Annotated in this window: 101 protein-coding genes, 2 tRNA genes and 1 pseudogene (2 of these 104 cut by a window edge); 42 read left to right on the forward strand and 62 right to left on the reverse strand. The window is 65.0% G+C overall.

Features of this window, described 5'->3' with window-relative positions:
* Positions 1-463, forward strand: the 3' portion of a protein-coding gene (locus tag ABC347_RS06245; protein ID WP_413244870.1) for an alpha/beta fold hydrolase. 413 nt of this gene lie to the left of the window's left edge; the window shows 463 of its 876 coding nt (coding positions 414-876); the start codon falls outside the window, past its left edge; the stop codon is at positions 461-463.
* 241 nt (positions 464-704) lie between these two features.
* Positions 705-1163 (forward strand): hypothetical protein, encoded by a 459-nt coding sequence (locus ABC347_RS06250; RefSeq protein WP_413244871.1) that lies wholly within the window; start codon positions 705-707, stop codon positions 1161-1163.
* Between the two features lie 476 nt (positions 1164-1639).
* On the opposite strand, the gene ABC347_RS06255 is transcribed toward ABC347_RS06250, so the two are convergent.
* Positions 1640-2500 carry an ImmA/IrrE family metallo-endopeptidase gene (locus ABC347_RS06255; protein ID WP_413244872.1) on the reverse strand — a complete coding sequence of 287 codons (861 nt, stop codon included), beginning with the start codon at positions 2498-2500 and terminating at the stop codon, positions 1640-1642.
* The gene (locus ABC347_RS06260) at positions 2497-2826 is read right to left on the reverse strand and encodes a helix-turn-helix domain-containing protein (RefSeq protein ID WP_413244873.1); all 330 of its coding nucleotides are present in this window, start codon (positions 2824-2826) and stop codon (positions 2497-2499) included. Before ABC347_RS06260 ends, ABC347_RS06255 begins: the two co-directional genes overlap by 4 nt.
* Before the next feature lie 104 nt (positions 2827-2930).
* On the opposite strand from ABC347_RS06260, the gene ABC347_RS06265 reads away from it, so the two are divergent.
* Entirely contained in the window at positions 2931-4259 is a 1329-nt protein-coding gene (locus tag ABC347_RS06265) for a site-specific DNA-methyltransferase (protein ID WP_413244874.1), read from the forward strand.
* Positions 4259-5032 carry a DUF5681 domain-containing protein gene (locus ABC347_RS06270; protein WP_413244875.1) on the forward strand — a complete coding sequence of 258 codons (774 nt, stop codon included), beginning with the start codon at positions 4259-4261 and terminating at the stop codon, positions 5030-5032. The genes ABC347_RS06265 and ABC347_RS06270 overlap by 1 nt, the downstream gene beginning before the upstream one ends.
* 344 nt (positions 5033-5376) lie before the next feature.
* Here the strand turns inward: ABC347_RS06270 and ABC347_RS06275 are convergent, their stop codons facing one another.
* Genes ABC347_RS06275 through ABC347_RS06310 form a run of 8 tightly spaced genes read right to left on the reverse strand, consistent with a single transcriptional unit; the run spans position 5377 to position 12861 of the window.
* On the reverse strand, positions 5377-5886 hold the full coding sequence (locus ABC347_RS06275) for a nuclear transport factor 2 family protein (RefSeq protein ID WP_413244876.1): 510 nt from the start codon (positions 5884-5886) through the stop codon (positions 5377-5379).
* A 53-nt stretch (positions 5887-5939) separates the two neighbouring features.
* Positions 5940-7103, reverse strand: a complete 1164-nt coding sequence (locus ABC347_RS06280) for a flavin reductase (RefSeq protein ID WP_413244877.1) — start codon at positions 7101-7103, stop codon at positions 5940-5942.
* A 39-nt stretch (positions 7104-7142) separates the two neighbouring features.
* Entirely contained in the window at positions 7143-7358 is a 216-nt protein-coding gene (locus ABC347_RS06285; RefSeq protein ID WP_413244878.1) for a dodecin, read from the reverse strand.
* A 4-nt stretch (positions 7359-7362) separates the two neighbouring features.
* On the reverse strand, positions 7363-8133 hold the full coding sequence (locus ABC347_RS06290) for an enoyl-CoA hydratase-related protein (RefSeq protein ID WP_413244879.1): 771 nt from the start codon (positions 8131-8133) through the stop codon (positions 7363-7365).
* Positions 8134-8136: 3 nt separating this feature from the next.
* Positions 8137-8976, reverse strand: coding sequence for an enoyl-CoA hydratase/isomerase family protein (locus tag ABC347_RS06295; protein ID WP_413244880.1), 840 nt, complete (start codon positions 8974-8976; stop codon positions 8137-8139).
* 4 nt (positions 8977-8980) lie between these two features.
* Positions 8981-9433 (reverse strand): nuclear transport factor 2 family protein, encoded by a 453-nt coding sequence (locus tag ABC347_RS06300; RefSeq protein ID WP_413244881.1) that lies wholly within the window; start codon positions 9431-9433, stop codon positions 8981-8983.
* A gap of 34 nt (positions 9434-9467) precedes the next feature.
* Positions 9468-10214 (reverse strand): glucose 1-dehydrogenase, encoded by a 747-nt coding sequence (locus tag ABC347_RS06305; protein ID WP_413244882.1) that lies wholly within the window; start codon positions 10212-10214, stop codon positions 9468-9470.
* 55 nt (positions 10215-10269) lie between these two features.
* Positions 10270-12861, reverse strand: a complete 2592-nt coding sequence (locus tag ABC347_RS06310) for a TonB-dependent receptor (protein WP_413244883.1) — start codon at positions 12859-12861, stop codon at positions 10270-10272.
* A 253-nt stretch (positions 12862-13114) separates the two neighbouring features.
* Here ABC347_RS06310 and ABC347_RS06315 point away from each other — a divergent pair, with 253 nt between their 5' ends.
* On the forward strand, positions 13115-13792 hold the full coding sequence (locus ABC347_RS06315) for a carboxymuconolactone decarboxylase family protein (protein ID WP_413244884.1): 678 nt from the start codon (positions 13115-13117) through the stop codon (positions 13790-13792).
* Here ABC347_RS06315 and ABC347_RS06320 read toward each other — a convergent pair.
* From ABC347_RS06320 to ABC347_RS06335, 4 genes are all read right to left on the reverse strand, one after another.
* Complete coding sequence (locus tag ABC347_RS06320) at positions 13789-14589, reverse strand: SDR family NAD(P)-dependent oxidoreductase (RefSeq protein WP_413244885.1); 801 nt, start codon at positions 14587-14589, stop codon at positions 13789-13791. The two genes, ABC347_RS06315 and ABC347_RS06320, sit on opposite strands and share 4 nt — an antisense overlap.
* Before the next feature lie 23 nt (positions 14590-14612).
* Positions 14613-15701, reverse strand: a complete 1089-nt coding sequence (locus tag ABC347_RS06325) for a zinc-binding dehydrogenase (RefSeq protein WP_413244886.1) — start codon at positions 15699-15701, stop codon at positions 14613-14615.
* Between the two features lie 63 nt (positions 15702-15764).
* Entirely contained in the window at positions 15765-16883 is a 1119-nt protein-coding gene (locus ABC347_RS06330; protein ID WP_413244887.1) for an LLM class flavin-dependent oxidoreductase, read from the reverse strand.
* 31 nt (positions 16884-16914) lie between these two features.
* Complete coding sequence (locus tag ABC347_RS06335; RefSeq protein WP_413244888.1) at positions 16915-18069, reverse strand: LLM class flavin-dependent oxidoreductase; 1155 nt, start codon at positions 18067-18069, stop codon at positions 16915-16917.
* Between the two features lie 52 nt (positions 18070-18121).
* On the opposite strand from ABC347_RS06335, the gene ABC347_RS06340 reads away from it, so the two are divergent.
* Positions 18122-19852 carry a class I adenylate-forming enzyme family protein gene (locus tag ABC347_RS06340; protein ID WP_413244889.1) on the forward strand — a complete coding sequence of 577 codons (1731 nt, stop codon included), beginning with the start codon at positions 18122-18124 and terminating at the stop codon, positions 19850-19852.
* Positions 19849-20241, forward strand: coding sequence for a nuclear transport factor 2 family protein (locus tag ABC347_RS06345; protein ID WP_413244890.1), 393 nt, complete (start codon positions 19849-19851; stop codon positions 20239-20241). The genes ABC347_RS06340 and ABC347_RS06345 overlap by 4 nt, the downstream gene beginning before the upstream one ends.
* A gap of 32 nt (positions 20242-20273) precedes the next feature.
* Here the strand turns inward: ABC347_RS06345 and ABC347_RS06350 are convergent, their stop codons facing one another.
* Entirely contained in the window at positions 20274-20936 is a 663-nt protein-coding gene (locus ABC347_RS06350; RefSeq protein ID WP_413244891.1) for a TetR/AcrR family transcriptional regulator, read from the reverse strand.
* Between the two features lie 660 nt (positions 20937-21596).
* Between ABC347_RS06350 and ribB the strand changes: the two genes are divergently transcribed.
* Positions 21597-22715: a 3,4-dihydroxy-2-butanone-4-phosphate synthase gene (ribB, locus tag ABC347_RS06355; protein WP_413244892.1), complete on the forward strand. Its 1119-nt coding sequence runs from the start codon at positions 21597-21599 to the stop codon at positions 22713-22715.
* 324 nt (positions 22716-23039) lie between these two features.
* Here the strand turns inward: ribB and ABC347_RS06360 are convergent, their stop codons facing one another.
* Positions 23040-24209 carry a cytochrome P450 gene (locus ABC347_RS06360; protein ID WP_413247013.1) on the reverse strand — a complete coding sequence of 390 codons (1170 nt, stop codon included), beginning with the start codon at positions 24207-24209 and terminating at the stop codon, positions 23040-23042.
* Positions 24210-24422: 213 nt separating this feature from the next.
* On the opposite strand from ABC347_RS06360, the gene ABC347_RS06365 reads away from it, so the two are divergent.
* Positions 24423-25199 (forward strand): MerR family transcriptional regulator, encoded by a 777-nt coding sequence (locus ABC347_RS06365; RefSeq protein ID WP_413244893.1) that lies wholly within the window; start codon positions 24423-24425, stop codon positions 25197-25199.
* A gap of 282 nt (positions 25200-25481) precedes the next feature.
* On the opposite strand, the gene ABC347_RS06370 is transcribed toward ABC347_RS06365, so the two are convergent.
* Positions 25482-26627, reverse strand: a complete 1146-nt coding sequence (locus ABC347_RS06370) for an LLM class flavin-dependent oxidoreductase (protein WP_413244894.1) — start codon at positions 26625-26627, stop codon at positions 25482-25484.
* Positions 26628-26751: 124 nt separating this feature from the next.
* Here ABC347_RS06370 and ABC347_RS06375 point away from each other — a divergent pair, with 124 nt between their 5' ends.
* On the forward strand, positions 26752-27474 hold the full coding sequence (locus ABC347_RS06375) for a TetR/AcrR family transcriptional regulator (protein WP_413244895.1): 723 nt from the start codon (positions 26752-26754) through the stop codon (positions 27472-27474).
* A gap of 751 nt (positions 27475-28225) precedes the next feature.
* A complete protein-coding gene (locus ABC347_RS06380) occupies positions 28226-29248 on the forward strand; it encodes a restriction endonuclease (protein ID WP_413244896.1) in 1023 nt (340 codons plus the stop codon).
* 57 nt (positions 29249-29305) lie between these two features.
* On the opposite strand, the gene hyoA is transcribed toward ABC347_RS06380, so the two are convergent.
* Entirely contained in the window at positions 29306-33613 is a 4308-nt protein-coding gene (hyoA, locus tag ABC347_RS06385; protein ID WP_413244897.1) for an NACHT domain-containing antiphage protein HyoA, read from the reverse strand.
* A gap of 245 nt (positions 33614-33858) precedes the next feature.
* On the opposite strand from hyoA, the gene ABC347_RS06390 reads away from it, so the two are divergent.
* The gene (locus tag ABC347_RS06390; protein WP_413244898.1) at positions 33859-37794 is read left to right on the forward strand and encodes a PIN domain-containing protein; all 3936 of its coding nucleotides are present in this window, start codon (positions 33859-33861) and stop codon (positions 37792-37794) included.
* A 460-nt stretch (positions 37795-38254) separates the two neighbouring features.
* Here the strand turns inward: ABC347_RS06390 and ABC347_RS06395 are convergent, their stop codons facing one another.
* Positions 38255-38470 (reverse strand): hypothetical protein, encoded by a 216-nt coding sequence (locus ABC347_RS06395; RefSeq protein ID WP_413244899.1) that lies wholly within the window; start codon positions 38468-38470, stop codon positions 38255-38257.
* A gap of 128 nt (positions 38471-38598) precedes the next feature.
* Entirely contained in the window at positions 38599-39165 is a 567-nt protein-coding gene (locus ABC347_RS06400) for a Ros/MucR family transcriptional regulator (RefSeq protein ID WP_413244900.1), read from the reverse strand.
* Between the two features lie 473 nt (positions 39166-39638).
* Between ABC347_RS06400 and ABC347_RS06405 the strand changes: the two genes are divergently transcribed.
* The 3 genes from ABC347_RS06405 (at position 39639) to ABC347_RS06415 (ending at position 42223) form a co-directional block, all read left to right on the forward strand.
* Positions 39639-40148, forward strand: coding sequence for a DUF3489 domain-containing protein (locus ABC347_RS06405; RefSeq protein WP_413244901.1), 510 nt, complete (start codon positions 39639-39641; stop codon positions 40146-40148).
* Positions 40145-40555, forward strand: coding sequence for a DUF2924 domain-containing protein (locus tag ABC347_RS06410; protein WP_413244902.1), 411 nt, complete (start codon positions 40145-40147; stop codon positions 40553-40555). Before ABC347_RS06405 ends, ABC347_RS06410 begins: the two co-directional genes overlap by 4 nt.
* Before the next feature lie 150 nt (positions 40556-40705).
* A complete protein-coding gene (locus tag ABC347_RS06415; protein ID WP_413244903.1) occupies positions 40706-42223 on the forward strand; it encodes a recombinase family protein in 1518 nt (505 codons plus the stop codon).
* 189 nt (positions 42224-42412) lie between these two features.
* On the opposite strand, the gene ABC347_RS06420 is transcribed toward ABC347_RS06415, so the two are convergent.
* Positions 42413-42488, reverse strand: a tRNA-Thr gene (locus ABC347_RS06420).
* Between the two features lie 125 nt (positions 42489-42613).
* On the opposite strand from ABC347_RS06420, the gene ABC347_RS06425 reads away from it, so the two are divergent.
* Together ABC347_RS06425 and ABC347_RS06430 are read left to right on the forward strand one after the other, a co-directional pair.
* Complete coding sequence (locus tag ABC347_RS06425; protein WP_413244904.1) at positions 42614-43921, forward strand: PAS domain-containing protein; 1308 nt, start codon at positions 42614-42616, stop codon at positions 43919-43921.
* Between the two features lie 167 nt (positions 43922-44088).
* The gene (locus tag ABC347_RS06430; RefSeq protein ID WP_413244905.1) at positions 44089-48735 is read left to right on the forward strand and encodes an NAD-glutamate dehydrogenase; all 4647 of its coding nucleotides are present in this window, start codon (positions 44089-44091) and stop codon (positions 48733-48735) included.
* A gap of 51 nt (positions 48736-48786) precedes the next feature.
* Here ABC347_RS06430 and ABC347_RS06435 read toward each other — a convergent pair whose 3' ends face one another.
* The 9 genes from ABC347_RS06435 to ABC347_RS06475 all read right to left on the reverse strand — a co-directional run bounded on the left by ABC347_RS06435 (position 48787) and on the right by ABC347_RS06475 (position 59736).
* On the reverse strand, positions 48787-49947 hold the full coding sequence (locus ABC347_RS06435) for a PepSY-associated TM helix domain-containing protein (RefSeq protein ID WP_413244906.1): 1161 nt from the start codon (positions 49945-49947) through the stop codon (positions 48787-48789).
* 65 nt (positions 49948-50012) lie between these two features.
* Positions 50013-50696: a Fe2+-dependent dioxygenase gene (locus ABC347_RS06440; RefSeq protein ID WP_413244907.1), complete on the reverse strand. Its 684-nt coding sequence runs from the start codon at positions 50694-50696 to the stop codon at positions 50013-50015.
* 55 nt (positions 50697-50751) lie between these two features.
* Positions 50752-53154: a TonB-dependent receptor gene (locus ABC347_RS06445; protein ID WP_413244908.1), complete on the reverse strand. Its 2403-nt coding sequence runs from the start codon at positions 53152-53154 to the stop codon at positions 50752-50754.
* Between the two features lie 81 nt (positions 53155-53235).
* Positions 53236-53478 (reverse strand): ribbon-helix-helix domain-containing protein, encoded by a 243-nt coding sequence (locus ABC347_RS06450; RefSeq protein WP_413244909.1) that lies wholly within the window; start codon positions 53476-53478, stop codon positions 53236-53238.
* A gap of 29 nt (positions 53479-53507) precedes the next feature.
* Positions 53508-54230, reverse strand: coding sequence for an acetoacetyl-CoA reductase (gene phbB / locus ABC347_RS06455; RefSeq protein ID WP_413244910.1), 723 nt, complete (start codon positions 54228-54230; stop codon positions 53508-53510).
* 59 nt (positions 54231-54289) lie between these two features.
* Positions 54290-55303: a ferrochelatase gene (hemH, locus tag ABC347_RS06460; RefSeq protein ID WP_413244911.1), complete on the reverse strand. Its 1014-nt coding sequence runs from the start codon at positions 55301-55303 to the stop codon at positions 54290-54292.
* Positions 55300-57522: a xanthine dehydrogenase family protein molybdopterin-binding subunit gene (locus ABC347_RS06465; protein ID WP_413244912.1), complete on the reverse strand. Its 2223-nt coding sequence runs from the start codon at positions 57520-57522 to the stop codon at positions 55300-55302. The genes hemH and ABC347_RS06465 overlap by 4 nt, the downstream gene beginning before the upstream one ends.
* Before the next feature lie 40 nt (positions 57523-57562).
* Entirely contained in the window at positions 57563-58255 is a 693-nt protein-coding gene (locus tag ABC347_RS06470) for an esterase/lipase family protein (RefSeq protein WP_413244913.1), read from the reverse strand.
* Between the two features lie 77 nt (positions 58256-58332).
* On the reverse strand, positions 58333-59736 hold the full coding sequence (locus tag ABC347_RS06475; RefSeq protein ID WP_413244914.1) for an OprO/OprP family phosphate-selective porin: 1404 nt from the start codon (positions 59734-59736) through the stop codon (positions 58333-58335).
* Positions 59737-60053: 317 nt separating this feature from the next.
* Between ABC347_RS06475 and hslV the strand changes: the two genes are divergently transcribed.
* The 7 genes from hslV to ABC347_RS06510 all read left to right on the forward strand — a co-directional run bounded on the left by hslV (position 60054) and on the right by ABC347_RS06510 (position 68127).
* The gene (gene hslV, locus ABC347_RS06480; protein WP_413244915.1) at positions 60054-60605 is read left to right on the forward strand and encodes an ATP-dependent protease subunit HslV; all 552 of its coding nucleotides are present in this window, start codon (positions 60054-60056) and stop codon (positions 60603-60605) included.
* Between the two features lie 29 nt (positions 60606-60634).
* Positions 60635-61681 carry an aldo/keto reductase gene (locus tag ABC347_RS06485; RefSeq protein WP_413244916.1) on the forward strand — a complete coding sequence of 349 codons (1047 nt, stop codon included), beginning with the start codon at positions 60635-60637 and terminating at the stop codon, positions 61679-61681.
* Positions 61672-62766, forward strand: coding sequence for an FAD-dependent oxidoreductase (locus ABC347_RS06490; protein ID WP_413244917.1), 1095 nt, complete (start codon positions 61672-61674; stop codon positions 62764-62766). The genes ABC347_RS06485 and ABC347_RS06490 overlap by 10 nt, the downstream gene beginning before the upstream one ends.
* Before the next feature lie 57 nt (positions 62767-62823).
* The gene (gene hslU, locus ABC347_RS06495) at positions 62824-64122 is read left to right on the forward strand and encodes an ATP-dependent protease ATPase subunit HslU (RefSeq protein ID WP_413244918.1); all 1299 of its coding nucleotides are present in this window, start codon (positions 62824-62826) and stop codon (positions 64120-64122) included.
* A 68-nt stretch (positions 64123-64190) separates the two neighbouring features.
* Entirely contained in the window at positions 64191-64559 is a 369-nt protein-coding gene (locus tag ABC347_RS06500; protein ID WP_413244919.1) for a BlaI/MecI/CopY family transcriptional regulator, read from the forward strand.
* Positions 64556-66124 (forward strand): M56 family metallopeptidase, encoded by a 1569-nt coding sequence (locus ABC347_RS06505; RefSeq protein WP_413244920.1) that lies wholly within the window; start codon positions 64556-64558, stop codon positions 66122-66124. The genes ABC347_RS06500 and ABC347_RS06505 overlap by 4 nt, the downstream gene beginning before the upstream one ends.
* A gap of 167 nt (positions 66125-66291) precedes the next feature.
* Positions 66292-68127, forward strand: a complete 1836-nt coding sequence (locus ABC347_RS06510; protein ID WP_413244921.1) for an autotransporter domain-containing protein — start codon at positions 66292-66294, stop codon at positions 68125-68127.
* A 159-nt stretch (positions 68128-68286) separates the two neighbouring features.
* On the opposite strand, the gene ABC347_RS06515 is transcribed toward ABC347_RS06510, so the two are convergent.
* Positions 68287-69612 carry a DEAD/DEAH box helicase gene (locus tag ABC347_RS06515; protein ID WP_413244922.1) on the reverse strand — a complete coding sequence of 442 codons (1326 nt, stop codon included), beginning with the start codon at positions 69610-69612 and terminating at the stop codon, positions 68287-68289.
* A gap of 283 nt (positions 69613-69895) precedes the next feature.
* Between ABC347_RS06515 and ABC347_RS06520 the strand changes: the two genes are divergently transcribed.
* A complete protein-coding gene (locus ABC347_RS06520; RefSeq protein ID WP_413244923.1) occupies positions 69896-70378 on the forward strand; it encodes a pyridoxamine 5'-phosphate oxidase family protein in 483 nt (160 codons plus the stop codon).
* Between the two features lie 78 nt (positions 70379-70456).
* Here ABC347_RS06520 and dgcA read toward each other — a convergent pair whose 3' ends face one another.
* From dgcA to ABC347_RS06535, 3 genes are read right to left on the reverse strand one after another with little or no spacing between them, the layout of a single operon-like run.
* On the reverse strand, positions 70457-71425 hold the full coding sequence (dgcA, locus tag ABC347_RS06525) for an N-acetyl-D-Glu racemase DgcA (RefSeq protein ID WP_413244924.1): 969 nt from the start codon (positions 71423-71425) through the stop codon (positions 70457-70459).
* A 3-nt stretch (positions 71426-71428) separates the two neighbouring features.
* On the reverse strand, positions 71429-72985 hold the full coding sequence (locus ABC347_RS06530; protein ID WP_413244925.1) for a hypothetical protein: 1557 nt from the start codon (positions 72983-72985) through the stop codon (positions 71429-71431).
* Positions 72975-74195, reverse strand: coding sequence for a polyhydroxyalkanoate depolymerase (locus tag ABC347_RS06535; protein ID WP_413247014.1), 1221 nt, complete (start codon positions 74193-74195; stop codon positions 72975-72977). The genes ABC347_RS06530 and ABC347_RS06535 overlap by 11 nt, the downstream gene beginning before the upstream one ends.
* A 151-nt stretch (positions 74196-74346) precedes the next feature.
* Between ABC347_RS06535 and ABC347_RS06540 the strand changes: the two genes are divergently transcribed.
* Positions 74347-76122 carry an ABC transporter transmembrane domain-containing protein gene (locus ABC347_RS06540; RefSeq protein WP_413244926.1) on the forward strand — a complete coding sequence of 592 codons (1776 nt, stop codon included), beginning with the start codon at positions 74347-74349 and terminating at the stop codon, positions 76120-76122.
* Between the two features lie 343 nt (positions 76123-76465).
* On the opposite strand, the gene rutA is transcribed toward ABC347_RS06540, so the two are convergent.
* From rutA to ABC347_RS06585, 9 genes and pseudogenes are all read right to left on the reverse strand, one after another.
* Positions 76466-77527: a pyrimidine utilization protein A gene (gene rutA / locus ABC347_RS06545; RefSeq protein ID WP_413244927.1), complete on the reverse strand. Its 1062-nt coding sequence runs from the start codon at positions 77525-77527 to the stop codon at positions 76466-76468.
* Positions 77528-77531: 4 nt separating this feature from the next.
* On the reverse strand, positions 77532-78317 hold the full coding sequence (gene rutD / locus ABC347_RS06550) for a pyrimidine utilization protein D (RefSeq protein ID WP_413244928.1): 786 nt from the start codon (positions 78315-78317) through the stop codon (positions 77532-77534).
* On the reverse strand, positions 78317-78697 hold the full coding sequence (gene rutC / locus ABC347_RS06555; RefSeq protein WP_413244929.1) for a pyrimidine utilization protein C: 381 nt from the start codon (positions 78695-78697) through the stop codon (positions 78317-78319). Before rutC ends, rutD begins: the two co-directional genes overlap by 1 nt.
* Before the next feature lie 9 nt (positions 78698-78706).
* Positions 78707-79438 carry a pyrimidine utilization protein B gene (gene rutB / locus ABC347_RS06560; RefSeq protein WP_413244930.1) on the reverse strand — a complete coding sequence of 244 codons (732 nt, stop codon included), beginning with the start codon at positions 79436-79438 and terminating at the stop codon, positions 78707-78709.
* Between the two features lie 45 nt (positions 79439-79483).
* Positions 79484-80215, reverse strand: a pseudogene (locus tag ABC347_RS06565) (sulfotransferase-like domain-containing protein).
* The gene (locus ABC347_RS06570) at positions 80212-81141 is read right to left on the reverse strand and encodes an aminotransferase class IV (protein WP_413244931.1); all 930 of its coding nucleotides are present in this window, start codon (positions 81139-81141) and stop codon (positions 80212-80214) included. Before ABC347_RS06570 ends, ABC347_RS06565 begins: the two are co-directional and overlap by 4 nt.
* Positions 81141-82553: a dihydrolipoyl dehydrogenase gene (gene lpdA / locus ABC347_RS06575; protein ID WP_413244932.1), complete on the reverse strand. Its 1413-nt coding sequence runs from the start codon at positions 82551-82553 to the stop codon at positions 81141-81143. Before lpdA ends, ABC347_RS06570 begins: the two co-directional genes overlap by 1 nt.
* A gap of 37 nt (positions 82554-82590) precedes the next feature.
* The gene (locus ABC347_RS06580) at positions 82591-82803 is read right to left on the reverse strand and encodes a hypothetical protein (protein WP_413244933.1); all 213 of its coding nucleotides are present in this window, start codon (positions 82801-82803) and stop codon (positions 82591-82593) included.
* A gap of 84 nt (positions 82804-82887) precedes the next feature.
* On the reverse strand, positions 82888-84225 hold the full coding sequence (locus ABC347_RS06585) for a pyruvate dehydrogenase complex dihydrolipoamide acetyltransferase (protein ID WP_413244934.1): 1338 nt from the start codon (positions 84223-84225) through the stop codon (positions 82888-82890).
* A gap of 134 nt (positions 84226-84359) precedes the next feature.
* Between ABC347_RS06585 and ABC347_RS06590 the strand changes: the two genes are divergently transcribed.
* Positions 84360-84815, forward strand: coding sequence for a universal stress protein (locus tag ABC347_RS06590; RefSeq protein WP_413244935.1), 456 nt, complete (start codon positions 84360-84362; stop codon positions 84813-84815).
* Positions 84816-84830: 15 nt separating this feature from the next.
* Here ABC347_RS06590 and ABC347_RS06595 read toward each other — a convergent pair whose 3' ends face one another.
* The 5 genes from ABC347_RS06595 to ABC347_RS06615 form a co-directional block, all read right to left on the reverse strand.
* The gene (locus ABC347_RS06595) at positions 84831-85727 is read right to left on the reverse strand and encodes an RcnB family protein (protein WP_413244936.1); all 897 of its coding nucleotides are present in this window, start codon (positions 85725-85727) and stop codon (positions 84831-84833) included.
* A 131-nt stretch (positions 85728-85858) separates the two neighbouring features.
* Positions 85859-86347, reverse strand: coding sequence for a GAF domain-containing protein (locus ABC347_RS06600; RefSeq protein WP_413244937.1), 489 nt, complete (start codon positions 86345-86347; stop codon positions 85859-85861).
* 4 nt (positions 86348-86351) lie between these two features.
* The gene (arfB, locus tag ABC347_RS06605; RefSeq protein ID WP_413244938.1) at positions 86352-86765 is read right to left on the reverse strand and encodes an alternative ribosome rescue aminoacyl-tRNA hydrolase ArfB; all 414 of its coding nucleotides are present in this window, start codon (positions 86763-86765) and stop codon (positions 86352-86354) included.
* Positions 86752-87411, reverse strand: coding sequence for an RluA family pseudouridine synthase (locus ABC347_RS06610; RefSeq protein WP_413244939.1), 660 nt, complete (start codon positions 87409-87411; stop codon positions 86752-86754). Before ABC347_RS06610 ends, arfB begins: the two co-directional genes overlap by 14 nt.
* Before the next feature lie 36 nt (positions 87412-87447).
* Positions 87448-87924: a PaaI family thioesterase gene (locus ABC347_RS06615; RefSeq protein ID WP_413244940.1), complete on the reverse strand. Its 477-nt coding sequence runs from the start codon at positions 87922-87924 to the stop codon at positions 87448-87450.
* A gap of 98 nt (positions 87925-88022) precedes the next feature.
* On the opposite strand from ABC347_RS06615, the gene ABC347_RS06620 reads away from it, so the two are divergent.
* Positions 88023-88099, forward strand: a tRNA-Pro gene (locus tag ABC347_RS06620).
* 20 nt (positions 88100-88119) lie between these two features.
* On the opposite strand, the gene ABC347_RS06625 is transcribed toward ABC347_RS06620, so the two are convergent.
* The gene (locus ABC347_RS06625) at positions 88120-88356 is read right to left on the reverse strand and encodes a hypothetical protein (protein ID WP_413244941.1); all 237 of its coding nucleotides are present in this window, start codon (positions 88354-88356) and stop codon (positions 88120-88122) included.
* 232 nt (positions 88357-88588) lie between these two features.
* Between ABC347_RS06625 and ABC347_RS06630 the strand changes: the two genes are divergently transcribed.
* A complete protein-coding gene (locus ABC347_RS06630) occupies positions 88589-89002 on the forward strand; it encodes a holin family protein (RefSeq protein ID WP_413244942.1) in 414 nt (137 codons plus the stop codon).
* A gap of 61 nt (positions 89003-89063) precedes the next feature.
* Here ABC347_RS06630 and ABC347_RS06635 read toward each other — a convergent pair whose 3' ends face one another.
* Both ABC347_RS06635 and ABC347_RS06640 read right to left on the reverse strand, forming a co-directional pair.
* Positions 89064-90149, reverse strand: coding sequence for a 2OG-Fe(II) oxygenase (locus tag ABC347_RS06635; RefSeq protein ID WP_413244943.1), 1086 nt, complete (start codon positions 90147-90149; stop codon positions 89064-89066).
* A gap of 9 nt (positions 90150-90158) precedes the next feature.
* Positions 90159-90629: an ATP-binding protein gene (locus ABC347_RS06640; protein WP_413244944.1), complete on the reverse strand. Its 471-nt coding sequence runs from the start codon at positions 90627-90629 to the stop codon at positions 90159-90161.
* On the opposite strand from ABC347_RS06640, the gene ABC347_RS06645 reads away from it, so the two are divergent.
* Both ABC347_RS06645 and ABC347_RS06650 read left to right on the forward strand, forming a co-directional pair.
* Complete coding sequence (locus ABC347_RS06645) at positions 90628-91074, forward strand: FecR family protein (RefSeq protein WP_413244945.1); 447 nt, start codon at positions 90628-90630, stop codon at positions 91072-91074. The genes ABC347_RS06640 and ABC347_RS06645 overlap by 2 nt on opposite strands.
* Complete coding sequence (locus tag ABC347_RS06650) at positions 91071-91667, forward strand: OmpA family protein (RefSeq protein ID WP_413244946.1); 597 nt, start codon at positions 91071-91073, stop codon at positions 91665-91667. Before ABC347_RS06645 ends, ABC347_RS06650 begins: the two co-directional genes overlap by 4 nt.
* 14 nt (positions 91668-91681) lie before the next feature.
* Here the strand turns inward: ABC347_RS06650 and ABC347_RS06655 are convergent, their stop codons facing one another.
* From ABC347_RS06655 to ABC347_RS06685, 7 genes are all read right to left on the reverse strand, one after another.
* Positions 91682-93793: a CHASE2 domain-containing protein gene (locus ABC347_RS06655; RefSeq protein ID WP_413244947.1), complete on the reverse strand. Its 2112-nt coding sequence runs from the start codon at positions 93791-93793 to the stop codon at positions 91682-91684.
* The gene (locus tag ABC347_RS06660; protein WP_413244948.1) at positions 93768-94733 is read right to left on the reverse strand and encodes an MBL fold metallo-hydrolase; all 966 of its coding nucleotides are present in this window, start codon (positions 94731-94733) and stop codon (positions 93768-93770) included. Before ABC347_RS06660 ends, ABC347_RS06655 begins: the two co-directional genes overlap by 26 nt.
* A 52-nt stretch (positions 94734-94785) precedes the next feature.
* Positions 94786-95112 carry an STAS domain-containing protein gene (locus ABC347_RS06665; RefSeq protein ID WP_413244949.1) on the reverse strand — a complete coding sequence of 109 codons (327 nt, stop codon included), beginning with the start codon at positions 95110-95112 and terminating at the stop codon, positions 94786-94788.
* 104 nt (positions 95113-95216) lie between these two features.
* Entirely contained in the window at positions 95217-97268 is a 2052-nt protein-coding gene (locus ABC347_RS06670) for a TonB-dependent receptor (protein WP_413244950.1), read from the reverse strand.
* A 48-nt stretch (positions 97269-97316) separates the two neighbouring features.
* Positions 97317-97949: a maleylacetoacetate isomerase gene (maiA, locus tag ABC347_RS06675; RefSeq protein ID WP_413244951.1), complete on the reverse strand. Its 633-nt coding sequence runs from the start codon at positions 97947-97949 to the stop codon at positions 97317-97319.
* A gap of 45 nt (positions 97950-97994) precedes the next feature.
* Entirely contained in the window at positions 97995-98750 is a 756-nt protein-coding gene (locus tag ABC347_RS06680; RefSeq protein ID WP_413244952.1) for a molybdopterin-binding protein, read from the reverse strand.
* Positions 98747-99571, reverse strand: coding sequence for a cytochrome b/b6 domain-containing protein (locus tag ABC347_RS06685; RefSeq protein WP_413244953.1), 825 nt, complete (start codon positions 99569-99571; stop codon positions 98747-98749). The genes ABC347_RS06680 and ABC347_RS06685 overlap by 4 nt, the downstream gene beginning before the upstream one ends.
* Positions 99572-99687: 116 nt before the next feature.
* Here ABC347_RS06685 and ABC347_RS06690 point away from each other — a divergent pair, with 116 nt between their 5' ends.
* The 6 genes from ABC347_RS06690 (at position 99688) to ABC347_RS06715 (ending at position 104114) form a co-directional block, all read left to right on the forward strand.
* Complete coding sequence (locus tag ABC347_RS06690; RefSeq protein ID WP_413244954.1) at positions 99688-100926, forward strand: acyl-CoA dehydrogenase family protein; 1239 nt, start codon at positions 99688-99690, stop codon at positions 100924-100926.
* A gap of 10 nt (positions 100927-100936) precedes the next feature.
* A complete protein-coding gene (locus tag ABC347_RS06695) occupies positions 100937-101710 on the forward strand; it encodes an SDR family oxidoreductase (protein ID WP_413244955.1) in 774 nt (257 codons plus the stop codon).
* Positions 101707-102510, forward strand: a complete 804-nt coding sequence (locus ABC347_RS06700; RefSeq protein WP_413244956.1) for an SDR family NAD(P)-dependent oxidoreductase — start codon at positions 101707-101709, stop codon at positions 102508-102510. Before ABC347_RS06695 ends, ABC347_RS06700 begins: the two co-directional genes overlap by 4 nt.
* A gap of 231 nt (positions 102511-102741) precedes the next feature.
* Entirely contained in the window at positions 102742-103218 is a 477-nt protein-coding gene (locus ABC347_RS06705; protein WP_413244957.1) for an energy transducer TonB, read from the forward strand.
* A gap of 56 nt (positions 103219-103274) precedes the next feature.
* A complete protein-coding gene (locus tag ABC347_RS06710) occupies positions 103275-103472 on the forward strand; it encodes a PspC domain-containing protein (protein WP_413244958.1) in 198 nt (65 codons plus the stop codon).
* Between the two features lie 147 nt (positions 103473-103619).
* The gene (locus ABC347_RS06715; RefSeq protein ID WP_413244959.1) at positions 103620-104114 is read left to right on the forward strand and encodes an ECF-type sigma factor; all 495 of its coding nucleotides are present in this window, start codon (positions 103620-103622) and stop codon (positions 104112-104114) included.
* Between the two features lie 154 nt (positions 104115-104268).
* Here ABC347_RS06715 and ABC347_RS06720 read toward each other — a convergent pair whose 3' ends face one another.
* From ABC347_RS06720 to ABC347_RS06735, 4 genes are read right to left on the reverse strand one after another with little or no spacing between them, the layout of a single operon-like run.
* Entirely contained in the window at positions 104269-105276 is a 1008-nt protein-coding gene (locus tag ABC347_RS06720; protein ID WP_413244960.1) for an NADP-dependent oxidoreductase, read from the reverse strand.
* A gap of 32 nt (positions 105277-105308) precedes the next feature.
* A complete protein-coding gene (locus ABC347_RS06725; RefSeq protein ID WP_413244961.1) occupies positions 105309-105779 on the reverse strand; it encodes a nuclear transport factor 2 family protein in 471 nt (156 codons plus the stop codon).
* Entirely contained in the window at positions 105776-107422 is a 1647-nt protein-coding gene (locus ABC347_RS06730; protein ID WP_413244962.1) for an FAD-dependent oxidoreductase, read from the reverse strand. The genes ABC347_RS06725 and ABC347_RS06730 overlap by 4 nt, the downstream gene beginning before the upstream one ends.
* Before the next feature lie 13 nt (positions 107423-107435).
* A complete protein-coding gene (locus ABC347_RS06735; RefSeq protein ID WP_413244963.1) occupies positions 107436-108440 on the reverse strand; it encodes an NADP-dependent oxidoreductase in 1005 nt (334 codons plus the stop codon).
* Between the two features lie 186 nt (positions 108441-108626).
* Between ABC347_RS06735 and ABC347_RS06740 the strand changes: the two genes are divergently transcribed.
* The 5 genes in view from ABC347_RS06740 to ABC347_RS06760 are tightly spaced (at most 13 nt apart) and all read left to right on the forward strand, a layout consistent with a single transcriptional unit that may run on beyond the window.
* Positions 108627-111146, forward strand: a complete 2520-nt coding sequence (locus ABC347_RS06740) for a TonB-dependent receptor (protein ID WP_413244964.1) — start codon at positions 108627-108629, stop codon at positions 111144-111146.
* Positions 111147-111151: 5 nt separating this feature from the next.
* Entirely contained in the window at positions 111152-112489 is a 1338-nt protein-coding gene (locus ABC347_RS06745; RefSeq protein WP_413244965.1) for an aromatic ring-hydroxylating oxygenase subunit alpha, read from the forward strand.
* Positions 112486-112944, forward strand: a complete 459-nt coding sequence (locus ABC347_RS06750; protein ID WP_413244966.1) for a nuclear transport factor 2 family protein — start codon at positions 112486-112488, stop codon at positions 112942-112944. Before ABC347_RS06745 ends, ABC347_RS06750 begins: the two co-directional genes overlap by 4 nt.
* A 13-nt stretch (positions 112945-112957) precedes the next feature.
* Positions 112958-113761 (forward strand): SDR family oxidoreductase, encoded by an 804-nt coding sequence (locus tag ABC347_RS06755; RefSeq protein ID WP_413244967.1) that lies wholly within the window; start codon positions 112958-112960, stop codon positions 113759-113761.
* Positions 113758-115050, forward strand: partial view of a GMC family oxidoreductase gene (locus tag ABC347_RS06760; protein ID WP_413244968.1) — the 5' portion only. Its footprint extends 330 nt past the window's final position; 1293 of the gene's 1623 nt are visible here — the first part of the coding sequence; its start codon is at positions 113758-113760; its stop codon lies beyond the right edge, outside the window. Before ABC347_RS06755 ends, ABC347_RS06760 begins: the two co-directional genes overlap by 4 nt.

A 115050-nucleotide genomic window follows, 5' to 3' on the forward strand; every position in this document is an offset into this window, starting at 1 on the left:
CCGGATCCTGGCCTTCATGTCCAGCAATCCGAATGGCTTCGCTTCGCTGGACGACGCCGCAGCGGCGATCGCTGCCTACAATCCCGATCGTCGCCGTCCGCCCAGCGCGCAGGGGCTCGCGCGCAGCCTGCGCCTCCGGGACGGGCGCTACCACTGGCACTGGGATCCCCGCTTCTTACAAGATCGGCACGCGATCCGCTTGGCGGAGGCCGGCCGTATTGAAGCGGCAGCGGCCCAAATCAAAATCCCGACACTGCTCGTTCATGCCGGCCTCAGCGATATCGTCACCAAGGCCGAAATTGATCATCTTGCCTCAGTGATCCCGCACGCCCGCTACGCCCACGTCGCCGATGCCGGCCACATGATCGCCGGCGACGACAATGTCGCATTCAATCGTGCGATTGGAAATTTCCTTGAAGGCTTGGCGAACTGCCCCCCGTTGGTCAAAGCGTCCAATCGCTAGAGAGACCAGAGTATAGCCATTGAACGCGAATGGCGCAGCGGGAGCTGAGACCGGGCGCTGACGCCTTGATCAAGCGTCTTTCGATCGGAACGCAGCCGTGCACTTCCCCCAGTAACGGCACTATTACGCAATTAGGGGGAATGGGACTGCTGCTCGACCAACGCCTCCCTTTTCTTTTCATCAAGTCACAGTCTCAAGCGGCAACGCGTCGCATGGCCGCCGGTCGCTGGTCGCGTCGCTTGTGATCAGCATCACGGTGCGGCAGGACGAGGTCGTGATCGATTTGGTAGCGCTGCTGAGAACGCTGGGACTGCCCGAGCGCGATAGCGCATTCCCCATCGCTATTATTGCCCCCGCCGTCCGGATCCGGCGGGGCAAGGATGTGAAGCTTGTGCTGGCAGATGCATCAGGCAGCGCCACCCGGCGCGATGATCAGCTGGTCGGGCTGCTAGCCGAGGCTCGCTCGACCCGCGAACTGCTGCTCGCCAACCCAGGCCTGACCATCACCCAGCTCTGCAGCGCGCATCGGCTGTGCCGTAAGCGCGTGGCGAAGCTGATCCGGCTGTCATTTCTCTCGCCGCAGCTGGCCGATCAGATCGTGGCTGGCAAGCATCCTGCACACGTCACCGCGCGGCGGCTTCTCGATGCAGACCTGCCACTTTGGTGGGATCAGCAAGATCGCCTGCTCCTCTCCCACTGAGACCCACCTCATCTGAGAGGTCTGCAAAATGGCGCTTCGAGACCGGGGCGCCATTTCTGTTTCGAGGCGGCTGAGGAGCAGTCTCGTGACCTCTCACGCAAGAGCTGGCGGGTGCAAAGCCACGGGAATGCGGGCAAAATATCGTGAAGGCTGCGACGGGCGACGAAATACCGTGAGCATGGGGATACGTGGTGCGCCACGCAGTCAGCAGCGAACCAGTCTCCCGGCCAGAATTCCCTGTTAGATGGAGAATACAGGGAAAAGGTGCTTTCTTTGGCGTTCGACCAACAGTTTGGTGCCCGAACTTTTCAAAATATCAAACGCTTACGCCGCACTTTCCCTACGTCCGGAACAGGGATTTCGAAACGCCAGAACAGGCGCCGAAGGTACCGCATCAGGGAGTTCGTTTCAGCGTTAAATGACGAGCTCGACCGCGGCCGTCGCATGATCAGCGCAGTGAAATCGGCGCGGTCAGACTAGCGCCACGAGCAATCCTTGGCATCACCATCGTCATCGAGAAGCTCGGCGTGGAGCAGCAGCATCGCGTATCCATCTTGCTGCCCAAGCATCTGCTCAGTCAGTCGATCGACGCGCCCCGCATCGCGCTCGCCGAACCACACCGAGGCATCACATTCATGGATCGGCGACAGGTCTCCGGGGAATGGTGCTGGTCCACCCGCCGCCGAGCCGGCGGGCGCTCGCTGACCTATGCGCGGGACGATCCAGGGAAAAATGTTGGGATCACGGTAGATGCGCTCGATACTGCCATGCCGAAGCACCAGAACCGCGATGGCCTCCCGCTCAGCATCCACGTACGCACGCGCCATCGCTTCTTTGCTGACTTCAAATTCGCGGGCGAGCCTGACGATATCCCCGAGATCCGGGGTTCGCGATTGCGAGCCGGTCCGTATCTTGGCCGGCGGCATGAGTAGCGCTGCTGCAAAACCATTTGCCTCCGCCTCGATGCGCTTGCGCCGGTCGCGCTCCTTAGCATCAACTCGGTGGAGGTCGTCGAGTGAGCATGTGAACCCCTCCCCTGGTTCCGGCATGTGCGTCGGGATCAGAAAGTGACCAAGCTCGTGCGCGATCGAATATCGGCGGCGTTGCCGCGACCGCCCGGCGGCGACCAGAATGCCGCCCGCCGCCTTGTTGACGTCCATGACCAGCGCCGCCTCGAACCCGCCAGTCTCAAGTTCGGCGATGCTGACAATGTCCAGTGTTCGGCAGAGGTCTTCAAGCGGTACCGCTGTCGGGAGATCGTGCTGGATCTGGTGAATGCGCGCCGCGATCGCACGAGGAGAGCCCAACCCATCGAGATCGAGCCGGCTTACCCTCAAGCCTGATCGCCTTTCCGCCGTTTCATCTGCTCCATCAGCATGCGGATCGTGTCGCGGTCGCGGTCGTCGAGCTGCTTCAGATCGCGGAACATCGCGACCATTTCGGCTGGCTCCTCTGCGGCTTCGGGGTTCTCACCGACGAGATCCGCAACTCTAACCCGAAACAGCTCGGCGAGCTTCACCACCAAATCCATTGATGGGTTGCCGGTGATGCCCTTCTCGAGGTTCCACACGTGCGCCTTCGAGATGCCGACGGCGTTCGCCACGTCCTGAAGCGATAGTCGCTTGGCGATCCGCAGGTCGTGCAGCTTGCGGGCGAAGCCCATACGCGTCTCGTTCAATCGATGAAGCCAGGATCATAGGCACGCTATTGACGAATGCAACCGTTCATTCTAGTTGTACGCCACCGGCCATGCATGGAGATCGTGATATGGGGGAGCTGAAACTCGTCGCGCGGGACATTGCGTCGCTGCGGCCCTACGCGCGAAACGCACGTACCCATTCCAAGAAGCAGATTCGTCAAATCGCGGCTTCGATCGAACGGTTCGGGTTTACGAACCCGGTGCTTGTTTCGGATGATGCCGAGATTATTGCCGGGCATGGCCGCGTTGAGGCGGCCAAGCTGCTGGGTCATAAGACGGTGCCGACGCTGGCGCTATCACATCTCTCCGACGCGGAACGCCGTGCCTATGTGCTGGCCGACAACAAGTTGGCGCTGAATGCCGGATGGGATCGGGAGATCCTGGCGATCGAGCTTCAGGCGCTGGTCGACCTTCAGTTCGACACCGAGCTTACCGGGTTCAGCCTAGCCGAAATTGATCTGGTCCTTGACGAGGCCGGCGAAGCTGATCCGGACGCCAGCCATATGGCGGAGGACGCCGTGCCATTGGTCGGCAGCACATCGGTGTCCCGCGCAGGCGACCTATGGCAGCTTGGTCGCCACCGTCTGTTGTGCGGCGACACCCGCAGCGCCGCCGACCTGGACCGCCTGATGGATGGTCAAGTCGCCGATCTCGTATTCACCGACCCGCCGTACAATGTCGCGATCGACGGCAATGTTTGCGGGCTGGGTTCGGTCAAGCACCGCGAGTTTGCATTTGCCAGCGGCGAGATGAGCCGGTCGCAGTTCACGGCCTTCTTGAGTGAGACGCTAGGTAATCTTGGCCGCGTCATGCGTGACGGCGCCATCGCCTTCGTCTGCATGGACTGGCGCCACATGAGCGAGCTGCTGGCCGCCGGCGAGACCGCCTTTACCGAGCTCAAGAACCTGGTGGTCTGGAACAAGACCAACGGCGGCATGGGCGCATTCTACCGCTCCAAGCACGAGCTGATCTTTGTGTTCAAGCAAGGCACTGCCGAACATACCAACAGCTTCGGGCTGGGGGAGACGGGCCGCTACCGCACCAACGTCTGGGACTATGCCGGGATCAGCTCGATCTCTGCCGAGCGCTCGGCAGAGCTGGCGATGCACCCGACCGTCAAGCCGGTCGCGCTGATTGCAGATGCGATCCGGGACTGCTCACGCCGCGGCGAGATTGTCCTGGACGGTTTCGGCGGATCCGGTTCGACACTGATTGCCGCCGAGAAAACCGGGCGGGCAGCACGGCTCATCGAATATGACCCGCTCTACTGCGACACGATTGTAAGGCGCTGGGAAGCGGTGACGGGCAAGCGTGTATATCTGGCTGGCACTGCCGCAGTGTTCGAGGACGTCGCGGAGAGCCGCCTGGGCATCATCCTGGACGGTGAGGCGGCGTAGTGGCGGACCCGCACGGCAATAAGAGCGCGGTTGGATACGGGCGTCCTCCCGCAGAGCACCGGTTTAAGAAAGGCCAGTCGGGGAATCCGAACGGTCGGCCCAGGGGTGCAAGGAACAAGGTCCCGCCGGGTCAGGGACTCGAGTTCGGTAGCCAACCTGCGAACCGCATGCTTCTCGAAGAAGCCTACCGCACCATCAGCATTCGGGAAGGCGACAAGGTTCTCGAGTTGCCGGTGATCAAGGCCGTATTTCGCGCAATGGGCGTATCGGCGATGAAGGGTAATCGACTCGCACAAGCGACGATGGCCGAGCTGGTTCGTGGGATCGAGGAGGAGGATCGCAAGCTTCGCGTCGATCATTTTGCAGAAGCTTGCCAATATAAGCAGGACTGGTCACTGGCGATCGAGGAGGCGCGCCGCCGCGGCCTGCCCGAACCCACTCCCCTGCCCCACCCAGATGACATCGTCATCGATCCGCGGAATGCCGAAGTGCGCTACGCGGGGCCCATGACACTGGAGGAGAAGGCGAAGTGGGATCGAATGCTGCAGTTCCGGGATGAGCAGCAAGAGTGCGTGACATTCGCTGCGGACCGGTTCCGCGCGACCACTAAGGATGAATCAAGCCTGCGCGAATCTCGGCTGGAAGCTTGGCGCTCTGAAGAGAGGCTCTACGATCAGATCAACGACAAGCTCCCACCTCGTTACCAAAGGCGTCTTATCAACCGTTCCTATGAGCCGAAGACAGCTTCCGACTCATCGCGGAAGCCGAGCTGATCTGGCGGGTGGCAACTGATCGGCCATCACACCCAGATTTTCATTTTGAAGGCTGATGCTTAGACCCCTCCATCCGCCACCATCGGCCAAACGCCAACTACGTAGAACTGGGAGGTCCGGCCTCGGACACTGGACGGACTTCCACCTCTGGAACGTGACGCAGCCGAGTGCCGGCTTCCAGATTTCATCGGCAACTGTTCTCTTTTAATTTTCGCTCGTCCATTTGATAAAGCGTCTGCCGATCGAAACGCAAACTTGCGCCTATCACAGCATGGGCACTGCCACGGGGTCACGACGGAATGGGACTTCTGCTCGACAAGCGCTTGACCTTTCCTCGCCTCGAGTCACGATCTCAAGCGCGGAAAGTCAGAAGGTGCGGGCTCCGCGCCGGGCCACCGCACCGGCGTATCTGACGCAAATACCTCGCCAACATCGAGCCAAGGAGCAAGATGGATGGTTCGCATATCCCTTGTGACGATACGCCAACCAGCCTCAGTGCGGCAGTACGTATCGAGGTAGCGAACGGCGCCGAAGACTGAGACTCCGCCAAGCACAAGTTCTAGGTGCGCACCTACTAGACCGGTCGCATGGTTGTCATCGATAAAACTAAACTGGGTGTAATTGGGCGTGTGGACGGTCAGCCCCATATGCGCCCGGGCGCCGCGAATAAAATCGACAATCCCATCCCTGCCCGAGCCTGCGATCGCGCCAGACGTGCTAAACGTTGCGTCGGGTACGAAACTGTCGCCCACGCCGTCCAGATCGTCATTGTCTGATGCCAAGAAGTAGCGGACTACTAAATCGTCTAGCTCAGCGCGATCTTCCAGCCTACGGAGCCGGCTTTCGAAGCTCATTATTTCACTTCCTTGGCTTGAGGGCAGGCGACTGATCGCCGCCGAAGTCGATCTCAGTCTTTCGGCTGTCGGCCCTGCAGGTTTGTAGTGACGGCAGCTGCGGTGGAAACCAGCCGGTCGATCAAAGCGCTGATCCCGGACGTCGGCTTCGCGAAGCCGTGTAGGGTGAGCACCATTGCGACTCTGCCGCTTTTATCGAATACCGGGGCGGAAACTAGCCTGATGCTGTCCTGCACTTCCGCGGTCAGTTCAGCGGGATCGAATGTAAGATACTGGAGGAGGTCGTCGAGATCGACCGCCTTGTTTGTCGCCTCGTGCGCCGAGCCCTGAAGCCGATCGGCGAGAGCGCGCTGCGCATCGGAGCGCAGCCCTATCGAGTATCCGCGAGCGCGAACCCGTTTGAGCGCCGCGACATACCTCTCCCGCGATCCTGGCGTGTGCGCCGCCCACCGATCGATCTCCGTATCCTGCTGCCAGGCCGCGTGAACCGCGCCCGTAGGTGGGGCAAAGGGCAGTCGTTGCCCGACGAGCGAGGTCCCCGCCTGGCCACGCGCCTCCCCCGCGCTCGCCGCTACGGCCAGTTCGCTGGCGACCTGGACGGTGGCGAGACACTGCCCCGATACCGCCGCGGCCAGTTGCTCCATCGCCGGACGTGCGCGATCGACGTTGCGAAGTTGCTCCAGCGTCAACCCATGCGTGTCCGCTGCTGCCAGTGATGCGGGCGCGAATCGACCATAACCGCCGCGGAAGAACAGCAGCGGCAGATCGCCATCGGCGATCTCCAGTGCCAGCACCCGCCCCATCACCATGTCATGGTCGCCAGCATCCAGCACGGCGTCCCGACTACACTCGATCCAGCCGACCACCCCGTCGATCAATGGGTTGCCACCAGCAGTCAGCCGGTGCGGAACCCCGATAAACTTGTCCGGATCCTTCGAAGCGAGTCGGCGGCAGATCTCTTCCTGGCCGGAAGCAAGGATATTGACGCAGAAGCTGTCGCTGTTGCGCAGCCTTGCCCAGCTACTGGAACCCTTATCAGGGAAGAAGGCGACGAGCGGCGGCTCCAGCGATACCGAGGTGAACGATCCGACGACCATGGCGATCGGCTGTCCATCGTCAACCATCGACGTGATTACGCAGACGCCAGTCGGATACTGACCTAGCACCTGCCGGTATTTCGACGCCTCAACCCTGGAATGAATGACGGCTTCCGACACGATGACCCGCTCCTCTCGGACAGCTTGATACCGGACGATCTATGCAGGCGCGTCCAGCGTGAACCCCATCCTCAGTGTGACTTGGAAGTGTTTGATCTCACCATCCTCGACATGGCCGCGGGTCTCGACCACCTCGAACCAGCGCAGGTTGTGTAGCGTGGCACTGGCCCGCCGGATTGCTGTCCGGATCGCCTCGTCGATACTGTCGGGCGACGATCCTACCAGCTCAATCACGCGATAACTGTGCTCGGACATCGCTCTATTTCCCAGTCCACACCGGTCTGCGTCGCTCGCCCGCAGCCAGCTCTCCCTCGCGCTTATCTGCACTTTCCGCATATTGCTCGATCGGCTCGAACCGGGTCATCAGAGCGACTTCTAGCGGATAACCCAGCCGCCCAAGCACTGCCGCCTTGGCAGCCTGGTTGGCGAGCGGAGAGGCGGCGTTGATCTTGTCGGCCCACTTGCGCGCGGCAGCATCGAGTTCCGCGTATGGCACGACCTCGTTCACTAGTCCGTAGCGCGCGGCGGCGTCCGCCTTAATTCGGTCTCCAGTCAGGATCATCCCCATGGCAATATGATAGGGAAGCTGGCGGACGGCACGGTGGACCACGCCTGCCTCGCCGATGATGCCAACCTTCGTTTCGGGGAGGCCGAACTGGGCCGTGTCGGCTGCGACGATCACATCCGCGCACATTGCGAGCTCGAAGCCGCCGCCGACGCAGAAGCCCTGCACCGCGGCGATCATCGGCTTCTTCAGCGTCACCATCGGGCCGCCGATGCCAGTCAGCCCGCCGGCCAGCGCCATCCGAGTCTTGCGCTCGGCTCCGTCGGATACATCGGCACCGATGCAAAAGCCCTTCTCGCCCGCGGCCGACAGGATTACCGTCCAAATGTCGGGATCGGCGTTGATCTCGTTCCACGCATCCAGCAGCAGCTGGTCCATCTCCTGCGTGATAGCGTTCAAGCCCAGCGGGCGGTTGAGACGGACATGCGCGATATGACCGTCGCGCGTGAATTCTATATCGGCCATTCCTTACTCCTGGTCCGCCGCTTGAAGCGGCGTCGTCGGCGAAACTTTATAATCGGCGATCACTGCCTTCAGTCCGCGTTCCTTCATCCGCGCACGGATTTCCAGTACGGCGGGCGCGAGGTGGAGGAGCGCGTCGATCTCTGCGATGCCGGAAAGCGCTTGGCGGAAGCCGCCGGCTTCCGCTGCGCGGTTGATCGACAATTTCTTTAACCTCAATACCTCGGGCGGGGTGCGCGCGATCCGCTCGGCCAGCGAGCGGACGGAGGGGATCAGCGTGTCGGCCGGCACGGCATGGTTCGCCCAGCCCCACGCGACCGCGGTCGCCCCGTCGATCCAGTTGCCGGGCACGAACGAAAATTCCTTCGCGCGCTTGTGCCCGACGAGCGATACCCAGGTGGGAGAGATAAAGCCGCCACCAATCGGGATAGTCGGCTGGCCAATCTTTGCGTTATCAGCAACGACTGTGATGTCAGAGAACACACACATCTGCGCTGCGGCAGCCATGCAGTAGCCATGCACGGCAGTAATTACCGGTTTTGGATGATCCCACATCATCAGCCAGCGCATGACATTCGCCTCGAGCCGCGCGCGATCAGCCATCGGGTCAGCGGGACCACTGTCGCCGTTGCCATAGCTGCCGAGATCCATGCCTGAGGAGAAGCCCCGCCCCTCGCCCCGGATTGCGATGACCGGCCCGCCCTCTGTCCGAAGTACACCAAGCGCGTCGGCGAACTCCTCCAACAGCGTTGGCGACAGAGCATTAGCAGCCTCGGGCCGATTGAGCACAATCCAGCTAATCGCTGCCTCGTGCTCTAGGCGGATCGTCTCATAGGCGGTGGGCATGCGATTACTCAGCTCGCCCTATCGAGTTCGATGCTCGCACATGATAATCGGTGCTCATCGTGGTTCGCAGCTCTCGCCGCTTGAAGCGCCATTGGCCATTCCGCTTGACCACGACGTCGAAATACTGGCCGTAGAGAATTCCGTCGGGCCGCTCCTTTGCGTATCGGTGGATGGCAAGCACGATCGAGCGAACATTCGCCTCGGTATCGCTCACGAAATCGACCACCACGTTAGAATTGTGATGGCTAGTGCCCCTAAAATAGGTACCGATACCCTCGAGAGTTTTCTTGTAATCCGTCATCCCGGTTGCACCGAAATTGGGTGCGTAGCTGACCTCACAATCTTCGACAAACAACGCGGCCAGTTCGTCGGGATGGTTCATATCAAGGTGATAGGAATAGTCGAACATCATTCGCTCGATTGCTTGCTGTTCGACAAGCTGTTCCGTTTCGGTCATGCAAGTACCCCTATCGTCAAGTGTTAGTCGTCGCTCACTGGGCCAACATGCCGGCGTCGACGAGGTGCTCAGCACCCGTGATGTACGACGCCTCATCGGACGCTAAAAACAGCACGAGTTGCGATACCTCATCCGGCTCCGCGATGCGCCCAAGTGGGATCATGGACAGAGCGTCGCCCCCGCCCTCGTCGGTCGCTTCCACCATCATCGGGGTCATGATGAAACCCGGATGGACGGAGTTCACTCGGATTTTGTGCTTTCCATATTCAACCGCTGTTGCCTTGGTCATTCCGCGCACGGCGAACTTGCTTGCTACATAAGCGAGGCTGGGAAAGCCGTAGTTCGCCGCCATGCCAGCGATCGACGAGATGTTTACGATTGAGCCACCGCCGGCACGCATCATCGACGGAAGGACGGCGCGCATCCCGAGAAAGACCGAATGCTGATTGATCGCACAGACCTTCAGATAGTCGTCCTCGTCGAGCTCCTCGGTCCGCGCGATCGGCCCGAGGACGCCGGCATTGTTGACTAGGATGGAGACCGGCCCGAACGCCTGCTCGACCTCGCCCACGACGCGGGTCCAGTCACCGGCGCTGGTCACGTCATGTACTAGAAACATAGCGCGCTCGCCGAGGGCGTCGGCGACCGAACGGCCCAGAGCCTCCGCCTGATCGGTCAGTATGACCCGAGCGCCCTCGGCGATGAAGCGCCGAGCGTGCGACGCTCCCATACCGCGTGCCGCTCCCGTGATGATGGCTACCTTACCGTCCAAGCGGCCCACAATCTCACTCCTTTGATCATCGCTCCCGCCCCAGGGCGGGAGCTACGCGGCCACATCAGAACTTGAACGAGATCTCGCCCATCACGGTGCGTGGTTGACCGGGGTAGGCGGTGTTGTAGCCGCCCGCCGCTCCGAGCGCGTAACCCGACACATAGTAGAGATTGTCAAAGACGTTCTTAGCGTAGATGGCGGCAGAAAAGTTGGACTGGAAAATATCGTTCCAGCTGAGCCGCAAATTGGTGTTCGTGTAACCGTCCAGCTCGGTGCCCGGCGTCACCGAGCCGTTATTGTTGGAGAAAAAGAAGTCGGACTGCATGTAGACGTCGCCGTGCAATACAACGCGACCGACATCCTCGCTGATCGGCAGGGTGAAGTCGGCAGAGAAGGTACCCGCGAACTTTGGCGTATCGGGATAGGAGTCAAACAGGATCGTTGACCCCGGTACGCCGGTCAGGCGTGCGATGTCGACAACGCCATCCGTATACTTCGCGTCAGTGTAGGCACCCGTAATGGAGAAGTCGAAACCGCGTGCCGGTGATACCGACGCTTCGACTTCGACGCCGCGAGTACGCGCCTCCGGCACATTCAGCGTGAAGCCTGCCGGATTTCCGCCAACCACGGCGTACACGGCATGCTGGGCGTTCTTTACGTCCTGCTGATAAGCCGCGATACTGAAGCGGAACGGAGCCCCTGCGACGCGCCCGCTATATTTGTAGCCAATCTCGTAGTCCTTGGTGGTTTCGTTCTTGAAAAAGTTTGCGTCATTCAGCGGCAGAACCGTGCCGTTGAAATTACCGGAACGAAAGCTTCCACGCTGCGCAACGTAGAACATATTCCGCTCGTCGGCCTGGAAGCGCAGGTTGAACGTCCAAGATGGATCTGAAAGGCTACGTCGCTGCTCAACACCTACTGGCTGAACACCGGAGAGCGCGAAAATGCTGCCAGGCGCCTGTGAGAGCCGTACCTTCTCCCAGGTATAACGTCCGCCAGCAGTGAAGGTCAGTCGATCTGTGAGTTTGTAGTCGAACTGACCGAATACTGCAGTCGAGTAGTTCTTGGAATTGTAAGTGTATGAAATATCAGCCGGCAGACCGAATGCCGCGGCTGCACCCGCATTCGGATCGATCTCCGCTCCGACGTGGACCGGAATGTTATCGAAATGCTTGAATGAGGTGTAAAACCCGCCAACGGTATAATGGAGATTGCCATCAAGCAGGTCACCTTGCGCCTGAAGCTCATTGCTGAAGGTGGTCGCCCGGAAGGTCTGCCCTCCCGGTGGGCCGTCTCCCGGAGCGCTAGTTACGCTGTCCACGTCATTGTAGAGCCATAACGCTCCGAACGGGCCGCCGGCGAGGTTGCCAGGCAACTTGGTGGTGCTGCGTGTGTAACTGAAAATATTCTTGATCAGCAGCGCTTCTGAAATGTCGAACTCGGTCGTATTAGAAATGAACGTCAACTCGGACCGGTGCGGCAGATCGAACTCGAGATAAATATCGTACGGGTTCGCGCGCGAAAAAGCGGCGTAACCGGCTACACCGCCTGGAAAGCGTCCGGGCCCGATCGCCGGCCCCGGGGTCAGATTGCTGTCGCCCAAGTTGTTGCCATCACGATTGAACAGCAGGCCTGAGAAGACATTATAAACGGTATCGAGCGTCGAGGTTAGCGGCGTTCCATTCGTGTTTAGGATCGACGTGCGACCATTATTTATGAACTGCTGCCCCGCAGCGTTTGGCGATGTGTAGTAATTAAACAGATTGCCCTGCCCCTCAGTACCGAGAAACTTTGCGTATTGGGCAACAGTAGTGTTCTTGATACCTTCGGTTGGCATGAACAGCACTGTAAGGCGACCGGATACGTTGTCCTTATCGCCAAGCGTGTTGCCCGTGTAAAGATTACGGATGAAGCCGTCTTCCTTAGTATAGTCGCCGGCAACACGCACCAGCAGGAGATCCTTAATGACAGGAAGGTCGATCGCGCCCTGCACTTGGACCGAATTGCGCTGGCCGGCACGGACCAGAAGGTTGCCACCGATCTCGTTGCCGGGCGTTGGCGTGGTATAGAGCACGGCGCCGCCGGTCGCGTTGCGGCCGAACAGCGTTCCCTGCGGCCCCTTCAGCACCTGCACCGACGCGAGATCGAAGAAGCTTGTGGCAGTATTGTAGGGAAGATAAGGCGCTTCGTTTAGGTAGGTCAGCACTGCCGGGCTGGTTCCCGAGAAGGGATCCAGCGTCTGACCACGAAGGCTGAAGCTCAGCTGGTTGGAAGTCTGGCCATTTTTCACTTGAAGGCCGGGAACCAGCGTTCCCACATCCTGCTCGCTCTGAATGACCTTTGTCTGCAGTGCCTCGGCACTAAAGGCAGACACCGATACTGGCACACGCGACAGCCGCTCTTCGCGGCGCTGCGCGGTAACGACGATATCACCGTCGGGATTGCCGGCTCCGGTCTGGGCCGGCGCCGTCTGCGCAGGCGTTGCGGCAGCGGAAGCGGCACTGTCCGGTGCCGCATCCCCGGCTGCCGAATTGGCCGGGAGCGGCGTTTCCGGTGCCGCTGAGGACTGGGCCATCGCCGTAGCGGTCATCATCGGAAGGGCGGCGGCACCAGTCAGGAACACAAGTCGGATCAAACCGATACGGGGCGTCTTCATTACTTTCTCCCTCTCCCGTGAGAACCCGCCGGCTCTTTGTCCGGCATGGATCGGCCACGCACTGACCTGGCCTGTCAACGCGAAGGTTGATTACAAAATGGTTCCTAGTCAACATGAAAGTTGACAGCTCTCGTCGCCGGCGGCATGCCGCTCTCGCGCGAGTTGCTTTTGGGCCACACACTCTTTTGTGTTCGTTTCTCCCGCGATGTAGACCCCATGTGCTGGCTTGCAACACTGCCCATGGAGTAGTCCTTTGAACCAGAGCATCAGTCCGCAGTCGGTCGTCAGCCTCGAGGACCTGCGCCAAATCGCGATGGGGCTGCTTGGTGATGCACCGGGCGGCGAGCCTCTCCCTGTCGAATGGGCTGCACTGATCGGCCTGGGCGTCACAGCGGCAGTCACATCTCTCGACCGCGATGCGCTGGAAATGGCGATCGATGCTGCATTGGCCTCGGGCGCCACGATCGAGCAAGTTCAAGAGGCCATCTCGCTAGTTTCGGGCCTTGGTGTCCATTCGTTGATGATGAGCTTCGCGCCGCTCGCAGCCCGCGCACGCGCCGCCGGAGCGATCGATGATGCCCCGCTCGATAAAGACCGGCAGGCCCTCTGGGACAGGCATGTTGGCGGCGACCCGTTCTGGGCTGGTTTCGAGACCGAGCTGCCGGGCTTCCTCGACGCCATGCTGCGCCTCTCACCCGACCAGTTCGTCGCCTTTTTCGACTATTGCGCTGTCCCTTGGAAGAGCGGCACGATCCGCGCCCGGTGCAAGGAGCTGATCGCGCTGGCGAGTGACGCCACGCCGACCCACCGCTTCCTGCCCGGCTTCAGATTGCACCTACGGAACGCGCTGAGCCTAGGTGCCGGTCGCGCAGCGATCCTCGAGACCCTCGATCTCGCGGCCGCCGCCCCGCCACACCGCGGTACCCGCTAGGCGTTGACCCCGCGCCATGCGAGCGTACCACCGTCAATAACGTAGGCGGCTCCGGTAATAAACGAGCTGTCATCGGAAGCTAGGAAGCAGGCGAGCTTGGCGATTTCGTCCGGCCGCCCCAGCCGCGGAATGAGGTGTGATCCTGTCAGCACCGACATGATTGCAGTTTTATCGGGCGCTGCCTCATAATATTTCTGCACCATCGGCGTGTCGATCGCTCCGGGGCAGTAGCAGTTGCAGCGAATGCCATGTTTGGCCAGATCGACGGCTGCCGCCTTGGTCAGCATCAGTACGCCGCCCTTTGTGGCACAATAAGCTCCCGCCTGCGGATAGGAGACGAATGAGCCGGTCGATGCGACGTTTACGATCGCCGGCCCGCGCTTCGACGAGCGCAGATGCGGCACCGCATATTTGATGGCAAGCCAGATCGCTTTGAGGTTGACCTCGTAGACCATATCCCAGACATCGTCCGGCAGATCCTCGATCGATGTCGCCGGGGTCAGATCGGTCTCATGAACAGCCGCATTATTGTGTAGCACGTCCAGCCCGCCGAACCGCTCGACGGCGAAGTCAATCATTCGTTGGATATCGTCCTTAAGGCGCAGATCGGCGACGTGGATCGCACCTTCCCCGCCCGATTCGTTCACCAGTCGTCTCGTCTCCTCGGCTTCCTTCTCGTTGATATCCGCAATGACGACACGCCCCCCCTGCACCGCCATCTCGATTGCGCATGCACGGCCCATGCCGCTACCTGCGCCGGTCACGATGCACACTTTACCATCCAGGCGATTGCCCATCGGCCGTTCCTCGCTCGTTCGAATCAGGCCGGCTGCAATTCCGGATCGATGATCGCCTTGATCACCTCACCGCGATGCACGGCGCCCAATGCCTTCGACGCATCCTCGATCGCGAAACGATGGCTAATGAGCGCGGCCAACGGCACTTGGTCCTGCAGCCGCGCTGCGAGCTGCATGGCCTCGTAATAATGCTTTGGCTTCGGAAACGTCGCTCCCGCTATCGTGAGGTTCTTAGTCGTCATATCTCGAGGCGAGATCGGCTGGGTACCGATGGCGCCCCACAGGCCGAGAATGACGTAACGGCCATGCGGGCCGGTCAGGTCCACACCTTCCGGGAAGGCCGGCAGCACGCCTGCCGCCTCAACGACAAGCGACGGACCCTGCGGGCCGGTGAAGTCGTAGATTTGCCGGCGGCGTTCCTCGGCGCTATGCTTCAGCGACACGGTCGCGGTAGCGCCGAGCGAACGCGCGGTCGCCAGCCGATCGTCGAACCCGTCAATGACGATCACCTCCCGCGCGCCTGCCTGCGCCGCGATTAGCACCGCGGACAGGCCGACCGGGCCCGCACCCTGCACGACCACCGCCTCACCCATTCGTACGGGACCGCAGCGATCGAATCCGCGCAGCACCGTCGGCAGTGCGCAGCCGAGCGCCGCCAACGCCAGCGGATCGGCCCCGTCCGGCAGCTTGAAGAAGGCGAGCCCGGGTGGGAGGCACGCATAGTCCGCATAGCAAGCCCAGTTCGGTTTCTCGGCATGCTCGAAGAATTGCGAATTCTCGCACGGCGTCTCGTCGAGCACGTTGCAAGTGTAACAGCGATGGCAGGCGGCGATCGGCGACCAATAGATCAGGTCGCCCGGCTTTACCGGCACGCCGGCATAGTCCTTGTCCACCCCGCCAAGCTTCTCGACGCGGCCTATGCCTTCATGTCCCAGGATGATCGGGAACGGCATCACACCGGCCTCACCAGTGGTGATATGCACGTCGCTGCCGCAAACGCCCCCCACAATGATACGAACGAGCGCACCGCCCGGCAGCGGATCCGCGATCGGAACATCCCACGTCTCAAGCCGGTTCGGCTCGACAAGGACGGTTGCGCGACCGGTGGCCATTATTCTTCTCCTTCCTGTTTGGGCGCGTCGCTTGCGCGCGACGTCGCTCGCATATGTCTCTCCTCAGGCGGCTACAGCTTGGACGCCAGGCATGCGCACCTTCGGGCAGACTTCGGTGGCCAGCCGGCGCAGCGACTCCTCCCACGGTTTGGGATCGTCGAGACTGTCATGCTGATTGTAGACGATCTGCCCCCAGCCCCCGACTTTGTCGGCCAACGCCTCAAGCTTCTCGATTGCGGTCTCGGGTGATCCGCATAACACGACATGCTCGGCCAGGAAGTCCTCGTCGATCTGATCGGGCGTGATGTCCTTGCCTGAATCCTGAATGATACCATTAAATAGGCCAAATTTGACGTAAATTTCCTTCAAATAGTGCTTCCATGTCTGCATCAGACCGCTTTTAAGGAACAGTCTTTTAGCCTCAGCGTCGGTGTCAGCGATGAACACGTCGCGACAAACTCGGTAGCGGCTTCGCTCCGCGACCCGGCCCTTCGCTTCCATTGACGCGGCCCAGGTGTCCCAATGCGCCCGCATCTGCGGCGTGCCTCCGAAGAAGGAGATCGGCGAATAGTCTCGCTCACCTGCAAAGCGCATCGACGAGGAGTTCATAGACAGGCCGGTGACGGCGATCTCTAACTTATCGCGGCCGCCATACGGGCTGTTGTTGGCAATGATCACGTCATATTCTGGCATCGTATCCTTGCCCGGAAACCCAGCCTGGTACCAAGTGCCTTTCTCGACAAACGGTTTGCGCTCCCAAACCCGTTCCATCAGGTGCAGCGCCTCCAACTGCCGTGGTGGCAGTTCGCCGATACTCTCGTAGCCATGCAGGATTGCGTCGGTATGATGGCCGCCCGGCGCGACCCCTAGGAAGTAGCGCCCTTCCATCACTTGGCTGAGCCAGCCGATCCGCACCGCCAGCGTCGCGGGATCATGATAGGGTAGCAAATGAGCCATCGGCGCAAACCGGATCGATTTCGTGGTCTGTGCACATGCCGCGATGATCGCTTCGGGAAGCGGTATATTTTCCCAGCCGAGCGTGTAGTGCTCGCCGATCATGTAATCGGCGTAGCCCGCCTCGTCCGCGATCCTAGCAATGTCCAGCGCCCAGTCGAAGACTTGACGCGGTGTACGGCTTGGCGGATTGTATGGGGTCATAAAGATGCCGCACTGCATGGCCATCTCATCTCTCCTAATCTATATCGTTAGCCGCTCAGACAAAGGTCCCGCTCTCGTCCTTCGATGAGAAGCGCGGCGCCACCTTATCAATGAACTTATCGAGTTCTTCCTTATTGGCTTCCGGCTCGAGATGGCCCTGCCCGAACATCAAGAAGAGTTCGTTGAAGCCGAGCCGATCGTGCGCTTCGCCGATGCGGTCAGCGATCTCATCTGCCGAACCAATCAATACGTTGGGGGGGCGTTGGCCGAGCGGGATGAACCACTCGTCCCAGAACCACATATGCTCTTTCATCAGGTACTCGGCGCGGTCCTTGTCGTCCGTAAGCATCAGGAAGCCGCCCCACGCCGAAGCCTCAGCCCCAGTCACGGTGCGGTCGTTCTTTGCGGCGGTGGCGATGTAGCGCTCGTTTAGTTTCTCACAAAAATCGAGATTGTCCGACAGGACGATGAGCTTGCCCCCCTCCTCCGCCCAGAAATCGATCGTGCGGCCCGATGCGGCGAAGCCGCCATAGACCGGCGGATGCGGCCGTTGATAGGGCAGCGGCGCTATGCCGATCTGCTGCACGCGGCCATTCTCGTCCTGGCCCTTACCATATTTGGCATATGCCGGGTGGCCGCCGGATCCGCCCTCGGGCGGGAACTGCCAATTGTCGCCCTTGTGCGAGAAGACGTCGTTGGTCCACGCCTTCTTGATGACCCGCACGCCTTCTTCGAACAACGAGCGGTTCCGCGCGTCCTGCTGGTCGCGCGCTTTGACGTTGTCGGGCGTCGTGGCGCCCACCCCGTCCTTAATGCCATAGGCGTCGACCCAGCGCGCATGGTAACCGCGGGTGAAGCCACAATATAGCCGGCCCTGCAGCATATGATCGAGAGTTGCGATCTCCTCCGCCACCCGCACGGGATTATGCGTGGTCATGGTATAACCCATGATTCCGGCGTGCATGCGTTTGCAGTTCTGCCCGACAAACAGGCTGAACATGCCGGGATGGTTGTTCGCCTCGAATCCTTCGATCTGCAGATGATGCTCGGGCTGACAGTAGCCGTAGAAGCCGAGATCGTCGGCCAGGCGCACATAGCCGCGCACCTCCTCGAGGAAGCGCTGGTAAAGCTCGGGCCGTTGCCCCGCCATGCCCTGTTCGATCTCATGCCGGCGCCCAACGACGCCGGTCTGCATCAGGTGAAATTTCATCGCCTCTCCGTCCCGTTGCCGCCACTGCCGAGTGGCGGGCGTCCGCTGTTCAGTGATTGTCACCCTGATCCAATCCTGTTCCGGGAGCCTTGTCAACTCCGGTGTTGACTGGTGGGGTTTCGATTTTCATAACACGTGCGAAAACAGCGCTCCTTGGAAGGAGCGGAGAGAGGAAATGATGCTGCAGCCAATTATCGCCGAGGTCGTTACGCTGGGGGACCTGCTCGTCCGAGCTGCAACGAACGAGCCAGACCGCGACGCTCTAGTGCTGCCCGGCCAACGCGCTTCGTATCGCTCGTTGAGGGAAGGCGCCATAAACGTCGCTCGTTCGCTGCGGGTCCTTGGCGTCAGATCTGGGCATCACGTTGGCATCTTGATCCCGAATTGCATTGAATATGCGGAAACCCTCTTTGGTATCGCGCTTCTCGGGGCTGTCGCGGTCCCAATGAATGCTCGGCATAAGGCAGCGGAAATCGGCTATATCATCGACAATGCCGGGCTGTTCGTCGTGATCACCAGCCGCCACGCCGATGACCCAGTCGACTTCTCAATTCTGCTTGACGAGGCACTCACCGAGCGGTCGCCAAAGTCACTCCGCCAGGTGGTTCTAGCGCGTGGCGATGAAGCCGAGGGCAGTATTGGTGCCGCCGCATTCAAGGCGCTGGCTGATGCTTGTCCAGTCTCGGACATTGAGCGCGAAAGACGCAAGGTCCGCGTGAGGGACCCAGCCCTCATCATTTATACGTCAGGGACGACCGCCCAGCCAAAGGGGTGTGTGCTCAGCCACGAAGCAGTGACGCGCGGACCAGTCGAACGCGCGCGTTTCCGGCTTTCGGTTGGCTCACGAGATGTCACCTGGGGTGCCGGGCCACTCTTTCACATCGGCACGCTCGCCCCGTTCATCGGTTCGGTCGGTGTCGCCGGGACGTTTCTTACCGATACCTATTTCGAGCCCGGACGCGCACTTCAGCTCATGTATGACGAAGGCGTCACCTTAGCTTGGCCTTGGTTTGCGGCGATCACGCAAGGGCTGATCGGCCACCCCGCTTTCGATCCCACCCACCTAGAAACGCTGCGTCACTTGTTTATCATCGCGCCCCCCAGTCTAGTTGACGAGGTTCAGCGCGTCCTGCCGCAAACCGAAGTCATCCAGGCCTGTGGAATGACTGAGACAGCCGGAATTTTCGCCTTGTGTGGTGAAGAGGAGGATTTCAATTCGCGATCGAACACGCAGGGCAAGCCGTCGCCCGGGGTTGAGATCCGGATCGTCGACCCGGAGACGGGTGTTGATCTTCCTGACGGGACGCTGGGCGAGATTTTGGTGCGCGGCTACAATGTCATGGAAGGCTATTGGGCTGCGCCCGAAAAGACGGCGGAAACGCTCACCGCTGATGGCTGGCTCAGGACCGGCGACCTATACACTCGGCTGGCGAGCGGATCGCTAGTCTTCGGAGGGCGGTGCAAGGACATGCTGAAGGTGGGTGGCGAGAATGTCGCCGCCATCGAGGTCGAGGCCTTTCTGTGCACTCACCCGGCCGTCAAGACGGCGGAAGTGGTCGGCCGTCCCGATTCGCGGCTGGATGAGGTGCCGGTGGCCTTCATCGAACTCTACGACGGTTATGAGGCTGAGGCCGGCGATTTAATTGCACACTGTCGCGGTCGGATCGCAAACTACAAGGTGCCACGCGCTATACATTTTATGGAACAGGACGACTGGCCGATGTCCGCCACCAAAATCGACAAGCGTGCGTTGCGCGATCGCCTAAAGGACATGGAAGAATGATCGATCCGAAGCAGGTTGTTACAGATTTCCTTGCAACCTTCTCCAGCGGCGATGTCGAGGCAATCCTCGCTGGCCTGACCAATGATGCAACCTGGTGGGTCGCGGGTCGGATCGAGGGAATGTCCGGCACTAACAACAAGCAGACGCTTGGCAACCTGCTGACGGCGGTCAAGCCGCTCTACCGCGCCGGCGCGCTCCGTATAACACCATCCACCATGATTGCGGAAGGTGATCTCGTCGCATGCGAGGCCGAGTCGTACGCCGAATTGCAGGATGGCCGGGTGTACGCCAACCAGTATCACTTTCTGTTCCAAGTTGCGGGAGCGCACATCCGGCGTGTGCGCGAATATTCAGACACTCACCATATGCTCGAAACTTTCTCGAGCTGACCGGCCGCCCCTCGAGAACGCAGATAAGGCGATCAGTCGGCCGCTGGCGCTTTCATCATACCACTAGTGAAGATCGTCCAGAAGGCCTCGGCCACCTCCTGCCCAGTCATGCCTCGACCCGGCACGAACCATCGGTGGGTCCAATTTAGCATTCCAAAGAGCGCATTCTCAACCAGCCGCGGCGGTATGTCGTCTCGCAAGTCGCCGTCCGCTATGGCCGACCGGATAAAGCCGAGCAGGGTCTGATCAAAGGCGCGGGTCTTGCGTAGAATTTCCTGCGCCCAAGCGGTCTCCCACGTCTCGACCTGGTGCATCTGTTCTTGGATGTAAACGAAAGTCGCCGGATATTCCGCCTCGTAGCTCTGCATAAGTGCAACGAAAATCAATCGCAGCCGGTCAATCGCGCGCAAGTTGGGATCGGCTATCAGCTCGTGCGCGGCCGCGATGTTGGCGTCGAGAACACTCTCTACCGTTTCCTGAAAGAGCTCTTCCTTGCTGCCCACGTAGTAATAGACAGTAGCTCGATCGAGGCCTGCCGCGTTGGCTATGTCGGCGAGCTTGGTCGCTTGGTAACCCTGTTCCTTGAAGAGCGAGGCAGCGATCTTCAGCAGCTCGGCGCGCTTCGCCACGTAATCTGCGTTACCGTCGGCCTGCGCCGATTGTCGCCGGCGGGAAATATTGCTCACGGTCGCCATGTTGGAACCCTGCACCCGACCGCACACAAACTCAATATGTCAACGTGCGCGTTGATGCGTATGCATTGGTGAGATATGCTCTCATGATGAGAGGGCTTCAGTGACTGTATCGCATTTCGATCTCAACGATGGGTTTGAGAGCGGCAGTTATCGGCGGCGGATCCGGACCGCGGCGGGGGAGCAGACTGCACCGCCCCCGCTCACGATATGCACGACGCAATGTGGCTCCTTTTCCACCATGATGGAATCCGGATCACCAACATATCCGCGGGGATCGAGCGAGGTCCTACAATCGCCTTCGACAGCGTCACGGGGGGTCCTGAGCCGGTGGTCAGCCTGCCGCTCGTGCTGTCTAATGGGGAGGTCGCCAAGCGACTGCCGACCATCTTCAACTGTACGCATCTCAGTGATCTGCGGCGATGGGCAATATCCCGCGTCGCAAAGATATCGGTTCCACAACCTACAGCATCGTGGTTCCAGATCAGGCAGGCCCGCCGCTCTGGATCGAGATCTGCCGCGCGAGCCTCAGCGATCATTGCTGTCTGGTCGAGCGCAGCACGATTATCGCCCCAACGGCATGTGCCGGATGTTCGCGACTTGCGCGACGCGGGTGTGGAGCACCCGCTCGCCTTATTGTTGGTCAACAGCTAGGAGGATAGGGTGAAGCAGCCCGAGGGCATTAGCCCCATTGAAGCTATTATCGACGACGCTCGGAACGGTCTGCCCTATATTCTCGTCGACGCCCCGGATCGAGAGAATGAGGGCGATGTCATCATTCCCGCGCAGTTCGCCACGCCGCGGGTCATCAATTTCATGGCTAAGCATGCGCGCGGCCTCATCTGCCTCGCGATGACCAGTGAGCGCGCTCTACAGCTCGATCTCAGCCCGATGGTGCCGCGCAACCAGAGCGGGCACGGTACCGCTTTTACGGTCTCGATCGAAGCGCGTGAGGGCGTAACCACGGGCATCTCTGCGCAGGATCGCGCCCATACCATCGCCGTCGCGGTTGATCAGACGAAGGAGGCGCGCGATATCGTGTCGCCGGGCCACGTGTTCCCGCTCACTGCTAGGGACGGCGGGGTGCTAGTCAGGGCAGGCCACACCGAGGCCGCGGTTGACATCTCGCGCCTCGCCGGACTTATCCCCGCCGGGGTCATCTGCGAGATCATGAACGACGATGGCAGCATGAGCCGGCTGCCCGAACTTATCGTTTTCGCGAGGGAGCATGGCTTGAAGATCGGCACGATCGCCGACCTGATCGAGTATCGACGTCGCTCGGAATCGCTCGTCGAACGGGTCGTGGAAGCCCCGTTCGACAGCTGGCACGGCAATTTCCGTATTGCCGTCTATCGCAACACAATCGACGGCGGCGAGCATGTCGCCCTCGTCCGCGGCACTCCCCGGCCGGAGGTTCCGACGCTGGTCCGTGTCCATCAGTTCGACCTGACCGCCGACGTCCTGGGTTGGCGTGCCGCCCACCGCGACTATGTTCCCATCGCCCTGCGCGAACTTGCCGATTTCGACGGTCCGGCCATCGCCGTCTTCGTCTCCGATCCGAACCCGACGTCGATCTCCGAGCGCGTAAAGGGCAACCGCAAAGTCTATGCCGACACGCACGGCTACCGCGACTACGGAATAGGCGCGCAAATCCTCCTTGATCAGGGCGTTGGGCAGATGATCCTGCTGACGTCCAGTCCGGGAAAGATGACGGCGCTCGAGGGCTTCGGACTGACGGTGGTCACCAAGCGCCCCCTGATCGCGAGTTCCGCACCTTCCTGAGGTCAATTGTCGGACGGGATGACCACGGTGAGTCTTCCGGTTCTCCCGAGAAGGGGGTGTAGCATGAGAGTCGAAAAGGCCCCATTCGATCGGTCGAACTGACGAGCAGGTCGTTCTCGTTGAGCGACATCCCCAGCATACGTTCGGAAGAGCGGGCCTTTACATAGATGTGGCGGGGAGCGCAGGCACAGAATCTGCCGCAGGGTGCCATAAGTTTGTCGACGCGAGCGTCCCGGATGATCTTGATGACAGACAGACCGATATAAGTCTTCAGGAATAGGCTCTCGCCCTTACCGCACAATCACAGTGAAATCCGCCTTTGGTTCAGGCCGCCACCGGCCAGACCAAGGCCACGTCATCAACGGCGGCGACGATCCCGGAATGGTAGATCGGCCGCGCGTCTGGGGCCAAGCTGAATTCGGGAATGCGCTTCAGCCATTCCTCGAGCGTCACGATCACCTCGAGACGCGCCAGGTGCATGCCTGCGCAGCGATGCGGCCCACCACCAAACGTCGTGTGCGACATGCCCCGCCGTTCGGGATTGACGCGCCATGGATCGGGGTTCTGCGTATCGTCCAGCCCGTGTAGCGCAGTAGGCAGAAGGATCATGTCTCCGGCCTTCAGCTGGACACCGCGATACTCCTGGTCCTTCGCCACCATTCGGGCTTCTGAGACCACTGGAAAGCGCCGGAACATCTCTTCGGCGCTGCGCATGAGCTTCACCTTGTCTGCTCGCAATTCTGCTACGAGTTCCGGATGCCGCGCTAAGTAGATCATCATGAAACTGAGAAAGTTTACCACCGTGTCGAGCCCGGCGAGCAGCAGCAGCGCTACCATGCCAAGTAGCTTGTCGTGCGGGATCTCTGCCCCGTTGACTGTACTGTTGATCATCAGGGAGATAAGGTCCGTCCCTTCTCCGCCGCGCCGCGCCGCGATGATAGGTTCGACATAATCATTCAGGCCCCGATTTCCGGCGTCTAGAGCGGCGGCCATTTCTTCGGGAGAGTTTCCCTCCGGCCGGGTCATCATCTTGGCGAGCTGACCAAGCTTAGGCGCGTCCTCCATCGGAAGGTCGGCAAGCGCCATAAAGACCCGCACGGGAAACAGATTGGCGTAATCGGCCGAGAAGTCACATTTTCCAGCCTTGACGAAGCCTTCGATTAGATCGATCGCAGCATCTCTTACCTTAGCTTCCACTGTTCGCATCTGCGCAAGATTAAGTCCCTTATCCAGCACCGCACGATACGGCGTGTGTTCCGGTGGGTCCATCCGCGTTGGTACCATGCTGTATAGTTCGCCCGCCTCCTTTGGCAGAAAGATGACTTCGCTCGAGAAGCGTGAGGGATCGCTGTAGATCTCACGCACGGTGTCGCCATTGGTCGCAATCCAATGCCCGCCGGTCAGCGGCGTCCAGATCAGGTCCGGAACGCCCGGTTTCTGGATGCGCTTCCATGCTTCATGGTAGCCTTCGTCGATCCCGTCGAGCTGATACATGTCGATGTCGAAGACCCGATCGTCCGGGACATTCGCAGGCTTTGGCGCACGCGCGCGCGTGATCGGAGGGGCCACATGATCAGGAACGGTTGCCACGATCCACTCTCCTTGCCGCCAATTGCATGGCCGATCTTTGTGCGTGTAAGCTACACGCATCAGAAACCACGCACAAGCACTTTTCAACGCGCGCGTTGATAGAGTTAGGGGTCGGTCATGAGGATGCGCGAGCTGGAGCACCGGACCGGCGTCAGTCGAGAAGTGATCCGGATCATGCTTCGCGCAGGCGTGCTTCCCGAACCGAAGCGGCTTGGCCGCAACCGCGCCGAATATGGCGAGGCGCATGTGAGCGGCATCGCGGCGGTGCGCGAGCTGCAGACATCGTCCCGCATGACGTTGAAAGAGATCAAGGCGGCGCTTGACGGGGGCGGATTCCAACGCGGCGCCACCCGCCCCTCCTACGTCGACCTCGACCAGCTGATCGCCGGTCAATTTGGTTTGGACCGGGCCCCGCCCGTCGACATAGCGATTCTGGAGGAACGCGTGCCAAGCGCGCGGCGGGATGCCATCGCCTTTCAATCTATCGGGCTGTTATCGATTGATGAGCAGAACGATCGTCAGTTCCTCAGTCTGACGGACGCCCGCCTTGTCGACATCTGGAGCAGTATTCGCGCAGCCGGCTTCGTCGAAGAAGCGGGTTTCCCTCCCGAAAACATCGCCTTCTACAAGCAGGCAGCCGAATTCATCGCGAAACACGAGGTGGCGACGTTCCTGGGAAACAACCGTGTCCCTGTCACGGCCGAGCAGGCAGCGCAGATGCTTCGCGTCGCCTTACCTCTGATGCTCGATTTCATCGGATTGCTCCGGCTCAAGGCGTTTGTCAAAGCGCTACAGCTTCACTTGAATAGTGCGGCAGGCGCTGCCGGTGGGCTGGGGGATGGCGAAAATACGGCCACTGGGGTACAGCAGAATTGGGATCCTCTAATCCCTTAGTTCTTCGGCCAGAACCCGTCATCTCTCCACATAAGGTCTTTAACCGCTGGCGTCGCGGATACTGATACGATCCTGCGCACGACTGCTCTCACCGAGAGCCACCCGAGTTGCTTCGCCAGCGCTGAGCTATCTTTCAGACTATCAATAATAGCCAAGTCGGTCGTCGCCGATCATAGCGCTATGCGCGCTCCTTCAGTGGCCGCAGCTTGGCAATGGTAAGGTGCGCCTCTTGCGAAGGGCAGACGCGAGCGCCTGCCCTTCCATTCGCTGCGTCGAATTAACTTACTCGGCCGCAACGGCCTCTGGCGTTGCAGCCTGTGTAGGCAAGCTAATCCGAGGGGCGACCTCTTTTGCTGCCAGTTCAAGCGAGTGGAACCACGGGGCCGGATCATCATAATAGTCATGTGCTTCGATTTGAAGAGTGCCCCAACCGCCAACCTTCTCGAACAGGGCGCTGATCTTCTCTACCACCGTATCGGGTGAGCCCACGACGAACACATGATCGACCAGGAATTCCAAATCCGCCGCCAGCGGATCAATCCCGGCGTCCCTCGCGAAACCATCCATCATGCCGAACCGTCGCCAGATCGGTATCAGATATTTGTTGAAACAATAACCGATCGGTCCTTCCATCACTCCGCGCTTCGCTTCTGCATCGGTATCGCCGACAAAGACAGTCTGTGAAACGGCGTGGCGCTGCCGATCCGGCGTGAACCCGGCCTTGATGTTGGCCTCCGAATAGATTTCCCAGTGACGCCTGAGTGCCTCCTCGCCGGAAAAGATCGACACAGGCTTGAAGTTTTTCTCACCCGCAAGCTTCATCGAGGGCGAGTTCGGGCTGAACCCGGTTACAGCGAATTCAGGGAACGCCCCGCCCCATGGGGAGTAGTCAGCCAATTTATGCTGCTCGTCTTCCTCCGTCAGTGCCACTTCCTCCTCGGGAAAGCCCGCGTTCCAGTATTTGCCCTCGTAAAAGAACGGCTCGCGAGCCCAGATCTTTTCCATGATCGTCAGCGACTCGCGTACCATCTCGTTCAGGTGCTCGGTCTTCTGATCGTCACCGCGAATGCCGTGCATGTAAGACGCTAATGGATATGCACCAGCGCCGATCCCCATGAAGTAACGGCCTTCCAGGATTTGCGACAGCCAGCCGACCATCATCGCCAACTTTGTCGGATTATGGTGCGGAAGAATGTGCGCCATGGGCGCAAATTTGATGCGGCTGGTCTGCAGCGCCGCTGCGGCAATGATGAGTTCCGGATTTGGGATATTCTCCCAGATCTGAGACGCGTGCTCAGAGATCATCATCGAATCAAAGCCTGCTTTGTCACAGGCGATTGAGCTCTGCACGCCCCACTCGAATGTCTGGCGAGCAGTTCGTCCCGGACGCATATATGGATGAAATATCAAACCGGTCTGCATCGCCATCTCATCTCTCCAGCCGTTTTTATGCCATATGGCGTAATTTGCTCCCCCTCATTGGCCCCGTCAAGGAGGAAATGCTGGCATCGATCGGCTGCTTGCCCGAAAGGGCCGCAGAGAGGAGATTGTGATGCCTATCCGGGTTCGTCGTTCGATCGAAGATATGAAGGAGGGCCGTGCAAGGTTGATCCGAGCGGCGGAGGCGCTATTTGCTCGGAGCGGGATTGACGGTGCTTCCCTACGCGAGATCGCTAACGCCGCAGGTCAGCGAAATCACAATGCGGTTCAGTACCATTTCGGAACGCGGGATGGACTCGTCGAGGCAATCTTCTCGGCTCGGATGTGGCAAATGGAAAAGCACCGAGCGGAGATGCTGTCAGAAGCCGGACGAAGAGACCGTCTCTCTGATGTCCGTGCTTTAGCTGAAATCGTGTTCCTTCCGCAGCTGCTGCTCGACGATCCCGATGGATCGCATAGTTATGCCCTGTTTCTCTCACAGTTCCTGCTTCGAAATTCCCGCGAGGCGTTTGGCGATTTTGGCGCGGAGCTTCCGCCCAATCTTGAGCGCACTCTTGTATTGCTGCGCGCTCAGTTGGACTTTCTATCCGAACCGGCGGCTCAGCGTCGATTGCTAACCGCCTGCTTTATGTTCCTTAATATGCTGGCCGGACAGGGAGCCCAGGGAGGTACTGAAAGCTTCAGAGACGCGCTGGAAGATACGCTTGAGCAGATCGTGGTAGCGCTGTGCCTGCGGCCAACCTCCGCGGCCATCCTGTCCTCCAGCGTCGGCAATCTACCTACCGAACGGTCATCGAGCAGCGGCAAGATGAGTTCGGCCCTAAACGAGTTCTGAAACAGCAGCGGCTTTGTGCCATCCATTCCCTGCTCAACCGGCATAGGCTGCTGCGGGACTTCACGCTATTCAACACCTAACTTGATAGCAAGGTTGGAAAGTCTTTGGTCAGCGAACGGATCGGAGATGTTGTTTCAGGCGGGGCGTTTGCAATCGCCCAATCGCTGTACAATGGAGGACCTGTCGGCCGATCCCGCGCGATTTGACTAAAGTGATCAGTACGATGCGCGCATAGCTGGGGCGGTGCGACAGCCTGCTGATGGAATTTGTTTTCAAAGTTGTAACCTCTAAATTTCCCCATGAGCAACCCCCGACACCGCGCGGCGGCGCGGGAAGATAAGCGGCTACTGAGCCCCTCCCAGTCTATGATCTCGATGCAACCGACATTACTTTCACCGCGTTGGCCTAGTCGTCGGATCGTCTAACTCGGGCTGGAGCAGCGAGACCTCGCTAGTGCACTGATGGCGCAAGCGACGATCAGACGTGACAGAAATGACCCATACCCGGCCACTCAGGGTGGCGAAGGCGCTTCCCTAAACCGGTCGTCTATTCACCTCGGCACCGGCATCGATCTTGAGGTCTTCGTCAGACGGTTAAGTATTACCAGCCTCGGCGCTTGCAGGGTCAACAGCAACGTCGCCTCGCGGCAGAGCTATCGAACGTGTCGAACCGGCGCGGTACGAGTTGCTCGGATAAGTGGCCGGATGTTAGCCCCGCCGCTTAGCTCAGCGCCGCGCGCTGAACCGGAGGAATGGGATTGTCGGATTCAACATCGGGCGACGAGCTCTTCGACTCTAGAACACTCACTCCTCATGACTTCGAGCTTCTCGTCGGCGCGCTGCTCTCTCGATCCGGGTCGTCTGTGATCGCACAGGCGCGGCCCGGCCAAAGGGCCCCAGACTTCGAGGTAGAGTCGCCCACCGGCAAACGCATAATCGTTGAGGTCCAACACTATCGTCAGCCCATCCGGAGTGCGATCGTGAACCAGTTTGCTGGCGACGTCGCGCGCGCGCGGGTCCAGGCGCCAGAAACCAAGGGTTTGTTGGTCGTCTCCGGCGACCTGTCCTCAGGGGCGCGGCAGGCTATAGCGGAGCAGGATGGTCTGGACGTATGGACAGGGGACGACCTAAGGCAGCTCCTGCAGCGCTTTCCTGATGTCGCGAAAGCCGCGGCAACAAGCGTAGCGGCATTGCAGTCGCTCCAGATGATGACGGCAGTGGCATCGACCTCTCCGCCGCGCCCGCTTTCAGCAAAGTTCAAGGACCGGCTCGATGCTGTCAAAGCCGGTAAAGACGATTGGGGCGAATTCGAGGATTGGGGCACCGAAATCCTGACCGAGATCTTTAGGCCCGACCTCGGGCCGCCGGATCAGCAGACGCGCAGCGACGATGGTTTGGACATCAAGGACGCAATCTTTCCGATCCGCGCCGCAGGCCCGCCTTGGGCTCTAGTGCGCGCCGAGTATGGGACGCGCTTTGCTGTCGCCGAATATAAGAACTACACGAAACCGATCGGCCCCAAGCAGGTCGAGTCCATCCAGCAATATCTTTGGGTCCCAGCGAAGCGGCAGTTTGGGTTGCTAGTGTCGCGCGAGCTGCCAGCACCCCAAGCGGTTGTTCAACGGCGCCGTGCCTGGCTTGAACAGCAGAAGATGATCGTCTTCCTGACCGCGGCCGATCTTATCAGCATGCTCGAGATGCGCGAGAATGGCGAAGAGCCGTTCGAAGTGATCGATGCGCAGCTCGAAGAGTTTTTCCGAACGCTCAGTCCGTGATCGTAACGCTTAAGACACGGTCCAGCTGCTTGCCCCATTGGGATCCGTTCTCCCGGTTCAACCAGCGGCAACTTTCCTTGCTTCGGACGGCAGGCGGGGAAGCAGGCTGATCGCATGGACGTGCAGCTGCACGGTATTGCCCATGCTTTCCTCGATCCGCTCCGCCTCAGCTTTCAGCAAGGCGATCAGCGTGTCAAAATCGATGCGCTCGCCGGTATCGGGGTGGTCCCACTTGCGATCCTTGGCAATGGTGACGAGCAGGCAACCCGACCGGCTGGTCTCGGCGGCCATGTATTTCGTGACCAGTTGGTCCTTCAGCGTATCGCATAGATCACGGGCCGAGCGGCCATCTGCCAGCTTCAGTTCGATTGTCGCTTCAAAGGGTGATCCGGTTGAACGCAGACGGACATCTGTCTCTTTCTCATCGGCAGTGACTGCTTCCTGATCGACGGTGTAGAGGCCGTGGGCGAGGTTCTTCATCTCGCGTGCGATCTCGCGGCGCATGACCTTTTCTTCGGTGATCGCAGCCCATGCCTCTCGCGGCGACATGTCGCGCAGCAGCAGGTCGTCGATGTCTTCCAACCGATCGACCATGACCGAGAACATCGCCGGGCCGGTCAGCGGTGCGGCTTCGCCGGTCTTGTCGAGCGCTACCGCCTGGGCGTCATCAAGCGCAGAAGCATCGACTTCCTCGGCCCGCTGCTCTTCAGCTACTGCGATGATGCGATCCCGGAAATCCGCGCAGAGCGGATCTTCGGCCATCGCGAGCTTGGCGGCCCAACCCTCGTCCCCAGGAGCCTTAAAAAGCGCGCTGACGATCTCATTACGACCACGCTCGGCGTTATCGCGGGCATCCGGCGAATAGGCACCGTCATGATCGACATCATCGGCACGCCGCACATGCTGGTACGATAGCCGCAATAGCCTTAGCAGCGCCGCCGGGGTGAATGACGGCGCGCCGAGATAGATCGCATCGCTGCGATCACCGAATAACGTCGCGATCAGATTGACCCCTTCGCTACGGGCGGCGGGCGCGACATTAGCGAGACGGCGTTCGAGCGCGTCGATCCCGCCATTAGCGTCAAGCCGCATCAGCACCGGCAGCCACACATAGGCAACCGAGTCAGGGATATCTTCGTTCAAGCGCTGCTCGGCTATATCGCGCAAATGCTGGCGAGTCGCATCGTCGCCATGCTTCATAAGGATATCAACGACCCGTTGCAGCCGATTGGCCGCACCGTGGAAATCTTCATTGTGTCCGACACGATCACCATTCGCATCCAGCCACGCGCGCAGCCGGGGCAAGAAAGCCCGGGCGACCGCGGGCGGCGAATGGCCGACGCTTTGCAGCAGCATCGAATGCCAGTTGGCGCTAGCGACGGTTTCAAGTTCGGCGGTCAGTTCCTCGCCAAGAGTCGCATCGACCGCATCGGGATGCGCCAGCACCAACGCCTCAAGCCAGTGCGGTAGTCCATTGAGTTCGATCGGCGCGTAACGCGCCGCAAGCTGCGCCTCGTCCGGGGTTAGCTTTCTTGCCCAATCCGGGTCTTCCGCCTCGGCATAGATCGCTGCCAGTCCAAGCTGCCAGCGTACGAGATAGGTATTCTTTTCATCCTCGGCGCGCTCGCTGCTGAGTGTTGGTTTGTCCTCCCGCCACTGCTTCATCAGCGCCAGCCGCAGGCGGTCGGCAGCATCCTTGTCAAACGCGGCTTCGATAAAGCGCCGGTTCCAGCCGGATTCCCGGCTCTCGTCACCTGCCTGGCTCATGGCCCGCCACAGGTTCCAAGCGGTACTGCCGCGCCGGTCGTCAGCAAAGACCGTGTCCGGGTTGTCTACGATCTCGCGCCAGAACTTGACCCAGCTTTCCATGTCCTTGGCATCGCGCAATTCGCTGACCCTCTGCCGCTTCGCGTCGCGTTCGGCCCACTTCTTCATATCGTCGTCATCGGGTGAGGGTTTCAGCCGGTCATCGATGCGCGCGAGCAAGGCAGGCTGGTGGGCGACATAAGTTTTCAGTCCAAGCACATATTCACGCCATTTTTCGTTCGGGCGGTCCATGCGGAATGCCGCCTCCAGCAGCATCGCCCGGTCGTCCTCCGAGCGCTGCGGGTCAGCCAAATTCCGTTCTATCCAATCCCGATCGCGCATCGGGTCGAGCGTCGTGGGCCCATGCACGGCAAGCGTAGCGTAGCGATTAAACGGCTTAGCGAACTGATGGATGGAGTCGATCAACGCGGCGTCGGCCCAGAACAGTGCCGCATTGTCTTCCGCCGAAAGACCGGCGAGGATTTTCTTCAACTCGGTGAATGGTTCGTTCGAGCCAGTATCGCGGCGCGGCAATCGCATGGCGAGGGTACTCGCTGCCAGCCATTCGGGGGTGATCCCCCCGGTGAGACCTTTGACACAGGTCGCTGCCATCGCATTCGCCAGATGCGGGCGATCGGCCTTGATATGCGGCCAATTATCCTGCCACGCGAAGCCTTCTGCCACCAACGGCGTCAGCCCGTCGCGCAGTTCGGCCAGACGCCCAGCATCCAGCGCCGCATCCGCGATCAAGCGCGGGAGCTGCCACGACAGGTCGCCGACCGTGCGCTTTTTTTCCTGCACGCGCGCCAGCACCTTACAAAGCCGCTCGGTCGACATGTGCTGCGGGTACAGCCGCAGGATCGCGTTGCGGGCCAACGGGTCCGGCCAGGAGGCAGCATCATCGGCGATGGAGGCGGTCAGCGCATCCAAACGAGGATCGCCGAGTTCAGCCAGCGCCTCGACCGCAAAGGTGCGCTCGACCCGCGACCCGGCGGGTTCGGTCGCCAGCGCATGGGCAATATCGCTGCACGCTGCAACTCGCCCCGTTTCGATAATGCGCAGCAGAATTTCCCGAACTTCGGTGTTGGCGATGCCTTCGGCCCATAGACGGTTGATCTCGTTTGCCAGTTCGGGCGCGGCGAACCGATGGATTTGGATATGCGGCACGCTCAATCCGCGCCAGCCACTGTCGCCGTAGCGCTTTACATAAGCGCGAAGCGCCTGAGCCCGCTTCGGCAGGCTTAGCGATTCCGGGTCGCCAAAGGTCAGCAACACGTCCGGCTCATGGTCGCGCAGCATTTCAAAAACCATGTCGTCGTCCAAAGCGAGCCAACCGGCGATGGCGCGTTTCGATGGCCGCGCAATCGTCTTACCTCGCGTCGTGGCGAAAAGGAGCCGTTTTAATGCGCGGGCGGTCATGCCGCGTGCGCGGAGCGCACGGACGCGCTCGGCTGCCAAGAACTCCATGACGGAGCGGTGGTGGAAGCGGACGCGACCGTAGGATGCGAACCCGAAAAGCGGACGCTCCAGCAGCGCTTTTCGCTCCGGCGCCGTCCAATTCGGCAGGATGATGGCAGGGTCCTGGGCAACGTCCTCATGGCCAGCATCCGCCTCGGCGCTGTGCCGAATGGTGAAGCGCCGCGTGTTCATCATTGCCAGCGCCAGCCGGCTCGCGCCTTCGATCGCCTTGTCGATCGATAGCTCGGCTTGCTCGGGGCGGTCCTCGCGCGGCTTCAGCTTGACCCGGATGTTGGTCGTCACCTGTTCGCGGTGGGTGCGGATGCGCTTGAAGTCGCGCCAGTCGGCGCAGAGTTCGAGCAAATCCTGCGGACGCCGCGCAAAATCCTGTGCGTTACGCCGACGCAAATCTTCCAGCAGCTCGTTGGTGTCGATGATGCCCTGCCCCCGCGCGAAATCGGCGATCTGCGCGTCGGACAGCGGCATGAGAGCTACGGTCCGCCACTCGGCGGGTGCATCGTCATCCTTCTTGTCGCGATCTGGACGTTTTCCCATCGCGACCTGGGCAAAAGTCTCGCCGGTTACCTCGGCCTCCGGCGGCGGGGGGACATTGAGCAATCGGCGGATCAACTGTTCATCAAACGGAACTGGGCGCGTGGTGATCACAATACGGACACGCGCGAGCTGGCCGCCAATCGCCTTGCTCAGTCGCTTCAATGCCTGCTCAACCGATCCCAGGCTGAGTTTCAGTTCATCGATCGAATCGAGGAAGAAGGTCGCTACATCTGACTGCGAAGTAAGCCACGCATCCAGCCGCCGCTCTTCCTCGTGATCGAGCATGGTGCGCACATCGCTGCTCGCCAAAGTCGCCAGTTCCAGCAGGAATGCGGGTTCGCCCGCATCCCATAGTCGTTGACGCTGCTCGCGGCATTCGTAGGTCTTGCCCGCCCCAGCCTCGGAGATGATGAGGATGCGTTTGGACCGAAGGATATCCGCCCAATCTGAAGCGCGCGACCAGCCAAGGCTCGTCAGGAAGCTCTGCTGGTCCGCTTCCGCAATTCTGTCGGGTGCGATATCGTTGAAAGCGCGTTGAATTGCCATTTTTCGTTCCGGTCTTGAAGTGCCGTGAGCTGAGCGGACGCGCCGCCATCCGATCTTCTACATCGTAGGATGGTCGGTCAGCTAAGGCCTAATTGAGCACGTCGACGTTGTTGTCGTGGCGACAGCGGCGAGTAAGCCGATGGCAGACCGGCGGGTATGGCTAGTTAGCCGCCCTGTTTGAATAGCGAACCTCTCTGCACCCGTCGGCGCTTTTAGATTCACCTCCTGTTCTCTATGTTGCCCGGATGGCGACTTCCCCTTTAAGACCCGGCGGCCGACAGGACTTCGCGTGCTCCGGCAGCGTCCCAGTCGGCCAGAGGCTCGCCCACGACATTGTCAAGCCCAAAGACTGGGGCGCCTTCCAGCGCAACTGCGTCGTGTTGTTCCGCGAGGAGCTGCGCGACCCGAACGCCAAGGAGTACGGTCGCAATGGGCAGGACCAAGGGGGCATCGACATCCTCGGCCACCGCGACTGCGACCCCGCCCGCGCAGTCGGCGTCCAGTGCCGCCTGATCCAGAAGAGCCTAAAGCACGGCAAGCTGCTGGCGGATTGCCGCGCGGCCTTGACGCTCCCCTTTACGCTGAAGGAGCTCGTCTTCGCCACCACCGCTCCGAACGACGCCAAGGCCGAACAGGCCGCCAAGGCGGTCGAGCGTCAGCTCCGGGCCGAGGGCCACGACGTGACCGTGCACCTCTACGGATGGGAGCAGCTCCAGCTCCTCATCGCGCTGCACGAGCCCGCCTACAACGCCTTCATGCCCACCTCCCTGGCCACCTCCCGGCCCATCGAGATGACGGCCACCGACGCCATGAACATGGCCGGCTTCGCCGCGCGGCTGGCGGACGAGCTCCTGCAGCGCGGCGGGATGGCCTTGGCTCCGCTGCCGGTCGGTCCGGCCGGGCCCGGCAACATCGGCGGGGAGGACCCCGCGCTCCACGGCCGCATCGACATACTGCGCGACCTGGTGCGCGAGGGTGACGGCCTCGCGGCCGAAAGGAAGCTGATCGCTCTACGCGACGGACCGGACGCCGCGGCCGCACCCTGGGCGCGCTACCGGATCGAGACCAACATCGCCGCCGCGCTGATGGACCGCGGCCGCGAGGGCGAGGCGGCGGAGGCCTACGAGCGGGCGCACCGGCTCCGACCCGACGATCCGGACGCGCTCGCCAACCTCTCAATCGCGCGCACGATCCAGGGCCGCCCGGCCGAGGGCATGGAGATCGCGCGCGCGGTGCTCGCCCGGCCTGACCGGACTGAGTTCGCCGTGAGCGCCCTGCTCCAGGCGGCCTCGCGTTCCACATGGGAGGGAGATCCGGAGACGCTCGTGCCCGAGGAGATGCTGGACTCGCGCACTGCGCAGCTCGCCATCGCCGACTTCCTCCGCAGGCGATGGCTGCCCGGATGGGAGGCGCGCGTCCTCGCCCTTCCCGATGGCGAAGGCGAGTTCGACGACGTCACCCGCATCAAGGCGCTGGCCATCCTGTCCATCGCCGTCGACAGCCGCGTGCACGTGGTAGGCGGCGGGGAGACCGTCTCCGACGCCCAGATCGACGCGGCTGCCACGTACATGCTGTCGTACGCGACGCACTGCCTCCGCGTCGGCTACGCGGACCGGCACGACCTGATGGCCCACGTAAGCAACGCGGCCCTCCTGCTGCGCATTGGGGGCCGACGCGAGGAGGCCGAGACGCTTCTACGCGAGGGGCTGAAGGCGCTGCCCGGCGAGGACCAGCTGCTGCGCCTGCTCGCCATGACCCTCATCGACCGCGGCCAGCGGGGCGAGGCGATGAAGGTGCTGGAGCCCGGGACGGAACCCGAGACCGTGCTCATGAAGATCCAGTTCGGCCGGACGGGCTCCGCCTCCGATCGCCTCGCGGCGCTCAAGGCCATAGAGGACGGCGGCGAAGGGCGCGTCGCCGGCATGCGCCGCCGACTCCTTGCGGAGATGGCGATCGCCGCTGGGGACGAGGATGCGCTTAGGACCGTCCTGGACGACATGCTGAGCCGTGCCGAGGACGTGGTCGCCGCACGGCTGCTGGAGGTTGAGGCCGCACGGCGGAACGGCCTCTCCGAGGACGGCACGCACCGGCGGCTCCGCGACATCGCCGGCTCACTTGGCAACGATCCCGAGCCGATCGACCGCACGCTCGTGGCCGAAGCGATGCTTCAGAACGGACTCGAGGCGGAGGCCGCCGACTTGATCGAGGCCCTCGTGGACCTCAACAGCCCCCGCCCTGTCACCCTCATGTATCTGACCGCCCTAGCCGAGGCGCGCCGCGACGGCGCCTATCGCGCAGCCCTCGGCCGGGCCGCGGCCGCGGTCCGCGAGCACCCAGACATGCTCTGGCTCGACGCCCGCCACGCCTGGAATGTTGGCGACCTCGACCGCTGTTTGGCCGACCTCGACCGCATGCTCGTGATCCGCCCCGACCTGCCAAAGGCGACCCTGATGCGGATCGAGACGCTCCTAAGGCTCGGCCGGTCCAAGGCGGTGCTGGAGGCACTCGACAAGCCGATCGAGGACCTTCCCTGGGCCGGCGGCAGCGATCCCTTCCGCGTCGCGAGCCTGCTCGGCCACTTTGGTCACCACGAGCGCGCCGCCCGCCTCGCCTACCGCCTTTTCCTGCAGCAGCGGGACCGTCCGCGGGCATGGATGACGCTCGCGTCCATGACGATCCGCGAGGGACAGGAACATGCCGAACGGGCCTCGAACTGGTCACGCACGACCGTGGGCACCGACGTCGCTGTGGACATCAAGTACGAGGACGGCAACGCCGTCTTCTTCATCGTCGAGCCGGACAGGGGGCTGCGCTCGCTGGATCCCGATTCATGGGAACCCGAGCACGCGCTCGTAAGGACGGTCTCGGGTCTGGCGGTCGACGACACATTCGTCGGTCCCGACGGCAGACCCGGACGGATCGCCAAGCTGCGACATAAGATCGTCGCCCGCTTTCACTACGTCCTGGAGAACTACGAGGGCCGCTTCCCGGACGTCTTCGGCTTCAAGTCGATGAGCATCGATCCCGAAAGCCCCAACGGCCTGGACGGGATCATCGCCGAGCTGACGGAGCGTCACGACTGGGTGCTCGCCGAGCAGGATCGCCACGTCGCCAGCGGCATGCCGATTGACGTGCTAGCCGCGCGGCTCGGCCGGGACACGATCGACGTGGCGGGTGGCCTCGCTGAGCAGGGCATCCGGCTTCAGGTCGCCGTCGGCACGGCGCCAGAGCGGGAGGCGGCTCGCGTCGCGATCATCCGCAACGGCCGGAGTGGGTGCGTCCTCGACCTGCTGTCCTTCTGGACAGCGTGGCGCCTCGGCGTGCTCGGGATCGTCGGGGAGACCTGCGGTCAGGTGACCGTCCCCAGGAGCGTGGCCGACCGCCTGCACGCCCGCCTCGACCGGCACTCACTGTCCAAGGGATCCGGTCATGCGTCCATGTCCTACCTAGAGGGCGGACGCATCCTCCACACCGAGACACCGGCCGAGCGGATGGCGGAGATCTGCGACGACCTGTCGGCCGCGATCGCGTGGATCGCGCGCAACGACGCCTCGCGCCCGCTCGTCATCGGCGATGACCTGCCCGCCGCCTTCCGAAACATGATTCAGTCCGGCCGGAGCGACATGCTCGACGCTGTCGCGCTCGCACTGACCACGAGGACGCTGCTGGTCTGCGACGACCTAGCGCTCCGCGGCATGCACGCAGCCGGCGGTGGCGAGCGGTCCGCATGGCTCCACGCCGTCCTCACAGAGGCCAGCGGTCGGGGCCGCCTTTCCGTCGCCGACCTAACCCGGCACACTGTTGATATGATCCGCGCCGGCCAGGCCCAACTCGGCGTAAATGGCGGCATGATCGCGCTGGGGATCGAACAGGACTGGCTGGAGGATGGCCGCCTCGGCAACCGCGCGAGGGCCCTCGCTAGCCGCCTCGGCGGTAGCGAGGCCGAACCGCTCTCCCATCTGAACGCCGCCTGCGAGGCGATCGGCCAGATCTGGACCACCGACAGCGTGAGGCCCGTCCGAGACGCCGCCACCGGCTTCATCCTCGAGAGCCTAATCCGCCAGAGGTCCGACTGGCGCCGCATCCTCCAGGCGGTCGACCGCTTCGCCGACCACATCCCGGGCCTGCGCGACTATGTGCGGGGATGGACTCGCGGCCATTTCCTGCCGGACTACTGCTAACCGCGAGACGTAGGCGGAGGCCCAACCGGCTCTGCCAAATTGCCGTCCTGAAAGGATAGGTGCAAGGGTGTGCATGCACCTAGATGCATTCAACGGTGCCGCCGGTAGCCGGGGTGCAGCTGGTTTACGACCGGACAGAAATTGTCTCGCGGGATACGCCTCGCCACCGGCTCCACATAGCTCGTATTGGGTAGCGCAGGTTGTTGTGGATGTCCGCAATAGTGCTCGCGAAATGGCCGAAGAGCTGCATTTGAGCTTGCCGCCTTTGGTCCTGAGCAACCAAGTTTGGTTCTCGTAGCTGCCGTCGGGCTGAAGGTGAACAAGCGTCTGCTTACGTCATAAGCGCCTGGAAAGCAGACAGGCCGCTCTCCACCCAATGATGATCACGAACGCAGCCGGTCCGAGCGGAAGCACAGTTGCGTCGTTTGCCCTTGCGCAGCCTGGATCCAGGTTCTCCGAGCTACAGTCCAACCTTCTCGAGAGCAGCCGCAATCTCCGCGTTTCGCCGTCCCGCATCCTTGGGCGCAAGCTTGTTCAATACCGTCTGGATACGGGTCTGCGCGACTCGCAGCGTCTTGTGGCGCACTTCGCGTGTGGCATTGGTGCGCCACGAGGGGCTTTCTCCGAGCAGCGCTGCCCACTTGGCTTCTTCCGCTGCCAGGATGGCCAGCGCCAATCGCAGACCGTCCCGCCTTCCGTGTAAAAACTCCTCGGACAATCGACAACTCCCCGTGAAGGCTCGGCACCTGCAATCGACCGATCTAACTCCGTTTGAAGATCAGTCGCATTACAGACGCTCGGTACTCAGCCCTCGGTGCTGTCGCCCAGATGATCTTTCGCTGCGGCCTTGGCTTGCGCAATGCCGAGCTTCCGCTTGGCAGGACGCCCAGCTTTAGCAGGCGCCTTTGGCGCCGCGGGTCCGCCCGTCGCGGCCTTGGCTTGCGTCATCCCCGGCTTGCGGCCCAGACCAATTGACTTCGCCATCTCACGGCGCGCGTTCGAATAATCCTCGGCAACCATCGGATAGTCCGCCTTGAGGTTGTAGCGCTCACGATACTGCTCAGGCGTCAAACCATGGCCTGACAGATGACGGCGAAGCGTCTTGTAGGGCTTGCCGTCGATCAGCGAAATGATGTGCGCCTTGGAGGCGAGTGACTTTCGCACGGTGACCGCGGGCGTATAGTCCGGTGTCTCTTCAGCAGCGGCGGGTGCAACCGGCGTTTCGGACAGAGCGACGAGCGTCGCATGCATCTTTTGCAGGAATGCGGGCACGTCGTCAGCGGGCGCACGGTTGTTCGGATTGTTGAGCCACGCAATCGTCAGCTCGGTCGCAAGCTCGATCTTGTCCGAGCCGGTCTGTTCGTCAGCCATTGGAGATCCTGTGATGTTTGATGGCTCGCCATAGTGGAGCGAGGCCGCCAGTCAATCTCACGTCATGGTAAAAGCTCGATCTGGACTTCATGACTGTGGCCGGGCGTGCTGACCTTATAGACCAAGATGACCTTATCGATCTGCAGCGCAGGCTACTGACATTGGCGGGCATGATCATTGAAGATCGAAGTGTCGCTCTCATCCTTTCGAGCGATCCTGTCGCAGCGGTTGCATGCTTGACGAGATCGGCTGCAGAATTAGCTGCTATCGCAGCCTGCTACGATGTCATCAGCCGTCTCCGGACTTCTTCCGGGGAATAGCGTTCGCTCGACTGGACTTCGCTGGCACCTCGAGCATTGCTGTTTAAGAGAGTCGCAGCCGGGACGAGCACGGCTGCCGCCCGGATGGCGCCAACCACCGGGCTGTGGGCAGTGGGAGCAGCATGGCGCTGTTCCCGCTGGAGACCAACCCTCATGAAGACCCTTACCGATATGCAGCTGGTACTGCTGACCACCGCTGCCCAGCGCGAGAGCGGTAGCCTTCTTCCTCCGCCTGATACGCTTGGCGCTCAGATGGCGCGGATCCGCAAGGCAGTCACTGCGCTGGTCGGACTCGGGCTCGCCGCCGAGATCGAAGTTGCCGACCGCGCCGCCTCCTGGCGCGAGCATGATAGCAAGCTCTACGGTGTCACTATTACCGAGGCGGGACGCGAACGGATCGGAGTGGCGCTGCCCCCTGCCCTTCCCACCGAGCCCGGCAACGGCGTGCCCCCTGAGAGTGCACTTACCCCGCCGACCAAGTCGGCACAGGTGGTTGAGCTGCTGTCTCGCGATGGCGGCGCCAGCGTGGCTGACATCGTGGCGGTGACAGGCTGGCTCCCCCATACGACGCGCGCCGCACTGACTGGTTTGCGCAAGAAGGGCCATGCCATTGTGCGCGATGGCGAACGCGGTGCGCTGCGCTACCGGATCGCCACGGCGTGAGCGGCGCGCGGCTGGCGGCGCAAATGGCGGCGCTGGCGGTTATGCCGCCAGCGCAGCTCCCGGCTGAGTGGCACCGGGTATGGAAGGCGGGGGCGCCACGGCTTTCGGCGGACCTGCTGCGGCTCGGCATCGCCTACCGGCTCCAGGAGAAGGCGCTGGGCTCGGTAGGCGGCAGCCATTCTTCGGCGCTGCGTCAAGCTGTGAGCAGGCGCAAGCGACCTGGTCTGGCGCCCGGGACCCAACTGGTGCGCAGCTGGAACGGGCGATCGATCTCGGTGATGGTATCGGACGACGGCTATATCTGGGAGGATCGGTCCTACGGCTCGCTGACCGCGATTGCGCGCGAGGTCACCGGCACGAACTGGTCGGGGCCACGCTTCTTCGGACTGGATGGCATGCATGGCTAAGCCGCTCGCGACCCGCACCAGCTTTCGCTGCGCGGTCTATACCCGCAAATCAACCGAGGAGGGCCTGGATCAATCGTTCAACAGCCTCGATGACAGCGAGAGGCGTGCGAGGCCTATATCACCAGCCAGCGCCACGAGGGCTGGACGTTGGTGCGAGATGCCTACGACGATGGCGGCTTCTCGGGCGGCAACATGAACCGCCCGGGGCTCACCCGGCTGCTGGCCGATGTGCAGCTCGGCAAGGTCGATGTGGTGGTGGTCTACAAGGTCGACCGGCTGACCCGGGCGCTGTCCGACTTCGCCAAGATCGTCGAGATTCTCGATGCTCGGGGTGCCAGCTTCGTGTCGGTTACCCAGTCGTTCAACACCACCTCGAGCATGGGGCGGCTGACGCTCAACGTGCTGCTGTCGTTCGCGCAGTTCGAGCGCGAGGTCACTGGCGAGCGGATCCGGGACAAGATCGCCCAGTCCAAGGCGCGCGGCATGTGGATGGGGGGACCGGTGCCGCTGGGCTACCGGGTCGCGAACCGGATGCTGCTGGTGGATGAAAGCGATGCCGAGACTGTGCGCCACATCTACCGGCGCTATCTGGCGCTGGGCTCGGGCAGCGCACTGATAGAAGAGCTGCGCGCCGACGGCTACCGGACGAAACTGCGCCAGACCAGCGCTGGCCCCAGGGGCGGCGTGCCCTTCTCGCGAGGCATGCTGTTCGCGCTGCTGTCGAACCGCATCTATCTTGGCGAGATCGTCCACAAGGGTGTCGCCCATCCCGGTGACCATGACGCGATCATTTCGACTGAGCTGTGGGTTGCGGTGCAGGCGCAGGTCGCGGCCAAGCGCAACGGCATCAAGGCGCGTGGCCATTCCGAGACATACAGCCTTCTGGCCGGCATCATCCGCGATGGTCTGGGGCGGCGGATGTCGCCATCGCATGCGGTTCGCTCCGGCCGGCGCTACCGCTACTATGTGACGCACGCATCCGAGCTCATCACAGGCGGGCCGGACGCCTGGCGGATGCCCGCGCAGGATGTCGAGCTGATAGTGCTCAGGCAGCTGCGCCAGCTGCTGGGTGACAGGAAGCGCATCGCAAACTTGGCGGGCGACGGTGAGGCAGGAACTAAGTCGGTCGCGCTTGCTACGGCGGAGCAGCTGACCCGAAAACTCGACGCATCGCATAGTCGGCGGGCGCTGGTCGCATCGCTCGTGACCGGCGTCACGGTCCGGCAGGACGAGGTCGAGGTCGTTGTCGATCCCGCAGCGCTGCTGCGAACGTTGGGACTGCCCGAACACGTTGGCGCATCACCGAACACCATCGTTGCCCCCGCTGTCCGGATCAGGCGGGGGAAAGATGTGAAACTGGTACTGGCCGATGCATCGGGCAGCGCCACCCGGCGCGATGACCAGCTGGTCGGCCTGATCGCTGAGTCTCGCTCGACCCGCGAACTGCTCCTCGCCAACCCGGCACTGACCATCACCCAGCTGTGCACACAGCATCGCCTGTGCCGCAAGCGCGTGGCCAAGCTGATCCGGCTGTCATTTCTCTCGCCGCAGCTGGCCGACCAGATTGTGGCTGGCAAGCATCCTGCACGCATTACCGCGCGCCGGCTTCTGGATGCGGAGCTGCCACTTTGGTGGGATCAGCAAGAGCGCCTGCTCCTCTCCCACTGAGACCCACCTCATCTGAGAGGTCTGCAAAATGGCGCTTCGAGACCGGGGCGCCATTTCTGTTCCAGGCCGCTGAGGAGCAGTCTCGCGGCCTCTCGCTTTGAAACCGTCCGCCCCCAAAGCCCCGGAATTACGGCCAGAATATTTCGAGGCCGGCAAAGGCAGCCAAAATATGGTGAGCATGGGAGTACGTGGTGCCGCTTACAGGACTCGAACCTGTGACCCCCGCATTACGAATGCGATGCTCTACCAACTGAGCTAAAGCGGCAGCGGAGGCGCGATCTATCAGCGCCGATGCGGGCTGGCAAGCGGCGGCTTGTTTACCTTCCGGCAACCATGGCGGGTGCAAGGTCTGGCGGCCCGTGGCGCGGGCGCGGACGGGGTTTGAACTCAATGAACATGATGCGCGCAATCGACGAGGCGGCCGAAGCGGCGGTGGAGTTCCCCGCGGCCGACGAGCCCGGCATTGAAGCGCCGCCGGCGATCGGTGGCGACGAACGGCGCATGCATGTGCGCGCCTATAATTACTGGGTGTCGCTGCTCGATGGGCGCGCTTTCCCGTCGATCGCCGATCTCGATCCGGCCAGCGTCGATGATTTCGGCCCGAACAGCGTGCTGATCGATTTCAGCCGCGATCCCGAAAACCCGGAGATCCCCTGGCTCGGCCGCCGGCTGCGCGAGGAAGGCGATCTGCCGGCGAATGTGCGCACCATCCACGATGTGCCGCGTCGCTCGCTCGTCTCGCGGCTGACCGATCATTATCTGCAGATCCTGGCCAATCGCGCACCGGTCGGCTTCGAGGCCGAATTCCAGAATGTGCGCGGTAACAACAGCATGTACCGCGGCATCCTGATGCCCTTCTCGTCCGATGGCGGGCAGATCGACTTCATCTACGGCGTGATCAACTGGAAGGAGATGGCGGACGCGGCGACCGCGGCCGACATCATTGCCGCCGCCGATCGCGCGCTGCGTGCGCCCCCCACCATGAACCAGGCGCCAATCTGGGCGGATGGCCCCAGCCGGGAGCCGCTGGATGCCGATTATGTTCCGCCTGCGATCGAGGGGATGGACGCGCTGGCACCGGGAATTCCCGCGGCCGATATCGCCGGTGACGATGCGGACGACCTGTACGACCAGCTCGCATTAGCACGCGAGACCGCGGATACCGTGCGCGCCGCCGACGGCCGCAGCCGCGCCGCGCTCTACCGTGCCCTTGGCCTTGCCTATGACTTCGCGTTGATCGCAGAGGCGCGGCCGCAGGATTATGTCGAATTGCTCGAGGATGCCGGCCTGAAACCGCAGGCCCGCGCACCGATGACACCGATCGTGAAGCTCGTGTTCGGGCTGGATTACGACAAGACGCGGCTGACCGAATTTGCCGCAGCGCTTGCCCATGGGCGCCGGCTGGGGTTGCCTCGCGAAGGGCTGGCCGCATTGCTCGAGCGGCAGCCGGGCGGGCTGAAGGGCGTGGTCGCTGCAGAGCGTGCCGCGCGCCGGCCGGACAGCGTGCCGGATCGCGATGCGGCGGCGCGTGCCTGCCTGCGCGACGCTCCTGCCCTTGCCCGGATTTCTCACGCCAGCACCGGCAGCGAGTTTGTCTTGTATCTGGGACGACGCACCGGCGACGGGGTCGACCTTGTCGCCATGCTGCCCGATGATTCGCCGCTGGTAGGACGTGCAGTCCGCCAGGCCGTGCGTTGAAGGTTGCGCCAGGCCAGCAGCTAACGTCATAAAATTTCGAAGGATCACTGCGTTTGGCGCGGCCGTGTCGCGTCGCGCGAGACGGGTTGCCCGGCTTGGGCGGCGCGCGCATAGCCCGCCGGATGCGGACCACCGCTTGGTACCGCACAACAGGAGCGGACTGACCCATGGCTGCCGACGCCTCGAATCCTCGCAACCTCAAGGATGCGATTGCAGATGCGCTGATCGCGGGCGCGCTGCCCGGCGAGACCGATCAGTTCGACGATGCCGCACGGGTTGAGGCCGCCAGCTTCGTGGCGGAAGTTGCGGCGCAGCGCCTGCCGGAGACGCCCGCATTGAAGATCGAATCGCCGGGCAGCGACGGCCCGCGGCGCCGGATGCGACTGGCGATCGTGAACGACGACATGCCTTTCCTGGTCGATTCGGTCGCCGGTGCGGTTGCCGCGCGCGGGCTGGGCATTCATCGCCTGCTGCACCCGATCCTGACCGTGCGGCGCGGCGGCGATGGCGCATTGGATGCGGTGCTGTCGCCCGACAGCGCGGGCGAGCGTCGCGAATCACTGATCTATATGGAGCTCGACCGCGCCGACGCGCGTGACCGGCGGGCGCTGGAGCAGGATCTGCTGGCGGTTCTGGCCGATGTCCGTGCTGCCGTCATGGATTGGCCGCGAATGCAGCTGCTGATGCGCGAAGAGGCCGGCAAGTTGCCGGATGGCGAAGGCGCGGCGCTGTTGCGCTGGTTTCTCGAACGGCATTTCACACTGCTCGGCACGCGTGTCGAGATGGGTGATGGCCGGGTCGAGCCGGGCCTCGGCATCCTGCGCGATACTACCGTGCCGATCTGGACCGCGGATGCCCGCGCGGCGGCGATCGCCTGGTTCCAGGACGGCAACGAAGCGCCACTGATCGTTAAGGCGGATCGGGTGGCGACCGTCCATCGGCGCGCGGCGCTCGATCTGCTTGCGCTGCCACTGCGCGAAGCCGGCCGCGTAACCGGGTTGACGCTGATCGCCGGCCTGTGGACCAGCGCGGCCCTGCGCGCCTCTTCGGACAAGGTGCCCGTGCTGCGCCGTCGCCTGGCGATGATCGAGGAACGGTTCGGCTTCGATCCGCAAAGCCATGCCGGCAAGGCGCTGCGCCATGCATTGTCGGCCTTGCCGCATGATCTGCTGATCGGTTTCTCGCCCGCCGCGCTCGAACAGGTCGCGCTCACCGCCATGTCGCTGGCGGATCGGCCGCGGCCCAAGCTTGTGCTGGTGACGAGCCCGCTGCGCCGCCACTTGTTCACATTCGTCTGGCTGCCGCGCGACGAGATGTCGACCGCGCGGCGGGTGGCGATCGGCGAGATGATCGAGGCGGCCACTGCGGCACGGATCGAAAGCTGGTCGGTCGAACTCGACGATGGCGATGACCTGGCGATGATGCGCTACATGCTGGATCTGCCGGAAGGCGCGGCAGTGCCGGACGCCGGCGCGCTGGATCATGCGCTGAAGGAGATGCTGCGCGGATGGGCGCCTGCGGTCGAGGAACAGCTCGCCCAGGCGATCGGCGCGAACCGCGCGGCGCGGCTCGCGCTGACCTATGCGCACGCCTTCCCCGCCGGCTACCGGGCGCGCTACGATGCGGTGGAAGCGGCGATCGACGTGCAGCGTCTCGCCACTCTCTCCGATGCCGGCGCGCGCGGCGCACGGCTGTCGCGACACCCGGGTGACGAGGCGACCACGCTCCACCTGAAGACCTATCGCCAGGATGGCATGATCCCGCTATCCGATGCGGTGCCGGTGCTGGAGAATTTCGGCTTCCGCGTGATGGCCGAGAATCCGACCCCGATGGATCAGGGCCGGGCCGGCTACATCCATGATTTCCTGCTCGAAGCTGCCGATGCCGAGACGACCGCCGCGATCACGCGCCGGGCCGAGGTGGCCGAACAGGCGATCGCCGCGGTGCTCGAAGGGCGCGCCGAGAATGACAGCTTCAACAAGCTGATCGTCGGCGTCGGGCTCGATCCGAAGGCCGTGATCCTGTTCCGGGCATGGTTCCGCTATCTGCGCCAGACGGGGCTGTCCTATGGGCTGGATACCGTGGTCGAAGCGCTGCGGCGGGCGCCCAAGGTGGCACGGGGCATCGTCGACCTGTTCATCGCGCTGCATGATCCGCGCAACGGCGGTGAAGACGCGGTATCGCGCGCGGGCGGCGCGATCGATGCCGCGCTGGCCGAAGTCTCCGCGATCGACGACGACCGCATCCTGCGCCGCATTCGGGCAGTGGTGCAAGCGACGCTGCGTACCAACGCCTTTTCGCCGGCAGCGGACGAGGCGCTGGCCTTCAAGCTGGAATCGAAGAACATCCCCGGCCTGCCCGCGCCGGTGCCGTGGCGCGAGATCTGGGTCTATTCGCCGCGGGTGGAAGGCATCCATCTGCGTGGCGGCCCGGTCGCGCGCGGCGGGCTGCGCTGGTCGGACCGGCGCGATGATTTCCGTACCGAGATCCTGGGCCTGATGAAGGCACAGGTGGTGAAGAACGCGGTGATCGTGCCGACCGGCGCCAAAGGCGGCTTCTACCCGAAGCAACTGCCGCCGGCCGCCAATCGCGATGCCTGGCTGGCGGAGGGAACGGAAAGCTACCGCATCTTCATCCGCTCGCTGCTGTCGGTCACCGACAATATCGTCGAAGGCAAGGTCGTCCATCCCGACAAGGTGGCCATCCGCGACGGTGACGACCCCTATTTTGTGGTTGCGGCGGACAAGGGCACCGCCACCTTCTCCGACGTCGCCAATGCGATCGCGATCGACCGCAAGTTCTGGCTGGGCGATGCCTTCGCCAGTGGCGGCTCGGTCGGCTATGACCACAAGGCGATGGGCATCACCGCGAAGGGTGCCTGGGTTTCGGTCCAGCGCCATTTCCTGGAACGCGGCGTCGATGTTCAAACCCAGCCGATCCAGGTCGCGGGCTGCGGCGACATGTCGGGCGACGTGTTCGGCAACGGCATGCTGTTGTCCAAGGCGCTCAAGCTGGTCGCCGCGTTCGACCATCGCCACATCTTCCTCGATCCGAACCCCGATCCCGCGCGGTCTTGGGAAGAGCGTGCGCGCATGTTCGCGCTGCCGCGATCGTCCTGGGCGGACTATGACGCGTCGGTGATCTCGGCCGGCGGCGGCATCTTCCCGCGAAGCCAGAAGAGCATCCCGCTGAGCGCCGAAGTGCAGGCGATCCTGGGGTTGACCGAGGCAGAGATGGAGCCTTCGGCGCTGATCTCCGCGATCCTCAAGGCGCCGGTCGACCTGCTCTGGTTCGGCGGCATCGGCACCTATGTGAAGGCCCGTGCCGAGAACAACGCCGAGGTCGGCGATCCCGCCAATGATGCCCACCGCGTGAACGGTGAGGATCTGCGCGCGATCGCGATCGGCGAGGGTGCCAATCTGGGCGTCACCCAGGCCGGCCGCATCGCCTTTTCCGAACGGGGCGGTCGCCTCAACACCGACTTCATCGACAATTCGGCGGGCGTCGATTGTTCGGATAACGAGGTCAACATCAAGATCGCGCTCAACCGCGAGATGATCGAGGGCCGGCTTGGCTATGAGGATCGCAACGCCTTCCTCGCCTCGATGACCGATGATGTCGCCGCGATCGTACTCGAAGACAATCGCCTGCAGACGCTGGCGCTTTCGCTCGCCGAGCGTGGCGGTGCGGATGCCCTGCCCAGCTATGTCCGCGTGATTGAGGCGCTGGAGGGGATGGGCCGGCTCGACCGCGGGGTCGAAGGGCTCGGCAATAACGAGGAACTGCTGCGCCGCGCGCAGGACGGCCGCGGGCTCACCCGCCCCGAACTGGCGGTCCTGCTGAGCCATGGCAAGCTTGCGCTGCAGGCGCGGCTGGAACGATCAGCGATCCCCGCGGACGAAGCGTTGCGCCCGCTGCTGATGGCAGCCTTTCCGCCGGCGATGCAGGAACGGTTCGCCAAGGCGATCGAGGAGCATCGCCTGCGCCCCGAGATCATCGCCACCAAGATGGCGAACCGGGTCGTCAACCGGCTCGGCGTGACGATCCCGTTCGAACTGTCGGAGGAGGAAGGCGTCAGCCTTGCCCATGTCGCCTCGGCCTATTTCGCGGCAGACATGATCTTCGATCTCGAGGGCGTGTTCCGTCGGATCGAGCGGGCCGCTGTCGCCGAGGACGATCGCCTGCGCCTGTTCGAGACGGTCGCTCGCATCGTGCGGCTGCACATCGCGGATCTGCTGCGCGTCTCCACTGCGGAAGCCACGCCCGGCGAAATGGTCTCCGCGCTCAGCGAGGGCGTCAACCGGCTTGATCAAGCTGCGGCGGGACTGCTCAAAGCCGAAGCCCAGGTCCAGGCCGATCAGTTGCGGGCGCGGGTGGCGGCGCCCGGCGTCGATCCCGCGCTGGTCGATCGCATCGTCCGCCTGAACGAGCTCGATGGCGCGATCGGCACCGCCAATCTCGCCCGCACGCTCGGCGTCGACGAAATCGAGGCAACCGCGGCCTATGTCCGGTTGGGTGAGGCACTGGGGCTGGATTGGGCCAAGGCCGCCGCGATCCGGTTCAACCCATCCGATCCGTGGGAACGTCTGCTTACCGCCGGGTTGGCGCGCGACTTCGAATCGCTCAGGCTCGACTTCCTCGAGCGGGCGGGTGCGAAGGCGCCGCAGGCCGCGGTCGACGCCTGGCTGGAGGCGCAGCGCAGCCGCGTGCTTCAGTTCCGTGCGCTGGTCGACCGCGCCCGGGCTGCGCCCGCCCCCACTGCTGCGATGCTGGCACAGATTGCAGGCCAGGCGCGCGTGCTGCTGTCACGCTGATAACAAGGCTCCCCGCCGTTCGACGCGAGCGGCGGGGAGCAGCTCGAACGGTTATTCGGCGGCCACCGGGTCGCGCATGGCTTTCGCCCGCCGACGCTTTGCCACATCGGCCCGCCAGCCGCGCGTGCGGAGCCACATGATGATACCCGTCACGCCGAGCACCGCGGGCGCAATCCCGCCCAGGAAGATCAGCACCTGCCAGACCGCGCCCATCCCGGTGCCGTCATGCCAGCGGCGCATCATCTGTGCGACCGGATTGCCAGGCGCGCGATCGCCCCGGCGCGGCGCTTCCGCCAGGCCGGTGGCATCGGCCACCTTGATCTCCTTCGGACGGCCTTCGCCGCGGGCTATGCCGACCGTCCAGTCGGTCGATAGATCGGTCGGCCAATTGATCGAGGCGAAGGCACCGGGCTGCGCGGCACGTGCTGCCGCCACCACGGCATCCGGCGTCTGCACGGTCTCGACGAGGGGTCTGGCCCGCATTCGCGCGGCGCGATCGGGCGGCGGCGGCCCCTTGCGAGCGCCTTCCGCAGTCGGCGGGGCACCGATCGCCGAGAACCATTGCGGAAAACTGATCCACACGCCGGTGAGGGACAGCATCGCCAGCGGCAGCACGATCCAGAAGCCGACCTGATGATGGAGATTGTCGTCGAACCGGTTCGATCGCCGCCAGCGCAGGCCCCGCGTCCAACGGCCGATGGTCGGCCACCAGAGCCACAGCCCGGTCAGGCATGAGATCAGCATCGCGACCCCGATCCAGCCGACGATCTGCCGGCCGATGCCCGGCACCAGCAGGCTGCCATGAAACTGATGCAGCCAGCGCACCGCCCCCGCATTGGCATCGGCCACGTCCAGAACACGCGCAGTCGGTGGATCGAGATAAACGTTCGTGCGGGTCGGCATCCCCCGCCCCTCGGCGGGCCGCATCGCGGTCAGCGTGACCGCGGCGCCATCCTCGCCGGCGCGGATCGATGCGATCCGATCTCCGGCTACCAGCCGCGGCTTCGCCGCGGCGATGTAGGCCGATGGCTCAATCATAGCCGTGCCGCTGATCGCATAGCGCTGCGGATTTAGCTGCGCATCCAACCAGTCGTGCCAGACAAGCGCCGATCCGGTGACCGAAATCGGGATGATCAGCAGCACAAGCAGGATGCCGATCCATTTATGGAACTGGAACCAGAGGCCCCGCAGCCCGATCTTCGTGACAGCCATGCCAAACCCCCGCTTCCGATCGGAGATCGATGGCAAACACGCTATTGCCAGTCAATCGCAATATGTCAGAGTTCTACCCAGCGGCGTAGCAGGTTGTGATAGACGCCCGTCAACCGGATCACCTCTGCATTCCCTGCCCCCAGCGTAGCGGACAGCGCCTGGATCGCGCGATCCAGTTCGAGCAGGTCGCTGCGCGCGGCATCGTCGCGCACCATGCTCTGGACCCAGAAGAAGCTGGCCACTCTTTCGCCACGCGTAACCCGGGTCACATGATGAACGCTTGACGCCGGGTATAGGATCAGATCGCCCGCGACTAGTCGCGCGGTCTGCGCGCCGAACGCGGTATCCACGGTCAGGTCCCCGCCGTCATAATCCTGTGGGTCAGTGAGGAATAGCGTCGCGGATAGATCGCTGCGCATCCGGAAATCACTGCCGCGTTTCAACCGCACTGCATTGTCGACATGCGCGCCGAACCCGTCACCCGCGCCGTAGCGGTTGAACAGCGGCGGGAAGACCTTTGCGGGCAGGGCCGCGGCGATGAACAACGCCGAGCGCCCGAGCGCATCGAGAATGATCGCACCCGCCGCGCGGGCCGCGTCGCCGTCTTCGGGCAGTTGCCGGTTGCGCTTTGCAAGCGCCGCCTGCGGGCCGGACGTGACGTTGCCGTCTACCCAGTCGGCGGCATCGATCAGCCTGCGCACTTCGGCAAGCTGATCGGCACCAAGCAGGCCGGGGATCGGGATCATCATGACCGAGGCCTAACCTGCAGTCCGACACGCCGCAACGGCGGCCGAATGCGGCCGATCAGAAGTTGTAGAACAGGCTGAAGGTCGCCGACCGTCGATCGCCCGGCGCGGCCCAACCCCCCGTCACTGCGCCTGTCGTGGCGTTCAGGTTGTTGCGGATGTTGAGCAGATATTTCTCGTCGAACAGGTTCTGCACATTCACCTGCGCGGTCAGCCCCTCCATCAGCGTATAGGACAGGAACAGCCGGTGCGTCATCCAGTCGTCGGATCGGAACTGGGTCGGGTTCGCAAGCACACTCTGATTGGTCGCGAAGCTGCCTTGATAGGTGAAGCCATAGCCCAGCTCCAGACCGAACGGCAGGCGATAGCTGGTAAACAGGCTGGCCGAATGTTTGGGCGTCTGGATCAGCTGATTGCCGGCTTGCGGATCGGGCAGCGCCGCCGAATTGCCGCAGCCCGTGCGTCCGGGATTGGCCAGGCACGCGTCCGAAACGCTCTGCACCACCCTGCTCTTGAGATAGGTGTAGTTGGCGAACAGCGTCCAGCCCTCGACCACCGACCCCGCTGCGCCCAGCGCGACCCCGTCGACCCGTGACTTGCCGTCCAGCACCTGCAGCGTGGGATTGGCCGGATCGTTGGAGGAGACCCTGAAATTGCTGCGCTCGTTGCGGAACAGCGCCGCAGTCAGCTGCAGTCCGCCGAACAGATCGGCCTTCGCACCGATCTCGTAGTTGCGCGCAGTCTCCGGCGCGACATCGCAGCTGTCGGTCACGACGGTACCCGATACCGAGATGCAGCTGAGCCGCACAGTCGCCGAAGACGGCGTCTTGGCATTGCCATAGGCGGCATAGAGGCTGACGTTGCGTACCGGCTTGAAGACCAGGCCGCCCCGATAGGAAAAGAGCGATTCCGAATTGCGCTGCGGCGTGAGCTGCGCCGGCAGCGGCGCCGCGGTGCCGGGCGGATAGAATGCCAGCGGCAGCGAACGGAAGGTCGCGCTGTTGCGTTCCCAGCGAATGCCGCCGTTGATCTCGAACATCGGCCCGATTTCGAACGTGTCGAACGCATAGACAGCGCGGTTGTGCGTCGATGAGCGCGATCGCGCGGTGACGGTATAATTGATCGGGCCCGGATAGACGCCCGACGGGTTCGCGATCGATTCGATCGGCAGCGTCACGGCAGCGCCCGTCGCGGTACGCGGCAGCGATGCGGACTCGATGGCGTAATCCTCCCAGGCCAGCGCGCCGCCGATCACCAGCGTATTGCGCAGGCCACCACGTTCGCCCGTCTCGATCCGCAGATCCGCCTGGTTGAACAGCAACTGGTTCTCCTGGTCGCGGACCAAGCCGCGCGGGCCGGACGGCTGCCAGTTGCCCGGTGCCAGACCGGACGGACATGGCAGGCCCACCGTCGCGCTGCCATTCACGCCGACCGGCTGGCGGCCGGTTTCGGCAAGGCAGAACGTGCCCTGCGGCGCGGTCGTCACGCTATATTGGCCGACGCGCTGCCAGCGGGTGAGGTTGCGCACGCTCACCGCATCCGAAAAGCCGTGGCTGAAGGTGGCCGTCAGCCGGTCGAGCTTGATCTTCTGCTCGTCCAGGTTGCGGTAGCCGAAATAATCGCTGAGGTCGGCTTCCGCCAGCGTTCCATCGTTCACGAGGCTGCGGAAATAGGGCACCCCGAAGATCGGCGTATTGTCGTCCTCCTGATGCACATAGGCCAGGGTCAGGCTGGTAGGGCCACCGATTCCGATCGTGACCGCCGGTGCCACGCCCCAGCGCTTGAACCGTTCGACGTCGCGGCCCGGCACATCGTTGCGGTGGATCATCGCGTTGAGCCGGACCGCTATCAGATCGGACACGCGCAGATTGCTGTCGATCGTGCCACGATAATAATCGTCGGTACCGATTCCGCCTGAGAGGATCGTCAGTTCGTCGGCCTGCGGTGCCTTTGACACCAGATTGATCGTGCCGCCGACCGATCCCGATCCGTTAAAGACCGAATTCGCGCCGTTATAGACTTCGATCTGCTGCAGGTTGAACGGATCGGTGCGGCTATATTGCGCGCTGTCGCGAATACCATCGACAGTGATGTCGTTGTTGGCGGAATAGCCGCGTAGGTTGATCGAGTCGCCATAGCCGCCACCGCCCTCCCCGGCGCCGAACGTGATGCCGGGAATGGTCGCCAGAGCGTCGCGCAGCGTGAGCAGGTTCTGCTTGCGCAAGACCTGATCGCTTATGACGGTGATCGTCTGCGGCGTATCCAGCAGCGGCGCGGTCGCCTTGGGGCTTTCCACCTCGCGCGCTTCCTGCGCGGTCACGACGATCGTATCGCGTTCCGAAATCTGCTGATCGGCTGCATTGGCGGCGTCTTCGGCTGCAAAGGCGGGCGTCGCCGTCGCAAGGAATCCCACGCATGACAGCGCCAGGAAGGCGGGCGTGGTCCGGTCGTCAGCAGCCATGAGATCCCCCGATCCGAATATGTCAGTCCGGAAACAATCCGGTCAGGGGGCGCTATTGCGAACGATTTTCACTGTCAACGCTTAATGAGAATCTTTCTCACATTGATCGAGTAGGCGCGTAAAAAGCCAGCTTCGGATTGCACTGGCGAGGTTGGCAGGCTGCGTATCGGCGATGCGGGTTGCATCGATCCGTGCGACCAATGCGGACAGCGGAAGCGCCTCTTCTACCGCGGCGCGGTCGAGCGCTTCCCAGAAGATCGGCTCCAGGCTAATCGAGGTCTGGTGGCCTGCAATCGTGATCGATCGCTTGACGGGGCCGGCCATCGCGCGCGCGTCCACCGGCCCGCGCCGCGTCAATACATATGCTGTCCGCCATTCAGCGACAGTGTCGATCCGGTGACGAACCCCGCATCTTCGCTGACGAGAAACGCAACGCCACGCGCGATCTCGTCGGCCTGGCCAAGCCGGCCCACCGGAATCTTGGCGACGATCTTGGCGAGCACGTCCTGCGGCACCGCGGCCACCATGTCGGTATCGATATAGCCCGGCGCGATCGCGTTGACGGTGATGCCGAACCGTGCGCCTTCCTGCGCCAGCGCCTTGGTGAAGCCATGGATGCCGGATTTGGCGGCGGCATAGTTCACCTGACCATATTGGCCGGCCTGGCCATTGATCGATCCGATGTTGACGATGCGGCCCCAACCACGGTCCTTCATGCCCGCAAAGGTCGCCTTGGCCAGGTTGAAGCAACCGCCGAGATTGGTGTCGATGACGTCCTTCCAGGCATCGTAGCTCATCTTCATAAGCGTGCCGTCGCGCGTGATGCCGGCATTGTTCACGACGATATCGATCGGCCCCAGCTCCTGCTCGATCTGCTGGCAGCCGGCCAGCACTGCCTCATGATCGGCGACATCGAACCGATACGCCTTGATGCCCGTCCGCTGGGTGAAGGCGGCGGCACGCTCCTCGTTGCCGGCATAGTTCGCCGCGACGGTAACCCCCATGTCCTTCAGTGCGAGGCTGATCGCTTCGCCGATCCCGCGGGTGCCGCCGGTGATCACTGCGGTACGTGCCATTCTGATCTCTCCTGCCTGTTTCACACCAACCTAGAGCAGGATCGAGCGCGAAAAAACCTTCAATCGGCCGCCTGCCGATCGATCCATCCGCACAGCTCGCGATCGATCAGCGCGCGCAGCATCCGAAGGCCAGCCGCGCTGTCGTTCAGGCACGGCAGATAGGCGAAGTCGGTGCCGCCCGCTTCGATGAAGGTTTCGCGACCGCGGATCGCGAGCTCCTCGAGCGTTTCCAGGCAGTCGGCCGAGAAGCCCGGCGCGAAGATCGCGACCCGCTTCACCTCCTGGCCGGGCAGCGCGGCGAGCACGGTATCGGTCGCGGGCTCCAGCCACCGCGCGCGGCCGAAGCGGGACTGGAAGGTCACCACCAGCTTGCGGCCGAGCGCTTCACCCAGCAGCCGGGCAGTCTTCTGGCAGTGGCAGTGGTAAGGATCGCCGAGCTCCAGGGTGCGCTGCGGCATACCATGAAAACTGGCGACCAGCGTATCGGGCACGAAATCCAGCGCCGCGATCCCGTCGCGGATCGTGCTGGCCAGCGCGTCGATATAGGCCGGATCGTCGTGATAGGGCGGCAGCGTGCGGATCGCCGGCTGCCAGCGCATGCGGGCGAGCGCCGCGAACGCCTGATCGTTCGCGGTTGCCGTCGTCGCCGCGCAATATTGCGGATAGAGCGGCGCGAGCAGGATGCGCTCGCACCCGGCAGCCTTCAGCGCCGCGATCCGATCCGGGATCGATGGCTGGCCGTAACGCATCGCCCAATCGACGGTGACATGTGGGCCGAAAACGCCCTGCAGTGCCGCCGATTGCGCCTTCGTGATGGCGGCGAGCGGCGATCCGTCCGGCCGCCAGACCTGTGCATAGGCGTGGGCGGATTTCTTGGGCCTGGTGTTCAGCACGATGCCGCGCAGGATTGGCTGCCAGGCGATCGGCGGAATCTCCACCACCCGGCGATCCGACAGGAATTCCGCGAGATAACGCTTCACCGAGGCGACATCCGGTCCGTCCGGCGTGCCGAGATTGATCAGGAGCACGCCGACGCGCGGGCCGGCGACCGGGGGATGATCGGGCGGGATCATGCGCCGCCGATCGCCAATGGCAGCGTGCGCAGTCGGCGGCCGCCCAGCGTGACCAGCGCATTGGCGATCGCCGGCGCCACCGGCGGCACCGCGATTTCGCCGACGCCGCCCGGCGCCGCGCTGCTACGGATCAGCTCGACCCGGATTTCGGGGCACTCCGCCAGCCGCGGGAGCGCCAGCCGGTCGAGGTTGAACCCGTCGACCATGCCGTCGCGATAGCCGATCGCGCCGCCCAGCGCGGCCGCCATGCCCCAGATAATGCCGCCTTCGATCTGCTGGCGAACCAGTCCCGGATTAATCATCCGACCGCAATCGACGACTGCGGTCACCTTGTCCACGCGGATCGCCTGCTCCTTGGTCACGCGGACGTCTGCCAGCAGCGCGACATGGCTGCCGAAGCTGGAGTGGCAGGCAATGCCCTGCCCGCTGCCCGATACCCCGCCCTCCCAGCCGCCGAGCGCGGTGACCGTGGCCAGACAGTGCGCCAGGCGCGTCTGCCCACCCAGCATCCGCATGCGATAGCCGAATGGATCGACCCCGGCATGGCGGGCCAGCTCGTCAACGAAGCTCTCGGTGAAGAATGCGGTGTAGCTGTGCGCCACCGATCGCCACATGCCGGTCGGGATGCCAAGCATGGCGGGATGATGATCGATCGCGAGCGCCGGGATCGCATAGGGTGGGCGGGCGCCATCGACCGCTGCAGCCTCTGCCGCCGATGGATCGGCGGGCAGCGACGGGAACCAGCGGCCGGCAAGCTCGGCTCCGGTGGACGGAGTCGCGATCTTCGCCTGCCATCCCAGGATCGCGCCATCGGGGGCCAGCCGTGCCGCCATCCGCGCCATCGCCGGCGGCCGGTGCCGGCCTTGCTGCAGCTCTTCGGCGCGGCTCCACATCAGCTGGATCGGGCGGCGCACCTGCCGTGCGATGAGCGCCGCCTGCACCGCCGCGTCGACATCCACCTTGCGACCGAAGCCGCCGCCGATCGGCATCGGATAGATCGTGACCGCGCCCACCGGCAGTTCCAGCGCGCGCGCGACGGCATCACGCATCACGCCGGGCGCCTGGGTCGGCGCCCAGACTTCCGTCCGGTCCGATTGGACGCGCGCGGTAGCGACCAGCGGCTCGATCGCGGCATGCGGAGCGAACGGCACGCTGTAATCGGCGCGGATCAGCGTCGCGCCCTTAAACACCGCCGCCAGGTCACCCGCACTGGCGAACCGGCCGCCTTCGCCGTCCAGCGCTGCCGCCAGCGCCTTGTCGACCGCGGCATCGTCGGCGCGCGGCCCGCGGGTGGCGAAGCTTGGTTCGATCAGGTCGAGCGATCGGTTGGCGGCCCACCAGCTGTTCGCGACCGCGGCGACCCATCCGGGCGTGCGGATCACCGCAACCACGCCCGCCACCGCATCGGCATTGTCGCTGACCGCCGTCTCCAGCACCGCAGCACCCCCGACCGGGCCGCCGCGCACCGATGCATAGAGCATGTCCCGCAGCCGCACATCGCCGGCGAAGCGGATCGACCCGTCGACCTTGGCCGGCAGATCAAGCCGCGGCAGCGATTGTCCGCTGAGCCCGCCCGGCCGCGGCCCCCGCAACGGCACGTCGGCAGGTGGCTCCATGCCAGCCGCTTCGGCAGCAAGTTCGGCGAAGCGTAATTTCTCATCGCCGCGCGTGACGAAGCCTGCAGCCGTGTCCAGCGCCGCCCAATCCGCGTTCCAGCGCTTGCCGGCGGCCATGCACAGCATCGCGCGCGCTGCGGCGCCGGCTTCGGCGAAGCGGCGTTCGAAACCGCGGATCGACGTCGATCCCCCCGTCAGCATGAAAGCCGATCGGACCGCAATTTCACGCGCCGCCCAGCGACCCACCCCGGCCAGCGCGGATGGCAGTGCCTCACCGGCCGCTTCGGTCAGCAGGAAATCATTGGCGTAGAGCGGATTGATCGGCGCGGGCTCGACCGCCACCGTGCGCCAGTCTGCGCCCAACTCATCGGCCAGGATCTGCGGCAGCGCGGTCCAGACGCCCTGCCCCATTTCCGCCTGCGGGACGATCACGACGATGCGGCCGTCCTCGCCGATCTTCAGGAAAGCATTGGCGACATGTTCGCCGGGCGATGCGACGAGGTTGGGACGATAGTCCCGCGGCCATACAGCCCAGGCAAGGATCAGCCCGACGCCCGCGCCGCCGCCGACCAGCAATTTCCGGCGCGAGATCGCGGTGCCCATCGCAGCCGCGATAGAGGCGGTTCGCCCCGCTGAAAAGGGCTCAGGCGGCCAAAGCCTTCAGGATCGCTGCGATCGCGACCGGATCGCTGACGAAACCGAGATGCCGGCATGCCAGTTCGACCGCGAAATCGCGCTCATGCGCCTGCCCGCGCGCGCAGGCGGGGGCGACCACGCCGTCCTCGGCGCTCCAAAACGCCCAAGTCGGCACGGGCGGCTTTTCGGCCGTGCGCACTGCGATGGGCGGCCGATCGACCTTGTGGCCGCTGACCAGTTCGTACAGCCGCCACGCATGGTTACCGCGGGGATTGCCCGAGAAGGGGCTGCCCAGCGTCACCACCCGGTCGATCTGCTCCGGCCGCAGCTTGGCCAGTTCGCGGGCATAGAGGCCGCCTAGGCTCCAGCCGACCAGAGAAACCGGCGCTCCGTCCGCTGCGACCGCATCCAATCGCGCCGCCAACCTTTCAAGCGTATCGGCGCGCGCTCCCAGATTGGCGCCCATGTCCCAGCCATGCGCCGCATAGCCAGCTTCGGCCAGCGCGCCGCGCAGATGGGTGGTGGAAAGATCGCTCGCCAGGAAGCCCGGGATCACCATCACCGCGCGCCCGTTGGCGCAGCCCGGTGCTCGGCCGGCGGCCGAGCGGAAGCGGCGGGCGAAGTGGACCAGCGCACCGGCCTCGCGCAGCAGTCGCCCGAAGCTCGGGATCACAACCTGATCGTCAATAACTGCTTTCATGACAGTCCTGTTACACCATCGGCGCGATCACGCCAACGGCCGCCAGGCCTGCCTGTTCCCGCGAAAGATGCGGGCGGTCAGAAGTCGAACTGAAGCCTAGTCTGCAGCACGTCCACCTTTGCGGTGGTGCCATCGATCGGCGGATCGGCGACCAGCGGCGAATTGGTGCCCTTCGCGCGGATATAGTTCACCGCCAGCCGCAAATTGGGATTGAGGTACCAGTTGACCGCGCCGGTCCAGCTGGTTGCGACGCGCGGCAGCGGCGAGAAACCACGATCGGTCAGATCCAGCCGGTCGTAGCGTAGAGCGAGTTCAAATGCGCCGAGTGATTCGCCGGCCGAGAAATCGTTCCTCGGCCTCACCCGTTCCATCACGCCGCCCTTCACCACCCGCGTCTCCCCGGTCAGGAACAGGCTGCCGAACAGGTAGAAGCCGGCAAATTCGACCGCAGGCAGCCCGCCGCCGCGCTGGATCCTGAGCCGGCCATATTCGCCCTGCAGCGATGCCGGCCCGAGCACGCCGACTGCCTCGACCGCATAATAGTCGGCCAGCCGGGCATCCGGTACTGTCGCGCTGACGATGCGGCCATTGTCGACTCGGCTGCTGGGGCGATCGGCGACCGTCACGCTGTTTTCGGCCAGCGCGCGCACCTCGAACGCCGATGCGCCGACATGCAGGATGCGGCCGGGCTGCAAGATCGGATCGAACGTCACCCGCGCATTGACGCCATAAGCCTCGTCGGGCGTGCCGGGCTCGCGGGTCACCGCTTCTCCCGATCCGAACACGCCGATCGCGGCCGTGAACCGCTCCTCGCCATAGAAGATGCTCACCCCTTCGCGCCGTTCCGCCCCCACGGCGCCAAACGCGTTGGTGAACATGCCGCGTTCGGCAAAGGTGTTGGCGGTATCGGATGTGTTCGGCTCCAGCCCCTGCGGAGTCTTGTGCTGGCCGACCGTGATCTGCACGCCGGGGATCGCGGTATATTGAAGATAGGCATCGAGGATGCTGACCGAGTTGCGCACATATTCGGCGTCGATCCGCCAGGCGAAATCGCGCGCGAACACGCCTTCGAAGCCGAACCGGCCACGGCGGATGTCGGTGCCGTTGTTAAAATCATATCCGCCGCGACGCTGGTCGTAGTTCGCCCAGTCGAGATGGATCATGCCGCGCGGCTTGAACGAGAAGCTCTTGTCGGCGCTTTCGATCAAGGGTGCCACTCCCAGCTTGAAGCGGGGCAGAGCATCGACCTGCCGCTCGACCTTCGCCAGTCGCGCTTCCTGCGGCGCGGGCAGCGCGGCCGGTGGGGCAGTCGGCGCGGCCGCGGCGGCTTCCAGCTCGCGGTTGCGCGCTTCGAGCCTTGCCACCTTGGCTTCAAGCGCGTTCAGCCGGTCGAGGATCGCGGCGGCATCGGGCGCCGCCTGGGCAAAGAGTGGCGATGGCAAGAGAGCGCAGGCCGCGACGCCCAGAAGCATCTTTCGCATTGCCGGTACCGCCCCACCCGTATCCTGACCGCGCAGCTAACGGTGGATCGCGTGCGATGCCAGCCTGTAAAAAGGGGCGGCCCGGCACGGGGGCCGGGCCGCAGTGGTGCCCAAGGGAGTCAGCATTGGGCGGTTGCGGGGACGATTGCCGATGCGGGCAGCAATCGAACACGGACCAATAATAACTCAATCTGATTGGTAGAGTATATGCTTTTGCTTCGCCTTGCCGCAGTTGCGCTTCCAGCGACCTCAGCGCGGCCCGATTGCGCGCGCCGCCCCGCATCCCATATCGCGGACCTAACCAGTACGGGATCAGCATGAGCGATTCGATGACATGGCACGGCACCACGATTCTGTCGGTGCGCAAGGGCGGCAAGGCGGTCGTGGTCGGCGACGGGCAGGTATCGATGGGGCAGACGGTGATGAAGCCCAACGCCCGCAAAGTGCGCCGCCTGCATGATGGCAGCGTGATCGGCGGGTTCGCTGGTGCCACCGCCGATGCCTTCACCCTGTTCGAGCGGCTGGAAGCCAAGCTGGAGCGCCACAACGGCCAGCTGATGCGCGCTGCCGTGGAGCTGGCGAAGGACTGGCGCACCGACAAATATCTGCGCAACCTGGAAGCGATGATGATCGTCGCGGACAAGGACGTGACGTTGATCCTGACCGGCAACGGCGATGTGCTGGAACCGCTGGAAGGGATCGCCGCGATCGGATCGGGCGGCAATTTTGCGCTCGCCGCGGCCCGGGCCATCAACGAGTATGAATCGGATGCCGAGACGATCTGCCGCAAGGCGATGAAGATCGCCGCCGATGTCTGCGTCTATACCAACGACCAGCTGACCATCGAGACGCTCGACACCGCGGGCTGACCGGCGGCATCATCCAAAGGGGAGATCGGATGCGCTACACCTTGCTGGGCAATACCGGCCTGGCCGTATCGCGGCTGGCATTCGGGGCGATGACCTTCACCTCGGGCGACGACCGCATCCCCGCCGTCTACAAGACCCAAGCGGCCGAGGCGGACGAACTGGTCGGCCACGCGCTCGATGCCGGCATCAACTTCTTCGATACGGCCGACGTTTATGCCGCCGGCCAGTCCGAAGAGATGCTGGGTCAGGCACTGGGCGCGCGGCGGAAAGACGTGGTGATCGCTACGAAGTGCGGCATCCGGTCGGGCGAGCCGCTGGCGCAGGCGGGGCTCAATCGCCGCCACATCCTGCGTTCGGTCGACGAGAGCCTGAAGCGGCTCGGCACCGATTGGATCGATGTCTACATCGCCCACGTCGAAGACCCTTACGCGCCGCTCGAGGAGACGTTGGAGGCGTTCGACCAAGTCGTGCGGTCGGGCAAGGCGCGCTACATCGGTTTTTCGAACTGGCCCGCCTGGCGGATCGCGGCCGCGCTGGAGCTGCAGAAGGCCAATGGCTGGGCGAAATTCAGCCATGGCCAGATGCATTATTCGCTGCTGTGCCGTGATGTGGAACGCGAGATCATGCCCGCGATGCAGCGTTACGGCCTTGGGCTGACGGTGTGGAGCCCGCTGTCGTTCGGCCTGCTGTCCGGCAAATATGATCGCGCCGCGCTCGAGGACCCAGCCAACCGGCTCGCCACTTTCCGGCTGCTGCCGGTCGATACCGACAAGGGCATGGCGCTGGTCGATCTGATGCGCCCGCTAGCCGACGCGCGCGGGCTTTCGGTCGCGCAGCTGGCGATCGCCTGGCTGCTGTCGCGCCCGCAGGTGACGAGCGTGCTGCTGGGCGCATCGAAGCAGCACCAGCTGGCGGATAATCTCGGTGCGGCGGATTTCGTGCTGGATGACGAGGCGATCGCCGCGCTCGACGCCGCCACCGGCTATGCGCCCCATTATCCGGCTTGGTTCCGCCCGAACCTGGCCGATCAACCCTATGCGGCCGCGCTCGATCCCGATGTGCCGACATGGCGCTGAGACTTGCCCGGCGTGAGCTGATCGGCGGGGCTGCGGCGCTGGCGCTGCCGGGCTGCGCGACGACCGGCGGCCGCGCCACCGCAATCGCCGCCCCCTCTTGCCTGCCGCGCGTGAACGTCTCCGCCGATCGCGTGATCCGCACCGTCGCCGGGCTGCGCCCGTTCCGCCCGAGCGGATATCGGGTCGCGGTCGAGCCGCTGGCGGACAAGCGCATCGTCCACAATTACGGCCATGGCGGTGCCGGCATTTCGCTGAGCTGGGGATCGTCGCGCGAAGCGGTCGCGCTGGGCCTGCCCGGCCATAGCGGGCCGGTGGCGGTGCTGGGCGCGGGCGTGATGGCGCTTTCCACCGCACGGCTGGTGCAGGAGGCGGGCTTGCCCGTCACGCTCTATGCAGAAGCGCTGCCGCCGCACACGACATCAAACATCGCTGGCGGCCAAATCCTCGCCTACGGCCATTATGAAGAGGATCGGGTCGATGCCGGCTTCGTCGCGCGATCCGAAGCGGCGGCCGACTATACCCGCCGCCGCCTGCAGATCATGATCGGCGATGATTACGGCATCCGCTGGCTGCCGACTTATGATCAGGGCAGCGACGGCACGATCACCACCCCCGTGCCCGGCTTTCCCGACCGTCGGGCGCTGCGTCCCGACGAGCATCCGATGCCAATCGAGCGCGTCGTCCGCTATAACATCCTATACGTAGAAACCGGCCGCTATCTGCGCCAGATGCTGCGCGACGTGCAGGTGGCGGGAGGCGCGGTGCGGGTACGCCGGTTCGCGACGCCTGCCGATGTCGCCGCGCTGCCCGAGCGGCTGGTGTTCAATTGCACCGGGCTCGGCGCAGGCGCGCTGTTCGGCGATACGGAGATCATGCCGGTCCGTGGCCAGCTGGCAGTGCTGCTGCCGCAGCCCGAGGTGCAATATGCCTATACCGGGCGCGCCGGATACATGTTCCCGCGCGCGGACGGCATCCTGCTGGGCGGCACCTATGAACGTGGCGAGTGGCGGGCCGAGCCGGACCCCGCCGCGATCGCCCGCATCGTCGAGCGGCACCGAGACTTCCAGGCTGGCTGGCGCTGTTGATCGCGCGGGCCCGCGCACCGATATGCCGCTTTCCCCTCCCCTTCCCCACAGAGGCCGATGAACAGCTCCCTGACCCCGAAGGCGATCGTCGCCGCGCTCGATGCCCATATCGTCGGCCAGTCCGCCGCCAAGCGCGCGGTGGCGGTGGCGCTGCGCAATCGCTGGCGCCGGCAACGGCTGGGCGATGACCTGCGCGACGAGGTTTCGCCCAAGAACATCCTGATGATCGGCCCCACCGGCTGCGGCAAGACCGAGATCAGCCGCCGCCTCGCGAAGCTGGCCGACGCACCGTTCGTGAAGGTGGAAGCCACCAAGTTCACCGAGGTCGGCTATGTCGGCCGCGATGTCGAGCAGATCGCGCGCGATCTGGTCGAGGAAGCGGTGCGGCTGGAAAAGGAGCGTCGCCGCGCGGCAGTGAAGGACAAGGCCGAGGAAGCCGCACTTGCTCGCCTGCTCGACGCGCTCGTCGGCAAGGACGCCAGCGAGGCGACCCGCGCCTCCTTCACCCAGCGGTTCCGCGACGGCCATCTCGACGATCGAGAGATCGAGCTCGAACTCGAGGATTCGGGCGGGGCGCCGATGGAGATCCCTGGCATGGGTGGCCAGATCGGCATGATCAACCTTGGCGACATGCTCGGCAAGCTGGGTGGCGGCCGGATGAAGCGGCGCAAGCTGCCGGTGCGGGCGGCCTGGACCAAGCTGGTCGACGAGGAGGCCGACAAGCGGCTCGATCAGGATGAAGTCAGCCGATCCGCGCTGGCCGACGCGGAGGCGAACGGCATCGTCTTCCTGGACGAGATCGACAAGATCGCGGTCAGCGACGTGCGCGGCGGATCGGTTAGCCGCGAAGGCGTGCAGCGCGATCTGCTGCCCCTGATCGAAGGCACCACCGTCGCCACGAAATATGGGCCGATGAAGACCGACCATATCCTGTTCATCGCGTCGGGTGCCTTCCACGTCGCCAAGCCCAGCGACCTGCTGCCCGAGCTGCAGGGCCGGCTGCCCATCCGGGTCGAGCTGACCGCGCTGACCGAAGATGATTTCGTGCGCATCCTGAAAGACACGCGCGCCTCGCTTACCGAACAATATCGCGCGCTGATCGGCACGGAGGGCGTGACGATCGACTTCACAGACGACGGCATCCGCGCGATCGCCCGCACCGCGGCCGAAGTGAATGGGCAGGTCGAGAATATCGGCGCGCGCCGGCTTTCGACCGTGATGGAGAAGCTCCTCGAGGATGTCAGCTTCGATGCAGAGGATCGCGGCGGCCAGACCGTCACCGTCGATGCGGCCTATGTCGATGCCCAGCTGAAGGAAGTGGCCCGCAACACCGACCTCAGCAAATATATCCTCTGACCGCCGACACGCTTGACGACTACGCTTGTAATCGCTTAAGACTACAAGCGTAGTCACTAGAGGGTGCGATGTCCGAGCGAATCAGCGAAGCCGAGCATGCGATTATGGAGGTGCTGTGGGCGGACGCCCCGCTCACCGCCAGCGACGTGACCGAGCGGATCGATCCGGCCAGGGGCTGGAGCGACCGCACCGTCAAGACCATGCTCGGTCGCCTGCTCGCCAAGGGGGCCCTCGCGCATGAAGAGGACGGCCGGCGCTATCTGTACAGGCCCGCCGTGCGCCGCGAGGATTACGTGACGCAGGAATCGCGCAAGCTGGTCGATCGGCTGTTCGGCGGCCGCGCCGCCCCGCTGGTCGCGCATCTGGCCGGGCAGAACCGGCTTTCGGCGAAGGACATCGCCGATCTCGAGGCCTTGCTGAAGGATCTCAAGTCATGAGCAGCTTTTCGGAATGGGCCGGCGGCACGCTGGTCGCGACGACGCTCCTGCTGATGCTGGCGCTGGCCGCGCGCGGCCCCGTTGCCCGCGCGTTCGGGGCGAAGGCCGCTTATGCGCTCTGGCTGCTGCCATTGCTGCGGATGATGCTGCCGCCGGTTCCGGCCGGCTGGCTGCCGTTTGGCAATGGCATCACGTTCGATCCGGCGGTGGGGGTCGGCATTCTGTCCGATGCGGCGATCACTAGCGCGGCAACTGCTGCGGTGCCGATGACCGATGCCGCGCTGCCTGCCCTCGACGCTGCCGCGATCGCCCCTCCGGTCGACTGGGCGACCCCGCTGATCGTGGTCTGGCTGGCCGGCGCCGCGTTGTTCTTCGGCTGGCAAATCCTGACCTATCGCCGCTTCGTGCGATCTGCACTGGATGGATCCCACCGACTGACCCGCGCGGCCGGCATTGATATCCATATCTGCCCCGCGGTCGATGGCCCGATGGCGACCGGCCTGATGCATCGCCGGATCCTGCTGCCCGCCGACTTCACGATCCGCTTCACGCCGGAGGAGCGCCGGCTGGCGCTGGCGCATGAGACCGCGCATCACTGCCGCGGTGATCTGGCCGCCAATTTCGTCGCGCTGGCGCTGCTTTCGCTGCACTGGTTCAACCCGGTCGCCCATTTCGCCTATCGCGCCTTCCGCGACGACCAGGAAGCCGCCTGCGACACGACCGTGCTGGATGCCGAAAGCAGCGACCGCCGTGCCGCCTATGGCACCGCGATCCTGAAATCGGCCGCCTCGCGATCGGCAAGCGCCGCCTGCGCGCTCAGCCATGGTGAAGCGCTGAAGCGGCGGATGCAGATCATGATCGCCCGGCGTGGCCGCGGCCCGCGCGCCATCGGCTATGCGCTGGCGCTGACGATGGTTGCAGGCGGGCTGGCCGCCAGCGCCTCCACGCTGCCGCCGGTGCCGATCCCGCCGCTGGCACCGATGGCTCCGATCGAGCCGATGCCGCCGCTCGCCCCGATCGCCCCCGTCGCCCCTGTCGCCCCGATCTCTCCCCCCGCGATCGCCGCGCCGGTCACGCCGGTCACGCCGATCGCCGCCGGCGACCGGGCCCGCGCCGCTGCCGATCAGGCGATGGCCCGCGCCGACCGTGCGCTGGCCCGTGCCGACCGCGCCCGGATCGTGGCCGATCGCAGCCGCGCGCGTGCCGATCGCGCCCTGGCCGCACGCGGCCTGCCGCCGGTCAGCTCGGCGGAGTTTGGTCCGGCTCTCGATCGCCAGATCCGGGATGAGATCGACCGCGCCGATATCGATGGCCAGGTCACCCGCGCGCTGCGTGCGGCGGAAGTCGCCCGCCGTGCCGCGCCCGATCGCGCCGAAGCGCTGGCGATGGCCGAACAGGCGCGCGCGATCGGGGCGCAGGCTCGTGCGATTGGGCTTGCCGAAGGTCGCCGCGCCCATGCAGAAGCCATGGCGGAAGCGCGTGCCGCCCGGGCGGCCGCACGGATCGATGCGGCACAGGCCCGCGCCGAAGCCGCGCGGGCCCGCGCGGAGGCGCTGGCCGACTGATCGGCTGATCGGCTGATCGGGCGGAGCGACGGGGTGGCGCGATTGCCACACCCGTCGCGGATCATGCTGCGAAACCGCCTGAGGGCTTGTCGCACTCGGCAGGAGGATTATCCCTTACGTCAACGGCAACCTGCAGCCAGAAGCCGGTGCCGAACGGGAGAGAGATGATGCCGAGCGAGTTTCGCCTTGCGCTGCGCCTGCTGACGGCCGGCGCCGCCCTGGCCGCCACCCCCGCGCTAGCCCAGATCACGCCGACGACGTTGCCCGCCGCCCCCGCCACCGGAGTCGACATTACCGGCCCGTCCTTCGATCGGGTCGTGGCGTTCGGAGACAGCTATGCCGACATCGGCAACCTGTTCCGGTTGACCGGCCAGCCGGTGCCGGCAGTCTATCCGACCGGGCGCTTCTCCGGCGGCACCAATTTCGTCGATACGCTATCCACCTATTACGGCACGCCGCAGGTAAACTATGCGATCGGTGGATCGCAGGCCGGATCGACCAACGTGGTCGCCCCCGGCGTGCCCGGCTTCCAGCAGCAGTGGCAGAGCTTCGTCGGCACCGGGCAGAGCTTCGGCGCGCGCGATCTGCTGGCAGTGTCGATCGGCGGCAACGATGCCCGCGCCTATCGCCTTTCGGGCGGAACGCTGGCCGGAGTCGATGCGGCAGCGACGGTCGTCGCCGCACAGGCAAGCGCCGGGATCAACGCGCTGGTCGGCCGCGGCGCGCGCACCGTGGTGTTCACGGCAGGCGATGTCGGCCAACTGCCCGAAGCGATCGGCCAGGCCAATGCCTCGATCGGCACCGCATTCAGCCGCGCCTATAACAGCCGGATGCAATCCACGCTGTCGACGATCGCGGCATCCGGCGTGACGGTGGCCTATGTCGATATCACCACGATCGGCGATGTGGTGCGCGCCAACCCGGCGCGGTTCGGCTTCGCCGATGTCGTCAATGCCTGCCCCGGCGCGGCCTGCGTCGCCAGCCCGACGCTGCAGAGCCAGTATTTCTTCTATGTCGACGGTGTTCATCTGACGTCGTCTGCATTCACGCTGGTCGGCCAATATGCGATCAACCAGCTCACAGCCCCGTACAGCTTCCGTGCCGCGGCCGATCTGCCGCAGAAATCCGCACAGGCGTTCCAGCGCGTGCTGGACGGCCGGACCGATCTGGCGCGCGGGCGCGACGGCGCGGCCGGGCTGGCCGCCTGGCTGGTCTTCACCGGCTATCGCGGCGACCGCGATGCCGATGCCAGCAGCGATGCCTATGACTATGATGCGACCGGTGCGGCCGGCGGCGTCGAATTCAGTGGCGAGAACAGCATCTTCGGCGTCGGCGTCGGCTATACCCGCGGTAAGGCGCAAGGCTTCGGCGCGACCCGGATCCGGGCGGACAGCTATTCGATCGGCGGCTATGCCGGCTTCGATCAGGGCGGCATCTTCGCTCAGGGCCATGGCGGCTACAGCAAGCACAAGCTGGATCTGCGCCGGCAGGGCGTGATGGATCCGCTGGTCGCCAGCCCCGATGCCGACACGGTCGGCCTGGGCGGACGCGCGGGCTTCCTGTTTGGCAGCGAGACGACGCGGTTCGGCCCGGTCGTCGGCGCGGCTTATGCCAGGACCAAGGTCGACGGCTACACCGAAACGGGCGATCCCGCCGCATCGCTGATCGTGTCCCGCCAGCGGCTGAAGGCACTGGTCGGCACCGCAGGCGCGGAGCTGCGGCATCGTTTCTCGGATGGCGTGATGCCGTGGATCCGGGTTAGCGCCGCCAAGGATTTCGAAGGCGACGGCCGTCTGATCCGCTATGCGCCGACGACTGCGCCGACCATCGTCAACAGCTTCGGCATCCCGCGTACCTCACGCGATGTCTATGGCGAGGTTGCAGGCGGTCTGTCCGCGGCGATCGGCGGTGGCGTTTCGCTCGATCTCGATCTCAAGGGCAGCTTCGCGCGCGACGAGGGCGATGACGCCAGCCTGTTCGCAGGCGTTCGCGTGGCTTTCTGATCGGGAGCTGCAAGCGGTCAACCTGCGCCGTTCGTGCTGAGCCCGTCGAAGCACCGTTCCTCTTCTGTCATCGGGAATGAAGAAGAACGACCCTTCGACAGGCTCATGGCGAAGGGGTGGCTGGGGATCGGTTCGCGCTGAACCGATCCCTATTAAGCGTCAGCGCGTGCCGGTGCGGCGCACCGCGCCCTTGTGCGCGCCGACGCTGCCCGAACGGCGCGGCGGGAAGCGGCGCTTGGGCTCGCCCCCCTCGGCCGGACGGGCACCGCGGGGACCGCCGCGACCGGCATCGCGACGCGGACCTTCGTCGCGGGTCGATGGCGCCGGCTTCGGCAGCTTGGCGCGCTCCTCGAGGAAATTCTCGGGCAGCGGCAGGATATCGAGCTTCACGCGCGTCAACTTCTCGATCTGGCGCAGGAACGGCCGCTCGTCGTCGGCCACGAACGCCATCGCGATGCCCGCCGCGCCAGCACGCGCGGTGCGACCGATGCGGTGGACATATTGCTCGGCAACGTTCGGCAGTTCGAAATTGAAGACGTGGCTGACCCCGCCGACATCGATGCCTCGTGCAGCGATATCGGTCGCGATCAGGATCTTGATCGATCCGGAGCGAAACGCCGCCATCGTCCGTTCGCGCTGCGGCTGGCTCTTGTTACCATGGATCGCCTCCGCACCGATGCCGGCCGCGTTCAGATGCTTCACGACCTTGTCCGCGCCATGCTTGGTACGGGTGAAGACGAGCGCACGCTCGACCGGTTCGGACCGCAGCTTCATGATCAGCAACGCCGATTTCTCGGACTGGTTGACGAAGGTGGCAAACTGCTCGACCCGCTCCGCCGTGGTCGACTGCGGCGCGACCGAAACCTTGACCGGATCAGTGAGGAAGCGATCGCCCAGTTCCGCGATCGTCTTGGGCATGGTTGCCGAGAAGAACAGCGACTGGCGCTTCTTCGGCAGCAGCTGATCGATCCGCTTCAGCGCATGGATGAAGCCCAGATCAAGCATCTGATCGGCTTCGTCGAGCACGAAGATCTCGACGTTGCGCAGCGAGAGCGCGCGCTGGTCGATCAGATCGAGCAGGCGGCCCGGCGTGGCGACGAGCACATCGACGCCCGGCCCAAGCGCGCGCATCTGGCGGCCGATCGGCACGCCACCGAACACGGTAAGGACGGACAGGCGCAGGAACTTCGAATAGGCGACGAAGCTCTCGGCGATCTGGCTGGCCAGCTCGCGCGTCGGCGACAGCACCAGCATGCGGCAGCCGCCGGGCGGACGCGGGCGCGGATTTTCCGCCAGCCGCTGGATCGAGGGCAGCGCGAACGCAGCGGTCTTGCCGGTGCCGGTCTGCGCGATGCCGCACAGATCCTTGCCGTCCAGCAGCGGCGGGATCGCCTGCGCCTGGATCGGCGTGGGCGTATCATAGCCCTTGGCGGCCAGCGCGCGGATCAACGGCTCGGCCAGATGAAGGTCGGTGAATTTGGTCACGATATGACTTTCGCAATAAGGCGTGCGGCGCGGCCGGTTGGGCAGCGCGCAGGCGGGTTCTGACGACCCGCGTGAAAAGGGAAGCCTTCGGGCGCATCGCTTGCCGGGGGAGCCGACCCTGCCCGATGGATGGGACAGGCGTTCACGCCGCTCGATACCCGCGGCCATCCAAAGGCCGCCGATGCTGCTACGCATATGGCCGATGATTGGGGCGGGATCAAGGCCGGGCGTGGAACGCGGCCCCGCCCCGCCCGTTTCCAAGCCGCAATCAAGGAGATCAGGCATGGCCACCGACGCAGAAATCGAAGAGCGCTTTTGGAAGCAGCTGAAGTCCGACCGCACGATGATGCTGGGGCTGGACGGTGCACGCGACGGCCATACCCAGCCGATGACCGCGCAGTTCGAGCATGAAGGCGGCCCGATCTATTTCTTCTGCGCCAGCGACAACAGCATTCTGGGATCGATGGGCGAGAGCCACCGTGCGATCGCGACCTTCGCCGACAAGGGCCATGATCTGTTTGCCAGCGTGCATGGATCACTGGGACTGGAAACCGACGAGGCGGTGATCGACCGGCTGTGGAATCCGTTCGTCGCCGCCTGGTTCGAAGGTGGCCGCGACGATCCCAAGCTCCGTCTGCTGCGCCTCGATGGCGAGCGCGCGCAGATCTGGTTGAACGAATCGTCGCTGTTCGCCGGGATCAAGACGCTGCTCGGCCGCGATCCGAAGAAGGATTACGAGGGCAAGGTGGCCGAAGTCTCGCTTTAACAATCGAACCGGGGGCCGCCGCCGGCGTGGTGGCCCCCTCGCCATTACGTTTCCGATGACGCCACCGCCGTCGGCGGCTCAGCCCCAAAGCGTTTCCCCGGCAGGGTTCATCGTGCCGCCATCGAAGGTGAAGCCCGGCACCCGGTCTTCCGCCAGCAACAGCGGCCCATCGAGATCGACCCAACGTGCGCCCTGGCCCGCAAGGAACGCCGGCGCCACCCCGAGTGAGGTGGAAAGCATGCAGCCGACCATCACGTCGAGCCCGGCGGAGCGCGCCGCAGCGCGCAGTGCGAGCGCTTCGGTAAGGCCACCTGCCTTGTCGAGCTTGATGTTGATCGCCGTATAGCGACCAACGCAGCGTGGCAGATCGCTGCGATCCTGCAGGCTCTCGTCCGCGCACAAGGGCACTGGCGAAACCACGCCATCGAGCAAGGCATCATGGCCGGCGGTGACCGGCTGCTCGATCAGTTCGACGCCCAGGTCCGCCATCGCGCTCGCTTCGGCGGCGATGTCGCGCCCGGTCCAGGCTTCGTTGGCGTCGACGATCAGGCGAGCGTCAGGCGCGCCGCGGCGGACCGCTGTGACCCGTGCGAGATCCCCCTCTCCCGCCAGTTTCAGCTTGAGCAGCGGATAGAGCGGCGCCGCGGCGGCAGCCCGGGCCTCCATTGTTTCAGGATCGGCCAGCGAGATCGTGTAGGCAGTCACCAGGGGTGCCGGCGGATCGAGCCCGGCGAGCGCCCAGACTGGCTGGCCGAGCCGCTTCCCCTCCCAATCCCACAGCGCCGCGTCCGCGGCATTGCGCGCGGCTCCACGCGGCAGCATTGCCTGTAACGCTTCCCGATCGGGTACCGGGCCAAGCGCCAGGATTTGCGCGACGACGCTTTCGGCGCTTTCCCCATGATAGTAGATGGCGGTGGCCTCGCCACGGCCGATTACGCCGTCACGGCTGGCTTCACAGATGACGACATCGACATGCGTCTTCGCGCCGCGCGCGATCGTGAACGCGCCTGCGACCGGCCATCGTTCCACGCGGGCCTCGAGCAGCACCGATCAGGTCGTGCTGTTGGGATCGGCGCCAGGCACGCGCGGGATCGGGCGTGGCTGCCGCGCGGGCCAGAGCGGCTGCGGCAGGATCCGGGCGGAGCGTTCGAAGGCGGCCTTCACGTCCGCTCGGGCCAGCAACGGCTCCCACAGCGCGCGCAATCGGGATTTCGCAGGCGCCCACAACGCCCCCTCGGGCTGGAACTGATCGGCGACGTTACTGGCGCCTTCGCGTGTCCCCAGGGTCTTGATCGCCAGCGCCGCGGCCTCGTCGGCGCGGTTCGCGCACAGCAACGCCTCGATTGCGGCGGGTTCGTTCTCGCTGGCGGTCGCCTTGATCGCGTCGCTGGCGGCGCGCACATCCGCCGATCGGCCCAGCGCACTCAGCGCGCATACCTCGGTCCGGCGCAGCCAGCCGCGCCCCCATGGGCTCAGCGCGCTGTCCTCGCCCGCCAGAGCACGCCTTGCGACCGCCAGCGCCTCGTCCGGCTGGCCGGCCTCATCGAGCAGTTCGGCCAAGTTGACGACGCCCGCGACGCCGGGCCCTGCGGTCTTGATGTCGAGCGCGCCGAACGGGCGGACCAGAGCGATCGCCGCATCGCGCCGCCCGAGCGCGGCCAGCGCCTGGCCATGATACAGGACGCTGCGAACGGCATCCTCGCTCATGCCCGGGCCAATCGCGATGCCGTCGGCCAGTTCGCCCGCCTCGGCATAGCGGCCGAGCAGGATGAAGGCGCGGATCGTATCGCGCCGCACGCGCGGATCATCGGGCGATGTGGTGAACGCCGCCAGTTGCTGCGCTGCGAAGCGATCCACGACCCGGCCGGAGGCTGGGCCCATCCGCGCTTCGATCGCCGGCCACAACGGCTGATATTGCCGCTCGGTCGCCATCGAGAACAGGATTTCAGGCATCTCGATCCGCGGCAGCAGCAGTTCAGCCTCGGCCACTTCCTTGCGGTCGAGCAGCGCATCGATCGCACCCTGCGCCACGCTGTCACGCAGTTCGGGGCGATCGGTGGGCTGCCAGTCGGCCCGGGCCAGCGCGATGAACAGGCGATCGCGCAGCGGGAAGCGATCCTCCTCGGTCAGCTTCTGGACGATGCCGCGCCAGACTTCGCCGGAGATCATGCGCAGCGAGGCGGGATCCTCCTCCGCCAGCCCGGCAAGCTGCTCGCCCGCATCCGCGAAGCGCCCGCCAAGCGCAGCCGCCATGACGCCATAACTGCGCACGACGCCGTTCTTCGGGATCGCTTCGGCAAGCGCGCGTTGCAGCGGCGCGATCTCGGCCACCCGATCTGCCGGGCCCAGGCAGCCCAGCCGCAACAGATCGGTACGATTGCGATCATCGCCCGGGGGCAATCGTCTGGACAGCGGATCCAGCAGCGCCAATGCGCCCTGGCAATCTCCCTTGCGACCAAGTTCGATCGCCTGAGCCAACGTCGAGGCGACGTCGCCCGACGGTGGCGCAGCCGGGCGGAGCGTGGACGGAAGGCTTGGGGCAGCAATCGCCGGCGCAGCGATCAGCGCCGCCCCGATCAGCGCGCCGCGCAACACATCATGCCGCATGGTCCGCGATCCAGCTCTCGACCACGGGGGCGATCATCTCGCGCCAGCGGCGGCCGTTGAAGATGCCATAATGGCCGACCTTTTCGGCGAGGAGATACTGCTTACGGTCCTCGGGCAATGCCGTGGCGATGTTCAGTGCAGCCTTCGTCTGGCCGATACCCGAGATATCGTCGCGTTCGCCTTCGATCGCCAAAAGTGCGGTCTTGGCGATCGCGCCGGGATCGACCTTGCGGCCGCGGTACATCATCTCGCCGCGGGGCAGCGCATGCTGCTGGAACACGACATCGATCGTCTCGAGATAGAAGGCTGCATCCATGTCGCAGACCGAGCGGTATTCGTCGTAGAATTCCTTGGTCGATTCAGCGCTCTCGCCATCACCGTCGACAAGATGCTTGAACATGCCCCAATGGCTGACGAGGTGGTTGCCGAGGTTCATTGCCATGAAGCCGGCCAGCTGCAGGAAGCCCGGATAGACGCGCCGGCCGCCCCCCGGATAATAGAAGGGCACGGTGGCGATCACATTCTGCTCGAACCAGGCATGCGGGCGCTGGGTCGCGACCGTGTTGACCGTCGTCGGCGCCTCGCGGGTATCGATCGGTCCGCCCATCATGGTCAGCGTGCGCGGCAGGCAGGCATGGCCGTCCGCCGACATCAGTGCGACAGCGGCATAGGCCGGCACGGTCGGCTGGCACACCGCCAGCATGTGCGCGTCCGGGCCGATATGCTCGAGGAACTCGATCAGATAATCGATATAGTCGTCGAGACCGAACGTCCCGTCCGCCAGCGGCACCAGCTTCGCATCGCGCCAATCGGTGATGTAGACATCATGGCCGGGCAACATCCGCTCGACAGTGCCGCGCAGCAGCGTCGCATAATGGCCCGACATCGGTGCCACGATCAGCAGCTTCGGCCCGCCTTCGACGCCTTCCCGGCGAAAATGCTTGAGCTGGCCGAACGGCTTCTGCAGCACGATCTCCTCGACCACCGCAACCTCGTTCCCGTCGACGACGGTGGTGGGCAGGCGGAAGGCAGGCTTGCCGCGGGTGGCCGATGCATGCGCGAACACATCGAGCCCGGAGGCGACCATCGGCCCCATTCGCGTGTAGGACATCGGATTGGCCGGGTTCTGCCACCATTCCGCGCCGAGCGTTGCGAATGCGCTCGCCCCCGCCAGCCAGGAACGCTGCATCTCATAGGCGTCGTAGAGCATGGTCGATCCTTGGCATGCGGCATCGGCCGCGAACATTTCGGAACAGTATCGCCTTTTTTCCTGCAGACGCAAACCGACGCTGCGGTGCGGTAGTTCCGATCCGGCACGCTTGCCATTGAGGCGCAGCCGCCGCGCTGCTAACCGGTGATGGATGGGGGAAGACGCCAAAGCCAGCGGGGCCGACCGCAACATCGGCAACCTGCGGCTGATCGGCAGCTTCGCCGCGCGATACCCGGGCCGGATCGTCTGCGCAGGGCTTTCGCTGCTGGCGGCGGCGGGCGCCACGCTGGCGATCCCGCAGCGGCTGCAACGGATCATCGATCGCGGCTTCGCGACCGACGGTGCCGCGGTCGGCCCGTATTTCCACTATCTGCTGATGATCGTGGGTGTGCTCGCGCTGGCGACGGCGCTGCGCTTCTACTTCGTCAGTTGGTTGGGCGAGCGGGTGGTGGCCGATCTGCGCGCCGCGGTGCATCGCAATCTGCTGACGCTGGCGCCGCGCTTCTTCGAGGAGAACCGTCCGTCCGAGATCGCGTCCCGGCTGACCGCGGATACCGCGATCGTCGAGCAGATCGTCGGCACCACCATATCGGTCGCGCTGCGCAACCTGGTGTTGGGCGTCGGCGGCGTGATCTATCTGTTCGCGCTGGCGCCGAAGCTTACCGGGCTGCTGCTGCTGGTAATTCCGCTGGTGATTGTGCCGATCGTCGTGATCGGGCGCAAGCTCCGCGTGCTTTCGCGCGCCAGCCAGGATCGGATCGCCGATGTCGGCGCGATGGTTTCCGAAACGCTGGGCGCGATGAAGATCGTGCAGGCGTTCGGGCAGGAAGAGCGCGAGGCGGGGCGGTTCCGCGGCGCCGCCGAAGCCGCATTCGCCACTGCCCGCAAACGGATCAAGCTGCGCGCGGTGATGACTGCGATCGTGATCACGCTGGTATTCGGATCGATCACGCTGGTTATGTGGCAGGGCGCGAGCGATGTCGCTGCCGGCCGGCTATCGGGTGGATCGCTGGCCGCATTCATGCTGGCCGGGGTGTTCGTGGCGGGTGCCTTCGGCGCGCTGACCGAAGTCTATGGCGATCTGCTGCGTGGTGCGGGTGCGGCCGGTCGGCTGGCGGAGTTGCTGTCCGAATTGCCGGAGATCCGGGCACCGGCCGAACCGCGCGCCTTGCCGACGCCGGCAAGCGGGCGGCTGAGCTTCGAGGATGTCGGCTTCCGCTATCCCACGCGGCCTGAGCATGCGGCGCTCGACGGGCTGAGCCTGGCGGTGGAGCCTGGGGAGATGATCGCGGTCGTCGGTCCGTCCGGCGCCGGAAAGACCACGCTGTTCCAGCTGGCTCAGCGCTTTTACGATCCGCAATCGGGCGTCGTCCGGATGGACGGGATCGATTTGCGCGAAGCCGACCCGGCCGCCGTCCGCGCGCGGATCGCGATGGTGCCGCAGGAGACAGTGCTGTTCGGCGCCTCCGCGCGCGATAATCTGCGTTACGGGGACTGGTCTGCCGACGACGACCGGATCTGGGCTGCTGCCGAGGCCGCGAATGCCGCCGATTTCCTGCGCGCGCTGCCCGACCGGCTCGATACCTTCCTGGGCGAAGGCGGCGCACGCCTGTCGGGCGGGCAGCGCCAGCGGATCGCGATCGCGCGCGCCCTGCTGCGTGATGCACCGCTGCTGCTGCTGGATGAAGCGACCTCCGCGCTCGATGCGGAATCCGAGCGGCTCGTGCAGGGCGCACTCGAACGGCTGATGACCGGGCGGACCACGATCGTGATCGCACACCGGCTGGCGACCGTCCGGGCGGCCGATCGCATCATCGTGATGGAAGACGGGCGAATCGTGGAAGAGGGCAACCACAACGCATTATCCTCACAGGGCGGACTTTATGCACGCCTCGCCCGATTGCAGTTCGACGGGATCGCGGCTTGATTAGGCGCCTTGCTGCAATGCAGCGTTGTGGCAGGCAAGCCGTTTTATTGAGCGAAAGAGACGTTGAAACAGCTTTATAACGTCGAAGCCTGATCTGCAGCGATTTTTCTATTGCACTGCACAATGATCAGTTGAGATTTGCAACTAATTCACCACCGTCAAAATGCGTCGCCGCCCTCTTCCTTTCGGTAGAAGCTTCCGTTACGGCGCGCTTGTCCGACCGAGCCACAATCATAGCATAAGCGGGGAGAGGTGCCGCCGGTAAGACCGGCACCGGCACGGGAGACGATGGGGGATCGAGCGCGAGTTATCGCAGCTCTCCCCCAATTTTCTTGTCTTGCGGTCAGTGCACACGGCTCTTCATCAATGGCTGGATGCGGGTGCCGAAATCATCGACGCCCTTCACGAAATCGTCGAAGGTCAGCAGCACGCCGCCCGTGTTCGGCACTTCGGCCATCTCGTCGAGCATGCGGGCCACGCTCTGATAGCTCCCCACCAGCGTACCCATGTTGATGTTGACGGCACCTTCGGGCGCGGCGAGCTGTCGGACATTGGTGGTGGCGTTGTGTTTGTCGGCAGCACCCTGATCGGCAAGCCATGCGATCGCGTCGAGATCGACGCCGTCATTATAGGATTTCCATTTGGCCATCGCGGCGTCGTCGGTTTCATCGGCGATGATCATGACGAGCACGAAGACGGAGACGGCGCGGCCGGTTTTCGCGGTCGCCGCAGCCAGCCGTTCATTGTTGGAGGCGAAGGCGGTCGGCGTGTTGACGCCCTTGCCCAGGCAGAAGGCGTAGTCTGCCCACTTGGCGGAGAAGGCTAGGCCCTCGTCGGACGAACCCGCGCAGATGATCTTCATCTCGCCTTCCGGCTTCGGGCGGACGAGGCAATCCTCCATCCGGTAATAATCGCCTTTGAAATCGCTGCGGCCACTTTCCCAAAGCTCGCGCAGGATGCGGGCATATTCGTCGAGCATCTTGTACCGGTTGCGGAAATGCTCGTCGCCGGGCCACAGCCCCATCTGGCTATATTCAGGGCGTTGCCAGCCGGTGATAAGGTTTAGCCCGAAGCGGCCATGGCTTATGCTGTCGATGGTGTTGCACATTCGCGCGGCGAACGCCGGCGGGATGATCAGCGTCGGGCAGGTGGCATAGATCTTGATCCGCTCGGTCACCGCCGCCAGCCCTGCCATCAGCGTGAAGCTTTCCAGACCATATTCCCAGAATTCGGTCTTGCCGCCGAAACCGCGCAGCTTGATCATCGACAACAGGAAATCGAGACCATGTTCTTCGGCCTTCAATGCGATCTGCTTGTTAAGATCGAAGCTGGGCAGATATTGCGGGCTGTTTTCGCTGATCAGCCAGCCATTATTGTTGATGGGGACGAACACGCCGACCTGCATTGGCTTAGCTCCTCAAAAAATCGAGAATGCCCCGGTTGACGGCATCCGGATCCGTGACATTCACGGCATGCCCGCCCCATGACCGCTGCACACTGCGCGCATTGGGCAACAAGGCCTGCAAGCGGGTCGAATTGACGCAGGGGACGAGCAGATCGTCACGCGCCGCGTAGAGCAGCACGTCCGCGGCAACCGTGTCAGCCCAGTCCCGGCAGTCGAACGCGCGTGCAGCAGCGACACGCTTTTCCACCACCGCGTCGCCGGGCCAGCTGGCCAGGTGATGCGCGCTTTCCGCACGCAACTGCGCATCGTGATCGGACAGCCAATCGGGCGGGAACAGAAACAGCGGCTGCGCTTCGAGATATGCCGCCGCGCCAGCCTTGCGCAGCAGCGTCAGGCGAACGTCGAAGCAGCGATTGGTTTGCGGATCGAGGCTGGCCCAGCCGTTGATCACGACGACCTGATCGATGCGATCCGGCGCCGCGCGCACGGCTTCGAGCGCCGCCATCCCGCCGATCGCATGTCCACAGATCGCGACGGTCTCCAGCCGCAGCGCGTCAGCGAGCATGAGCATGTCGTTGCCCAGATCGGCCAACGAGACGGCCGCCGGGAGATTCCGGTCGCTCCGCCCCGTCCCGCGATGATCATAGGTGATGACGCGGAATCGCTCGGCCAAGGCGGAAAGGTTCGGTGTCCAGTAGCTTGCCGAGCCGCCAAGCCCGCTCGACAAGATCAGCGGCGGACCGTCGGCCGGCCCCTGCTCCTCGTAGTGAAGCCCTTCCGCTCGTGGCATCAGAGGTGCGCGACGCTCGCGATCTCGACCAAGCAGTCCGGTTTCACGAGATCAGCCCTGATGCAGTAGCGCGCCGGCTTCGCGCCCGGGAAATACTCCGCATAGACCGCGTTGAAGGCGGCGTAATCGGCGAGGTCCTTCAAGAAGATGTGGTTCATCGCCACGTCCGCCAACGTCGCGCCGGCGGCCTCCAGCGTGACCCTGATCACGTCCAGCACATGCCGGGTCTGCGCGGCCGCATCGCCGACATGGAGCACGGCGCCCCCCTCGCCCAGCGCCAGCACGCCGGAGACATAGACGGTGTTCCCTGCCTTCGCGCCGGCCGAATAGGGCGCGATCGGAGTCGGGCATTGCGGCGGGTTGATCGGTTCGAACGGCATCGTCGCTCCTCAGGTTCGGGATTGCTGGCCGACCGCTCCGCAGAAATCGGCGACAGTGGAAACCCAGCCGAAGAAGCGCTCGACATTGTAGACCGTGGCCTGCTTGATGAAGTCCGGCCCGAGATGATGGGTGGCATCTTCCAGCATCACCCCGAAATATTCGAGGTGAAACCCGTCGCGCAGCGTCGATTCCACGCAGACGTTGGTCGCAATGCCGACGAAGACAAGCGTGCGGACGCCACGCGCGCGCAGCACGCTATCAAGCTGTGAATTGAAGAAGGCCGAATAGCGTGTCTTGTGCAGCCGGATATCGCCGGGCTGCGGCGCGAGCGCATCGACCAGATCATAATCCCAGCCGCCACGCGCCAGCAGCTGCCCGGCGAGCTCGGTGCGGGCCCGCATCGTCTTCAGCGCGTTCGACTTGTGCCAGTTGGGCGATCCCGGGCCACCCGCCTCGACATAGTCCGCGTCCCAGCCATTCTGGAGGTAGATGACCGGCATGCCGGCGGCACGTGCGGTCGACAGCACCTGCGCGATCCGGCCGATCGTGCCGGCGGCGCCGGCAATGTCGAACCCCGCCAGATCGACATAGCCGCCGGGCGAGGCATAGGCATTCTGCATGTCGATCACGATCACCGCAGTATCGGCGGGTGAGATGCGGATCGGCTCCGGCCGGGCCGGAAGGGCCACGCTTCCGGGGAGATCGCTTCCGGGCCGTTCGACGATGCGCTGCGCTGTCATCCCCGGAAGGTGACGGGCAGCGCCGCCGCTGGCAACCCCGCCGTCTCAGCCCGGTGACAACCGGTGCGCGGCCATCGCCTGATAATCGGCGCGACAGGCGTCGGCGACGCGGGAAAGCTCGGCCGGCAGCGCGGGCATCGCCCCTTCCCGCCCCTCGAAGCCCGTACTGGCCTCGACCCGGCCATACCAGTGTGCCGCCCATACCCCATCGTCGGGATGCCGGCCTGCCGGCCAGGCGAGCATCGCCGGATCCTAGGCGATCCCCAGCGCCCCGCACAGCGCCGTCAGCATGCCGGCCGGATCGCGCAGCACATCCGCCGATTCGATCACCGGCGGCGCATGGCCGAGCCGATCCGCGACGCGATCGAAGAAAGCGCGCTGCGCGGCAAAGCCGAGATCGGCAGCGGCCGCCGTTTCGCGCTTCGCGGCGTAGGAAGCGACGACACGCGCCGGATCGCGGATCAGGAAGGCATGGGTCAGCCCCGCCAGATCGTCCGGCGCCAGAAGACCGACCATGTGGTGGGTCATATGCTTCTGGTACCAGATCGGGCGACCGTGCGGTGCCGGCCCGGACAACGCCATCGCGACGGAACGCCAGTCGCAATCCATCGCGCCGATCACGTCATCCCGCATCGGATGGTCGTCCCCGGTCTGTTTCAGGAAGCAGCCATAGAAGGGCTCGTCACTGACCGCGGTGTCGGAACGGCTGGAGAAGCTCCGCATCAGCGCGGTCGAGATGTTGCGCGGGCCGGACCACATCGCGATCCGGATCGTCATCCCCGCGCCTCGATATCCGCCTCCACCGCGGCGCGATAAAGGCCCTGCAGCCGCTCGACCATCGGCCCGCGTGCCGTGCCGATTACGCGCCCATCGATCCGGCCGACCGGGGCCAGCCCGGCGAAGGTGCCGGTCGTGAATGCCTCATTCGCGCCATAGACGTCGGTCAGCGAGAAATTGCGCTCGAACACAGGAATGTCCGCCGCCCGCGCGGTCTCGATCACGATCCGCCGGGTGATGCCGTCGAGGCAATAGTCGCCGGTCGAGGTCCACACCTCGCCGCCGCGCACGATGAAGAAATGGGTCGAGTTGCAGGTGGCGACGAAGCCGTGCGGATCGAGCATCAGCGCCTCGTCCGCGCCGGCCTGCGCGGCCTGGATGCAGGCGGTGATGCAGTTCAGCTTGCTGTGCGAATTGAGCTTGGGATCCTGCACGTCCGGAAAGCCGCGGCGGACATGGACGGTGAACAGGTTCAGCATCCGCTCCGCCGTGCCGGGCGCGGGCGTCTTCCATTCGGGGATGATGACGATCGTCGCGGGCGAGATCACCACGCGCGGATCCTGATAGGGGGTCGACCGGATACCGCGCGTGACCATCAGCCGGATATGGACGCCTTCCCCGTCCATCGCGTTCGCCTTGAGGACGTTGCGCAAACGATCGACGAGCGCCGCGCGATCGATGCCGATATCCATCGCGATCGCCTTGGCGCCCTGCCACAGCCGATCGAGATGGCGATCGAGGAAGGCGATACGCCCGCGATGGACGCGCAACCCCTCCCACACGCCATCGCCCAGCATGAAGCCGGAATCGAAGACCGAGACCTTCGCCTCCGCCCGCGGGAACAGCGTGCCGTTGACATCGATCAGCACCGCATCATTGCGCGGATCGGGCGTGAAGACATGCGTTCCGGTCGCGTGATCCGGCATCAGAAGTGGATCGCGCGACCCTCGGACGACAGCACGCTTTCGTGCATCATCTCGCTGAGCGTGGGATGCGCGAACACGGTGGCGATCAGCTCTTCCTCGGTCGTCTCCAGCTGGCGGCCGACGACATAGCCCTGGATCAGCTCGGTCACTTCCGCACCGATCATGTGCGCGCCAAGCAGCTCGCCGGTCTTGGCATCGAACACCGTCTTCACGAAGCCTTCCGCCTCGCCCAGCGCGATCGCCTTGCCGTTGCCGATGAAGGGGAATTTGCCGACCTTCACCTGATGGCCGGCCTCCTTGGCCTTCGCCTCGGTATAGCCGACCGAGGCGACCTGCGGGCGCGAATAGGTGCAGCCCGGAATGTTGCGCACGTCCAGCGCGTGCGGGTGGACATCCTTGTTGCCCTGCTTCTGCGCGATCGCCTCGGCCGCGATCACACCTTCGTGGCTGGCCTTGTGGGCAAGCCAGGGCGCGCCCGTGACGTCGCCGATCGCCCAGATGCCGTCGACATTGGTCTTGCAGAACTTGTCGATCGTGATGTGGCCGCGTTCCGCCTTCACGCCCAGCGCCTCGAGCCCAATATTCTCGGTGTTCGGCACGATGCCGACCGCGACGATGACATGGCTGAAATCGCTGGTCGCGGACTTCCCGTCCTTGCCCTTGATCGTGGCCTTCACGCCATCCTTGCCGGCTTCCAGCTTCTCGACGCCGGCCCCGGTCATGATCGTCAGCTTCTGCTTGGTCAGCGCCTTTTCCATGAAATCGCTGACTTCGGCATCCTCGACCGGCAGGATGCGGTCGAGCATCTCGACGATCGTGACCTCGGCACCCATGTCCGAATAGAAGCTGGCGAATTCGACGCCGATCGCGCCCGATCCGATGACCAGCAGCCTGGTGGGCATCACCGATGGCGTCATCGCATGGCGATAGGTCCAGATCCGGTCGCCATCCGCCTTGGCGAACGGCAGATCGCGGGCGCGGGCACCGGTGGCTATGATGATATCTTTCGCGGCCAGCTCCACCGTCTGATCGCCCTGCTTCACGGAAAGCTTGCCCTTGTCCGTGAGCGTGCCGACGCCTTCGACGACGGTGATCTTGTTCTTCTTCATCAGGCCCTTGACGCCGGCATTCAGCTGGCCGGCGACCTTGCGGCTGCGATCGACGACCTTGGCCAGATCGAAGGACGGCTTTTCCGCCGACAGGCCGTACGCCGCGGCGTGAGTCATGTAATGATAGATTTCGGACGAGCGCAGCAGCGCCTTGGTGGGGATGCAGCCCCAGTTGAGGCAGATGCCGCCCAGCCGCTCGCGCTCCACGATCGCGGTCTTCAGGCCGAGCTGGCTGGCGCGGATCGCCGCGACATAGCCGCCGGGGCCCGAGCCCAGCACGATCAGGTCGTAGGTGTCAGCCAATCGATTGTCCTTCCACTCTCCGCCGCCAGCCGCCTGGTCAGCGGTCCTCGGCGATTTTCAACAGGACCCAGCCGAACCCGGTGACCACCAGGAAGACGGGGACCGAGAAGATGAGCCCGAATTCGCCCGGCACCGGCCGCACGGTCCAGTAGCTCATCAGTTCGTGGATGAGACCTGCCTCATTGCGCAGCACGAACGGCATCGCCATCGCGCCGATTGCACCCAAGGCCAATGCCTTGAGCAGCGCCATTCAGCCGATCCTCCCGCGATCCAAGCCCATGCAGACCCCCATCCGCGATTGACCCGTGCACGCTAACCCGCGCGCGCCCGCGCCTCAAGCCAGCATCGCAAGCGGCGATTCCACCAGGCGCTTGAATGCCGCCATCAGCGCGGCGCCATCCGCACCGTCGATCGCACGGTGATCGAAGCTGCCGGTTGCGGACATGATCGTCGCCACCTCCAGCTTGCCGTCGATCACCCAGGGGCGCTGCTCACCCGCGCCGATCGCGAGGATCATCGCCTGCGGCGGGTTGATGACGGCATCGAACTGCTTGATCCCATACATGCCCATATTGCTGAGGCTGGCGGTGCCGCCCTGATATTCGTGCGGCTGCAGCTTGCCGTCCTTGGCGCGCGCGGCGAGATCCTTGATCTCTGTGGCGATCGCCGAAAGGCTCTTGGTATCGGCGCCCGTGACGATCGGCGTGATCAGCCCGCCGGGAATCGACACCGCGACCGAGATGTCCGCGCGGGAATATTTCAGCAGCGTATCGCCTGCGAAGGAAACGTTGCAGGCCGGCACTTCCACCAGCGCGACCGCCAGCGCCTTGATCAGCAGATCGTTGACCGACAGCTTCACGCCACGCGCCGCCAGCCCCTCGTTCAGCTCGCCCCGCAGCTTCAGCAGCGCATCGAGGCGGATATCGACCGTGAGGTAGATGTGCGGCACCTGCTGCTTCAATTCGGTCAGCCGGCGCGCGATCGTCTTGCGCATATTGCTGAGCTTGACCGTCTCGTGCGGAATGTCGCTGCCGGCAACGGCGGCAGGCGCCGCCTTGGCGGCGGCGGCAGGCGCAGCCGACGAGGACTGCTCCGCAGGTGCCGCAGCGGCGGCCTCCGCCGGTTTGGGCGCTGCCGATGCACCTTCCAGATCCGCCTTCACGATGCGCCCATTGGGTCCGCTGCCGGAGATGCCGGCGAGATCGATCCCCTGGTCCTTCGCCAGCCGGCGGGCGAGCGGGCTGGCCTTGATGCGATCGCCTTCGGTCGCGGCCGGGGCCGCGGCGGCCTTCTGCTCAGGCGCCGGATCCGCCGGCTTGGCGGGGGCGGCTGCCTTCGCGTCCGCGGCAGGCGTCTTGCCGGGCTCGGCCTGCTTCGGCTCGGGCTGCTTCGCCGCGGGCTTGGCGGCGGCGGCCTCCGATGCGTCCTCGCCATCCTCCGCGATCAGTGCGATCACGGTGCCGACCTTCACGCCGTCGCTACCTTCGGGCACGAGGAGCTTGGCGATCGTGCCCTCGTCGATCGCCTCATATTCCATCGTCGCCTTGTCGGTCTCGATCTCCGCGAGGATATCGCCCGACTTCACGGCATCGCCTTCCTTGACGAGCCATTTGGCGAGCGTGCCTTCCTCCATCGTCGGCGAGAGGGCAGGCATCTTGAGCTCGATCGGCATCCGCATCGGCCTTTCTGAAGGGGTCCGTTGGCGCCCCGTCTCTGGGCCTGCGGGCATCCAAAGGTCAAGGCTCCCGCTTGCGGCAGCGCCCGCTTTGCCGCACCGTCCACCGGCTGACAGGGGGGCCGCGGGCGATGAGAACCTATCTGGTGGTGATCGACGAGAGCGAGGAGGCGCGCACGGCGCTGCGCTTCGCCGCACGGCGCGCTGCCAAGACCGGCGGCGCGATCGCGATCCTGGCCGTGATCGCCCCGCCCGATTTCGTGCAGTGGGGCGGCGTCCAGGCGGCGATGGAGGAGGAAGCGCGGCTGCGGATCGATGCGCTGGTGGCGCAGGTGGCGGGCGAATTGATCGAGGAGACCGGCCTGCGCCCGCAGATCAGCGTGCGCCAGGGCGATCCGGTGGCATCGGTGCGCGAGCATCTGGCCGAGCAAGACGATGTCGCCGCACTGGTGCTGGGCGCGGCACCTGGCAATGCGCCCGGCCGGCTGGTCGCCCATTTCGCGGGCGCGGGCGTGGGCGACATGCCCTGCCCGGTGATGATCGTGCCCGGCGGACTGGATCTGGCGGCGATCGACCGGCTGAGCTGATCGCCGCCTGCCCGATCAGCGGCGCAGCATCTTCGATTTCACGCTGCTGCGCTTGACCCATTTGCGCGGCGCCGCCTTCTTCTTCCAGATTGTGCGCGCTGGCGCGTAGGAGACGTCCTCGGTCACATAAGTCGTGGTCGTCGTCGTGACGGTGGGCGCGCCCTGGACCACGACCACGGTCGATCCCGCCGGTGCATAGACGCCAGCGCCGCGATGGCCCCAGGATCCGCCCCAGGTGACCTGATCCTCGGAATGATCGACGCCATCGTCGAAGCCATCATCATAGCCATCGTCGTAACCGTCGTCATAGTCGTCGCTGGCGCCGTCCCGCGGATCGAAGCCGCCGCGATCCCAATCGACCCGACGATAATCGCGGATCAGGCCGCCACCGTCGACGAGCACGGCATCGTCATAATAGCGGACCCAATTATAACCGGGCGCCGGCCGCGCCAGGCCGTAGGTGCCCCAGTTGGGTACAAAGAAGCGCGGCGTGACGAAATAGCTGGGCAGGCGCCAGCCACGCGCCGGACGGTGATACTGGCCGGTCCAACCATTGCCGATGCCGTGCCAGCGATTGCCCGACCAGCCCCAGCCCGGGCCCTGCCGCGGATCGAAGCCCGGGCGCGGGCCGCCGTGCCACCCGCCGGGACGCGGCCCGACATGATCGGGACCGGCATGGCCGACCGTCATCGACGATCCGCGGTGGACATTGACGGGCGCCGGCACCGGCGGACGCGCCGCGGGCGGAACCGTGCGGCTCGGCGGGATGGCTGCGGCCGGCGGCGTGTTCAACGGTAGCGTCGGCACGCCGCCCCAATTGCCGCGCACGACGCGCTGGCCCGACTGCGCCGAAGCAGGAACCGCAAGCACCAGCCCAAGGCCTGCCAGCCCGATGATCGTGCGCATCTGCATGGTTAACGACTCCTCCTGAACCCGCGACGACGCGCGTCGCGAGCGAGGCCCGTCCTGCCATTTTCCTAACAGCGCCGCGCAGCCTGCACCACCGATGGCGTGGCCGTCGCGAGTCCCGATTCGGGATGCGATCAGCCGGCGATGCGGGGGGCGAGCAAAGCCATCAGCACTTCGCAACCGGACTGATCGGCGGCATCGAAGCGATCGGTGCTCGGGCTGTCGAGATCCAGTACACCGATCAGCCGGCCGGCGTGGACGATCGGCACCACCAGTTCCGATGCGGAGGCGGCATCGCAGGCGATGTGGCCGGGAAAGGCGTGGACATCGGCGATCCGCTGGGTCTGGCGACTGGCGGCAGCGGTGCCGCAGACGCCTTTGCCGAACGGGATGCGGATACAGGCGGCGCGCCCCTGGAACGGGCCCAGTACCAGCGTTTCGCCGGGCAGCGAGCGGTAGAAGCCGGCCCAGTTCAGATCGGGCAGATATTCCCACAGCAACGCCGCCGCATTCGCCATGTTGGCGACGGCGTCGGGTTCGTCCGCGGTCAGCGCATCGAGCGCGCCGGCGAGGTCGCGGTAGAGCGCGGCCTTGTCACCGGCACTGATCGAGAATTCGTACATCGGCTTACTCCGGATCGATTCGGCCGCGGCCGCGCTTGATCGCGCCGCGCTGGGACTTGGCTTCCACCCGCCGGGTCTTGGCCGCCTTGCTGGGCTTGGTGGCTACGCGGCGGACCGGGCGGACGCGCGCCTTGGCGACCAGCGCTGCCAGCCGGGCGCGCGCCTCGGCACGGTTCGCCTCGCGCGTGCGATGGGTGCGCGCGGTGACGAGGATCTCGCCTTCCGCCGTCCAGCGGGTGCCGGCCAGCAACTTCAGCCGGCGGTAGCTGTCGGGATCGAGACCAAGCGCGAACACGTCGAGACGAAGCTGGACGGCAGTCGCCACCTTGTTGACATTCTGCCCCCCCGGGCCGGTGCCGGCCAGGAACGCCTCGCTGAGCGCGGATTCGGGCAGCGGCGGCGGATCAGGTGCCGGCATCGCCAACACCGAACGGGGCGAAGGCGGCGGGCAGCGGCGCAGTGGCCTCGGCCGGCGACTTGCCGTCACGTGGCATCGACAGGCTGCGCGCGTGCAGCAGCATGCCACCGGCCGCCGCCCGGCCATAGACGGGATCGCCGACGATCGGCACGCCAATGCCGGCGGCGGCATGGACGCGCAGCTGGTGCGTGCGGCCGGTTTCGGGGCGGAAGGCGACCAAAGCCCGTCCATCGCGCGCCTCCATCACGGACCAGTGCGTGACAGCGCGCTTGCCGCGCGGATCGGGAACGATCCGCCAGCCTGCCTCTCGCGTGGAAACCTTGTGCAATGGCAGATCGATCGTGCCTTCGTTCGCCGCAGGAACGCCGGCAAGCACCGCCCAGTAGAGCTTGGTCACGACGCCCGCCTCGAACGCGGCCGAGAAGCGGCGGTGCGCCTTGGGATTACGGGCCAGCAGCAGGCAGCCGGAAGTGTCGCGATCGAGCCGGTGGACGATGGTGGGGCGGCGCTGGAAGCCGAGACGCAGCGAATCCAGATGATTCTCGACCGCGATCGCGCCATCGCGACCCTCTGTGACGGGCAAGCCGGCGGGTTTGTCGAGGATGATCGCCTCGGCATCGATGAACAGGATCCGATCAGCCAGCATCGCGCGGCCTTGTCACGCCCGGCGTGCGCGCGCAACTCAACCGCGACGGCCGAGCACCATCAGCGTCGAGCTGCCATGGGCGACGATGCGGCCGTCCGCATCCGTCATCGTGGCATCGGTGGTGATCAGCTGGCGGCCCTGCACGATCACGCGCCCCTCAGCCCGGATCTCGCCATGATCCGGGCGGATGGCGCGGGTGAAATTGCAACGTGTCTCGACACTGGCATAGCCGACCCCGGCATCCAGCAGGGTGTGGGCGGCGCAGCCGCAGGCGCTGTCGATCAGGGTCAGCGCCCAGCCGCCATGGACCTGGCCGAGCGGATTGAGATGCGCGCGACCGGGCGTGCCGACGAACAGCGCGCGACCGGGATCAACCTCCACCAGCCGGAACGCCATGCCATCGGCGATCGAAGGCCCTGCCACGCGGCTGGCGATCATGGCGCGCAGCAGATCGATGCCGGATAGCGTAGCGAAGGCGTGGGCGGGATCGAGCGGCGACGGCGTGCTTTCCATCGCGCATCCATGCGCCAATTAGTTGCGAATTACAACCTAGTTTGCGAACAGCCCGCTTGCGCGTCGCCGGCTTTGCCCCTAGAGCGCGCCGCCTAGGTCGGGGCGTAGCGCAGCCTGGTAGCGCATCAGACTGGGGGTCTGGGGGTCGCAGGTTCGAATCCTGTCGCCCCGACCAGCTTTTCCATCACCGGATCCTCAGCGCGCGGCGCCGTCCGCGGCCTTTTCGCGCCGGACCCAGCCGACCTGCGCGCCGGCGCCCTTGCGGCGAATATCGCGGGTGCATTCGATCTCGCTCAGCGAGGTATCTGGCTGCACGCTGAAGCAGCGATCGGCCTTCTTGTCATAAACATAGGCCGCAGGCTTTTCGGATGCGTGTTCGCCACAGCCTGCCAGTGCCACGGCCAAGGCCAAAGCAATCATCCTGCTACGCATTTCTTACTCCCCCTTTCGCGTCGGCGCGCCCGCAGCACGGTTCGACGCGGATATCTCGCTTGTGGACCGCTTGGGATACGCAATCAAGCGGCGAACGGTTCCGCAGGGGTTGGCAGGAAGCCATCGAGAGATCTCTGAACCTCCGTTGGTCGATAACCGAAAGTGAAAGATTTAGCTGTCCTACAGATAACCGGATGGGTTATATGATCAATGGTTCGACAGGGAGATTCGCATGTCCGTCCTTGATGCCGTCATCGGCCCGATCGCAAAGCTGATCGACAAGATCATCCCTGATCCGGAGGCGCGCGACCGTGCCAAGCTCGAGCTGTTGAAGCTGGAGGGGGGACAGGAGATGGAGCGGCTGAAGACGCAGCTGTCCGCCATCGTGGCCGAGGCGCAATCGGCCGATCCCTGGACCAGCCGCGCACGCCCGAGCTTTCTGTACGTGATGTATGCGTTGCTGCTGTGGGCGATCCCGATGGGGCTGATCGCGGCGGTGCGGCCGGAGATGGCGAAGGACATAGCCTTGGGCATGAACGCCTATCTCGGTGGCATCCCCGAACCGCTCTATGCGCTCTTCGGCACGGGCTATCTCGGCTACACGGCCGCGCGCAGCTGGGGAAAGGCGAAGGGGCTGGAGAAGTGACTCGGCCTGCCCCATGCTCTTGCCGCGCTTGAGGCAGCGGTGGGCACCGACCGCCCCTGCCTCAGCCGGTGTATGCGCTGACGCCTTCGCCGAGCAGCGCATTGTTGGCGCGACGGATCTCGGCGGCGGCATCATCGTAGAAAAAGGGCAGGAAGGCGTAGCGGCGGCCGCGGATTACAGGGGTCGCCTCGTGCAGCAGCGAGCAGGAGAAGATGACCGCCCCCCCGGTCGGTGCGCGATAGGTGCGCATGCCGAATTCGGGGAAGCGCAGATCGCCGCCGTCATAATCGTCGGCATTGAGGTTGATCGTGCAGGCGAAGCGGCGATGTGCGGTGCCGGGCGACTTGTTGTCGCGATGGGCGCCGAAGAACCCGCCTTCGGCAGCATCGTAACAAGCGATCAGCCAGCGTTCGATACGGGTCACCCGAAACTGGAAGGCGGCCTCGATCTGCGGCAGCAGCGCATGGCGGATGCGGCGCGACAGATGCTCGCGCAGCGGTTCATCCTCGATGATGTGATCCTGGCGGCGCTTGAAACTGCTGTCGTGGCGCAGCACCGTCTTGCCATCCTCGGTCCGCATGAAGCCCGAAGGCTGGCCGCCCGCGGCATCGTAGCGTGCGATAAGATCGGTGCAGGTGGCGCGATCCAGCACTTCGGGCACGATCAGCACCGGCGCGTGCATTTCGAGCGGCGGGGTGGCGAGGCGGCGTTCCAGCAGCGCGATTATTGCATCGGTGCGATCGAGCGGCGCTTCGGCGACGACGCGCAAGCGTTCGTCGAGCAGCAGCCAGAACGGGCGATAAGGAACACCCGGGCCATCACCGACGGCGCGGTAAAGGCGGCTGACGGCAAGCGCGCGATCATCGAAGAACCGGATGCCGGGGATCAGCTGGCGGACGCGGCCCTGATCGACATCGGCGGGATCGGCGGTGACCCCGAAGAAGCAGGCGCGATGATCATCGAACAGCGCGCGCGACGCCAGCAGCCGATCGAGCGCAGCCTGCATCGCCGGCAGCGCGGTCGACCCCATGAACAGCAGCAGCACATGCCGGCCGGCAACCGAATCGAAGGCATAAGCGGGATTGCCGCCGATGGCAGGCGCGAAGAAGGTGGGTGCGGGCGCACCGGGCACGAACGGGGATCGCATGATCGCTGGCTATCGCGGCGGCGGCGTGGCCGCAACCACCGGCACCAGGAGACGCAGCCGGTTGCGCTGGCCGATCCGGTCATAGGCCTCGATACGCGCCCAGCGGGCCAGCATGTGGAGCCCAGCGCCGCCGATCCGATCCGGATCGTGCGGCGCGGCCGCATCGCGCGGATCGAACGGACGTCCCCCATCTTCAATCACCAGTCGCACGCCGTCGTCGTGCGCGAAAAAACGCAGGTCGATGCGATCCTCCGGGGGCAGGCCGGCATGATCGACGAGGTTCATGACCAGTTCCTCGACCAGGATGGCGAGCTTGTCGCCAATCGCGCCGACATCCGCCGATCCGACGAAGAAGCGGCAGGCATCGAGCGCATCCTGGCAGGCGCGCGGACCGATCGTGACGGCACACAAATGAATCGCTTTCGCCGGCGGCTCTGGCATAATCGGTGGCAGCGACTGCCCGTGGGGGATGCTATCCATGCGTTATCGTCCGACCATCCTGCTTGCCGCCGCGATCGCGTCCGCAGCGCTGGCTGCGGTGCCGGCGATCGCCGAGATCGGCCGGGTGAAACGCGCTGTCGGCGCGGCCTTCGTCCAGCGCGGCACGGCGCGACTGCCGGCGACGCCCGGCCTGCCGCTGAAGGAAGGCGATCTGCTGGTGACCGGCCCCGACGGACGGATCAGCCTGGCGTTCATCGACAATAGCCGTTTTTCGGCCGGGCCGAACAGCCGCGTCTCGATCGATGAGTTCCGGTTCGACGACACGACCCACAAGGGGCAATTCGTGACGCGCGTGGACCGCGGCACGCTGGGCGTGGTTTCCGGCCAGATCGCGAAGGAAAATCGCGATGGCATGCGGGTGCGCACGCCGACATCGCTGCTGGGCGTGCGCGGCACCCGCTTCGTGGTCCAGGTCGGCCAGTGAGCCGGGCTGCGGCCGCGGTTGCGGTCGCGCTGTTGCTGGCCGGATGCGCATCGCGATCGACGCTCACCTTGCTGCCGGGCGAAAATGGCGCGGCGACCGGGGCGGTCGCGGTGCTTGACCCCAAGACCGGCCAGGATCGCGGCGTGGTGACCCAGGCGAACAGCCGCACTCCCGCCAATGCGCGCCGACCGCGCCCGCGCGCGGTGAGTGCCACCGCGATCGACGCGCGCTATGGACAGCTGATCGCCGATCTGCCGCCGCCACCCGAAAGCTTCACGCTCTATTTCGTGGAAGGCAGCACCGCGCTGACCGCCCAATCGGAGGAAATACTGAAACAGCTGTTCGCCGCGGTCGCTGCGCGCGAGGGGGCCGAGGTGCAGATCGTCGGCCACACCGATACGCTGGGATCGAGCGAGGACAATGACCGGCTGTCGCTGGCCCGCGCGCGCGAGATCCGTGACGCGCTGATCGTGCGCGGACTGCCGGCCGAATCGAGCCGCGCGACGGGGCGCGGTGAACGCGACCTGCTGGAGCGGACCGACGACGGCGTGCGCAACGCACGCAACCGCCGGGTCGAGCTGATCGTGCGCTGAGCGGGCGCACGGCATCAGGCCGGCCCCCGCCAACGCATTGCCAGGATCGTCAGATCGTCGCTGGGTTCGCCACCGGCTTCGAAATCGCGCACCGCATTGGCGAGCGCGGAACAGGCGATGGCAGGCGTCCAATCCGCCCCGAGCGCTTCCAGAACCGCCGCGAGACGCCGATGACCGAAGAAATCGCCATCCGGCGACTGTGCTTCGGTGACGCCGTCGCTGACCAGCAGGAGACCGTCACCCGGCTGCAGGGCAAGCGGTTCCGCGACATAGGGAAAATCATCGACCGCGCAGAGCGGCGGGCCGCCCTCCAGCGCGAGCGCCGCGACCGCGCCGGCGCGCAGCAGCAGCGGATTTTCATGGCCGGCGTTCATCAGTTCGGCCCGGCCGGTCAGTGGATCGACCAGCACCAGCAGCAACGTGACGAACATCGCCTCGCTATTGTCGCGCGACAGATCGCGGGCGAGATCGCCGGTGGCGGCTTCCAGCCCGCGGCCGCGCAACAGCGCACCGGCCGTGAGCGCCTTGCCGAGCGCCATGAACAATGCGGCGGGCACGCCCTTGCCAGTGACATCGCCGACCAGCAGCGCGATGCGGCCATCGGGCAGCCGCAACGCATCGTAGAAGTCGCCACCGACCGATTGCGCCGCTTCGAGCAGCGCATCGACGGAGAGCGCAGGATCGAGCGCGGCGAGACTGGCGCGACCCGGCAGCATGCCACGCTGAATGTCGCGCGCGGCCTCCAGCTCGCCAGCGGTGCGGGCGGCCGATAGCCGTTCCTGTTCGAGCACCGCGCGCAGCCGGGCCTGTGCACGCGCGCCTTCAAGCCCCGCTGCCGCTGCCGCAGCCGCGAAGGCCGCACCGCCGATCGCCAGCGGGCGGATCGGATCGATCAGCAGGCCGGCGCCCGCGAACAGGGCGAAGCTGCCGCCAACCCACAGCAGCGCGGCCAGGACCGGCAAGGGCCACCAGCGGCGGTGTGCGCGTGGCACCAGGGCGATCGCCAGCAGCGCCAGCACCACCCCGAGCGCCCATTCGGCCGGCACCGCCCAGCCCGGGCGGCGCAATGCACCGCCGCCCAGGATCGCATCGACCGCCTGCGCCTGGACCAGCATGCCATAAGCTTCCGGCTGGAGCGGAGTGGCGACGATATCGACGGTGCCTGCGCTGGCGAGACCGATGATCGCGACCTTGCCGCGGAAGCGATCGGCGCGCGTCGGCCGGCGGAGCACATCGACTGCCGAGATGACCGTCGCCGGCGGGATCCGCCCGAAATGAAGCCGCATCCGGCCATCGCGATCGACCGGCAGCAACCGATCGCCAAGCGACACCGCGGCCAGCCCACTCGCCCCGGGCCGTGCGCCGATCGCATCGACGCCCAGCGCGACGCGCGCAAGATCGAGCGCGAAGCCCGGCGTCGCGCGGCCCGCGACCGAGGCCACCAGCGGCACCCGGCGGACAATGCCATCGGCATCGGGCGCGCCGTTGACCAGCCCCTGCCCGCGCGCGACCTCTTCAAAATCGGGGATACTGGCTAGGGCCTGCGGAAAGGCCAGTACGCCAGGCGGTGGTGCCGGTGTGATCGACGCTTCGATCGGCAGCTGCGCGGCATCGCCGGCCGCCACGCCGCCGGCATCAACGCTGCCCGCTGCGACGCCCGCGCGCGCCAGCACCACCGGTTTGGTACCGATCACGCGTGCCAGCGCGACATCGCCCGACGGCAGCGCGGCGATGGCCGCGGCGGCGGCGAGATCGAGTTCGGGATATTGGCCGACGAAGCGTGCGGGCGAGGACCAGTCTGTTTCAGGAAAGACCATGTCCAGACCGATCGCAACCGCGCCTTCGGCAGCGATCCGTTCCACCAAGCGGGCGATGGTGTAGCGTGGCCATGGCCAGGGCCCGACGGCGCGCAGGCTTTCGGCATCGATCAGGACGACGGCGACCCGATCCGACCCGATGGCGCGCGGATGCAGCTTCTGGAAGCGATCGAACAGCCGTTCGCCCGGCGTATCGCCGCCGACCAGTGCCAGCAGGATGGCGATGGCCAGCGCCGCCGCCGCGCCCGCGATCCGCACCCGCCGCAGCGACGCGGGATCGACGTCAGAGCCGGATTTCGAGCCCGTCATGCGCGCAGAGCACGGCGAGCGCGCGTTCGTGGCCGTCGCGGTTCAGCTCCTCGTAGCGAACGGCCTCGCGGTGGAGCTTGGCGATCTCCTCATCGCCGTAGATCGGCTCGTGATGGAACATGGCGAGCCGGTGGACGCCGGCATTCTGGCACAGATCGACCGCGACCAGCGCGCTGGAATGCCCCCAGTCCTCTTTCATCGTGACGCTGTCCGCCAGCGAATACATGGTATCGAACACGACCAGATCGGCGTCGCGGAAGAAGGACTCGAACGCGAGCTCGCTTTCCATATTCTCAGGCTTGTGCTCGCTATCAGTCGAATAGACGACAGAGCGGCCACGCGCCTCGAACCGAAACCCGTAGCTGTCGTTGCTGTGATACTGGCGGATGATGTGGACGGTGACGCCGTCGACCTCGTGCGGCACGCCGGGCGTAAGCGTGACGAACTCGATCCGCGCGCGCAGCCAATCGAACGAGACCGGGAAGCTGATCTCCTCCTGCTGGCGGCGCAGCGCGGCTTCGGCTTCCGGGTGGCCGGCATGGATGCGGATCAGCGCATCCGGATCGAAGGCCGGCACGAAGAAGGGAAAGCCCATGATATGGTCCCAATGGAGATGGGACAGGAAGATGTTGTAGACGCGGGGGCGGCCGCCGGCGGCGCGTGCCATTGCTGACAGGCCGAAGCCGCGCACGCCCGAGCCGAGATCGCAGACGAAGAAGCTGTCGGCAAAGCCATCCAGCTCGACGCAGGCGGTGGCGCCGCCATAAGTGCCGGCAACCGTGAACGGCAGCGCATCCGCCGCCCAGCGCGCCGCCTGGCCAGGATCGGTGAACGACAGGCCATTGGCCGCGACCAGCGCGTGCCCGATCTTGCCGGCAATGATATCGGGCGTGGGCGCGACCGGCAGCGATCCGCGCGTACCCCAGAACCGGACCAGCATCGCCGGGCCCCTTCCCCCCAAGATGTTGCGCGCGACCCGTTGTGCGCCGAGCTTACAGCGCGGCGTCGACCGCGTCGACCACGCGGAATATCTTGTCGTAGCGGCTGATCTCCAGGATTTCGCGCATCAGTTCGTTCGGCGCGGCCAGGATGATCTCGCCATCATGCGCGGTCGCTTCCTTGCGCGCGATCGCCAGCGCGCGGAGCCCGCGCGACGACATGTAGGACACGCCCGAAAGATCGAGGATCACGGTGCGCCCCCCGGCGACCGATTCCCCCAGCCGCTGCGCGAAATCGGTCCAGCTCGCTTCGTCGATCCGGCCTTCCGGCCGGGCGATCGTCATGCCGCCCCGTTCGCTGACGGCCCATGCCAGCTCCATGCCCAAACCCCCTCGCGAGCCCCACTCGCGCGGGCATCATGCGCGAATTCGCGCGCGTTTCAATGGTCGCAATGGAAACGCAACGAAATCGGACATTACAGCAATCAATCGAGACGCAGCCCGATCCAGAAGGTGCGCGGAGTGGCGCGTTCGACGATGTCCGCGCCGGAAATGCCGGCTTCGACGCGCGTATCGGTGACATTCTCCGCGCGCGCCTCGATCGCGAGACCGCGACCGAGCGGGACTGCGACGACGGCATCCAGCGTGGCGGCATCATCCATGCGGCGCTGGTTGAGGTCATCCTCATACTGACCGGCGCCGTAGCGGCCGGTAAGCGCAGCGCGCCAGCCGGCATCGGCCCAGGCGATCGTGGCGGACGCCTGGTGGCGCGGCGTCTGCGCAGGGCGCAGCCCATCGAGCGGAAGCGCCGGGCCGGCCGCGCGAACGCGCGAATCGACATAGGCATAGCTTGCCGACAGCCGCCACGGGCCGAGGCCGGCGCTGCCATCCAACTCGATCCCGCGCGCGCGGATCGAATCGAGGTTCTGGCGCTGGCGATACGCGCCGCCCGCGCCGACGAACCCCACACCGGGGAAATTGCCAGGCCCGCGGCCGAGCGTGACGTTGGCGATCGCATCGTCCAGCTCGTTCCAGTAGCCGGTGACCGACAGGCGGACGTCGGGTGCCGGCCGGAAATCGATGCCGGCGTCGATACCCTTCACACGTTCGGGCGACAGCGCGGCATTGGCGGCGGTCGCATCCGCCCCGACGCGGAACGGGCGGTAAAGTTCGTTCAAGGTCGGCAGCCGCCACCCTAGATAGGCAGCGCTGCGCAGCGTGACGGCATCGGCCGCACGCCAGGCGATGCCGACCCGGCCGGTTTCCTCCCACCCGTCACGATCGGCGAAGCGCGTGTCGGTAAGCGTGGCGCCGGTAGCGATGGTCTTTTCGAACAGGCGACCCTGCTCGATCTGCCAGCGATCGATGCGCGCGCCGCCGGTGAGCGTGAGCGCGGGGGTCGGTTCCCAGCTGAGCTCGCCATAGCCGCCCAGCGTGCGGGTGCGGCCGCCGGCATCGCGCAGCCGGGTGGGCTGACCACTCACATAAGTGAACAGCTCCTTCGTGCTGCCGACGGTCTGCCGCGCATCCGCGCCCAGGCGCAGCGTAAGCGTTTCCCCGACCGGCGGGCGCAGTTCGACCCGACCGCCGAGCCCGGTGGCGGGCACGTTATACTGGTCGAGCGTCTTGGCGGTGCTGACGCGGCCGGCGGCGATGCTGCCGAATTCGCTGTCGAACCGGCGCAGCTGCACATAGGCCAGCGCTTCCCAGCCCCAATCGCCGCGGCCGACCAGCCGCACGCTGGCATCTGCGCCACGATTTGAATTGGCGGTGAAATCCACGCCGCGATCGCGCTTGTCGTAAAGGCCGGAGACATTCGCCTGCAGCTCGGTCTGCGCGCCGACGGGGACGACCGCGCGCATCGCAACGCTGCCCTGCCGATAGGGCGCGGCGCGATCGATCGGGCCGCGATCCTCGCGCACGATGGGGATGAAGCCATCGCCCTCGGCATAAGCGGCGGACAGCGACAGGAAGCCGCCACCCAGCTTTGCAGCCACGCCCGCGGCGGCATCGATCGAGTCGCGGCTGCCATAAGCGATCCGGCCGAACGGCCCGTCGACTTCCCCCGGCCCGGCGCTGGTGAGTTCGACGGTGCCGGCCAGCGCGCCCGATCCATAGATGCCGCTGCCGCCGCCGCGCATCACGCGCGCGCTGGCCAGCCGCGAGGGATCGAGCGCGGGAAAGGCGATCGACGAGAAGAAGGGATCGGCCTGCGGCACGCCATCGAGCACGATCAGCGCACGGCTCGAGGCGTTGCCGCCGAGCCCGCGCAGTGTGGCGCCCTGGCTGGTCAGCTGGGCCGAACGCGAATCGGACCGGCGAAACTGCTGGAAGCCGGCGGCATCGCGCAGCACATCTTCCAGCCTGCCGCTGGCCGAACCGGTGAGCCGATCACGCTCGATGGTCACGATGTCATAGACGGCATCACCGGGGGCGACCGGCAGGCCGGTGCCGATGACGACGATCTCCTGATCCTCGGCCAGCGCGGGCGTGGTAACGAACAGGAGCGGAAGCAGCAGCAGGGCGGAGCGATTCATGGGGCCGCGCCTAGCAGGCCGATCGTCCCCGGCCTATCGTCCAAAAGATCATGCCGGCCGCACCCGATCCGGATGCGCGCGGGCGACCGGATCGAGCGCCGCCAGCGCGGCATCGACGCGCAGCAAGGTGGGATAGCCATCCAGCGGGCAATCGAAGCGGCGCGCATTGTAGAGCTGCGGCACCAGCGCGATGTCGGCGATGCCGGGCGTCTCGCCGGACAGATAGTCGCCGGCGTGCTGTGCGGCGAGCGCCTCAAGCGGGGCCAGCCCTTCGGCGATCCAGTGGCGATACCAGGCATCGCGCGCGGGTTCGGGCTCATGGAGCGGGCCGGCCAGATATTTCAGCACGCGCAGATTGTTGAGCGGGTGGATATCACACGCCACCGTCAGCGCCATCGCCAGCACATGCGAGCGGTGCAACGGATCGGACGGGACAAATGGCGGATCCTTCCGCGTTGCATCCAGATAATCGACGATCGCCAGGCTCTGCGTCAGCCGGTGGCCATCGATCTCCAGCATCGGCACGAAGCCCTGCGGATTGAGCGCGCGATAGCTTTCCGCCTTCTGCTCACCCTGCGACAGGTCGATGGGGACGGACTCATAGTCGACGCCCTTCAGGTTGAGCGCGATGCGGATGCGATAGGCGGCGGATGAGCGCCAATAGTCGAACAGTCTGGTCATCCGGCCGGTCTAGTGGGGGAAAGGGCGCGGCGAAAGCGCGACACCTCAGATGCCGGCATACCATTCATAGTCGTTGGTATCTTCCCAATAGCCGCCCTTGCCGCCGGCGATGCCGGCCAGGCTGGCGACGGCTTCGATCCGCATCAGATATTTGGCATGCTTGTAGCCAAGCTGGCGTTCGACGCGGAGGCGGACGGGGGCACCGTTGCGGATCGGCAGCAGCGATCCGTTGAGCCCCCACGCGAGGATCGTCTGCGGGTGGAAGGCATCGATCAGATCGATGGACTCATAATATTTGCCGACGCTCCAATCATCAGCACAGTGGAAGACGATGTAGCGCGCGGCATCGCGCAGGCCGGCGCGTTCGAGCAGCAGGCGGAGCGGCGTGCCCGTCCACTGGCCGATCGCGCTCCACCCCTCGACGCAATCATGGCGCGTGATCTGGGTGCGCGACGGCATCGCACCGAGATCGGCGAGCGAGACCGACAGCGGGCGCTGCACCAGCCCATCGATCCTTAGCCGCCAATCCGCGAACCGGCCGGCGGCCAGCGCGCGATAGGCGGGATCGCTGGGCATCTGGTTGCCGTTGGCGCGGAACACGGGCGACAGATCGGCGCGGGTGAATTCGGGCGCGAGCGCGGCGCGATCGGTGATCAGCCGCTGGGCGCGCATCGTCAGCCCTTCCGCCCCGCGCAGCGTTTCGCGAAAACCCGGGCTGTTCGACAGGCTGTCGCACCCCGAAAGCAGCAGCCCCCCGGCCCCTACGCCGAGACCGCCGAGCAACTTGCGGCGCGTGATCATGATGCGGCCTCCCCTTCACGCGGGGGCGGCACGCGGAACCGGCCGGTGATCATCGAGCGGACTTCGTTGATCGGACCGGCGAGCACCACCATCACCAGATGGACGATAATGAACGCCACGATTGCCGCCATCGCAATGAAATGCAGCGAGCGTGCCGACTGACGGCCGCCGAAAATGTCAAGCAGCCACGGCCACGCCGCGTTCATGCCCGGCGACATGGCGAGCCCGGTCAGGATGATCAGCGGCAACGCGACGAAAATCACGCCGCAATAGCTGAGCTTCTGGAGGATGTTGTAGCGGGTCGCCGCCTCACCGCGCGGGAAGTGCAGCCGGGCATGGTCGCGGATGTCGTGCCAGATATGGCGGGCTGAAAGCTCTTCGCGGCGCGGCGCGAGATCGCGCTGGACGTGGCGATTGGCGAAGCTGGCGATCAGGTAGAGGATCCCCGGTACGACGAGCAGCCACGCGAAGGCCAGGTGCCAGCGGCGCGCGGCGGACAGGCTGTAGCGCGACGGGATCGTGGCCCAGTACGGAAAGGAGCGGCGCTGGATGTTGCCGTCCTGATCCTTCCACTGACCGAGCACGCCGGTGGTGGGGATCATGAAGGACGAGCCGAGCTTCACATAGCCGGCGGTGCCGGTCGATCCGATCTCCAGCCAGCTGGCATCGGTATTGGCGCCATATTTGCCCCAGTAGAGCCGGCCATGCGCGTTGAAGATCATCAGCCCGCTCATGATCATCACGATCACGACGGCGGCATTCCACCAGTGCCACAGCCGCGTCGGCAGGCGGTGCCGATAGACGGTGCCTGAGTCGTTCATCCGTGCGATCCTCCCGCTTCCTTCTGACATATTCGCGGCACGCGCCGAAAAGGTTTCGGCTGGACGCGATCGGACCTGCCGCTTAACGTGCACGTAAAGTAGCGAGAGGATGCGCGATGGACTTCGACCTGACCGAACGGCAGGCCTATTGGCGTGATCGCGTGCGCGGTTTCATGGAAACCCAGATCCGCCCGCGCAACCCGGACTATGGCGCGCAGCAGGCCGAGGGTGAGCGCTGGAAGGTGCTGCCGGTCATCGAGGAACTGAAGGCGAAGGCCCGGGCCGATGGCCTGTGGAACCTGTTCATGCCGCCCTCTTCCGGGCATCCCGCAGTCGACGACAGCTTCGCGTTCGAGGGGCCGGGGCTTTCCAACCTCGATTATGCGCTGTGCGCCGAGGAAATGGGCCGGCTGGAATGGGCATCCGAGGTGTTCAACTGCGCCGCGCCCGATACCGGCAACATGGAAGTGCTGCACCGCTATGGCACGCGCGCGCAGAAGGACCGCTGGCTGAAGCCGCTGATGGACGGCGAAATCCGATCCGCCTTCCTGATGACCGAACCGCAAGTCGCTTCATCCGATGCGACCAATATCGAGACGCGGATCCGCCGCGACGGCGACGATTATGTGCTGAACGGCGTTAAATGGTGGTCATCGGGCGCGGGCGACCCGCGCTGCAAGGTGGCGATCGTGATGGGCAAGACCGATCCGGACGGGCCCCGCCACAGCCAGCAATCGATGCTGCTGGTGCCGATGGATGCGCCGGGCCTGCATATCATCCGCCACCTGCCCGTATTCGGTTATGACGATGCGCCGCACGGCCATATGGAAATCTCGCTCGAAAATGTGCGTGTGAACGCCGAGGAAGCCATGTTGCTGGGCGAGGGCCGCGGCTTCGAGATCGCGCAGGGCCGGCTGGGGCCCGGCCGGATCCACCACTGCATGCGCACGATCGGCGTGGCCGAGGAAGCGCTGGGAAAGATGGCGCGCCGGCTGCAGGCGCGGGTGGCATTCGGCAAGACGATCGCATCGCATTCGGTGTGGGAACAGCGCGTAGCCGAGGCGCGGATCGACATCGAAATGTGCCGCCTGCTGTGCCTGAAGGCCGCCGACATGATGGACAAGGTGGGCAACAAGGCCGCGCAGGCGGAGATCGCGATGATCAAGGTGGCGGCGCCGCGGATGGCGCTGCGGATCATCGACGATGCGATCCAGGCCTATGGCGGCGCGGGGGTGACGACCGATCCCGGCCTGGCGAAAGCCTATGCCGGTATCCGCACGCTGCGGCTGGCCGACGGGCCGGACGAAGTCCACAACCGATCGATCGCGCGGATCGAGTTCGGCAAGCATGGCTGAGGAGATGCGGATGTCGCTGTTCGACCTGACGGGCAAGGTCGCCGTCATCACCGGATCCTCGCGCGGGATCGGCAAGGCCATTGCCGAGGCGATGGCCGATCAGGGTGCCAAGGTGGTGATCTCGAGCCGCAAGATCGATGCCTGCCGCGAGACGGCGGACGCGATCAACGCGGCCCACCCCGATGCCGCGATCGCGGTGGCGGCGAACATCTCTTCGAAGGATGATCTGCAGGCGCTGGCCGATGCGTCGCGGGCGGCGTTCGGCCGGATCGACGTCCTGGTCTGCAACGCGGCATCCAACCCCTATTACGGGCCGATGGCCGGCATCGCCGACGATCAGTTCCGCAAGATCTTCGAGAACAACGTGCTCGCCAACCATTGGCTGATCGGGATGGTGGCGCCCGAGATGCTGGAGCGCGAGGCCGGATCGATCATCATCGTGTCCTCGATCGGCGGGCTGACGGCATCGACCACGATCGGCGCCTACAACGTCTCCAAGGCGGCGGACTTCCAGCTGGCGCGCAACCTGGCCGCCGAGTTCGGGCCGAGGAAGGTGCGCGTGAATTGCATCGCGCCGGGGCTGGTGCGCACCGATTTCGCACGCGCGCTGTGGGAGAACCCAGATACGCTGAAGGCGGTCACGCGCAGTGCCGCGTTGCGCCGGATCGGCGAGCCGCACGAGATCGCCGGCGCGGCGGTGTTCCTGGGATCCGACGCATCGACCTTCGTGACGGGCCAAGCGATCGTGGTCGATGGCGGGGCCACGATCGGCGCGGGCCTGTGAGCGGGCGGCTGGCCGGTCGGGTCGCGATCGTGACCGGGGCCGGCAGCGGCATCGGCCGGGCGACCGCGCGGCTGTTCGCTAGTGAAGGCGCGTGGGTATTCGCAGCCGACCTGTCTGACGGGATCGACGCGACCGTCGAGGCGATCCGAGGGGACGGTGGTCAGGCCAGCGCGATCCGCGCCGATGCCGGTGACGAGGCCGCGGTCTCGGATCTGGTCGCGCGCGCGCATCTCGAGGGCGGGCGGCTAGACGTGATGTTCGCCAATGCCGGCATTTCGGGCGGCATGAAGGCGCTGTTCGATCAGGACGCCGCGGATTGGACCGAAATATTGCGCGTCAACCTGATCGGGCCGTTCCTGGCGATCAAGCATGCCGCGCCGATCATGGCGCAGGCCGGCCGGGGATCGATCATCTGCACCGCCAGCGTGGCCGGCATCCGATCGGGTGCGGGCGGGCCGGCCTATTCGGCATCGAAGGCGGGCGTGATCAATCTCGTTCAGACATCGGCCCAGCAACTGGCCGGTAGCAATGTGCGTGTGAATGCGGTCTGCCCCGGCCTGATCGAGACCGGCATGACCGAGATGATCTACTCAAGCGCCCGTGAAGCCGGGAAAGGCGATCGGATCGGACGGCTCAATCCGCTGCGCCGTGGCGGCGAACCCGAGGAGCTAGCGCAAACGGTGCTGTTCCTGGCATCCGACGCGGCCAGCTATGTCAACGGCCATGCGCTGGTGGTGGATGGCGGTCTCGCCAGCTCGCACCCGTTTACCAGGCAGGACTTCGGCAAGACCGCGATCTGATCGTTTTCGGACACTGCCGTCCAACATTGACCACTCACCCGCGGCGCCAATCCCTCCGACTTGGTGTGGATCACCAATATTTGGCCGCGTAACGGCCTGGCTATGCGCCCTCCGTACGACTTTCTCCCTTGGAAATGCCTGCAAAGGGAATTGGCACGCCCCTTGCTGAGTATCTGGCATCGCCCGGCAACAGGGCGACGCAGACAACCACCAAGGTTCAGGGAGATTATCATGTTCAACTTCGATCGTTCCGATTTCCAGCGTGTCGCCGTCTCCGCGATGGGCGCGCTGATCGTTTCCACCGCCTGCGTTACGGCCGCCGTCGGCCCCGCCCGCGCCGCTGCCCCCGCCCCCGCCACGATCGGCGCGTGGCAGCATCAGGTGGAGCGCCAGATCGACGGCACGCTGCGCGCGGTGCCCGCCAGCCAGCGCGGCGGCAACGCGGTGGCCACGGTGAAGCTGGCGTTCGACGCCGAGGGCTCGTTCGCCGGTGCCAAGCTGGCGGGATCGACCGGCAACCGCGTTCAGGATGCCGAGGCGCTGCGCACCGCCAGCCGGATCAGCTACCCGGCGCTGCCGGCCGCCCTGCATGGCCGCCCGCAGACGGTGGCGATGAAGATCGGCTTCGGCCTGAGCCGCACCCAGGTGCGTGAGCAGGTGAGCGCCGAGCGCAAGCAGCAGCCGGCGGTGCAGTTCGCCGCTCGTTGATGGATACCCCGGCCGGGGCCCAGACCCCGGCCGACCGCCCCAAAGGAGATATCAAGATGACCGCCCGGCCCTTCACCCTCGACAAGCGCAATGGCAAGATCATGGGCGTTTGCGCTGGCATCGCCGACTATTTCGAGGCTGACGTCACGCTGATCCGGATCGCAACCGTGCTGCTGACGATCTTCCTGCTCGGCGCGCCGACGATCCTGGCCTATCTCGCGATCGGCCTGGTGGCCAACGACCGCATGATCTGACGGCACTCGCCCCCGATTACCGCATCAACCCCGGCCGCAACGCCGGGGTTGATGTCGTCTAGGTGATTGCGGGCTTTGTGATAGAGCGGTGGTGACACAGGCTCGACGAGGCAGCAACGATTGGACGGACCCCCGCCATCCGACGATATGGGCCGCGACCGCCTGCTGGCCGAGCTTTATGGCGATCTGCGCGGCGCGGCGGCACGGCTGCTGAACCGCGAGGCGCCCTATCTGACGCTGCAACCGACCGAGCTCGTCAACGAGGCGGCGCTTCGCCTGATGAAGCTCGACCGGATGAGCTTCAACGATCGCCAGCATTTCTTCGCGACCGGAGCGCGCGTGCTGCGCCAGGCGATGATCGATGCGATCCGCCGCCGCCGCAGCCAGAAGCGGCAGGCACCGGCAGTGCTGATCGAGACCGAGAGTGCCGCAGGCGCAGTCGATATCGAGGCGCTGGACGAGGCGCTGCGCACGCTGGAGACGATCGAGCCGGATTTGGCGCGGATCGTCGAGCTACGCTTCTTCGTAGGCCTCGGCATGGCCGAGATCGCGCTGGTGACCGGTGCGAGCGAGACCACGGTCAAGCGCCGCTGGCGGACTGCACGGCTGTGGCTGGCGGCGGAGCTGGGAGCGGGCGGCTGAGTCTCTCCCCCCTCGCCAATCCGTTCGCACAGGGGTTGTCGACGTGCCGCTCTTCTCCAAGCGCTCGACGATGCCGGACGAAGAGAGACAGTGCTTCGACAAGCCAAGCACGAACGGAGTTGGGGAAACGCGATCCCTCCCCATCCCCACCCGCTCAGATCTTCAGGATCATCTTGCCCTGGTTGCTGCCTTCGAACAGCCGCAGGAAGGCCGGAAGCGCATTTTCGATCCCTTCGTCGATATGCTCGTCGACGCGCAGCGTGCCGGCCTTCGTCCATGCCGCCAGGTCCGGGATCGCCTCGGCGAACCGCGGGATGTAATGGGTGAGGATGAAGCCCTCCATGCGCGCACCCTGCACGATCAGCTGCCAGATATTGTAGGTCGGTTTCGGGCCGGAGTTATACTGGCTGATCAACCCGCACAGGATGACCCGCCCCTTCGGCTTGAGCGCAAGCAGCGCGGCATCGAGAATCTCGCCGCCGACATTTTCGAAATGGATATCAATGCCGTCGGGCGCGGCGGCGCGGATCTCGGCCGCCAGTTCGCGCCCGGATTTGCCCCGATAATCGATCGCGGCGTCATAGCCATAATCGCTGATCAGCCGCGCGCATTTGTCCGGCCCGCCGGCGATGCCGATCGTGCGGCACCCTTTCAGCTTGGCGATCTGCCCGACCAGCGACCCGACCGCGCCCGCCGCGCCTGACACAAGCACGACATCACCGGGCTGCGGACGGCCGACATCCAGCAGCGCGAAATAGGCGGTCAGCCCGATCGCCCCGACCGACGACAGATAGTTGGTGATCTTGGGCACCGCATCGGCATCGACCAAGGTGGTGAAGCCGCCGCCCTGGCACAGCGAATACTCCTCGATCCCGTTCAGCCCCGACGCCCAGGCGCCGACCGGATAATCCGGGTGGCGGGACTCGGCGATCCGCCCGATCGTTGTCGCCCGCACCGGATCGCCCAGCCGGATCGGCGGCAGGTAGGATGGCACATCATCCATCCAGCCACGGATCGCGGGATCGAGCGAGGCATATTCGTTGCGCAGCAGGAACTGGCCGTCCTGCAGCGCGGTCGTCTCCGCCGCCTCGAGCGTGAAATCCTCTGCCACGGGCGTGCCCTGCGGGCGGCGGGTGAGCAGGAAGCGACGGTTCGCGGGCATGTCGGTCTCCGGTTCGGGCGGGGCGGCGTCGATCAGCCCAGCTGCACGTGCAGGCGACTGATCCGCGAGGTCAGGATGCGCCAGCCATCGGCTTCGCGGCGATAGGTTTCGTGATAATGGCCGAAGCCGTGGAGGAACAGCGCGCCATCCTCCCAGATCTTGTCCTCCATCGCGATCACGCCGCGTGCCTCGGTCGGCGACAGAATCTCGATCTCATGGCAGTGGCCGTGATGGACCGTGCGGCGCGGGCCGGCAGCGCCCTGGATGAAGACGATGATTTCGTCGCCGCCCTGATAGACCCAGTCGTTACTCTCGGCGGCGGCACCCTCACCCGCGCCGTCGAGGCTGAGAGAAGTGCGCGCGTCGAACATGGCATCGTCGCAGAAAATCGTGCGCAGGCCCGCCCAGTCCTTGGTATCGAGGAAACGGAAGTAGCGGCTTTTCAGCTGCTTGATCTCTTCGATCGCCAGCAGCGTATCGGCCGGTGCCATCGGGTCGCTCATGCCGCAATCTCCTTTTGCTGCACTCGATGCTGCGCAGCATCGCGCCCGGCGATGAAGCCGAAGACCATTGCCGGGCCAAGCGTGCCGCCCGCACCGCCATAGGTCATCCCCATCGGCGAGGCCATGGCATTGCCCGCGCAATAGAGCCCGGGGATGACCTGACCATCGACATCCAGCACCCGCGCGTGCGGATCGGTCTGCGGGCCGCCCTTGGTGCCGAGCGCACCGGATTTCACCTCGATCGCGAAATAGGGCCCGTCTCCCAGCGGTGCGAGCGTGGCGCGCTTCTCTCCCCGCCAGCGCGGATCGCCCCACCACAGATCATTATTGGCCTCGCCACGGTGAAAATCGGGATCGACGCCCGCCGCCGCATTCTCGTTGTACCGCGCGACGGTCTGCTCCAGCCCGTCCGGATCGATGCCGACGCGCTCGGCCAGCGCGCGCAGCGTCTCACCCTTGGCCACCCATTGCGGCGGGGGGGCGCCGAGCTCGAAATGATCGCTGAGGCCGCCGTTGAGGAACGGATAGTCGGCATAATAGCTGGCGTTGAAGACGAACCAGCACGGCAGGTTGGCATATTGGAAGGCGCTGACATCCTGCTCGTGGAAGGCCGCACCGAATGCGTTGTAGTTGGAAGCCTCGTTGGTGAAGCGCCGCCCGGCGGCATTGACCATCAGCGAGCCCGGCATGGTGCGTTCATAGGTGAAGAGCTGCTGGCCCATCGAGTTCAGATCGGTCGGCACCTCGATCACCGGCATCCACCACGCTTCACGCATATTGCCGAGCATCGCGCCGACGCGCATCGCCATCTTGAGGCCATCACCGGTGTTGGTCTTGACGGACACCGGGTGCGTCATCGGACCGCGCGTGAAGGCGCGGACCAGTGACTTGTCCCATTCGAACCCGCCGGTCGCGATCACGACATTAGGCGCGCGCGCCTCGCCGCCATCCTCGAAACGGACACCGGCGACCGCGCCATCCTCCATGATCAGCTCGGTCGCACGATGGCCGGTGTGCGGCTCGATCCCGCGATCGAGGCAGGCCTTCAGCAATCGGCCGATCAGCGCCGATCCCATGCCGCGGGCATCGGCAGCGGCGCGGGCGGCCTTGGTTTCCGGGCTGGCCGGGTTTGGCACCGGCTGGCCGAGCGTCGTCTCGCCCACCGTCATCCACTTGTCCGGAAAATAGGGCGAGCTCTCTACCTTGTCCGCCCAGGCGCCGAGCTCGGTATAAGGGAATGGCGGGCATTCCAGCGTTCGCCCACCCTCGCGCTTCGCGCCCGGAAATTCGGAATGATAATCGGGGAAATGTGGGATCGAGTAGAATTCGACCGGGGTCCGCGCCTCCAGAAAGTGGATCATCTCGGCGCCGGTATCGACGAACGCTTCCGCCATCGCATCGTCGATCATGCCGTGCGAGAGCGCGCCGAGATAGGTCAGCGCCTGCTCCCGGCTGTCGGTACGGCCCTCGGCCATGTGCGGATGGTTCGGGATCCAGATCTGCCCGCCGGACCAGGCGCTGGTGCCGCCCACCTTGTCCGACTTCTCGAAGATGCCGACCCGTGCGCCGCCTTCATGTGCGGTGACCGCGGCTGTCAGCGCCGCGGCGCCGCTGCCGAGCACGATCACGTCGTAATCCGTCATTATCCGTCTCCCGTCAGCGCAGCTTCACCACCACCTTGCCGATGTTCGCGCCGTTGAAGAGCCCGGCATAGGCATCGAGGACATTTTCCAACCCCTCGGTAATCGCGAACGGCATCTTCAGCTGACCGGCATCTACCCAGGCGCGCAGCCGGGCCGTCAGCTCTGCCCCGCGATGCGCGAAATCGGGCGAGAAGAAGCCTGTGATCTGCAACCGCCGCGCAAGGACCTGGTCGAAGCGGCGGGGGCCCGGCTGCGCCTCGGCATAGCCGGCGAGCAGGCCGCAGACCGCGATCCGCCCGTAATGCGCCATGTTGGGCAGCACCGCATCCAGCAGCGGGCCGCCGACATTTTCAAAATAGACGTTCACGCCGTCGGGCGCGGCGGCGGCGATCGCGGCTTCGACATCGGCCGCGCGGTGGTCGATCGCGGCATCGAGCCCGAGTTCGCCGGTCAGGAAATCGCATTTGCGCGCGCCGCCGGCGATCCCGATCACGCGCGCGCCGAGCAGCTTGGCGATCTGCGCTGCCAGCATGCCGGTCGCCCCCGCCGCCGCGGACACCAGCACCGTATCGCCGGGCTGGGTGCGGCCGACCTCCTCGATCCCGACCAGCGCCGTCCAGCCGTTCATGCCGAGCGGGCCGAGATGCATGAGCGGATCGGCGACGCCTTCATCGAGCTTCACAAGTCCGCTGAGCTCGGGCCGAACCACCGAGACGTCCGCCCATTGGCCGAAGGCGCGGACGAGGTCGCCGGTCGCGAACCCCTCTGCCCGCGAGGCGACGACGCGCCCCATCACCTGGCCAGGGATCGGGCTGCCAAGCGGGATCGGCGGCTGATAGCTGTCGGTGCGCGGCGTCATCCACATCCGGGTTCCGGCATCCAGCGACAGATGATCGGCGGCGATGGTGACTTCCCCTTCGCCCGGCTCGGGCACCGGCGCGTCGATCATCGTCAGCGCGGAGGCGAAATCTTCCCCCGCAGGATAGGAATCCAGCCGCCAGACGCGATTGCCAGCCATGCCGCCATCCTCCCGATCGTTGCCGGTAAGTCACCCGCGCCAAAGGATCGAACAACCTGCCAGCTTCGCTAGGTGACCGGATCGAACGCGCGCAGCATCACGAGCGCATAACGGCGATCAGCCCAACAAAATCGCATCGGCCAACGATGCTTCAAGCCATGTGCAACTCTTGGGGGGGAAACTGAAATGCAAGACACCTATCGCCTATCCCGTGCCGCTCGCCTGCTGGCCGGGGTCGCGCTCACTTCGCTCGCCGGTGCCGCGTTCGCGCAGAGCCCCGATGCCGTGACGCCGCCCGCTGCACAGGCCGCCCCGCCCGCCCCCGAGACGGCTGCGCTGGCATCCGAAGCCGATGGCGGCGGCCTTGAGACGATCATCGTCACCGCCCGCAAGCGGCAGGAAAGCGTGCAGGACGTGCCGGTGGCGGTGACCGCCATCTCGGCGGAAACGGTGCGCCAGCAGGATCTGACCAGCATCGAGAAGATTGCGGCCCGCACCCCCAACTTCACGGTCGGTCGTGCTTCCAACGGTTCGGGCGCGCAGCTTACGATGCGCGGCATCGGATCGTCCTCCACCTCGATCGGCATCGAACAGTCGGTCGCCACCGTCGTCGACGGCGTCTATTTCGGCCAGGGCCGCATCATTCAGGAAGGCTTCTTCGATCTTGGCCGGGTCGAGATCCTGAAGGGGCCGCAGGCGCTGTTCTTCGGCAAGAACGCCACCGCGGGCGTCATCTCGATCACGACGGCGGACCCCGGATCCGACCCCGAATTCTTCGGCCGCGTCGGTTACGAATTCCGATCGGAGCAGGTCGTCGGCGAACTGATCGGCTCCGGTCCGATCACCGATACGCTGGGCGTGCGCCTCGCGGTGCGCGGCAGCAAGATGTATGGCGGCTATTATCGCAACGTCGCCGATCCGGTGTCTTACAACACGCTCGACATCGCCACCGGCGTGACCAACCCGCACACTGCGCTGCCCGCCGCGCGTGAGGCGCCGGGCGAAAAGGAACTGCTCGGCCGGTTCACGGTGAAGTGGGATCCGACCGACAATTTCGTCGCCACCTTCAAGGTCTCGGGTGACTATAACAAGGTCAACAACTCGTCCTGGAATTATGTGAACTTCGACTGCGCCACCGGCCGCAGCTCGCTGAACCCGATCTACGAGTGCAAGGACCAGTTCGTCACGCATCAGAATAACATGCCGACCGACATCGCCGCGAACTTCCCGTTCGCGCGGGACGACGGGCAGCTCTACAATCGCTACAAGAGCTACCAGGCGACTGCCAACCTGGTCTACACGCTGCCGACCGTGACCTTCACCTCGGTGACCAACTATCAGTGGAACAACAACCGCTGGACCTGCGCATGCGACTTCCAGTCGAGCAACACCGGCACCTGGGCCACCGAGAATTCGACGTGGAAGGCGTTCTCGACCGAACTGCGCGCGCTCACGAGCTTCGATGGACCGCTCAACTTCCTGGTCGGCGGCCTCTATCAGGATACCAAGCGCGACTTCGAACAATATATCATGTTCGCCAACATCGAGGATTCGACCCAGGACGCCGCCCGGCGCTACCAGGCGACGTCGAAAGTGTCCTTCACCAACGGCGAGACGCTGGCCCTGTTCGGGCAGGCGACGTTCAAGATCATGGAAACGCTCGAACTGGCCGGCGGCGTGCGTTACACGCGGGAAACCAAGGACAGCTTCTTCACGCAGCCTTACAACAACGCTGCCGTGACCGCGATCTTCCGTCCGCAGAATTCGCCCGATGGTCTGGGTGAGATCACCGCGAACCAGAAGTTCACCGATTGGTCGCCGGAAGCCACGCTGACCTGGAAGCCGACCCGCGACATCCTGGTCTATGGCGCCTACAAGACCGCCTACAAGTCGGGCGGCTTCTCGAATGGCGGTATCAATTCGGGCTTCTCACCGAACCCGTTCGCCGATCTCACCTTCGAACCGGAGACGGTGGAAGGGTTCGAGGCGGGGCTGAAGACCACGCTGGCGGATAACCAGCTGCGCTTCAACGTCGGCCTCTACACCTATAAATATTCGGACCTGCAGGTCGACTTCTTCAATTCGCCGATTTTCGCGTTCCAGACGCTGACCGCGGATGCCCGCACGAAGGGCGTCGAACTGGAATTCGAGTATGCGCCGCGCAGCCTTGCCGGCCTGAACCTGCGCGGATCGCTGAACTATAACCGCGCGCGCTACACCGATTTCCCGCTGGCACCCTGCTATGCAGGCCAGACCCCGGCCACGGGCTGCAACCTGGCGTTCAACGCGGCGGGTAATAATTTCACCCGCCAGAACCTGACCGGATCGACGCTGTCGGTTGCGCCTGAATGGACCGCGACGCTGGGTGCGGGCTACGACACGGCGGTGGGCAACGGCATGAAGTTCGGCATTTCCGCCGATGCCCGCTACAGCGACGATTATCTGGCGTCGGGCTTCGGCAACCCCTTCTCGCGCCAGAACAGCTACATCAACCTCGACGCATCAATCCGCTTCGGCGCGGAGGATGATCGCTGGCAGATCGCGGTGATCGGCAAGAACCTGACCAACCGCTTCTATGTGACGGGCGTGGTCGATGGTCCATCGACCGGCAGCGGCACCGGCACCCCCGCCGGCGTGCATGCCGACCAGCTGGGCTTCGGCACGCTGCCGCGCACGGTGATGGTGCAGCTTTCCACCCGCTTCTAATTCGGATGGGAAGCGGCCAGAACCCGATCGATCCGGCGCGGTACCGCTCAGCCGAGCGGGCCCGCGCCGAATGGGACCGGGTCTGGATCAAATGCTGGCACGCCGGGCCGCGGGTGGAGGAACTGCCCGAGCCCGGCGATGTCATGGTCCACAGCCTGGGCGGCGAAAGCCTGTTGTTCGTCCATGATCAGGACGGCACGATCCGCGGCTGGTTCAATTTGTGCCGCCATCGCGGCAACCGGCTGATCCTATCCGGCGATGGGCCGACCGCGGTGCGCGAACTGCGCTGCGCCTTTCATGGCTGGCGCTACGGGTTGGATGGCGCATTGATCGAGGCGCCCTATGCCGAACGGTTCGGCGATTGCCTCGCCGATCAGAAGCGGACGGGGCTAAAATCCTTCCGGGTCGAGGCTTGGGCCGGGTGGCTTTGGTTCACGCTCGACGACGATGCACCGCCATTTGCCAACTATCTGGGCCCGATGCGTCCCCTGCTCGAGCCCTACCGGCTCGAGAAGGCGACGATCGTCGATTACAAGACGTTCGAATTCGACTGTAACTGGAAGACGGTGCTCGACGCGTTCAACGAGAGCTATCATTTCCAGGCGCTGCATTCGGACATCCTGGCGTGGGGCAACGAGGACGCGCCGATCGCGCTGACCGGCATCCATTCGATGATGGTCAACGAATATGGCGCACCCTCGCGGCTCTACCCCGATCAGGCAACGATCAACCCCGCGCTCCGCCAGTATCTGGAATTCTCGGGGATCGATCCGGATAGCTTTTCAGGCACGCCGGCGGACGTTCGGCTCGCCGGCCAGGCGGCGCGGCGCAGGGCGGGCGAAGACGGCAGCCACCTTCCCTATGCCACTTTGGCGGACGGGCAACTGAGCGATGCCTATCATTATCTGCTGTTCCCCAGCCTGCACCTGAATCTGTTCCCGGAATTCCAGGTGGCGATGCGCTATCGCCCGCACCCCTCCGGCGATCCGCTTAAGATGTATTTCGATTTCATCATGCTGGCCCCGCTGGCGCCCGGCGAAGCGATCCCGAGCTATGAGCACAGGGTCGTGCGCGGCAAGGACCAGCTAGTGGGCGAGGTGCTGGAGTGGGGCGCACGGCGGCACCCGATCGCCGAGCAGGTGCTGGGCGAGGATATCGACCTGATCGAACAGGTGCAGGCCGGCACCGCATCGATCGCGTTCGACGGCCCGATCCTGAGCGAGGATGAGCGCCGGATCGCCCATTTCCACGCCAATCTCGATCGGCTGCTGGCCGGCGAACCCGTCGCCGCGCTGATCGCCGACAACCCGGTCGAGCCCGCATTCGGGGCGGGCGCCGCATGAGCCGCGAGCGCAGCATCGCCATCGCAGAGCGCTACCTGGCGGCGATGCAGGCCGGCGACTGGGAAACGGTCGAGGCGCTCTACCACGACGATATCCGCGTCCATATGTGTGGATCGACCCCGGCATCGGGTACGATCGAGGGCAAGGAAGCGCTGACCCGCGGCCTGATCGCGACCCAGGTCCACGCCGCGCTCGATCCGGCGGCGATGCAATTCGCGCGGCGCTGGCGGGTGATGTGCGCGGACGAGGAGCGCGCGACGATCCTGATGGAAGGCGGCGGGCCCACTCTTTCCGGCGACCGATACGACCAGACCTATCTCGAGCTGTTCCGTTTCGCCGCGGACGGCCGCATCATCGAGATGCACGCCTTCTTCGATACCGCGCTCGCCGAACGGGCGCTGTTCGCCAACCCCCTCGCCACCCCGCGCGATCCGGCGCCGGCGATGCCCTTCTGACAGGAGTTTTCCGATGGCCAGGCTCGAAGGCAAGACCGCGCTCGTGATCGGCGCGGCCAACCGCGATAACATGGCGCAGGTGATCGCGCGCCGCTTCCATGACGAGGGCGCCAAGGTCGCGGTGGCAGGCCGCAAGATGGACGAACTGGAGCGCTTCGCAGGCGAGATCGGGGGGGTAGCTCTGTCGTGCGACCTCACCGACCGTGCACAAGTGTTCGCGCTGGCCGATGCCGCGAAGGATGCGCTGGGCGGGATCGACATCGCAGTGAACGCAACCGGCTGGGGCCTGCTGAAGCCCTTCCTCGAGCATGACGAGGACGAGGTCGACCGGATGACGGCGCTGCAGTTCAAAGGCCCGTTCTATTTCATGCAGGCGATGGTGGGCGCGATGGCGACCGATCGCGGCGGACGCGGCGGATCGATCATCCAGATCAGCAGCGCGACGGCGACGATCATGCTGAACGACCATGCGGCCTATATGGGCACCAAGGCAGGCACCGACCATGTGGTGCGCTGCGTGGCCAACGAGTTCGGATCGGTCGGCATCCGCGCGAATTCAATCTCACCGGGGCTGACCGACACGCCGATGAACGCCGATGCCAAGCAGGTGCCCGGCCTGTTCGAGGCGTTTCGCGCCGGTTATCCGCTCGGCCGCTGGGGCACGTCGGAGGATGTGGCGGCGGCGGCCGTCTTCCTGGCATCGGACGAATGTTTCATGACGGGTGACAATCTGCAGGTAAATGGCGGGCTCACACTGCGCCGCAATCCGACGCGCGAAGAGATCGGCGCTTCGGTCGAGAAGGCGATGTCGGCGTGAGCGAGACCTGGGATTATATCATCGTCGGCGCCGGTTCGGCCGGCTGCGTGCTGGCGAACCGGCTGTCGGCGGACGGCAATGCGCGCGTGCTGATGCTGGAAGCGGGCGGCACCGATGCCAATCCGCTGATCCACATGCCCAAGGGCATGGCCAAGCTGGTGATGAACCCCAAGCACACCTGGTATTTCCCGGTGGCCCAGCCGCGTGTGGAAGGCGAGGCTGCGAGCGAAGTCTGGGTGCGCGGGCTGGGCCTCGGCGGGTCATCGTCGATCAACGGAATGATCTATGTCCGCGGCCAGCCCGAGGATTATGCCGACTGGGAGGAGCGCGGCGCGACCGACTGGGGCTGGAGCCGGATGAAGGCCGCGTTCCGGGCGATCGAGGATCAGGAACTGGGCGACGATGGCGTTCGCGGCAAGGGCGGCCCGGTCCACATCAGCAAGGGTAGCTATCGCTATCCGGTCAGCGAGGCGCTGGTCGAAGCGGGCGTGCAAATGGGCCTGCCGCGCCATACCGACGATCTGAATCGCGAGGATCAGGAGGGCGTCGGCTATTATTCGCACAACATCCGTCGCGGAAAGCGGCAGTCGTCCGCGGTGGTGTTCCTGAAGCCCGCGATGAAGCGCGGCAACGTCCGCGTCGTGACGGGGGCCATGACCGACAAGGTGCTGTTCGATGCGCAGAAGCGCGCGATCGCGGTCGAAGCGATCGTCGAGGGCAAGCGCCAGCGCTTCGACGTGCGCGGCGAAGTGATCCTGTCCGCAGGCGCGCTGATGTCGCCGGCAATCCTGCAGCGATCGGGCATCGGCCCCGGCGATGCGCTGCGCGCGGCCGGCATCGAAACGCTGGTCGACAGCCCCGATGTCGGCGGGCGGATGCGCGATCATCTCGGCTTCGCGATCTCCTACCGGCTGAAGGGCGATCGCGGGATCAACCATCAGTTCTACGGGCCGGGCCTGATCCGCAACGTGCTTCGCTATTATCTGAAGCATGACGGACCGCTGGCGACGGGTCCGTTCGAGGTCGGCGCGTTCGTGAAGACCAGCCCGCAGGTCGATCGGCCCGACGCGCAACTCTATCTGGGCGGATTCACCTTCGCGCGCAGCGAAGACGATAACTTCCCCGTGCCGCTGGCCGATGTCGAGCGGCGGCCGGGCATGACCTGCTATGGCCAGCTGCTGCGGCTGACCAGCGAGGGCAGCGTGCTGGTAAAGAGCGCCGATCCCGCGGCGATGCCCGAGATCACCCCCAACTGGATGACGACGCCTGAGGATCGCAAGGCGGCGATC

Source organism: Sphingomonas canaveralia (assembly GCF_047238125.1).
GTDB lineage: Bacteria > Pseudomonadota > Alphaproteobacteria > Sphingomonadales > Sphingomonadaceae > JBDFMH01.

Excerpts from the sequence above, each read along its gene's own strand:
- ABC347_RS06635 (WP_413244943.1), bottom strand. The coding sequence starts at position 90,149 with ATGCGATCCCCGTTCGTGCCCGGTGCGCCCGCACCCACCTTCTTCGCG.
- ABC347_RS06720 (WP_413244960.1), bottom strand. The coding sequence starts at position 105,276 with ATGCCCGCGAACCGTCGCTTCCTGCTCACCCGCCGCCCGCAGGGCACG.
- phbB (WP_413244910.1), bottom strand. The coding sequence starts at position 54,230 with ATGGCACGTACCGCAGTGATCACCGGCGGCACCCGCGGGATCGGCGAA.
- ABC347_RS06360 (WP_413247013.1), bottom strand. The coding sequence starts at position 24,209 with ATGTATCAGCTCGACGGGATCGACGAAGGCTACCATGAAGCATGGAAG.
- ABC347_RS06295 (WP_413244880.1), bottom strand. The coding sequence starts at position 8,976 with ATGCCCACCGCCTATGAGACGATCCGCCTAGAGCACGAGGCAGCGATT.
- ABC347_RS06755 (WP_413244967.1), top strand. The coding sequence starts at position 112,958 with ATGGCCAGGCTCGAAGGCAAGACCGCGCTCGTGATCGGCGCGGCCAAC.
- ABC347_RS06390 (WP_413244898.1), top strand. The coding sequence starts at position 33,859 with ATGGCGACTTCCCCTTTAAGACCCGGCGGCCGACAGGACTTCGCGTGC.
- ABC347_RS06505 (WP_413244920.1), top strand. The coding sequence starts at position 64,556 with ATGAGCAGCTTTTCGGAATGGGCCGGCGGCACGCTGGTCGCGACGACG.
- maiA (WP_413244951.1), bottom strand. The coding sequence starts at position 97,949 with ATGACCAGACTGTTCGACTATTGGCGCTCATCCGCCGCCTATCGCATC.
- ABC347_RS06690 (WP_413244954.1), top strand. The coding sequence starts at position 99,688 with ATGGACTTCGACCTGACCGAACGGCAGGCCTATTGGCGTGATCGCGTG.
- ABC347_RS06535 (WP_413247014.1), bottom strand. The coding sequence starts at position 74,195 with ATGCTCTACGACGCCTATGAGATGCAGCGTTCCTGGCTGGCGGGGGCG.
- ABC347_RS06290 (WP_413244879.1), bottom strand. The coding sequence starts at position 8,133 with ATGGCCGATATAGAATTCACGCGCGACGGTCATATCGCGCATGTCCGT.
- ABC347_RS06730 (WP_413244962.1), bottom strand. The coding sequence starts at position 107,422 with ATGACGGATTACGACGTGATCGTGCTCGGCAGCGGCGCCGCGGCGCTG.
- ABC347_RS06750 (WP_413244966.1), top strand. The coding sequence starts at position 112,486 with ATGAGCCGCGAGCGCAGCATCGCCATCGCAGAGCGCTACCTGGCGGCG.
- ABC347_RS06475 (WP_413244914.1), bottom strand. The coding sequence starts at position 59,736 with ATGCGAAAGATGCTTCTGGGCGTCGCGGCCTGCGCTCTCTTGCCATCG.
- ABC347_RS06735 (WP_413244963.1), bottom strand. The coding sequence starts at position 108,440 with ATGGCTGGCAATCGCGTCTGGCGGCTGGATTCCTATCCTGCGGGGGAA.
- ABC347_RS06285 (WP_413244878.1), bottom strand. The coding sequence starts at position 7,358 with ATGTCCGAGCACAGTTATCGCGTGATTGAGCTGGTAGGATCGTCGCCC.
- ABC347_RS06680 (WP_413244952.1), bottom strand. The coding sequence starts at position 98,750 with ATGATCACGCGCCGCAAGTTGCTCGGCGGTCTCGGCGTAGGGGCCGGG.
- ABC347_RS06585 (WP_413244934.1), bottom strand. The coding sequence starts at position 84,225 with ATGCCGATCGAGCTCAAGATGCCTGCCCTCTCGCCGACGATGGAGGAA.
- ABC347_RS06655 (WP_413244947.1), bottom strand. The coding sequence starts at position 93,793 with ATGACGGGCTCGAAATCCGGCTCTGACGTCGATCCCGCGTCGCTGCGG.
- ABC347_RS06300 (WP_413244881.1), bottom strand. The coding sequence starts at position 9,433 with ATGACCGAAACGGAACAGCTTGTCGAACAGCAAGCAATCGAGCGAATG.
- rutD (WP_413244928.1), bottom strand. The coding sequence starts at position 78,317 with ATGCCACGAGCGGAAGGGCTTCACTACGAGGAGCAGGGGCCGGCCGAC.
- ABC347_RS06530 (WP_413244925.1), bottom strand. The coding sequence starts at position 72,985 with ATGCGGCATGATGTGTTGCGCGGCGCGCTGATCGGGGCGGCGCTGATC.
- ABC347_RS06265 (WP_413244874.1), top strand. The coding sequence starts at position 2,931 with ATGGGGGAGCTGAAACTCGTCGCGCGGGACATTGCGTCGCTGCGGCCC.
- ABC347_RS06625 (WP_413244941.1), bottom strand. The coding sequence starts at position 88,356 with ATGCGTAGCAGGATGATTGCTTTGGCCTTGGCCGTGGCACTGGCAGGC.
- ABC347_RS06350 (WP_413244891.1), bottom strand. The coding sequence starts at position 20,936 with ATGGCGACCGTGAGCAATATTTCCCGCCGGCGACAATCGGCGCAGGCC.
- ABC347_RS06320 (WP_413244885.1), bottom strand. The coding sequence starts at position 14,589 with ATGGGCAATCGCCTGGATGGTAAAGTGTGCATCGTGACCGGCGCAGGT.
- hyoA (WP_413244897.1), bottom strand. The coding sequence starts at position 33,613 with ATGGCAATTCAACGCGCTTTCAACGATATCGCACCCGACAGAATTGCG.
- ABC347_RS06500 (WP_413244919.1), top strand. The coding sequence starts at position 64,191 with ATGTCCGAGCGAATCAGCGAAGCCGAGCATGCGATTATGGAGGTGCTG.
- ABC347_RS06365 (WP_413244893.1), top strand. The coding sequence starts at position 24,423 with ATGAGGATGCGCGAGCTGGAGCACCGGACCGGCGTCAGTCGAGAAGTG.
- ABC347_RS06595 (WP_413244936.1), bottom strand. The coding sequence starts at position 85,727 with ATGCAGATGCGCACGATCATCGGGCTGGCAGGCCTTGGGCTGGTGCTT.
- ABC347_RS06445 (WP_413244908.1), bottom strand. The coding sequence starts at position 53,154 with ATGGCTGCTGACGACCGGACCACGCCCGCCTTCCTGGCGCTGTCATGC.
- ABC347_RS06615 (WP_413244940.1), bottom strand. The coding sequence starts at position 87,924 with ATGGAAAGCACGCCGTCGCCGCTCGATCCCGCCCACGCCTTCGCTACG.
- ABC347_RS06450 (WP_413244909.1), bottom strand. The coding sequence starts at position 53,478 with ATGGCCGGCCCCGTCAAGCGATCGATCACGATTGCAGGCCACCAGACC.
- ABC347_RS06275 (WP_413244876.1), bottom strand. The coding sequence starts at position 5,886 with ATGAGCTTCGAAAGCCGGCTCCGTAGGCTGGAAGATCGCGCTGAGCTA.
- ABC347_RS06370 (WP_413244894.1), bottom strand. The coding sequence starts at position 26,627 with ATGGCGATGCAGACCGGTTTGATATTTCATCCATATATGCGTCCGGGA.
- ABC347_RS06335 (WP_413244888.1), bottom strand. The coding sequence starts at position 18,069 with ATGAAATTTCACCTGATGCAGACCGGCGTCGTTGGGCGCCGGCATGAG.
- ABC347_RS06710 (WP_413244958.1), top strand. The coding sequence starts at position 103,275 with ATGACCGCCCGGCCCTTCACCCTCGACAAGCGCAATGGCAAGATCATG.
- ABC347_RS06695 (WP_413244955.1), top strand. The coding sequence starts at position 100,937 with ATGTCGCTGTTCGACCTGACGGGCAAGGTCGCCGTCATCACCGGATCC.
- ABC347_RS06465 (WP_413244912.1), bottom strand. The coding sequence starts at position 57,522 with ATGGGCACCGCGATCTCGCGCCGGAAATTGCTGGTCGGCGGCGGCGCG.
- ABC347_RS06740 (WP_413244964.1), top strand. The coding sequence starts at position 108,627 with ATGCAAGACACCTATCGCCTATCCCGTGCCGCTCGCCTGCTGGCCGGG.
- ABC347_RS06430 (WP_413244905.1), top strand. The coding sequence starts at position 44,089 with ATGGCTGCCGACGCCTCGAATCCTCGCAACCTCAAGGATGCGATTGCA.
- ABC347_RS06375 (WP_413244895.1), top strand. The coding sequence starts at position 26,752 with ATGCCTATCCGGGTTCGTCGTTCGATCGAAGATATGAAGGAGGGCCGT.
- ABC347_RS06405 (WP_413244901.1), top strand. The coding sequence starts at position 39,639 with ATGAAGACCCTTACCGATATGCAGCTGGTACTGCTGACCACCGCTGCC.
- rutA (WP_413244927.1), bottom strand. The coding sequence starts at position 77,527 with ATGCAGGTCGGCGTGTTCGTCCCCATCAACAATAATGGCTGGCTGATC.
- ABC347_RS06640 (WP_413244944.1), bottom strand. The coding sequence starts at position 90,629 with ATGGATAGCATCCCCCACGGGCAGTCGCTGCCACCGATTATGCCAGAG.
- rutC (WP_413244929.1), bottom strand. The coding sequence starts at position 78,697 with ATGCCGTTCGAACCGATCAACCCGCCGCAATGCCCGACTCCGATCGCG.
- ABC347_RS06260 (WP_413244873.1), bottom strand. The coding sequence starts at position 2,826 with ATGGGCTTCGCCCGCAAGCTGCACGACCTGCGGATCGCCAAGCGACTA.
- ABC347_RS06705 (WP_413244957.1), top strand. The coding sequence starts at position 102,742 with ATGTTCAACTTCGATCGTTCCGATTTCCAGCGTGTCGCCGTCTCCGCG.
- ABC347_RS06590 (WP_413244935.1), top strand. The coding sequence starts at position 84,360 with ATGAGAACCTATCTGGTGGTGATCGACGAGAGCGAGGAGGCGCGCACG.
- ABC347_RS06330 (WP_413244887.1), bottom strand. The coding sequence starts at position 16,883 with ATGGCCATGCAGTGCGGCATCTTTATGACCCCATACAATCCGCCAAGC.
- ABC347_RS06745 (WP_413244965.1), top strand. The coding sequence starts at position 111,152 with ATGGGAAGCGGCCAGAACCCGATCGATCCGGCGCGGTACCGCTCAGCC.
- ABC347_RS06310 (WP_413244883.1), bottom strand. The coding sequence starts at position 12,861 with ATGAAGACGCCCCGTATCGGTTTGATCCGACTTGTGTTCCTGACTGGT.
- ABC347_RS06520 (WP_413244923.1), top strand. The coding sequence starts at position 69,896 with ATGGCCACCGACGCAGAAATCGAAGAGCGCTTTTGGAAGCAGCTGAAG.
- ABC347_RS06610 (WP_413244939.1), bottom strand. The coding sequence starts at position 87,411 with ATGCTGGCTGATCGGATCCTGTTCATCGATGCCGAGGCGATCATCCTC.
- hslV (WP_413244915.1), top strand. The coding sequence starts at position 60,054 with ATGAGCGATTCGATGACATGGCACGGCACCACGATTCTGTCGGTGCGC.
- ABC347_RS06660 (WP_413244948.1), bottom strand. The coding sequence starts at position 94,733 with ATGCTGGTCCGGTTCTGGGGTACGCGCGGATCGCTGCCGGTCGCGCCC.
- arfB (WP_413244938.1), bottom strand. The coding sequence starts at position 86,765 with ATGCCGGCACCTGATCCGCCGCCGCTGCCCGAATCCGCGCTCAGCGAG.
- ABC347_RS06470 (WP_413244913.1), bottom strand. The coding sequence starts at position 58,255 with ATGAAAGCAGTTATTGACGATCAGGTTGTGATCCCGAGCTTCGGGCGA.
- ABC347_RS06725 (WP_413244961.1), bottom strand. The coding sequence starts at position 105,779 with ATGAGCGACCCGATGGCACCGGCCGATACGCTGCTGGCGATCGAAGAG.
- ABC347_RS06580 (WP_413244933.1), bottom strand. The coding sequence starts at position 82,803 with ATGGCGCTGCTCAAGGCATTGGCCTTGGGTGCAATCGGCGCGATGGCG.
- ABC347_RS06380 (WP_413244896.1), top strand. The coding sequence starts at position 28,226 with ATGGGATTGTCGGATTCAACATCGGGCGACGAGCTCTTCGACTCTAGA.
- ABC347_RS06645 (WP_413244945.1), top strand. The coding sequence starts at position 90,628 with ATGCGTTATCGTCCGACCATCCTGCTTGCCGCCGCGATCGCGTCCGCA.
- ABC347_RS06490 (WP_413244917.1), top strand. The coding sequence starts at position 61,672 with ATGGCGCTGAGACTTGCCCGGCGTGAGCTGATCGGCGGGGCTGCGGCG.
- ABC347_RS06685 (WP_413244953.1), bottom strand. The coding sequence starts at position 99,571 with ATGAACGACTCAGGCACCGTCTATCGGCACCGCCTGCCGACGCGGCTG.
- ABC347_RS06440 (WP_413244907.1), bottom strand. The coding sequence starts at position 50,696 with ATGATGATCCCGATCCCCGGCCTGCTTGGTGCCGATCAGCTTGCCGAA.
- ABC347_RS06600 (WP_413244937.1), bottom strand. The coding sequence starts at position 86,347 with ATGTACGAATTCTCGATCAGTGCCGGTGACAAGGCCGCGCTCTACCGC.
- ABC347_RS06485 (WP_413244916.1), top strand. The coding sequence starts at position 60,635 with ATGCGCTACACCTTGCTGGGCAATACCGGCCTGGCCGTATCGCGGCTG.
- ABC347_RS06435 (WP_413244906.1), bottom strand. The coding sequence starts at position 49,947 with ATGGCTGTCACGAAGATCGGGCTGCGGGGCCTCTGGTTCCAGTTCCAT.
- ABC347_RS06345 (WP_413244890.1), top strand. The coding sequence starts at position 19,849 with ATGATCGATCCGAAGCAGGTTGTTACAGATTTCCTTGCAACCTTCTCC.
- ABC347_RS06540 (WP_413244926.1), top strand. The coding sequence starts at position 74,347 with ATGGGGGAAGACGCCAAAGCCAGCGGGGCCGACCGCAACATCGGCAAC.
- ABC347_RS06665 (WP_413244949.1), bottom strand. The coding sequence starts at position 95,112 with ATGGAGCTGGCATGGGCCGTCAGCGAACGGGGCGGCATGACGATCGCC.
- ABC347_RS06425 (WP_413244904.1), top strand. The coding sequence starts at position 42,614 with ATGAACATGATGCGCGCAATCGACGAGGCGGCCGAAGCGGCGGTGGAG.
- ABC347_RS06325 (WP_413244886.1), bottom strand. The coding sequence starts at position 15,701 with ATGGCCACCGGTCGCGCAACCGTCCTTGTCGAGCCGAACCGGCTTGAG.
- ABC347_RS06670 (WP_413244950.1), bottom strand. The coding sequence starts at position 97,268 with ATGAATCGCTCCGCCCTGCTGCTGCTTCCGCTCCTGTTCGTTACCACG.
- ABC347_RS06715 (WP_413244959.1), top strand. The coding sequence starts at position 103,620 with ATGGGCCGCGACCGCCTGCTGGCCGAGCTTTATGGCGATCTGCGCGGC.
- ABC347_RS06400 (WP_413244900.1), bottom strand. The coding sequence starts at position 39,165 with ATGGCTGACGAACAGACCGGCTCGGACAAGATCGAGCTTGCGACCGAG.
- hslU (WP_413244918.1), top strand. The coding sequence starts at position 62,824 with ATGAACAGCTCCCTGACCCCGAAGGCGATCGTCGCCGCGCTCGATGCC.
- hemH (WP_413244911.1), bottom strand. The coding sequence starts at position 55,303 with ATGATCCCGCCCGATCATCCCCCGGTCGCCGGCCCGCGCGTCGGCGTG.
- rutB (WP_413244930.1), bottom strand. The coding sequence starts at position 79,438 with ATGACAGCGCAGCGCATCGTCGAACGGCCCGGAAGCGATCTCCCCGGA.
- ABC347_RS06630 (WP_413244942.1), top strand. The coding sequence starts at position 88,589 with ATGTCCGTCCTTGATGCCGTCATCGGCCCGATCGCAAAGCTGATCGAC.
- ABC347_RS06510 (WP_413244921.1), top strand. The coding sequence starts at position 66,292 with ATGCCGAGCGAGTTTCGCCTTGCGCTGCGCCTGCTGACGGCCGGCGCC.
- ABC347_RS06570 (WP_413244931.1), bottom strand. The coding sequence starts at position 81,141 with ATGCCGGATCACGCGACCGGAACGCATGTCTTCACGCCCGATCCGCGC.